We start from the raw sequence: 111,237 nt of genomic DNA on the forward strand, positions 1-111,237 counted from the left end.
CAGCCCAGTCCTCCACCTTGATCACCCTCCACAGTGACAGTGGGGGGTCAGATTTCGGCCGTCGCCTGGGGGTCAGTATTCACGCGTCGTCGACAATCGGCGGGCGAGGATCGCAACCTCGGCCGGTGGCGAGCGCTCGGCACGGCGCTCGCGGCGATGGCGCCCGCCCTAATCGGCGGGCAAGGATCGCAACAAGAACGCCGGGGCCTGGTTCGACGGGACGACGGGTGGCGCCCGCCCTAATCGGCGGGCGAGGATCGCAACCGTCAACGCGGTGTGCCGCCGGTACATCGGGGACCGCACGTGGCGCCCGCCCTAATCGGCGGGCGAGGATCGCAACACCAACCCCAAGGGCCCCGACTCCCACGGCAACTGGCCGTGGCGCCCGCCCTAATCGGCGGGCGAGGATCGCAACTGGATGACCATCGCCTTGGAGGTGTGCACCGTCCCGGACGGTGGCGCCCGCCCTCATCGGCGGGCGAGGATCGCAACCGGACAATCAAGGGCGTCGTGATGACCGTCTCCCGGGTGGCGCCCGCCCTCATCGGCGGGCGAGGATCGCAACCACGACGGATGCGGCTGCACTGTGGTCGCCATGTTCAAGGTGGCGCCCGCCCTCATCGGCGGGCGAGGATCGCAACCCCGAGCGTCGCGGGGATCGGACCGTCGTCCCCGAGTGGCGCCCGCTCTCACCGGCGGGCGAGAATCGCAACCACAAGGTGGGGCCGGACACCGTCCTGATTCACGGCCAGTGGCGCCTGCCCTCACCGGCGGGCGAGGATCGCAACCAGAAGGTGGCCGAGACCCTCCCGGCCGCGCAGCGGGTGGCGCCCGTCCTCACCGGCGAGCGAGGATCGCAACTACTTCCGTCTAGCGCTCGCGCTGGGGATGCCCGTGTGGCGCCCGCCCTCACCGGCGGGTGAGGATCGCAACGATCTCCCGTACCTCCTGGACGGCACGGCCACGGCTCGGTGGCGCCCGCCCTCACCGGCGGGCGAGGATCCCCTGTTGCCACCCATTGCTGATCCTGGATTGGGCGCCCCGAAGGGACGGGACGCCCGAGTGTTTAGTTAGGCCGGGCGTAGATAGTTTTTGTTGTCGCTGTGTTGGGCGATGGTCAGGTCGGCGATCACGGCTCGGAGGCGAGCGATCTCCTGGTTAGCGGTATCCAACTTAGCGTCCGTGGCGGGTGGCTCAGCCTGAGAGCGTGCTGCGGTGCTACGTATCTTGTTCAGCGCTGTCAGAGCGGTCTCGTCGGCGTTGGGAAGGCTGTGGAGGTACTTCTCTGTTGTCGCGAGCTTGAGGTGGCCCAGGCGTTCCTTGACGACCTGGAGGTCGGCGCCGCCGGCGAGGAGCCATGAGGCGTGAGCGTGGCGTAGGTCATGGATGCGGGGCGACCAGTCCAGTCCGGCTGCGTCTCGAGCTGGATACCAGCAGTACTTGCGAAACCAGTTGGCCGGAATGTGAGGGTCGGTGTCGACGGCACGCGGGCGACGCGGGCTGTCCTTGCCGCTGGCGCGACGCTTGGCTCGGTAGGTGGCGTAGGCGGCCCGGCAGTGATCGCACTTGCAGTTGCCCAGGCTGTAGGCAGTGATCGTGCCGTGCGTGTAGGTACGTCCGTTCGGAGCCTCGAACCCCAAGCTCCCGGGGGCGGCGGCTTCGAGGTGCGGTTTCGCTGGTACGTCGCGGCGCGAGAAGAAGAGGTCGTCGAGCTTCAGGCCGTGTGCTTCTACGTGGGCCTTGAGCTTGGCGACGATCTGGGCGCTGAGCTTGAAGCGTCGGTGCTTTCGGTTCTTGGGGTACTCCTTGACCAGGAAGCGCTTGCCCTCTGGATGGTTCTTACGGGTGAGCTCGATGACTGCGCGGCTGATGGTGAGGATGCCGGTGGTGAAGTCGAGGTCCTTGACGCGCAGTTCGGTGAGTTCTCCCCAGCGAAGCCCGCTTTCGATGTCCGTTTCGATGAGGAGTTGCGCGTCCGCGTCTGGCAAGCGTTGGTAGATCGCGTCGAACTGGTCAACGGTAATGATCTTCCGTATCTTCTCCGGTACCGGGTCCGTTTCGATCCCGCGGCTCGGGTGAATGACGACCACGTGGTCGCGCAGTGCGGTGGTGAATATCGCATTGAGGACTGACACTTTGCAGTACTGGATCCTGCGTGGTGTAACGCCCTTTGCTTTGAGGTGGGTGATCCACTGTTGGATGTGCTCAGGGAAGATCTCGTTCATCCGCATATCGCCGAAGTAGGGCATGATGTGTTTGTAGATGGCCGATACGTAATCCTGTCTCGTGCTCGGTTCCATGCGGTGATTGGGGAGCCAGGTGTCTTCGACGTAGTTCCGGAACCTTTGTTTTCTACGAGCGTGGTCCCATGGGATGCCTTCCCTGACCTTGACTTCTGCGGCCTGCCAGGCTCGTTCGGCCTCCTTGTATGTGGAGAACGTCCCGGCTGAGCGCTGTTTGCCCCTGTGGTCCATGTACAGGGCCTGGTAGCGGGTCGACTTCTTGTTGTTGTAGGTGCGGACGAACCCCATGCCTGGCCACCTCTCGCCACCTTGATCATCTATCATTTTTCCATCACTGGATCACGGATGATCGGGTGATAATTGGACGGACTGTATGGCAGCTCGATCAGGCTGCTGACCTGCACTTTAACGAGAGGTGGCCGATTTTCCTAATGGACAATTCGGGCGTGGTTTAACGTTCCCAAGCTGACAGCGCGGGTTCGATTCCCGTCACCCGCTCCAGAGTTCCGCAGGTCAGAGGCTAGGTCACGCTCCCGGCGATCTTGCTTCAAGACCGCATGTCAGCACCGTGCCGCGCAGCGACCCTGGGCGCCCGTCCGCGAGTCCTGCAAACCGATTCGCGAGTACTCAAACGCGCCCTCGCCGATACCCTCCTGGGGGTTCCTGCGTTGGCCGTCGCCGCACATCGCCCACACGCTCACGCTCGCATTATGCGCCCAGCCCCGCGAAATCTCCCGGTTCCTACCCTCCGTACACGCTCCACCGCCCTCCCTCCACCCGGCAAGGCTTCAAGCGATCAGCGGCATGACCGGACATCGGTCCGGGACCATGTCTCTCCTACGAGTCGGGGGTCAGGTCCTGGAGGCCGACGACCCGCAGTAGCTCGAGCCGCTGGTAGGTCTGGGTGCCCGGCTGGGCCGAGTGCACGACGAGCTGCTGGCCGTGGCCGTCGCTGAGCAGCACCTCGCAGTCGAGGTCGAGCACACCGACCACAGGGTGCAGGAAACGCTTCGGCGACGGGCGGCGCACCACGACATCGTGCGACTCCCAGAGTTCCTCGAACTCATGTGACGCGGCGCGGAGTTCGGCCACGAGGGCGGCCGGGCCCGGGTCGGCGGGGCGTGCCGCAGTGACGGCCCGCAGGCTCGCCACGTGTGCGCGGCCATGCTGCTCGTGGTTCTCCGGTGGGGACAGGTCCCGTGCGCCCGGCACCATGAACCAGCGGCGGATCACGTTCGTCCCCACGTGGTCGCCGGTCAGGGCCACCGACATGGTGTTCTGTGCGAGCATCTGGCCCCAGTCGCTCAGCACCGACGCCGGGAGGTCGTGCAGCCGGTCCAGGATCAGCAGCAGTCCCGGGCGGACGTGGCCTGAGGAGCCGCCGGGCCGGGGCGGCTCCTGGCCCGCCAGGTGGAACAGGTGGTCGCGCTCCACGTCCGTGAGCCGCAGGGCGCGGGCGAGCGAGGTGAGCATCTGCCGCGACGGGTGGGAGCCGCGGCGCTGTTCCAGGCGCGTGTAGTAGTCCGTGGACATCCCGGTGAGCTGTGCCACCTCCTCGCGGCGCAGGCCCGGGGTGCGGCGCCGCGGACCCGCCTTCAGGCCCACGTCGGAGGGGGCCAGGCGGGTGCGGGCGCGGCGCAGGAAGTCGGCGAGTTCGGTCCGGTCCACGGTTTCGAGGATGCCTTGCTCCCGGGCTCGTATCCAGGACGTGCCGGTCCCTGGATGACCGCGTCTCTCCCGCCGCTCCCGTCAGTCCCGCACGCTTCAAGGGTGGCTACGACGATGAGGAGGCGGCCATGCTGACGCTGGTGACAGGAGCGACGGGGCAGGTCGGGCGGCGGTTCGTGCCGCGGCTGTTGCAGAGCGCGGCGCCCGGCGAGCGGGTACGGGTTCTGGTGCGGGACGCGGCGCGCGGCGAACCGTTCGCCGGGCTCGGCGCCCAGGTGCTGGTCGGTGATCTGCGCGACGTGGAGGTGCTCGGCAAGGCGACGGCCGGCGTGGACGCGGTGGTGAACGTCGCCGCCGCGTTCCGCGGGGTGCCGGATGAGGAGGCGCGTGCGGTCAACCGGGACGCGGCCATCGAGCTCGGCCGGGCTGCGGTGGCTTCCGGCGTGCGGCGGTTCGTGCAGGTCAGCACCGGTCTCGTCTACGGCGCGGGTCGGGGCAGGGCGCTCGTCGAGAGCGATGAGACGGTGCCGGGCGGTCATCTGTGGGGTGCCTATCCCGAGTCCAAGTGGGAGGCCGAGCGCGCGCTCGGGGCGTTGGACGGCCTCGATGACGTTCGCATCGGACGGTTGCCGTTCGTGTACGGCGACGGGGACCCGCATCTGGCCGATGTGATGGAGTGGGCGCTGAAATGGCCCGCCATGCAGCGCCTGCACATGGGCCACCACATGGATGTGGCGCAGGGCCTGCGGCGGCTGCTGTACGCGCCCGGGGCCCACGGCGTCTACAACATCGCCGACGACGCCCCGGTCACCATGGTCGATCTCTTCCAGTTCCATGGCCTGCCGGTGCCGCAGGAGGCTTACGGCAAGGATGTCCCGGACCCGTGGCACAGCGTGATGTCGACGACGCGCATCCGTCGCGAACTGGGCTACCGCCCTCTGATCCCGTCGGTGTGGACGGCGCGGGAGGCGGGAGTGCTGTAACCGGCCCGCGGTTGAAGACGCGAGGAAGGGTGATGTGTCCCTGCGCGCCCCAACCGTTCTCCCGGGCCGGCCGGCGGCCGATCGGCGCAGCTCGACCGACTCTTTCTGCTCGCCCGCGCTCAGGCCGTCGAGATGTCCTTCTTCGATCTCGGCCGGCCGCAAGCCGATGGCGGTGCTGCTGACGGGCGGGCAGCGCGGCGACAGTCCCCAGTTCACCGCGGTGTTGGAGCGGGTGCGGGTCGCCAGGCTCGGGCCGGGACGCCCGCGGACCCGGCCCGAGCGTGTCCTGGCCGACAAGGCCTACAGCTCCCGCGCCAACCGGGCCTACCTGCGGCATCGGGGCATCCGGGCGACCATCCTGGTCAAGGACGACCAGCAGGCCCACCGCCAGGCGGATCCAGCGGAAACGTCCGCCGGACCGCATCGAAGAAGGATCTGCGATCCACCGCACCTGACAGCACGTAGACGGCGGCGTCCCCGACGTTCGCGTCTCGCAGGACCGCAGCCACCCCGGCATGATCGACGGCAGTCACTCCGGGTCGGAACACCGTGATCGAAGCGTGGTTCCCTTGGAGTCGTTCCAAGAGATGGATCAGAGTTTCAGCAGACCTGCCGTGCGGTACCTGTCGCGATCGCTCGACGATAACGTCCAAGCAGGGGCATCGGTGGTCACGCAAGGCCGTCCGCAAGTCACCCAGGTAGGGTTCCGGCAGGTCTGGCCCTCCTGCGATGATGCAGCCGTGCTGATCACAGGCTATGAGCACTATCCGCTGGTCGACGGCTCTGCGTTTCTCACCGAGCCGGCGTTCTGGGCCGTCCATACGATGATGGTCGGGGCCGGCGGGCTCAATGATCTCGAACGCTCCTTCGGCTTGGACGTCGATGATGCCGAAGCGCTCTGCGAGCAGTTGTTCGGGCACGATCGATGGCCCGTTTTCGCCGTGCCGCTGCAAAGCGGGGCGATCATCCATGTCATCTACCGAAACCTCGACGGTGACATGGGGATGGACTACATGCTCGGGCATCCCGACTGGCGGGGTGATCTCCAACTCGCCGCGGTCGAGGGCTGCTTCGCCGGCCCCGGGCTCTCCTGGCCGGAACTGACCGCCATCGCCCATCGGCCGGCCGGCCCATCGGCCCCGAGCGCCCTCACCCCCACCGACCGGCTTCTCCTGCTGCTCCCCGCACTGGGAGACGCAGACCTGCCCGACAGTGCCGTCTCCACCCTCGCCGCAGCCCTCACACAGGCCACCAGTACACAAGATGCTCGGCGGGTCGCCGAAATCCTGCTTTACGAGAACAGGGCCTACTGGGCCCCAGCCCACTGGCGGCAACTCGTGAATGGCGCCATCGTCTGCGACGGAATCCACAGCCGCCGATCCATGAACAGTCCCCACGCCTTCACCATCGACCAGGCGATCACCATCACCCGGGCACTGGCCGGGACCTGACCTGACCACCCGGCCAATGCGACGATCTGCTAACGCCACGCTAAAAGCAGCCTTGGACAGTCATTGATGAACGGGCACCACACCACCCGCCCAGCAGCAGGTCAGTGCACACCTGTGGACCCCCCTGGACACTCTCGATCTTGCTGCGGATCAGATGGTGACGCAGCACTTGCTAGCCGAGAAGCAGGCGTGGACCCAACGACGTCCTGAGTGCTTCCAGCAGAAGAGCATGAGCCGGGTCGCGATGTAGCCAGAGAAGGCTGTTGTGTGCGCCGTCATGCCTCGTTATCGACAGCCGGTCTGTAGTCAAGCCTCGGCGCAACTTCGCCTCTGTGACCTCTGCGAGCGGGATCACCTGGTTGGTGGGATGAGCGCGACGCACAGCCAGAAGATCGAACTCCGCTGGACCCACCTCAGGCAGCGGGATCTTCACTGTCGGCCCCAGGCCGTTCGCCAGGGTTTCTCGGAAGCTCAGCCGACGTCGCACCAGGGCGTCTGGCAGGAGCCAAAGCTCTCCGTGAACCCAATCAGTCCATCCGGTGGTGCAACTGCGTGAGACCAGAAGCGCCCCACTCATGGCCACAAGGTCCGGCATCTGTGCCATCGTGCATGACTCCCTGCTACGGATCAGTAGGCGATGGTTGCACTCGACGAATCGCCACAGCGGTTCGCTTACTCTCGGTGGATTCCCGTCACCCCGCCCGCTCAGGCCAGTGACTGATCACTGATGCTGGGCCTCTTTCGTTCCCCGGCCACCGTGCCCGCTACGTGTCTGATCGCTCGGGCTTGCCCGACTGTGCGCCTGGTGGCCCCGGGTCAGCGGCTGAACTTGGCGATCGCCTCCGGGGTTGCGGGGGTGAAGAAGTTGACGAGGTTGCCGTCGGGGTCGCGGAACAGCAGCGCCCGGTTGCCCCACGGCATCGTGGTCGGCTCGGTCACGAACTCGCCGACGTACCCGGTCAGGTTCCCGTGCAGCCGGTCCACGTCGTCGACGAGGAACTCGATGATCACGCTGTGGTTGTCGGCGGGCCGGGACGAGCCCGGCGCGAACAGCGGGACGGTGCGGGTGCTCGCGATCGCCAGGGTCGCGTGGCGGGTGCGGATCTCGGCGAAGTCCTCGGTGGACCAGTCCGCCCGAACGTCGGTGACCTTCTCGTAGAACTCGACGAGGCGGGCGACGTCCTCGGTGATGACGCGGATCGAGACGAAGTCCATGGCGGTTCCTCCTGGGTTCGCGGTGCCGTGGTGCTTCGCACGTTAGAGCGAATAGTGGACAGAATCGGTCCACTATTCGCCATAAGCTCGACACCATGTCCCGACCCACCGGCCGCGTGCTCACCCTCCTCGAACTGCTCCAGTCCGGCGGCACCCGGACGATCGCCGAGCTCGCCGACCGGCTCGGCGTCGAGGGCCGGACCGTCCGGCGGTACGTCGACCAGCTGCTCGACCTCGGCGTGCCCGTCGAGGCGGTGCGCGGCCGCTACGGCGGGTACCGCCTCGCCCGCGGGCACCGGCTGCCGCCGCTGATGCTCAACGACGACGAGGCGCTCGCCGTGCTGCTCGGCCTGGTCGCCGGACGGCGTGCGGGCCTCGGCGCCGCGGCCGGAACCGCGAGCGAGACGGCGGCGGCGAAGATCCGGCGGGTGCTCCCCCCGGCCCTCGCCCGCCGGCTCGACGCCGTCCAGGAGTCGCTCGCGTTCACCCGGCCGTCCGACGGGACCGCCGCGCCGGACACCGGAACCCTGCTCACGCTCGCCGACGCCGTGCGCCACCGCCGTCCCGTCTCGTTCCGGTACGGCGACCGGGAGGGCCGCCGCACCGACCGCACCCTGCACCCGTACGGGATCGTCAGCCATTCGGGCCGCTGGTACGTGACCGGCGAGGACGCCGGCGTCGGCGAGAACCGCACCTTCCGCCTCGACCGCATCACGGACGCCCGCACCCTGCCCGGCTCCTTCGAGGAGCCCACCGGGCCGGACCCGGCGGAACGCGTCCTGTCAGGGTTCGCCACGGCCCCCTACCGGCACGAGGTGACCTTGCGCATCCACGGGACGGTCGAGCAGATCCGCGCACGCTTCCCCGCGTCCATCGCGACCATGGACGGACCCGCCGACGCGGACGACCCGGCGGCCGAGCGCTGGCACCGCGTCGAGATGCGGGCCGAACGGCTCGACTGGCTGCCCGCGCTCCTCGCCTCGCTCGACCGTCCCTTCGCCATCGAGCGCCCGGACGAGCTCCGCGCCCTCGTCCTCGGCCTCGCCGACCGGCTGGCCGAAGGGGCCCGCCGCCCGCCCACCATCTGATCCGGCGGACTGGTCGTACTTCCGAGCACGCTCTGACGGGGACGACTTCGTCCACCCGACCACCAGCCCGGCAGTGCGCGCGCGGTAACCCGGCGTGTGACAAAGCACAGAAGCCATTTGGCTGACGGCCGGGTGATTGTTTGCGAGGCGAGGGTCGCTTTGCAGATGTGGTCGGTTTGATGCTGCTGCACGGCTTCCGCAGGTTACATCGAAGGAGGGCGGCAATCAGGTCGGTGTCCCTGCGCTATTTGGATCAGGCGCGTCCTTTCTCGGCTTTTTGTGGAGGCTGGACGGGCGAGTGGGGGAGCAGGCCGCGGCAGGGCCGTCTCCGCTGCGCAGGGCCATGCGGTGCTCGAACCGATCGCGGTTCCAGCGAAATGAGGCCGGGGGCGGCGTGGTATAAATCGCGATGGAACGTTCTTTCGTGGAACGTTCTAATGACGATCGCAGATGGATGTTCGACGTTCACTCAGAGTCACTTCCGGACGGCCGGTGAAACAACGCGTCAGGCTCCAGAACCCGCCGGGGCGGCCGGCGTCCGGGGTGGTCGCGCCGGGTGGCTCGTGCTGAATTGCGGCGGAGACGGGCATGAGGACTGGGTTTGGGGCGTCCAAGCTGTTGAACCGGCAGCGGGAGCGCGCCGCGCTCGACGGCCTGGTGAAGGATCTGCGGTCCGGACGCGGGCGGGCGCTGGTGGTGCGCGGCGAGGCGGGCGTGGGGAAGTCGGCGCTGCTGCAGTACCTGGTCGACGCCGCGGCGGACATGCGGGTCGCCCGCGCGGGAGGCGTGGAATCGGAGATGGAGCTGGCGTTCGCCGGCCTCCATCAGCTGTGCATGCCGCTCCTCGACCGGCTGGAAGGCCTGCCGGGCCCTCAGCGCGACGCCCTGGGGGTCGCGTTCGGGCTGCGTGAAGGGGGCGTACCGGACCGGTTCATGGTCGCACTGGCAGTGCTGACCCTCCTGTCGGAGGCGGCGGAGGAACAGCCGCTCCTCTGCGTGATCGATGACGCGCAATGGCTGGACCGGGCATCGGCGCAGGCGCTGCTGTTCGCGGCGCGCCGGCTGCTGGCCGAGCCGGTGGGTCTGGTCTTCGCCGCGCGCGACCCGGGCGAGCAGTTCCGGGGGCTGGCGGACCTGGAGGTGGGGGGACTGCCCGACCGGGAGGCCCGCATGCTGCTGCGGTCGGTGGTCCGGTTCCGTCTCGACGAGCCGGTTCAGGAACGCATCCTGGCCGAGACGAACGGCAATCCGCTGGCGCTGCTCGAGCTGCCGCGCGGGCTGGACCCCGCGCAGCTGGCGGGCGGGTTCGGGCTGGTCGGCGTGCGGGCGGTCCCGGCGCGGATCGAGGACGGCTTCCGCCGCCGGCTGGAGCGGCTCCCCGCCGACACGCGGTCGCTGATGCTGGTGGCGGCGGCCGAGCCGGCGGGCGATCCGACGCTGGTGTGGCGTGCGGCCGAGCGGCTCGGGCTCCCCGCGTCCGCCGCGGAGGCCGCGCAGACCGACGGCCTGCTCGAGATCGGGATGCGGGTGCGGTTCCGGCATCCGCTGGTGCGGTCCGCCGTGTACTCGGCGGCGACGCTGTCGGAGCGGCGCGCCGCGCACCGGGCGCTGGCCGAGGTGACCGATCGCGACCGCGACCTGGACCGGCGCGCGTGGCATCTGGCGGCCGCGGTGCCGGGAGTCGACGACGAGGTGGCCGCGGAGCTGGAACGCTGCGCGGGCCGGGCGGAGGCCCGGGGCGGCATGGCGGCCTCGGCCGCGTTCCTGCAGCGCGCGGCCGAGCTGACGGGCGAGCCCGCGCCGAGGTCCGAGCGTGCGCTCGCGGCCGCGCAGGCGAACCTCCAGGCGGGCGCGTTCGAGGCGGCGACGGAGCTGCTCGCCATGGCGGCGGCGGGCCCGCTGGACGAACTCCAGCAGGCCCGGGCCGCCCTGCTGCGCGGGCACATGGCGTTCGCCTCCGATGTGGGCGGTGACGCTCCGGCACTCCTGGCGAAGGCGGCCGAGCGGCTCGAGCCGCTGGACACCGCGCTCGCGCGCGAGACGTACCTGGACGCTTGGTACGCCGCGATGTTCGCCGGGGAGTTCGCGGGCGCCGACGATCTCCAACGGATCTCCCTGGCCGCGCAGTCGGTGCCGCCGCCCGCCGAGCCCCGCCCGTCCGATCTGCTGCTCGACGGGGTGACCGCCCTGATCATCGACGGGCGCGCTCAGGCGGCGCCCCGGTTGAGCCGGGCCCTGCGGGCCTTCGGCGACGAGAAGATCAGCTTCGCGGAGGACCAGCGGTGGAGCCCGATGGCCGCGGCCATCGCGGCACTGGCCTGGGACGAGGCGAACTGGCGGACGATCATAAGCCGCGGCTTCCGGGGCGCCCGCGAGGCGGGGCTGCTCGGCCAACTGGTGATCTGGGCGAACGCGCAGACCTCCGTCATGGTCTGGAGCGGCGAGCTCACGGAGGCGGCTGCGCTGATCGCGGAGGGGGAGGCGATCGCGGCGGCGACGGGCTCCCGGATGGTGCCCTACGGGGCGGTGTCGCTCGCCGGATACCGGGGGGTGGAGGCCGAGGCCGTTCCGCTGATCGAGGGCGTGATCGTGGAGGCCCGGGCCGCGCGGCAGGGGACGGGCGTCCAGCATGCGCAGTGGGTGTCCGCCATCCTGTACAACGGGCTCGGCCACTACGACAAGGCGATGGCCTACGCGCAGGCCGCCGCTCGGCAACCTGATCTGCATGTCTCCGTGTGGGCGCTCGTCGAGCTGATCGAGGCGGCCTGCAGGGCCGGGGAGCCCCGGTCGGCGCTGGAGGCGCTCAGCCGGCTCGCCGAGGCGACCGGCATCAGCCAGGGCGATTGGGCGCAGGGGATCTACGCGCGGTCCCGGGCGCTGGTGAGCGACGGCGAGGACGCCGAGCGCTGCCATCTCGAGGCGGTCGAACGGCTGAGCCGCACCGGCTTCCGCACCGAACTCGCCCGGGCGCACCTGCTCTACGGCGAATGGCTGCGGCGCGAGGGGCGGCGGGCCGACGCGCGGGCGCGGCTGCGCACCGCGCACGACATGTTCACCGCGATCGGCATGGAGGCGTTCGCCGAGCGGACCCGCCGCGAGCTGCTGGCCACCGGCGAGACCGTCCGCAGGCGCGCCGCCGCCACGCGCGACCTGCTCACCCCCCAGGAGGCCCAGATCGCGCAGCTGGCCCGGGGCGGCCTCTCGAATCCGGAGATCGCCGCCCAGCTGTTCCTCAGCCCGCGGACCGTCGAGTACCACCTGGGCAAGGTGTTCAGCAAGCTCGAGATCACCTCCCGCCAGCAGCTCCGGAACGCGCTGCCCGATGGCGCCCCGACAGGCTGACGGCACGGCGCGATCGGACGCACGCCGGGCTTATGAAGCCTGCTCCAGGACGTATTCGGCGACCTGGGCGTGGGTGGCGTACCAGACGCCCTGCTGCGCGTCGATGTGCTCCAGCAGTTCGCGGAGCACGGCCATGCGGGAGCGGTGGCCGATGACGTGCGGGTGCATGGTGAGCTGGAACAGTCCGCCCTCCTCGAGCGCGGCGTCGAACTCGTCGCGCCAGATCCCCGCCACGTCCCGCGGCGGTGGGCACGCCCGCAGCATGCCGCCGTGTTCCAGCAGCAGGTACGGCACGTCGTCCCTGATCCACTCGACCGGGATCTCCACGACGCCGGTCGGCTCGCCGTCGGCCAGCAGTTCGTAGGGCTCGTCGTCGGCCATGAGTGAGGAGTCGTAGAGCAGGCCCAGCTCACGCGTTATGGACAGGGTGTGGTCGGAGAAGTCCCACGCCGGAGTGCGGATGCCGACGGGGCGGGTGCCCGCCAGCTTCTCCAGGGTGTCGGCGGCGCGCAGGGCCAGCTCGCGCTCGTCGGCCGGATCCAGCAGCGCGTTGCTCTCGTGGATCCAGCCGTGCATGGCGACCTCGTGGCCGGCGGCGACGTAGTCGCGTATCTCTTCCGGGTGCAGCAGTGCCGAGACCGCCGGCATGAAGAACGAGGCCGGGATGCCGAAGCGGTCCAGCAGGCGAAGCACCCGGGGGGCGCCGACGCGGGAGCCGTACTCGCCCTGGGCGAGTCTGCCCGGACTGGTCTCGCCGGCGCGCAGGTGGATCGTCTCGTGGTCGGAGTCGAAGGAGAGCGCGACGGCGACGCGGGCGCCGCCGGGCCAGGAGGCGGGGCGCAGGGAGCGGCCGGCACGGACCCGGGCCACGTGGCCGCGCCAGGTCTGCTCGTCCCAGTGCCAGGGCTGTTGTTCGGCCATGTGAGACTCCGTTTCGCGAGGGACCGGACGGGGCGGGCCGGGGGGCTCACGCGCCGTCATGACCGTGGTCGGGCAGTGCCTGTGCGAGCTGGCGGCGAGAGGTGATGGCGAGCTTGGTGAACACCTTGCTCAGGTGGTATTCGACGGTGCGCGGGCTGAGGAACAGCTGGGCGCCGATCTCCGGGTTCGACAGGCCCTTCCGCGCCAGCCGGGCGATCTGACCTTCCTGAGGAGTGAGGCCGTCGGGTGTGCCGGCGGTGCGCTTGCGGACGGTCTCGCCGGTCGCCAGGAGTTCGCGGCGGGCGCGGTCGGCGAAGCCCTGGGCGCCGAAATCCTGCAGCATCTCGTGGGCGGTGCGCAGGTGCTCGCGTGCGTCGAGGCGCCGGTTCTCGCGGCGCAGCCACTCGCCGTACACCAGGTGGGTGCGGGCGAGGTACGCGGCGGCCCGGCTGCGCTGGAGGTGCTCGATGGCCTCGCGGTACAGCAGGTCGGCGGCGTCGCCGTCGGAGAGCAGCGCTTTCGATCGGGCGAGCACGCCGAGGGCCCAGTCGGTGCCGGCGGCGGTGGTGCGTTCCTCGAGCTGCCGCAGTGCTGTCGTGGCCGCTTCGGGGGCGTTGCCGTACGCGGCCGCCTCGACCAGTTCCATGAGGGCGAACCCGGTGAGCCCCAGATCGTCGTGCTCGCACGCCTTTTCCGCACGGGCCAGAGCGTCCTGGTACCGGCCGAGGGCGTTGTACACCAGCGCGCTCCCGAAGTGGCCCCCGCTGATCGCTCGCCCCTCACCCCAGGTGACCGTCCGCTCGACGGCGGCGTCGAACCTCGCCGGCGCCTCGGCCCCGCCACGCCAGCTCATGAGCAGGTTGGCGGCGAAGCCGAAGTGGGCGTGGCCGGTCACCTTCAAGATCGCGTCAGATTCCTCGACCAGCGTGGCGGCCGCGTCGAACTGGCCGGCGTAGATGTGCACGGTGGCGCGGTAGGTGAGGGCCTGGGGAAGGAAGTGGAGCGCGCCGATCTCGCGGGCCGCCTGGACCGCGTACTCGGCCAGGTCGTGCAGGGCCTGGTCGTCCCACATGTCCGCGGCGACCAGGTAGGTGAGCCCCAGCCGGCGCATGTTGTCATCCGGGTCGCGCCGGGCTTCCCGCCGAAACGCCAGCAGAGCGTCCTTCAGCCGCGGTGCCGCCGGGGCATAGCCCTCGGCGAACCGCGCCACCAGCCCGTCCAGGAGTGCGTCGATCGGCCGTGCCGGCAGTGGTCCCGCAGGCGCGGTGCGGGCGGTCTCGGCCACTGTCCGCAGCAGGTCGGGTTCGCCCAGCCTGCCGGCGAAGACCGCTGATCCGATGGCTTCGACGTAGGCCTCGCGTGCCTGCCCCGCGTCGACGCGGGACAGTTGACCGGCCGCGTCCAGCAGCGGCCGCAGAGCCTCACCGCCGCGCTTGCGCGCGAAGACGATCTGGGCGCGCAGCCGGGCCACCCGTCCGCTCTGGACCTCGGTCAACGGGCCCATCTCCGCGGAGCCGAGCAGCTCCAGCGCCATGTCCGGGGCACCGGCCTCGAAGGAGGCCTGCGCCGCGGCCAGCGCCCTTGCTCCGCGTCTGGCCGGATCCGGCGTCAGCTCGGTCGCGCGCCGCAGAAACGCCGCCGCCGCCGCGATGCCGCCGCGCGCCTGAGCCCGGTCGGCCAGCCGCTCCAGCTCGCCGGCCACGGACTCGTCGGACTCCAGCGCCGCGTGCGCGCGATGCCAGGCCCGGCGATCGGGGTCGGACGCGGGATCGGTCGCCATGGCCAGCGCCCCGTGCGCCGCCCGCCGCTCCGACGGCGGCGCGGCCGAGTACACCGCCGACCGCACCAGCGGATGCCGGAACCGCGCCCACGCTCCGATCTCCAGCAACCCGTCGGCCTGCGCGGGCTCCACCGCCGAAGCCGGAACCCCGAGGTGCCCGGCCGCGCGCCAGATCAGCGCCGGGTCGCCGGTCGGCTCGGCCGCCGCGACCAGCATCAGCGACCGGGTCTCGGCCGGCAGCTCCGCCAGCCGCCGGCGGAAGCCCTCTTCCACCCGCGCCGGCACCGCCTGGGCCTCCACCATTCCGAACCCGCCCGCCAGCTGTGCCGGGCTCAGCCCGCGCGGAAGCTCCAGCAGGGCCAGCGGGTTGCCGTTCGTCTCCGCCAGGATCCGGTCCCTGATCTGGTCGTCCAGCGGGAAGCGGACCACCGAGCGCAGCAGCGCCTGCGCCTCCTGCTTGGGCAGGCCGCGCACCTCCAAGTCCACCAGCCCGTGGAACTGCCTGCCCGGCTCGCGCGCCGCGAAGATCAGCCCCACCGGCTCGGCCAGCAGCCGCCTGGCGACGAACGCCAGCACCTGGGCCGACGCCTGGTCCAGCCACTGCGCGTCATCGATCACACACAGCAGGGCGCGTTCCTCCGCCGCCTCCGCCAGCAAGGTCAACACCGCCAGCCCGACCATGAACCGGTCGGGCGCGGTCCCCTGCCGCAGCCCGAACGCGACCGCGAGCGCGTCGCGCTGCGGGCCGGGGAGCTTCTCGATCCTGTCCAGTAGCGGCGCGACCAGGAGATGCAGACCGGCGAACGCCAGCTCCATCTCCGATTCCGCCCCGACGGCGCGCACCACGCGCATATCGGCCGCCTGCCCTGTCGCATGCCGCAGCAGGGCCGACTTGCCCACGCCCGCCTCTCCGCGCAGCACCAGGGCTCGCCCGCGCCCGGAGCGCACATCCCCCAGCAGGCCGTTCAGCTCGGCTCGCTCTCGCTGCCGATCCAGCAGCTGCGCGCCCCCAGATGGCGTCCCCATGCCTCTTGTTTCTCCCGTCCAGTGCCCATCCGTCGGCGCGACCAAGTCGGCGGCTAGCGGGAGCCTCAACAGGATTCCATTTCCGTCCGGATCCGATCAAGATCCAGGCGACGCGGCACTCACGTCGGGCGGCCGCGAAAATGCGGCGGATCTCGGCGGCATGGCGGGGGACGCCCATCACCACGCCGCCGAGAGCGGCGACAATCCTCATCGCAGGTCGGAACCGCCCGGGACGCACCGCGGTTACGTCAGGGAGACCACGGCCGGGTCGCCATGCAGCAACCGGCCGACCGGCAGGGGCGGGCCATCCGCCCCAAGCGCCCAGGCCGGGTGATCATCAAGCCCGGGGGACCCGAAGGTGGCGCCGTGCGGCCAACTCCTCCTCGCCGACCAGGGTCAGGACCGGGGTTCCCGGCGGGGCGAACATGGTCACCACCAGCTGCGACTGCGCGTCCGCGAGGTTGTTGGCCCCCTGGATGTGGATCACGTCGCCGCCCGGCTCGAACAGGGCTTCACCGGCCTTGACCACCCGGGGCGGCTCCCCCTCCAGTTCGAAGAGGATCTCGCCTTGGGTCACGTAGCCGAAGAGCGGCCCCGGGTGCCGGTGCGGAGGCGCGCCGGGGTCGCCGGGCGGCAGGGTGACCCGGATGGTCCTCGCCTCGGCGCCGTCCGGGATCCGGGCGGCCGCCTCGGGCAGGGTAGTGATCACCTCGACGCCGGGTGGCAGGTGTGCGTTCTCAGCGCTCATGTACTCCTCCGAACAGAGACTCTCTGCAGGAAGGACAGACCGACCCCACCATCTGTGACACCCGACGCGACCCCCGCGCGCGGTCCAGGCCCGCTGACACACGCGGCCTCATGCCCCGCCATTTCCGGCCGGGTGCTCTACTGCCTCGATATCGTTCGGCCGCGCATCATCTCAGCGGCACCGACTGGCGTGGCAACCACAGAACCAAGTCGCGCATCCTGTTGGGGGCCGTCGCAGTGTTCGGGCTCCCCCCCCATTCGGCGCTGTGCTCGGTCGGGTATGGGGGCCGTTGCGGACACCCGCCAGGCGTCCGGTGTCGTCTGCCGCGGCGGGCTTTCCTTTCCGGAGCGCTCGGCCTGAGAGCGGGGCCGACCGTAGCGGTGTTCCGGCACACCTTCTGGGCCGCTGTCGTTTCCGTCCAAGACGAGTGGGGCGGTCGCGATCTAGCGTGGCCCCAGCGGTCCGTCCGATTATGAGGAGACAGCACAATGCGTGAGCTGGTCTACACCGGTTTCATGTCGCTCGACGGCGTCGTGGACTCGCCCGGGGGCGGGCCGGGGGAGGAGCACCGCAGCGGCGGCTGGGTGTTCAAGGACCTTGAGTTCGTCCCGGAGGCCTGGTCCCTGAAGGGCGAGGAACTCGCCGACACGACGGCGCTGATGTTCGGCCGCCGCAGCTACGAGGCGTTCTCGCCGCTCTGGCCCAGCTCGGAGGACCACGCCGACTACAAGGAACTGCCCAAGTACGTGGTGTCGACGACGCTGTCCGAGGACGCCCTCGTCGACGGGTGGGGCCCGACGACGATCCTTCGCTCGACCGAGGACGTCGCCGCGCTCAAGGAGGGCGACGGCGGCGCGATCTTCATTCACGGGAGCGCGGAGCTGGCCCGGCGGCTGGCGGACGAGGGCCTGATCGACCAGTACAACCTGCTCGTCTTCCCCGTGCTCCTCGGTGCCGGGAAGAGCCTGTTCGGCCGGGCCGACCGCGACAAGCAGATGCTGGCGCTCCGGGAGTCGGAGAGCTACTCGAACGGGATCCTGAAGCTCGTCTACGACGTGCGGCGCTGATCGAGGGCTAGGCCGATCGCGCCGCCGGCGCCCTCGCGCAACTGCCCGGCGGTGCGTCCGATGTAGGAGCGCAGCGCCCGGGCCAGGTGCGACTCGTCGAAGTAGTCGAGCTTGGTGACGACTTCGGCGGCCGGTTCGCCGAGCGCCAGCAGCTCCGCCGCCCTGCGGGCCCGCTCGATCTGCCGGATGCCGCCCCGCGTCAGCCCGGTCGCGGCGCGGAAGCGGCGTTCGACCGTGCGCCCCGAGACGGCAGGACGGTGCCCTCGCAGGACGTCGGCGACGAGCGGGTCACGGACCACGGTCCCGGTCCGGACGAGGTGCTCGACGAGGGCCTCCGCGTCGTCGGGCCCGGGCGTCTCCCAGCGCTCGCCGTCCAGCCGGAACGTCCGGCGCGTGGTGTCGGGGAGCACGATGCCGTTGTCGACCAGAGCCGGCGTCGGCATGGCCCGCAACGAGGTGCCCACGGCGAAATCGATGCCCGTGAAGGTGGCGCCTTCCGGTACGGGCGCCGTGCCGGTCCGGGTCTCGGGACCGGTGATCGTGGTGTACGCCCGGCCGTCCTGCTCCCAGAAGACCAGGCCCCAGCACGTCCCCGCGACGGACGTCATCGCCGTGACCCGCTCGCTCGTGCAGGTCCAGACGGTGTCGACCCACGGCGAGTCGGACCGGCGCGTCTCGAAGCGCAGTTCCACGGGCGAAGAATACGCGGCGCCGGGCGACCGCGACCATCCAACGAATCCGCCAGAAAGGCTCGAAAGCAGGCTCGGCCTACTCCATGCCGGCCCGTTCTCGCTCTTCCTCGGACGTCGCCTGCTTCGGGTCGGTCGCCGTCTCCCGCCTGCCGTACAGGGACTCCAGACCCACCATGAGGAGAATGAAGGCGACAAAGGACAGGACAAAGAGGAGTCTGCCGTCCCACTCCCGATCCCGACCGAAGGCGAACTCGGCGCCCTTTCCGGCTCGGCAGGTCACGATATATTCGGCGCTGGTTTTCCGAAGCGAGTCGATCGTGTAAATCCGCCGCCATGTCGCGCCGTCAACGGTCAGGTCGTGGCCGGTCCGTTGCTCCAGATCCGCGTCCGGGCTGTTGGACACGCACTCGGGAGTGCCCGGAGAGCCGGCGCGGACGAAGATGGAACGGCTGCTGCTGTAGCGGGGGAAATCGATCTTCGTCGGCTGTCCGGACGCGAAGTGTCGTTTGATCGAGTCTGTGCCGGCCGTCAGCTCCAGACCGGTTCCGTGCACCCATACCGCGCACGGGATATAGATGAGCACGGCTACGATCCACAGCACACCGTGGAGGAAGCTCTTCATGACCGGAATCCGTCCCGACGGGGCCGGGTGACTCGCAATGCCATCAGTGTCCGATCTCCGCCGCCCACCTGGCGAATCGATCGCGGAGCATAGTGATCGCCGACGGTGCGAGCCCATGGACGCTGAACGCCTGGTCGGGGAACCGATTGAGCGCGTTCAACGAATGCACGAACATCTCGGGTACAAATCCCGGGTCCGCGGACGAGGCCAGTCGCATCAGATCGGCGGTGCTGTAACGGCCGCTGCGAAGGACCGCGTCCAAATCGACGAAGTCTCGTACTTCGGCCCGACCGTAGAGCGCAGTGACTTTGCCGCCGACGGCGTCGTCTGGGTGGAGGACGGGTCCTATGGCCAGCGGGACGGGTTGATGTGCCCGCCAGTTGATGCCCAACTCCACTTTGAACGGCCGACCGTCCGGCGCCCTGAGCAGGAGCCGCGCGAACCCGTCGTTGGACAGTGGAACTTCGACTTCGAAGCCGGCGTCACGGTAGGCGTCGATCGCCGCGGTCACGGCATCGCCGAACTGGTGACGCTCTCCGTTCACAGTGAAGAGGTCGACGTCATCGGAGATGCGGTCGAGGAAACCGTGCGCTTGGATCGCATAGCTGCCCGCGAGTGCGAAGCCGTACTTCGCGGTCGCCGCCAGGCCGATGCGTGCCGCGTGCTCATGAAGGGGGTCCATGCGCCGCATCACACCGCCCTGACGAGCGCGGGAAAGGCGCTCTCCCAAAGAAGCCGCACCCGCACCGGAAGGAACAGCCGACCCCAGAGTCGTCGGAGTACCTCCGCGTTGAGGTAGAGGGCGAGATCCCGCTGGGAAATCGCCTCCCGGAGGACTCGTTCATACATGAGCCTGCTCTGCGCCGAGTCGTTCAGGTCGTAGACGTGCTGCTCGGACCAGTCGAGGTGCGTTGGCAGCTCGACCATTCCGGAGGTCGGGCCGGTGAGTTCGGCCAGGCTCCCCGGAATGACATAGGGCCGGCTGTCGGCATACCGCATGCATCCAGTGTGCACGAGCCGACGGTCGTGCACCTGATGCCGACGGATACAGGTCGGCGGACGGCCGCCGAGTGGGAGCGCCCGCTTCGTCGTCATACTTGATCCATGGGAAAGAGCTATGAGCGGATAGACGGCAGGCTGCGCGAGTTCATCGAGGCGCAGCACATCTTCTTCACCGCGACCGCGCCGCTGGACGGCGACGGCACCGTCAATCTTTCGCCCAAGGGGCTCAACGGCTCGTTCGCCGTGATCGACGAACTCACCGTGGCCTACCTCGATTTCGCCGGCAGCAACGCCGAGACCATCGCCCATCTGCGCGAGAACGGCCGCATCACCCTGATGTGGTGCGCCTTCGACGGTCCGCCGAACATCGTGCGCGTGCACGGCCGCGGAGAGCCGGTCTTCCGCGACGACGAGCGCTGGACCGAGCTGATGGCCCACTTCCCCGACATCGACCCGACCCCGCACGGCCTGCGAGCGATCATCGTCGTGACCGCCGAGAAGATCCGCGACACCTGCGGGTACGCCGTCCCGTTCATGACCTACGAGCAGGACCGCCCGCTGCACGCGTCGCGCTTCGCGCGCGAGACCGACGAGACCCTCGACGCCTACTTCCAGAAGAAGGAGCACGTCGCCACCAGCATCGACGGCCTACCAGGACTGCCCCTCCCCCTGCCACCGCTTCCCCCGGCCGTATAGGACCCCGCCGGTCAAGCGGCGGCGGTTCGAGCGGCTGGGGCTGCGACGGGTCAGTGGATGCCAGGCCCGATCGGCCCACCGTCACTGCCGCGAAGGGGGGGCATCGGCGCCAGCCTTCCCACCATCGGAAGGGGCCGCGGGTGGGCTTGGGAGGTTCGGCGGCGGAGTTGAGTACGGGGCTCGCGGGGGGCTGAGTACGGGGACTCAGGTGGTGGCTTGATCACCTCGGCAGAGTGGCGGCCGAGGTGATCCGAATGAGAACAGATCAGCAATTTCCGGGGCCGGGCGCCGCCGGTTCGCCCGTCGCGTCGGCCGTCGGCGAGCTGGAGCTTCGGATGTCGTACGAGGCGGACCATGAGTGGATCCGGCGGCTCCGGCACGACGTCTACGCGCGGGAACTCGGGCAGCACGTCCCCAATGCCGCCGGTCTGCTCACCGATGACCTCGACGAGAGCAACGTCTACGTTGTGGCGGTCAGTCAAGGCGAACCGGCCGGCTTCATCAGCGTGACGCCCCCATGGGCGGGCCGCTACTCGATCGACAGGCACCTGAGGAGGGACGAGCATCCGGCGCTGAGCGAGGACGGCCTGTTCGAGATCCGGATCCTGACCGTCGATCCGAGTCTGCGCGGCGAGATGATCGGCAAGCTGCTGATGTACGCGGCGCTTCGCTGGGTGGCGGGGCACGGGGGCCGGAGCATCGTGGCCCTGGGCCGGGTCGAGCTGCTGCCGATGTACCTGTCGCTGGGGCTCGCGTCCACCGGCACGGCGGTGCGCTCGGGGGCCGTCGAGTTCGAGCTCCTCACCGGCGACGTCGCCGAACTCACCGGCGGGACGCTGCGACGGCACGGGCCGCTGCTGCGCGATCTGGCACGGACGGTGCGGTGGAGGCTGGAGGTCCCCTTCCTGCCCGAGGACGAGTCCTGCGCACACGGCGGCGCATCCGTCGAGGCGCTGGGACGGGGGTTCGAGACCCTGGACGCGAACGGCGACGTGGTCCCCGCCGACGTGCTCGACGCCTGGTTTCCGCCGGCTCCCGCCGCGGTCGCCGCCCTGGCCCGCGGGCAGGACTGGATCGCGCGCACGTCTCCGCCGGCGCGGGCGGACGGCCTCATCGAGGAGATCGCGCGCCGCCGGGGCCTGCCCGAGGAGGCCGTCGCCGTCGGCGCGGGATCCTCCGACCTGATCTTCCGCGCGTTCCGCGGCTGGCTGGACGCCTCCAGCCGGGTGCTCCTGATCGACCCGACCTACGGCGAGTACGCGCATGTCGTCGAGCGGGTGATCGGCTGCCGTGCCGACCGGTTTCCGTTGCGCCGTGCGGAGGGCTGGCGGACAGACCCGGAGCGTCTCGCCCGCGCCCTGCGGAAACGCTACGACCTGGTGGTCGTCGTCAACCCCAACAACCCGACGGGGGTCCATCTCGACACGTCCCGACTGCGGAAGGTGCTGGAGAGCGCGCCCGGCGAGACCCGGTTCTGGATCGATGAGACGTACGCCGGTTACGTCGGCGCCGGGCAGACGCTGGAACGCTACGCGGCGGAGGCCGGCAATGTCGTCGTCTGTACATCGCTGTCGAAGATGTACGCCCTGTCGGGCCTGCGCGCGGCCTACCTCACCGGGCCTCCGGCGATCGTGGCGGATCTGCGCCGCTGGACCCCGCCGTGGTCGGTGAGCCTGCCCGCCCAGATCGCCGCGGTGAGCGCGCTGCGCGACCCGGAGTACTACGCCTCCCGGTGGGCGCAGACGGCGGCGCTGCGCGCCGAGCTGGCGGCCGCGCTCACCGGGGCCGGCGAGAACCTGCGCGTCAGCGAGTCGGTGGCGAACTTCGTCCTGCTCACGCTGCCCAAGGGGGGGCTCACGGCGTCCAGGCTGGTCGACCGGTGCCGGCAGAGCGGCGTGTTCCTGCGAGACCTGTCGCCGATGTCCCCGGCGTTCGAAGGCCGGACGGTCCGAATCGCAGTACGGGACGCCGCGGCGAACGCCCGGGTGGCGGCCGCAGTCTCCGAGGCTCTGCGCGTCCCGCACGGTATGGCGTGACCGGGTTCGCGGATCCGGTCCCTTACCTTGCCGGGGCCCTGCTCGTCGGCGGCGTCGCGGTCGGGTTGTCCAGGCGACGGGAGTACATACTCCGGTGGTGCGCCTGGGCGGTGGGCGTGCCCGTCGTGGTCGTCGCCCTGAAAATGGGACCCGGCGGGGCGGCCGTCCTCGCCGCCTTGGCGGGAGGGGCATGCGCCCTTGAATACGCAGGCCTGACCGGCGTCCCTCGGCTGGACCGTGCGGTGCTCGCCGTCGCCGTGCCCGTGGCTCCTGTGACGGCCTGGCTGGCGCCCGACCGTCTGCCCCAGGTTCTCGCTCTCACCCTCGCAGCCGTCGCCATGGTGCCGGTGCTGGCCGGCGACGCGGACGGCGGACTCTCCAGGCTGTGTTTCGGTGTGCTGGGCGTGATCTGGTTCGCCCCGTTTGCCGGCGTGGTCCTGCTCGGTCCGGAGGTCCTGGCACTGTTCGCGGCGGTTTCGATCGCCGACATCACCGCCTCGTTCGCCGGTCGGTCGCTCGGCGGGCCGGCCCTCTCCCGGCTCTCGCCGAACAAGCACTGGAGCGGCCTGCTGGCCGGGACCGTCACGGGCCTGGGCACACTGGCCGCGCTCGGCGCGTTCACACCAGCTTGGGCCGTCGCGGTCGCGGTCGGCGCCCCGCTGGGGGACCTGCTGGAGTCGATGGTCAAGCGGGGAGTCGAGGCCAAGGACTCCGCCTCATGGCTGGCGGGCGCCGGCGGCCTGCTCGACAGACTCGACTCCCTCCTGCTCGCCCTCGTACTCGCCCTGGCGCTCAGCTGAAACCGTGCACGTCCTCCAGGTCGGACGAGGTGCTGCCGCCGGCGTCAACAGCGGCGCTGGACGGTGGCCTCGCGGTCGCCGCCCGGTGGCATCTCCAACGCGCCGGGTACGTTCAAGTCCGTGGACGATGCGGCGATCGATGTCTTCCAGGCCGACCAAGCGGACGCCTCCCGGCGGGTGGTTCTGCGTCATCTCGCCAGTCGTGACCAAGACGAGTTTCTCGACCTGGTGAACGTCAGTAAGGACCTGCACCACCCCTGGATGTCGCTGCCGTCCACGCCGGAGCAGTTCCACGCCTACCTCGCGCGCTACGCGCAGCCCGACGAAGAGTCGGTGCTGATCTGCGTGCGCGGCAGTGGGGCCATCGCCGGGCTGGTCAATATCAACAGCATCATTCGGGGACGGTTCCAGTCCGGGTCGGTCGCCTACGCCGCCTTCGCCCCCACCGTCGGCCAGGGCTACATGACCGAAGGGCTCACGCTGGTGGTGCGCTACGCCTTCGAGCAGTTGCAGCTACACCGGCTCGAAGCCCAGATACAGCCCGACAACCACGCCTCCCTCGAACTGGTCCGACGGGCGGGCTTCCGCCATGAGGGCTGCTCGCCCGAACTGCTGTTCATCGAGGGAGCCTGGCGAGACCACGAACGATGGGCGATCACCAACACCATGATCGACATCGCCCCGACGCCTCCCCACCCCACGCTCCCAGAACGCTAGATTTACCCGCCGTCGAACGCGGCCGATCTCGCTCGTCACAGGAGGTCGAAGAAGCCCACGGGAGAGGGCGAAGGTTCAGCGTTTACCGGCCGCTGACTCCAGTTGTCTGCGCCCTTCCTCGCCGCATGTCCACAGCTGACTCCGACCCTTCCGTCCGTGTGAATCAGAAAGCGGACCGGGCTCGACACCCGTTCACCTGTCCACGAGAAGAACCAGCCGCGCTCGTCCGCCCATATCTCCTCGTCCAATGAGAAGTCCCAACGGCGGGACACGTCGAAACGTTCTCGCCCGATGAGCGCCGAGCGCCGCACCTCATAGCGCAGGCCGCCGTATCTGGCCTCGAAGCCCTCTCGCCTGACCACCAACTCCATGGGCGCGGGGACCACACGTCCAGCCCGGTCACGAACGTTCAGAAAGTCGGTCGGCGTCCTGGCCGGATCGCTCGGCGCCCGCCGTCCCGTGCGGCTCAGCAGCCCCTGAGCCCGGTCGGAGAAATCGGCGAGGTCATCGAGGACGTGCACTCATGCTTCCCCAGCAATCGGTTGTGCCGATGTTACTGACCCAGGCAGGGGCGAGGAAGCGGGCGGCCCACCGAGCTGGGACCCGACACGGTGGGCGAGGCCACCGGCCTCGCCCACCAGCACGTCTGTCCCAACCGCGTCACACCGAACCAGCCCGCCGCACTGACCGGCACGCGCCCGCATGTGTCGGGGGTGACGGAACGTTGGCCGCCTGCCTCAGTGCGAGGTGAGGGGGCGGAACGCTCCGTCCTCTTGATGAGTCCCGGACACGGGGACGTCGCTCCGGCCCGCTGCAGGCGTCGCGCCGAGGCCTCGGGGGCGTCGGACCAGGTCCGATCGGCGGTCAGCGTGCGAAGTAGCATTGCGAGGAAGCGGGGAGAAGGAGATGGTGATCCGATGGTGGGCCGGGCGGCTCCGGAGGCGCGGCCCAGCGCGATCGGGCAGGCGCTGCTGGCGATCGGCGACCAGTGGACCCTGCTGATCCTGCAGCGGGCCTTCCTCCTGCGCATCCGCCGTTTCGCCGACTGGCGGGACGAACTGGGAGTATCGGAGTCCGTGCTGGCCAACCGGCTCAAGGAACTCGTCGCGGGCGGGCTGCTCGCGCCGTCTCCTTACCGGGAGGAGGGCCGCACCCGCACCGAGTACCTGCTCACAGAGCAGGCCCGGGAGTTGTGGCCGCTGCTGGTGGCGGTCTGGTCCTGGGAGCGTGCCTGGGTGCCGCGCCGGTCCGGCGGGCTTCCCGAGCTGATCCATGAGACCTGCGGCGAGCGCACCGATGTCGAGATCGGCTGCGCGTCCTGCGGGCTGGCGCCCGTCACCGCTCGCGACACCGTCACTGAACGGGGCGACGCGACGTTCGCCCAGGTCGCCGTGCCGCGCCTGCATCGCAAGACCGTGCGCGTCAACGGAAGAGAAGACCCCCTCTCCTACTTCCCCGAGACCTTCGAGCTTCTGGGGGACCGGTGGGGCACGGTCCTGCTCGCCGCGGCCCTGCTGGGGATCCAGCGCTTCGTCGACCTCCAGTCCGACCTGGGGGTGGCGCCCTCCGTCCTGTCCAGCCGGCTGCGGCGCTTCACCGAACTCGGGGTGCTCGCCGCCGGTGGGGGAGAAGGCCGCCGGTCGACCTATCGGCTCACCGAGAAGGGCATCGCCTTCTTCGACGTCTTCGCCTTCCTCGTCGACTGGGGGCAGCGCTGGTACACCGGCCCGCCCGGCACCGACCTGCGGATCGTGCACCGGGCATGCGGTGAGCCTTTCCGCCCTTACCTGCGCTGCCGTTCCTGCGGGAAACCTCTGGAGCGCGCGTCCGTGGCCTTCGCCGTCACCGGTGCGGGCGGCCTTACTCAGCGGCTGCCCCGGCGCGGAGTCGAAGGGGCCGCCGCGTCCGGCTGACAGCCGCAACGGGCCGGTACTGACGTCCCCGCTGACATCGCCATCCTGGCTTCGTCTATAGTAGTAGGCATCGCGTCAGAAGGTTCGGGAGAGACCATGACCATCGGCCTGCTCGCCGGCCGCGCCGCGGCCCGCTACGGCGACCGACCCGCGGTGACCGGCCCTGACGGGAGCCGGAGCTTCACCGAACTCGTCGACCGGGCCGACCGCCTGGCCCGCGCTCTGCTCGCCCTGGGGCTGCGTCCCGGAGAGCGGGTCATGGAACTGCTGCCCAACAGTTGCGCGCTCGTGGAGTCGGATCTGGCGCTGGCACTGGCCGGTCTGGTCCGCGTGCCGCTCAATCCGCGCCTCGGCCCCCGCGAATGGGAGCGCATCGCCGATGACTGCGGCGCCGGCGCGCTGATCTATGACGGCCGGTACGCCGAGGAGACCGAGGCCCTGCGCAGCGGACTGGGCGCCGGGCGGACCATCGTCATCGGGGACGGACCAGGGCGGCCATGGGACCGGCTCCACGACGCCCCCCGAGGGCGGCCGCTCAAGCCCGCGGGCCTGGACGACCTGGCCGGGCTGGCCTACTCGTCCGGGACGACCGGCCGGCCGAAGGGGGCCAGGCGCACGCATCGCAACCGCGTCGCCTCGGCCCTGGCCATGACCCACGAAGTCCTCGGAGGCCCTCCCGCCCGGGACTCGGTATACCTGCACGCAGGCCCTGCGATCCATACCAGCGGATTGTTCGTCCTGCCGTTCCTGATGGCGGGCGCCCTCCAGGTCATGCTCGACCACGCCGGCCCCGAACAGATCCTCCAGGCCGTCGACGAGCACCATGTCACCCATACCGCCCTCGTCCCCACCATGGTGGACCGACTGGCGGGAGCCGCGACCGCCCCGCCGCCGTCCCTGCGCATGCTCGCCTACGCGGGCTCTCCCATGCCCGTCGAGCACATCCGCCGCGCGAGTGAACGGCTGACGCCCCGCCTCGTCCAGTACTACGGCCTGGTCGAGGCGATGCCCCCGCTGACCGTCCTGGACGAGGAGGACCATGCCCGCGGCCTCGCCGGCCGGCCGGAACTCCTGACCTCCGCGGGCCGGATCTGCCTGGCCGTCGACCTGCGGGTGGCGGACGAGGACGGCCGGCCCGTACCCGAGGGCGAGACGGGGGAGGTGCTGGTCTCGGGCGATCCCGTCACCACGGGCTACTTCAACGCCGAGGACCGCGATGACCTGGGGAAGTCCTTCGTGGACGGGCGCCTGCGCACCGGTGACGTCGGGCGCATGGGGCCCGGGGGAAGGCTCTGGCTGACCGACCGCCGGAACGACATGATCATCACCGGCGGGTACAACGTCTACCCCCGCGAGGTCGAAGAGGCCATCACCCGCTTCCCCGGCATCGCCTCCGCCGCGGTCGTGGGCCTGCCCGACGAGCGCTGGGGCCAGCGGATCACCGCGGTCTACTCCTGCCTGCCGGACCACGACGTCGAGCCCGCACGGCTGCTGGCCCACTGCCGTGACCGGCTTCCCGCGCACAAGTGCCCCAAGTCCGCGCACCGGGTCGCCGACCTGCCGCTGAACGCGACCGGCAAGATCCATCGACGGGAGATCGCGCGGCGCCTCATGCGCGCCGAACGCTGGTGACGCCCCTCGTGGAAGGGACGGGACCTACCGTCACGGCCACAGGATGAGCTGGGTGCAGCGGAACATGGCGATCTTGCGGCCGCCTCCGTCGGCGACGCCGGCGTCCCAGACCTGGGTGCGCCGCCCGTCGTGGGCGAGCGACGCGACCGTGCGGATGCTGCCCCCACGGGCGGTTCCGACGTAGTTGGTGGTCACCTGGGTGGTGGTGAAGCCCTTCGCGCCTTCGGGGAGCGTGAGGCGGCAACCGATGCCGCAGGCGGTGTCGGCCAGGGCCACGACCGTCGCGGCGTGGAGGTAGCCGTTGGGCGCCAGCAGGTCGGGGCGGACGTCGAGTTCCGCCACGACGCCGCGGCCGGAGATCTCCACGACGCGGAACCCGAGCAGGCCGGGAAGCCTGCCGCGGGTCATGCGGGTGAGACTCTCCGGAGTCGGGTCCGGCGGTGTGGGGCGCGGGGAGACGTCGTCCACCTCATGCCTCCAGGACGAGGGCGATGCCGAGGCCTACGCCGATGCAGGCGGCGGCCACTCCGATTCCGCCGCCCCGTCGGCGCAGCTCCCGGGCGCAGTCGACCACGATGCGCGCGGCCGAGGCCCCCAGGGGGTGGCCGAGGGCGAGGGCGCCGCCGTGCGGGTTGACCTTCTCCTCGGGGAACTCCAGATCGTCCACGCAGGCCAGGACCATGGCCGCGAACGCCTCATTGAGCTCCAGCACCGACACGTCCGACAGGTCACGGTCGGCCTTGCGCAGCGCCGCGCGGACGGCGGGAACGGGTGCGACGGCGAAGCGGTGGGGTTCCAGGGCGACCACGGAGCTGGAGACCACCCGGGCAAGCGGGGGCAGCCCGAGCTCGTCGGACGCACGAGCGGACCCCATCAGGACGGCGATCGCACCGTCGCTGATGGGAGAGGCGTTGCCGGCGGTCACGGTGCCGCCGGCGGTGAAGGCGGGGCGGAGCCGGGCGAGCGCGGCGGGGTCGCTGTCCGGACGGATCGACTCGTCCCTGACCACTCCCTCCAGCGGAGCGACCCCTTCGTCGTGCAGGCCCTTCTCCCAGGCGGCGTGCGCCCGCGCATGGGACCGGGCCGCCCACTCGTCCTGCCTCGCCCGGCCGATGGCGCGCTCGGCGGCGACGATGTCCACCGAGCCGCCGAGAGACGCCGTCCACTCCGGGGGGAACGCGGGGTTGGGCATCCGCCAGCCGACCGCGGTGGAGGTCAGCTCCAGCCGCCGGGGCAGCGCCTCGTCGATCGGCGGGAGCACGAAGGGGGCGCGGCTCATCCCCTCGACCCCTCCCGCCACGACGAGTTCGGCATCGCCGCAGGCCACCGCGCGTCCCGCCTGCACGATCGCCTCCGCGCCCGAGCCGCACAGCCGGTTGACCGTCACACCGGGGACCGTCACCGGAAGCCCGGCGAGGAGGGCCGCCATGCGCGCCACGTTGCGGTTGTCCTCCCCGGCGCCGTTGGTGTCCCCGTACACGACGTCGGCGATCCGCGCAGGGTCGAGCCCGGCGTGGCGTTTCACCAGCTCCCGCAGCGGGTGAGCGGCCAGGTCGTCCACCCTGACCCCGGACAACCCGCCCCTGTTCGCGCCGAACGGGGTGCGCTGGGCGTCCAGCACCAGCACATCTGTCACGCCGACTCCCTCACTTGATGACCACGTACGGAACCGGTGGGCGCCGCAGGCGCCCTCCCCCGGGGGCGGGCTAAGCCGGTGCGGCGGTCAGGTCGGACCCGCCGTCCGCGGCAAGCCCGCCCAGTTCCCGCTTGAGCACCTTGCCGACGGGGTTGCGGGGGAGGGCGTCGACGAACACGAACCGCTCGGGGAGCTTGTAGGAGGCGATGCGCCGTTCGCGCAGGTGCTGGAGCAGGGCGTCGGCGTCGGGGCGGGTGCCGGGCGCCGGCACGATGACCGCGCACGCCTTCTGCCCGAGCACGTCGTCGGGGTAGCCGACGACCGCGGCTTCGGCGACGCCGGGGTGGGTGGCGAGCAGTCCCTCGATCTCCGCGGGGGCGATGTTCATCCCGCCGCGGATGATGAGGTCCTTGCTGCGGTCCACGTAGAGCAGGTACTGGTCGCGGTCGCCGGCGATCTGGAACACGTCCCCGGTGCAGAGGTAGCCGCGCTCGTCGAAGGGGTCGCGGCCGGCGGTGCCGGGAAGGTAGCCGGAGAACACCATGGGTCCCTTGATGCGCAGTTCGCCGGGCCGGTCCGGCTCGGTGATGTCCTCCCCGGTGGCCAGGTCCACCAGGCGCAGCGAGATCCACTCCGATGCGCGACCGTGCCACTGCCGCCCCGGCGCGCCGTAGCGGGGGAAGTAGCGTGCGCGGACGTCGGGATCGGGGAAGTCGGCCGGGGCGCCCAGCAGGCACACGCCTTCGTTGGATCCGAAGAAGTTGACCACTGAGATGCCGTGCCCGTCCTGCCATCCGCGCACCATGGACGGTGACAGAGGCGCCGACCCGGAGGCGATGGAACGCAGCGAGGACAGGTCCGCGGACGCGAGCAGCCTTTCGTTCTGCAGGAGCATGGTCAGCACGGCCGGGGGCGCGAGCGTGTAGGTGACCCCTTCCTCGGCGATCTGCCGCAGGTAGGTCGGCAGCGTGAAGGGGTGGTGCAGGACGTAGACGGCGCCGCACCTGAGCCAGGGCAGCAGCGTCCCGGCGATGGCGGCCATGTTGACCAGGGGGAACGGGTTGAGGATGACGTCCTCGCCGGTCAGTTCGGGGCCCTCGAGCGTCGGCCACGAGATGGCGAGCCAGTCGTAGTGGCAGCGCGGGACGGCCTTGGGGGTGCTCTCGGTACCCGACGTCCAGCACACCGTGACGCAGTCGTTCGGGTCCGCCCGGAACGCGCTCAGGTGGTCGGCGACGAGGGATCGGTCGTCGCCGTCGGCGGGGGCCGCGTCCAACGGGACGACACCGTCCGGGAGGTCGTCTCCGAAGGCCAGCAGGAGTCGCGGCGACTCGGTGGCGCGCAGCGTCTCGAGGGCGGCGGCCGCGGTGGCGCGCTCCCCGATGCGGCCGGCGGTGATGAAGGCGGTGAGGCCCGCCAGCGGGGCGAGCAGGCCGAGTTCGTACTCCCGGTACTGGACCGGCATCGGTGAGATGACGGCTCCGATCCGGATCGTCGCGAGGTAGCAGGCCACCAGTTCGGTGCAGTTGGGGAGCTGTGCGCCGACCATGTCGCCGGGTCTGACGCCGTGCCTCAGCAGTTGCGCCGCGATCCGGTCCACCGCGGCGTCGAGTTCCGCCCACGTCCAGCGGTTCGGTCCGATGCCCGTGAGGTCCCGCTTGTCGGGCGGGTCGACCACGGCGAGCGCCTCCGGCCGCCGCTGGACCTGGAGGTTCAGCAGGTCGCCGATCGTCTCGTCGCTCCACCAGCCGCGGGCGGTGTAGTCGGCGACGCGCTCGCTCGGATGCAGCGCCGCGGGTCGGCTGTCGCCTGCCTGCATGTCTCCTCCTCGGTTCGTGCTCCCGGGGGAGCCTCACCCTGGGGAAGCTATGATAAGAAAAGTCAGAGGTCAATGGGGTGACCAGCGCGAAGAGCCGGGACGGTTGGGCCGGGCGCCCCGTGGTCTCGGTGATGTCCGACCGCGAAGGGTGCGCACGGGCCCGGTCCCGGGCGCCGTTCAGGGCCGCGAGCGGCCGGTCCGGAAGCACCGGAGACCAGGCCTCGACGACCCCAAGGAGAACGCAGATGAGCACCGATCCGATCGACGGGCACGGTTCGACGCTGGCCGCGGCGCTGCGGGCGTGCCGCACCCGTGAGAGCTGGACCGCCTACCCCGAGGACACGGCCGCGCACCCCGCCGGTGCGAGCGGCAAGGCGGCGGGTGAGGCCTGGCTCGCCGATCGCCTCGGCTCCCGCTTCCCCCTGGAGCATCCCGGGGCCTGGCGGGTCCAGCACGACGAGGTGTCGCCCTACACGGGGCTTCCGCTCGGCATCTCCTACCCGGCCGCGGAGCCGGAGGTCCTGTTCGCCGCCGCACGCCGTGCGTGGCCGACCTGGCGCCAGGCCGATCCGCGGACCCGTGTGGAGGTGTGCCTGGAGATCTGCGAGCAGCTCTACCTGCGCAACTTCGAACTCGCGTACGCGGCGATGCACACCGCGGGGCAGAGCTTCGGTATGAGCTGGGCGGGCAGCGGCACCAACGCGATCGACCGGGGCATCGAGGCCATCGCCCAGGCCCACGCCGCCATGGAGAGGGTGCCGCGCTCGGCCGTCTGGTCCCGTGCGTTCGGCAGGCACCAGGTGGCACTGGACAAGCGCTACCGGATCGTTCCGCGAGGCATCGCCGTTGTGATCGCCTGCGCGAGCTTTCCCGCGTGGAACGTCTATCCCGCGCTCTTCGCCGGCCTCGCCACCGGGAACCCGGTGATCCTCAAGCCGCATCCCACGTCGGTACTGCAGATGGCCGAGGCGGTCAGGATCTGCCGGGCGGCCCTGGCGGAGGCCGGCTTCTCCCCCGACCTGGTCGGCCTCTCCCTGGACACCGTCGCCGAGCCCGTCGCCAAGCAGCTGATCTCCCATCCGGACACCCGCATCGTCGACTTCACCGGCTCGGCGGCCTTCGGCTCGTGGGTGGAGGCCAACGCGCACCCGGCCACGGCCTTCACCGAGACCTCTGGCGCCAACTCCGTCCTCGTCGAGTCGCTGTCGGACACGCAAGCCCAGCTCCGCGCCATGGCCGGCTCCCTGTGCCTCTTCTCCGCCCAGATGTGCACGAGCCCCCAGAACTTCTACGTCCCGCGTGACGGGATCAGGACGCCGGACGGCGACATGGCGCCCGACGAGTTCGCCGACGCCCTCGCCGCCGCCGTCCGGGACATCTCGACGGTGCCGCGCCGGGCGGCCGCGGTGATGGCGACGGTCCAGTCGCCCCACACGCTGGACCTCCTGGGCCGTGTCCGCGACCGGGCGGCCGAGGCGGGCCGGGTCGTCCTGGAGCCGGCGCCCTATGAGCATCCGGAGTTCCCCGACGCCCGCACCAGCGGGCCGCTGCTGGCCCGGCTCGACATCGCCGACCACGACCTCTACGGACGCGAGCGGTTCGGTCCGATCGCCTTCGTCGTCACCGCCGACGATGCGGTCCAGGCACTGGAGCAGGCCACGCGCGACGCCCGCGAGCAGGGGGCCATCACCGCGTTCGCCTACTCCACAGACGAGGCGTACCTCGAGCGCGCCGAAGACGCCTACGCGCTGGCGGGAGCCGCGCTCACCAGCAACCTGAGCGGGCCCATGCCGCTCAACTTCTCCGCCGCCTACAGCGACTACCACGTCACGGGGCTGAATCCGGCGGGCAACGCCTCGCTCACCGACGACTCCTTCGTCACGGGGCGGTTCCGCATCGCCCAGTCGCGCCGTCCGGTGGCGACCGCCTGAGAGCCGGCGGGAGGAGCGGGCAGAGGTCCCGGGCTCTTCCCGGCAATCTGACTTCGTTTATAGTAGCTTCAATCGAGCGACCCAGAGGTGGTCCCATGTCCAGTGGCGAGAAGCCGATCGCTGTGGCCCGCGTCGTCGACGAGGAGCCGAACCCCTATCTGCTGGGAGTGTTCGCCCCCATGCGGGAGGAACTGACCCTCGACGACCTGGAGGTGGTCGGGGAGATCCCGCGCGACCTCAACGGCGTGTACCTGCGCAACGGCCCCAACCGCCAGTTCGAGGCCCCGGGTCGCTACCACATGTTCGACGGCGACGGCATGGTCCACGCGGTCCACTTCGAGAACGGCCGCGCCCGCTATCGCAACCGGTACGTCCGCACGCGGGCCTTCCAGGAGGAGTCCGCGGCCGGTCGGGCACTGTGGACCGGGCTGATGGAGAACCCGAAGGACAACCCGTTCGGCAACACCCACGGCCTCGGCATCAAGGACTCGGGCAACACCGATGTGATCTTCCACCGGGGCAGGGTGCTGGCCACCTGGTACCTGTGCGGGACGCCCTACGGTCTCGACCCGCTGTCGCTGGAGGCCCTGGGCGCCCAGGACTTCCTGGGCACCTTCACCGGCGACATGATGGCCCACAACAAGGTCGACGAGGACACCGGCGAACTCCTGTGGTTCGACTACGGACCGGACAAGTCCGCACTCCGCTACGGCATCATCGGGGCCGAAGGCCGGCAGACCCATGTGACCGAGGTGGCGCTCCCCGGCCCCCGCCTGCCGCACGACATGGCCGTCACCGCCAACTACACGGTCCTGATGGACCTGCCGCTGGTCCAGGACCAGCAGGCGCGCGCCGCCGGCAAGTACCGGATCTTCTACGACAAGTCACTCGTCTCCCGGTTCGCCGTGCTTCCCCGCCACGGCGACGGGGCCGCCGACGTCCGCTGGTTCGAGGCCAAGCCCTGCTACATCTACCACGTCATCAACGCGTGGGAGCAGGGCGACGAGATCGTCATGGACGTCTGCCGCGTCAAGAACCCGCAGCACCAGACGACGTTCGCCACGCCGCTGTCCAGCATGCTCGCCTACATGCGCCTGGACGCCCAGCTCTACCGGTACCGGTTCGACCTCGCCACCGGACGGACCCACGAGACGGCGCTCGACGACGACAACATCGAGTTCCCCAGCATCGACTCCAGGGTCATGGGCAGATCCCACCGCTACTCCTACAACATGCGCCTGGCGAACGAGCCCACCCTGCTGTTCGACGGCCTGGTGCGCTTCGACTCCCGGACGGGCGCCAAGCAGGAGCACTTCTTCGGTCCCGGCCGCTGGGGCTCCGAGGCGCCCTTCGCTCCCAGGGACGGGTCGACCGGCGAGACCGACGGCTACCTGGTCACCTTCGTCAACGACGAGTCCACCGGCCGCGCCGAAGTCGACGTCTTCGACGCCGAGGACATCACCGCGGGGCCCGTCGCCCGCGTGCTGCTGCCGCACCGGGTCCCCTCGGGCTTCCACGCCTGCTGGGTCCGGGCCGACCAGCTGAACGGGGAACGGGACGCCCGATGAGCGATGCCTACATCTTCGATGTGGTCCGCACAGGGCGCGGCAAGGCCAGACCCGGAGGCGGGCTCGCGCACCGGACGCCCCTGAGCCTGGTCACCGACCTGCTCGGTCATCTCGGCCGGCGCCACCGCCTGACGGCCGCCGCACTGGAGGACGTTCTCCTCGGCGTCTCCACCCAGACGGGGGCCCAGGGCGGCGACCTCGCCCGGACGGCGGCGATCCTCGCGGGCTGGGACTCCGTCCCGGGCATGACCCTCAACCGGTTCTGCGCCTCGGGGGTCGACGCCATCACCACCGCCGCGGCGCACGCCCGGTCCGGCGCGTCCGGGCTCTTCGTGGCCGGAGGCGTCGAGTCGATCTCCCACACTCCCGTGTACTCCGACGGAGCACCGCTGTTCACCGATCCCGACATCATGCGCGAGGCCGGTTCCGTCGCCATGGGCGTCGCCGCCGACCTGATCGCGACGATCGAGGGGTTCGACCGCGCGGAACTCGACGCCTACGGGCTGCGAAGCCAGCGGCGGGCCGCCGATGCCTGGCGTGCGGGGCGCTTCGCCCGGGACCTCGTGCCCGTCGCCGGCCCCGATGACCGGCCCTTCGCCGCCGATGAGGCGATCAGGCCCGAGACCACCGCGCAGTCGCTCGCCCGGCTGCCACCCGCCTTCGCCGAGCCGGGCGCCTCCGGCCAGGACGACCTCGTGCGGCGCCGCCACCCGGAGATCGCCGAGATCGCCCACCTGCATACGGCGGGCACGTCCCCCGCGCTCGTGGACGCGGCGGCGCTCGCGCTGATCGGGACGGCGGAGGCAGGAGCCGAGCGGGCGATGGAGCCCCGCGCCCGCATCGTGTCGGCCGCCGCCGCGGCCGTGGACCCCGTGGTCATGCTGACGGCCGGGCAGAAGGCCACCGAGGTCGCGCTGCGCCGGGCCGGGCTCGGCCCGGACGACATCGCGGTCTTCGAGGTGGCCGAGGCGTTCGCGGCGACCTGCCTGAAGTTCCAGCGCGACCTGAAGATCGACGATGACCGGTTCAACCCCAACGGAGGGACCATCGCCATGGGGCACGCCTTCGCCGCCACGGGCCCGATCCTGGCAGCCAACTGCATCGGCGAACTGGAGCGCCGGGGCTTGCGCTACGGGGTGGTCGCCGTCAGCGGCGCCGCCGGACTGGGAAGCGCCGCCGTCCTGGAGCGGGTCGCGTGAGCGCGGTGGACCTGCCGTCGCTGGCCGTCTCGCTCGGTTTCTGGCAGGACCGTCCGCCGGATGAGGCACTGCCGACCGCACGGCACGCCGACGAGCTGGGATACGAGCGGCTGTGGATCGGGGAGATGGCGACCTATGACGCGTTCGCCCTGGCCACGCGGATCGCCGGGCTGACCGCGCGCCTGCGGTTGACCATAGGCCCGCTGGCGGTCGCGGTCCGCGATCCGATGCTCATCGCGCGAGGAGTCGCCTCGGTGGCCGACCTCTCCGGGCGCGGCGTCGATGTGGCGGTGGGCACCTCGAGCCCCATGGTCGTCGGTGACTGGCATGGTCGCAGCCGTGCGCGATCCGCGACCGTGCTGAGCGAATCGGTTCAGGCCCTCCGCCGGCTCCTCAGCGGGGAGCGGACGGATTTCGCAGGGCAGACGGTCAGCACGAAGGGCTACCGGCTGCGGCTCGCACCGCCGCAGGCCTCGATCGCCGTCGCCGCGTTCGGCCGGTCCGCGGTCAGGAGCGCGGCCCGGTACGCCGACCGGATGGTCCTCAATCTGATCACCCCTGCCTCGGCGGCCGTCCTCGTGGACCAGATGCGCGCGGACGCGGCCGAGGCGGGCCGGCCGGCACCACCGGTGACGGCATGGGCGGTGGCCGCGGTGGACGGGGAGGATGCCGCGGTGGAACAGCTCCGCCGGGGCGTGGTCGGCTATCTGGCCGCTCCCGGTTACGGGGAGATGTTCACCGAGGCGGGGTTCGGCGACCTCGTCGCCTTCGCCCGCGGTCGGCCGCATCCCAGGGAGCTGCTCGCCGCGATCCCGCGCGAGCTCATCGGCTCCGTCGGACTCATCGGGGACGCCGGTGCGATCCGGGCGCGACTCGCGGAGTACGCCGCCGCCGGCGTCGACGAGATCGCGGTCGTGCCCGCGAGCGTGGACGCGGATCCGGGCGGTCGGCGCACCCTGTCCGTGCTCCGGGACATCGCCTCCTGAGAGGCGTGCGCCGGTTCCGTGGCGGCCGACTCCCGCTGCGGAACCGGCGCACGCGTCGGTACCCGTCGACGCGTCAGCGCGGTCCGATCGGCTTCATGCGGAGATCCTCTCGATGAGGAGGGCGACGCCGAGGCCCGCGGCTCCGGACACCGCGGCGACGCCGTAGCGCCCCCCGCGCCGTTCGAGTTCCTCGATGCAGCCGCCGGTCATGATGGCCCCGGTGGCGCCGAAGGCGTGGCCCATGGCGATGGTGCCGCCGCCGGGGTTGAGCCGGTCGGGTCCGGCGCCGAGGTCGCGGCGCAGCCGCAGGCACAACGCCGCGAACGCCTCGGCGAACTCGAAGACGTCGATGTCGGCCGGGGTGAGCCCGGCCCGCTCGATGACCTTCTCGACCGCATGCTGCCCGGCGGTGAGCATGATGACGGGGTCGGTGGCCGCGGTGGCCGAGCCGAGGATCCGGGCGCGGGGGCGCAGTCCGCAGGCGCGGGCCGCGTCGGCATCGCCGAGCAGGAGCAGGGCCGCCCCGTCCGCGAGGGCGGGGGACGTGCCGACCGTGTGCAGATGCTCGATCGCCCGGGCCTCGGGGTGGGCGGCGAGGGCGACGGCGTCCTGGCCCTGCGCGCCCAGTTCCGCGAAGGCCGGCGGCAACGCGGACAGGGCTTCCAGGGTGGTCTCCGGACGGATGAGCTCGTCGCGAGTGAAGAGCGTGCCGTCGGGGAGCGCGACGGGTACGACCGAGCCGGCGTGGTGGCCCGCGTCCCAGGCGGCGGCGGCCTTGTGCTGGGTCTCCACGCCGTAGGCGTCCAGCTCCTCGCGGCTCCACCCGTCGAGGGTGGCGTTGAGGTCGGCGGCGATGCCCATGTGCACCGATCCGATGCGGGCGATCGTCTCCGGGTCGTGCCACAGCGGCCCGCGGTCGCTGAACATGGGGACGCGCGAGACGCTCTCGACCCCGCCGGCCACGACGAGGCCCAGGTCTCCGCCGCGGACGCGGGCCGCGGCCAGCGAGACGGCGTCGATCCCCGAGGCGCAGAACCGGTTGACCGTGCCGCCGGGGACGCCGTGCCCCCAGCCCGCCAGCAGCGTGGCGGTACGGGCGAGGTCGGCGCCCTGCTCGTCGACCTGGGAGGCGGAGCCGATGATCACGTCCTGGACGCGTGCGGTGTCCAGCCCCGTTCTGTCGACCAGCGCATGCTGGAGCCGCACGACGAGGTCGACCGGCCCGACGCCGTGCAGAGAACCGCGCGGCGAGCCCTTCCCTCGGGCCGTGCGCACGTAGTCCAGTACGAGGGCTTCCGTCATGCGGCCTCTCCGTCCTCTTCATTTACTCTGCTAACCGTAGTGACACAGTGCGGAGCGAGCAATACTCGACTCGTAGACAAACCGGAGTCTTGCTGGGGTTTCGTGAAGGACGCGTTGACGGCTAGCTCTCACTGTTGTAGTAATCCTGGTGAGGTGGCTCCGGGCCGCCTCCCCGAAGGGAGCGGAACGGATGCCCACTGGAACTTCGATGCTCGGCGGCTACCAGAGCGACTTCGCGCGCAACTGGGCCCGCGCCGGTCTGGACTTCGCCGACCTCACCGAGCAGGTCGCCAACGGGGCGCTGGAGGCCGCCGGCCTGGAACCGGGCGACATCGAGGTGATCCACGTCGGCAACGCCTTCGGCCAGTTGTTCACCGGCCAGGGCCAGCTCGGCGGGATGCCCGCCACCGTCCTGCCCGGACTGTGGGGCGTGCCCGCCTCCCGGCACGAGGCCGCCTGCGCCTCAGGGGGCATCGCCGCACTGGCGGCCATGGCCGATCTGGAGTCCGGCCGCTACGACGTCGCCCTGGTGCTCGGCCTGGAACTGGAGAAGACGGTTTCCGGCGACCAGGCGGCGCGGCATCTGGGCGCCGCCGCCTGGGTGGGGCATGAGGGCCAGGACGCCACGTTCATGTGGCCCTACATGTTCAGCGCCCTCACCGACGAGTACGACCGCCGCTACGGCATCGACGACGCGCACCTGCGCGCGATCGGTGAACTCAACTTCCGCAACGCGCGCGCGAACCCGCTGGCCCAGACCCGCGCCTGGGAGCTGACCGACGCCAGCTTCAGCACCGACGACAAGGCGAACCCGCTGGTCGAAGGCAGGCTGCGGCGGCACGACTGCAGCCAGGTGACCGACGGAGGCGCCGGCATCGTCCTGGTCAGCGACCGCTACCTGCAAGGCCGCCCCGAACTGAGGAGCCGCGTCGCCCGCATCCAGGGCTGGGGGCATCGCACCGTCGGGCTCTCCCTGGATCAGAAGACCCGGCGTTCCAAGGACGACCGCTACGTCCTCCCGCACGTCCGCCAGGTGGTGACCGATGCCTTCGGCCGCGCCGGCGTCGCCGGGGTGGAGGACATCGACGTGATCGAGACCCACGACTGCTTCACGATGTCGGAGTACATGGCCGTGGACCATTTCGGCATCACGGCGCCCGGTGAGAGCTGGAAGGCCGTGGAGAGCGGCGACCTGGAGAAGGACGGCCGCATCCCGGTGAACCCCTCCGGCGGCCTCATCGGCGGCGGCCACCCCGTCGGCGCGACCGGCGTGCGGATGCTCGTCGACGCCGCCCGGCAGGTCACCGGCACCGCGGGCGACACCCAGATAGCCGGTGCTCGGCGTGTGGCCACCCTCAACATCGGCGGAAGCACGACGACCGCCGTCAGCTTCGTCGTCGGACTCGACTGAGGAAGCCCCTCATGGACGTGGAGATCGTGGGCCGGGCCGGGTCGGCGCGGACCTGCCGGCGACCGCGGCCGGCCTGGGGAAGGCGAGGTCCTCGTTGACCCGGCCAAGCGCCACCGAGACCGGGGCCCCGTGCACGGTACATCCGCCGGATCGCCCTTCCCGGCTGCCCCGCGGCGCCACCAACGCGGTCGGCCTGACTCTCGGGCTGATCGGCGACGAGTGGAACCTGCTGATCCTCAGGCACGCGCTGCTGGGCGTCCGCCGCTACGTCGACTGGAAGGAGGCGTTGCCGATCTCCGACGCGGTGCTGACCCGTCGGCTGGCGGTGCTCACCGAGATGGGCGTGCTCATGAAGGCCGAGCCCCGGGCCCGGTCCCGGCGCTTCGAATACGTCCTGACCAAGCGCGGCCGTGACCTGTGGCCGGTGCTGCTCACGATCTGGGCCTGGGAGTCGGCCTGGGTGGCGGGCCACCGCGAGCGGCTCCCGCGGATGGTGCACCGGGACTGCGGCCGCGACTTCCTGCCCGCCCTCGGCTGCGGAGCGTGCGGGCTGGCGGCGAACGCCGCGGACATCAGCGGCGGCTTCGGACCGAGCGGCACCTGGGGCCGATCGGTCCCCGCGGCGGCCACCCGGCGCAGGTCGCCGCGTGCGGGGCAGGCCGGCCTCTTCCCCGAGACGATGGCGCTGATCGGCAACCGGTGGTCGGCCGCCTTCCTCGGCGCCGCCTTCCAGGGCGCCCGCCGGTTCCGCGACTTCGAGCAGTGGGTCGGGGCTCCGCCCGCGATCGTCTCCGACCGGCTGCGGGTCTTCTGCGAACTCGGCGTGTTCCTGCAGACGCCGGGCGGCGAACGGGCCGCCAGGCCCAGCTACCGTCTGACCGAGAAGGGGCGCGCCTTCCACCCCGTGGTCATGACCGCCGTCGACTGGGGCCAGCGGTGGTTCCGCGCCGCCGAAGGCCCCGCCCTCGTCTACACCCACCGAACCTGCGGCCAGGACCTCAAGGTCAGGCTCCTCTGCGATCAGTGCGGCGAGGTGCTTCGCGGCACCAAGGTACTGGTGCTGCTCGACTGAGCCCGGGACCGGTGCCGGTGCGGAGGCCGCCGCCCGTCGGCGGCATGTGGGTGTGCGGGCGGCGGCCGTCCCATGAGTGCGAGAGTGAGCCCTGCACGGGCGGCCCGCCTTTCGAGGCGGCTGCTCCTAAGGGGGTCGCGTCAGCGCGGTGCGAGGACGCAGAACTCGTTGCCCTCCGGGTCGGCGAGGACCGTCCACGGCACGTCGCCCTGGCCGATGTCCATGTCGGTGGCGCCGAGAGCTCGCAGCCGGTCCGCCTCCTCCGCTCGATCGTCACCGGGGTACGGCCGGAGATCCAGATGGACGCGGTTCCGAACGGTCTTCACGCCGGGCGTGCGGAGGAACTCGAGATACGGCCCGACGCCCTTGGCGGAACGCAGTCTCGCGTGGTCGTCGGTCACTTCGTGCAGCGTCCAGTCCGTCGCCTGGCTCCAGAACCGGGCCATGGCCCGCGGGTCCACGCAGTCGACCACGACCGTGGCGATCGGGCCGGTGTCCCGGTAGATCTCCCGAGGCTCCAGCACGCAGAACTCGTTGCCCTCCGGGTCGGCGAGGACCGTCCACGGGACGTCGCCCTGGCCCACGTCGGCGGGCGTCGCGCCGAGATCCTGGAGGCGCGCGACCAGCTCCGCCTGATGGGCCGGGGAAGTGGTGGCGAGGTCGACGTGCACCCGGTTCTTCACCGTTTTGGGCTCCGGGACGCGGAGGACGTCGATGTAGATGGCCGCGGGGTCGGGATAGACCAGGTCCCGGGGTTCCACGTTGGTCACTCCGGGTTCCTCGCTGGAGAGACCCCAGTCGAGTGCCTCCGCCCAGAACCGGCCGACCACGGAATCGTCCCGGGCCTTCATCGCAATCTGAACGAGCCGTGTCGCCATGCCGCCGATCCTATGTCCGCGCGAACGGGACATCACCTCTGTTTCGCCCGGCCTGAAATGGTGCCCCACCTGGGTGAGCCTGCGCTTAAGGCGTCGCGCTCGACCGGGCGGGGATCCCGGGTCAGGGCGTGGGCTTCCGGGTCACGACCACGACGTAACGGCATTCTTCGGTGCCGTCGTTGACGAACTCGCGCGCCTGGGGCTTTCCGAGCTCGAACGTGTCCCCAGCCGTGAGGACGTGCGTGGTCGGCCCTTCGACCAGGGTCAGCCTGCCGTCGAGCATCCAGATGAGCTGGGCGATGAACGCGTAGGACGCCGCCGGCATCGGCACCCGGGCGCCGGCGGGCAGCACGATCTCGGTGACGTCGACGGGAAAACCGGGCGTCGATATCTGCCGTCGCAGGTAGCCGGTGTCGGGGTCCGTCCAGTCGGGGGTGTCGGCCGCGCGCCGCACCTGGTCCGGGACGGCGCCGTCCGCCGGTGACAGCAGCTCGGTCATGCTCAGCTCCAGGGCCGCCGAGAGCTTGCCGAGGAGGGCGGCGGTCGGGCTGCTCTGACCGCGCTCGATCTTGCTGATCATCGCTCGGGACACCCCCGAGGCATCGGCGAGGCGTGCCAGTGACCAGCCGCGCCGGGTGCGTTCCGCCTTGACCCGCCGCCCCAGGACGTTCGCGCCCTCCATCAAAGTGGACACGCCCCTCACCTCGGCACCGGCTCCCCGTCGAGCCGCAACTCCATGAAGACGCTGTTGGGGTCGTGGACGTAGTCGGCGAACGGCTCGCACAAGCTGAATCCGTGGCGCTCGTAGAGCCGCCGGGCCGGGGCGAAGAACTCCTGGCTCCCGGTCTCCAGCAGGACCCGCCGGTGACCGCGCTCGGCGGCGACGGCCAGCAGGTGCCGCAGTATGGCCGATCCGATCCCCAGTCCCCGCGCGGTGCGCGCCGTTCGCATGGACTTGAGTTCGACATCGCCGCCGCCCAGGTCCTTGAGCGCGCCGCAGCCGCGCAGCTCCGGCCCTTCCCAGGCCGACCAGAACGCGACCGCCGGGTCGCGCAGCTCCTCCAGGTCCAGCGCGTGGATCGATTCGGGCGGAGAGGTGGCATGCATGTCGGCCAGGTGTTCCTCCAGCAGCCGACGGATCTCCGGCCGGGCCAGGTCACCGAGCTGGAAGCGCAACATCATTCAGGTCTCCCGCGTCCCCCGCACGGTGCGGCTCACGTTCACTGGCCTCTAATATAGTGGACACTACTTCCACTATGAGACCACATTCAGCTCGGTCGGCTCCAGCGCCTGGCCGAGCCGGGACTCAAGTGGGCTGATCGCCGCACCCCCCGGCCCGGAACGGCCGCCGAAGGCGCACCCGGTACTCAACCCGCCCGGGTCCCGGAGGCGACGAAGATCGGGACGGCGAGGAACAGGCGATCGTTGCTCGCCCTGGCGGTCTGCTCGTCGAGCCAGGCGCCCTCTCCTCCCATGGCGGCGAGCGTCGGCAGGCACGCGGCGTCCGTCCACACGATCGTGTGGACCTCGACGGTGACGTCGACGAACCCGTGGTCCAGCAGCAGGTTCCGGTACCGGCGGGCGACCCGCGGGTTCGGCACGCCGTCCGCGCGGGCGTGGACGAGCCTGCGGGTGAGTTCGGGGTCGTCGGAGTCGAGGACGAACGTGTCCCAGTCCTGGCCGATGAGCACCGCGCGACCGTTGGCGGCCAGGACGCGCCGGGCCTCGATGAGCGCCTGCTCGGGCTCGGGGAGCGCGTGCAGGATCTTGTCGGCGCGGTAGCCGGTGACCGCGCCGTCATCGAGGGGCAGCGCGGTGGCCTCGGCGACATGGAACTCCCCTGCGGGCCAGCGCTCCGCCGCGACCTCGATCATGGCGGGGTCCAGATCGACGCCGATGGCCCTCTTCCCGCGAGCGGCCAGCTCGCCGACGGCCCGCCCGCTCCCGCAGCCGACGTCGACAACGCTGTCGCCCAGCCCTTCATAGGTACGTTCTCGCAGGTCACGGGCCTGTGGCAGGTCGTCAAAGGCGTCGAGGGCGGTGAGCAGCGCGGACATGGCCCTCATTGTGCAACTCGACGCCGACATTAAGCCGCTCGGCAAGGCGGCGGCTCAGCTCGGTTCGCCGGCGCACGTCCTGCGGCATGCGGGCTCTGACGCCCGACCTGGCCTGCCCGGACGCGCTGGTCACTCGGCACCGGGCGACGCCGACGGCATGTATCGCCAGTGGGCGAGGCGGCGCCGGTGTGCGCGCTGGCGGCAGGTAGGGCCGCAGTAGCGAGCCGGGCGCCCGGTGGCGCGCACATGCAACTGCGTGCCGCACTCCGCGCAGTACCTCGGGCCGGTCGTTTCGTGACCCGTAGGGGGAGCGGAGTCACGGAAATCGTCATCTTTCGTGACAGCCGCGGGACGCAAGCAGTCCAGCATGAGCCGCACCAGTCGCGTGCCGCGTGCCGGGTCCCGGTGCGCCGAACGCAGTGCGGCACCGCCGAGGATCAAGGCCGTCAGATCGTCGGCCCGTACGTCCGCACGTACCGCACCGGCCTGCTCCGCATCGCGCAGCAGGCGCTCCAGCGCCTTGCCGAACCGCTGCGCGGCGGTGGCCAGCACGGCGCGCGGCCAGCTTCGATCGGCGGTCAGCACATCGCAGAAGTGCCGACGTCCCGCCGACTTCTCGATCACTTCGAGCAGGAAGCCGAACAGGGCCTCACCAGGCGCCGCGCGGGCGGCCCACCGATCGGCGGCGGTCACCAGTCCCTCGACGTGGCGGGCGAGCACCGCCTCCACCAGGACGTCCTTGCTCGGAAAATGCCGGTAGACGGTGCCGGCGCCGACCCCCGCGCGCTGCGCGATCCGGCCGAGTGACACCCCCAAGCCCTCTTCGGCGAGCACGCGCGTCGCCGTGCGGAGCACGATCTCCCGGTTGCGAAGCGCGTCAGCGCGTCCGGCGGGCGCCGGGTTCGGGGCTGCTGTCATGTCACGAAATCCTTGTCTGCGGCGCAGAAGCGGGTGGAGCATTCCGGATCAGCTCAGTATCTCCATCCCCGTCTTCTCTGGAAAGGGCACCCATGACCACCGCCACCACGGCCGGCCCCGACTCCTTCGTCCTCGTCACCGGCGCCACCGGCAAGCAGGGCGGCGTCACCGTTCGTCGCCTGCTTGCCGAAGGACGGCCGGTCCGCGCCCTGGTGCGCGACCTGGAGGCACCCGCCGCCGCCGCGCTGGCCGAGGCGGGCGCCGAACTCGCGCGCGGCGACTTCGACGACCCGGCGAGCCTGCGGCCCGCGCTCGACGGCGCCGCCGCCGTGTTCGGCATACCGCCCGTGGCCTACGGCCCGGCCGGAACCGAGGCGGAACTCGAAGCGGCCCGCGGCCGGACGCTGATCGACGCCGCCGCGGCGGCGGGAGTCGGGCAGGTCGTGTTCAGCACCGTCGCCTCGGCATCCAGCGAATCACCGCATTCGAGGGGGAAAGCGCTGATCGAGAAGTACCTGCGCGACCACATCGCCCAGCCCACCGTGCTGCGCCCTGTCCGGTTCATGACCAACTACCTCGGCGTCGGATGGGGCATCGACGGCATCTCGGACGGCGTGCACCGGCACATCTTCGCTCCGCACCGGCCCATGCAGATCATCGCGCTGGAGGACGTCGCCGAGTTCGCCGCGCTCGCGTTCGCCGACCCGGCCCGGTTCGCCGGACGGACGCTGGAGCTGGCCGGCGACGAACCGACGCCGGTCGAGGCCGCCGCCGCGATCAGCGAGGCGACCGGAGTCCCGCTCCGGTACCGGCAGCTGACCGACGACGAGGCGGCCGCGATCAACCCCGAGATCGCCGCCACCAGGAAGCGCTGGCAAGAAGGTGACCGCTGGCACGCGGACATCGAGGCCCTGCGCGTCATCCATCCCGGGCTGCGGACCCTCACCGACTGGCTCGACGAGAGCGGCGCCGCCGCGCTCCGCGCCCAACTCGCCGGCTCCTGAGAGAAGTGCCGGAGTCGCTGTCCATACGGACTCGGTGCCCGGCAACCGCGCCTCGGCGGCCGGGCGGTGCGGCGGGTGGACGGTTTCAGGGGGTGTTCGGGGGATAGGGAGCGAAGGTGTAGTCGTGTCTGGGGGAGGGTGTTATGAGCATGCCGCACAGGGCGGTTCACCGGGTGGAGAACGCCGAGGCCTTGGACAAGGTCGCGGAACCGGTCAGTTCCGTGGTGCAACGAGCGGTCCAGCCGAAGGTCGTCCGCGATCTGCTCAGCGGGACGAATCTGGGGCATCCGCTGCATCCGGTGCTGACCGACGTCGCGATCGGCGCGTGGACCAGTGCCGGGCTGCTGGACGTCGCCGGAGGGTCCGACGCCGAACCGGCCGCGGACCTGCTGACGGCGGCCGGAGTGGCCGCCGCCGTGCCCACCGCCCTCAGCGGGTTCAACGACTGGGCCGACACGATCGGGCCGGAGCGCCGGGTGGGGCTCGTCCACGCGGGCGTCAACACCGTGGCACTGGCCCTGTACGCGGGATCTCTCTTCGCGCGCGCCGGCGGGAACCGCCGCAAGGTCAAGGCCCTGCGGTTCGCGGGGCTCGCGGCGATGGGGGTCAGCGCCTACCTCGGCGGTCACCTGAGCTTCGTCAATGGCGTCAACGTCAACCGCACCGCGTGGCAGGAGGGCCCGGAGGAGTGGACGCCGGTGCTGGCGGCGTCCGAGCTGAGCGAGGGCGAGCATCGGACGGCCGATGCGGACGGCGTGCGGGTCCTGCTCTACCGGACGGCCGCGGAGGTGCACGCCGTGGCCGCGACCTGCACCCACATGGGCGGACCGCTGGGCGAGGGGACGATCGAGAACGGCTGCGTCACCTGCCCGTGGCACGGCAGCACGTTCCGGTTGGAGGACGGCGGTATCGAGCGCGGTCCGGCCAGCACGCCGCAACCGTCCTACGAGGCGCGGATCCAGAACGGCCGCATCGAGGTCAGGGTCCCGCCGCCGGGTGCCCAGACCGACGTCGCCAAGGAAGGCGCCCGTCGGAAGGGACGCCGCCTGCTCGCGCGCACGTAAGCCGGGTGCCACCGCGCTCCGGAGCGGGGGTTACTCGTCCGGGGGACGCCGGGCGAGGAAGCCGGTGAGGGCCTCCTGGTTGCGCTGGAGGCCCTCGATGCGAGCGTCCAGGGCCATGAGCTCCCGGTCCAGGAGGTCGCTGATGCCGGCGCACCAGTCGAATTCGGGCCGGTCACTGCGGGTGCAGGGGAGGACCTGCCGGATCACCTCCGTGGAGAGCCCCGCGTCCAGCAGGACGCGGATCTTCCGCACGGTGAGCACGGAGTCGTCGCCGTAGCGGCGGTAGCCGTTCGCGTCGCGCGCGGCGTCGAGCAGCCCCTGCTCCTCGTAGTACCGAAGGAGCCGCGTGCTGACCCCCGTACGCCGGGACAATTCACCGATCAGCATGCCACCGCTCCGGTTGACCTTCTCACCAGTGTGAATGCCTAACGTCGTCTCCCAAGCGATCATTCCGCACCGCTGGAGACGTGCATGACCTCTCTCGTCGTCCGACACAACGGCCGCGCGGCGACCACCGACGAACTGGCGCCGCTCGCGTTCGCGGGCTATGCCCACTTCACCGCCATGCAGGTGCGCGGCGGCAAGGCCCGGGGCCTCGACCTTCATCTGGAAAGGTTGCGCTCCGCCTCGATGGAACTGTTCGGCGGCGCACTGCCGGACGAGCGGGTGCGGTCCTATCTGCGGGCGGCAGTTGAGGCGGGACCCGCGGACGTCTCCTTGACGGCCACCATGTACTCCTCGCCGGGAGAGTTCAGCGCAACGGGGGTGCAGGCTGAGCCAGAGGTCCTCGTCCGGACGGGACCGCCCGCGTCCGGTCCCGCGGGGCCGTTGAGGCTGGCGACGGCCGAGTACGACCGGTTCCTACCCGCTTTGAAGCATGTGGGTGAGGTGGCCAAGACCTACCTCATGCGTCAGGCCGTCAAGGACGGCTTCGATGACGCCGCCTTCGTCGATCGCCGAGGCCGGCTCAGTGAGGCGACGATCTGGAACCTGGCCTTCTGGGACGGCGACGCCGTGGTGTGGCCCGAGGCCGAGATGCTGGTCGGGACCACGATGGGCATCGTCCGCCGCCAACTGGACCGCCTTGGCGTCCTTCAGCGCGTCCAGCAGATCACACCCGCCGACCTTCCGGCCCTGGCCGGAGCCGTGGTCATGAACTCCTGGACGCCGGGAGTCGCCGTCCACCAGATCGGCCCGACCCCCATCCCGGAGGCCCCCCGCTTCCTGGCCCTACTCCACCAGGCCTACGAGGCAGAACCACTCACCGACTTCTAGACAGATGCTCCCTCCACGTCACCTGCTCCCTCCACGTCACCGGCCCGTCGTGAGGCCGGCGGCCTGGAGAATGCGCTGAAGGTACTCTGCCAAGTACCCATACCGACCTCGGCTTCGGTCAACGACGGTTGCGGGGTGCGTGCGGCGATGGCTGCCTCTGAGAGCGGGTGGGCGGGGACGGCTCGCCTGGAGCCAGGCGTTCTGACTTTCACCGGACGTCTGGGCGGCACCGCTGCCCACGCCCACGCGGCGGTGCAGGTGGTGACCCTCACCAGCGGCACGGTCGTCTTCCAGGACCGGTACGGCCACCGGGTGCGGGCGGCCGCGGCGATCATCCCCGCCGGGGTGGTGCACGCCGTCGACGCCACCGAGCCGGCGCACGGGACGACGTACTACCTGGACCCGGCCGGACGGACCGCCGCCGCCCTCGCCGCCAGGGTGGAGGCGGCCGGTGACCGAAGGACGGCCGGTTCCTGGATCGCCGCTGCCGGCACACCGCTCGCACCGGCGCCGGACAGGCCGCTGCACCCGGCGTTGGCCGCCCTGGTGGCGCGGGCTTCCCAGGGGACGCGGCGTGCGGGCGGTCCGGACGTTCCCGAGTCGCTGGCCGAGGCCGCGGCGGAGGCCGGGCTTTCGTCCACACGGCTGGGTCACCTCTTCACCGACCATCTCGGCCTCCCCTACACCGCCTGGCGGCGCTGGGCCCGCCTCCAGCACGCCATGGCCGCCGTGCACGAGGGCGCCACCCTCACCGAGGCCGCGCACGCCGCCGGGTTCACCGACAGCGCCCACCTGACCCGGGTGTTCCGCGCGATGTTCGGCATCACCCCCACGCAGGCCGCCCGCGCCGCCGGGTGGCGGCCCCCGCGGCAGTCCGGCTAGCCCCCGGCAAGCGGCAGCCGATCCGTACAAGGCCAGACGGCCCTTGGCGGGTCAGGGTCGGTTCATGAGTACTGCAACCGTCACTACTGGCCGCGCGCTGCAAGGGGTCGTGCGTTACGGGTACGCGCCGGCGATGCTGCTGGGTGTCAACGGCGCCGGAATCGCGCTGACGAGCGCCGGCGCCGGGAAGGTCTGGCTGCTGGCACTGCTGGCCGTCGCCATCGCCGCCTCCTTCGCCGCCGAGCATCTGCTGCCCTATGACCAGGACTGGAACCGGCCGCTGGACGACGGGCCCCGCGACGCCGCGCACACGTTCGTGAACGAGGTCCTCATCCTGGGAAGCGTCGCCGCGATCCCCGCGCTGGCGGCCGTCGTGTCGGTCGCCGATGTCTGGCCGCACGCCTGGCCGATGTGGACGCAGGTCCTGTTGGCGGTCCTCGTCGCCGATGCCGGGATCACGCTGGTGCACTACGCCAGCCACAAGATCGGCCTGCTGTGGCGCTTCCACGCCGTCCACCACTCGGTGAAGCGCTTCTACGGGCTCAACGGCCTGATGAAGCACCCCGCGCACCAGACCGTCGAGATGACCGCCGGTGTCACCCCGCTCCTGGTCATCGGGCTTCCCGTGGACGTCGCCTCCGCGCTCGCGCTCGCCGTCGCCGTCCAACTGCTGTTGCAGCACTCCAACGTCGACTACCGCATCGGCCCCGCGAAGCACGTCCTGGCGCTGAACGAAGGCCACCGTTTCCACCACCTCAAATGGGCCGGGGTCGGAGACGTCAACTTCGGCCTGTTCACCCTTGTCTGGGACCACTTGCTCGGTACCTACAGCTACGACCCAACCCGCCGGTTCACCTCGGACGACCTGGGCATGGCCGCCAAACCCCACTATCCGTCGCGCTACCTGGCGCAACTGGGCGAGCCCTTCAAGCGCAGCGGTGCTTGCGCTCCCACCCCGGCCACGGGCGACGCCCCGTCCGTCCCGAGACCCGCCTGACCTCCGGGACCGTCCGAGCGGAGGACGGAGCGGCGAGGGCGGGGTCGCCTCTCGTACACCGCCGCGTGTCCGAAATGAGACCTTTGTCGCGCATCAAGCTTCATTTACCGGGGACGAACCGCCCCGAACAGAACTGAGGCAGACCCCAGAGGAGGACCCCCAATGCCTTGGCTGATGATTCTGGTGCTTCTGCTGGCGCTGATCCTGTTCGGTGTCGGCTTCACGCTGAAGGTCCTGTGGATCCTGGCCGCGATCGTCCTGATCCTGTGGCTGCTGGGCTTCGTGGTCCGCAGCACGGGCCCGTCCGGCCGCCGCGGCCGCTGGTACCGCTGGTAGCACATAGAACGGCGCCGCCCCGTCCAGTGCCTGGACGGGGCGGCGCCGTTTCCGTGACCGGTGATTCGCGCGATGTGGAGGGCGGCGGAGGCGGCGGACACTGTGGCCCCCTGACACCTGGAGGTCATCGTGCGCTTCTCCCTGCGGGTCCCCTGGCGGCGCGTCGCCGCCGCGGCGACCGGGGCCGGGCTGCTCGCCGCCCTGCTGTACGCGTCGCCGCCCGCCCTGGCCGCCGCCCCCGGTCCGGTCGTCACCGTCCCGCCGGAAGGGAGCCACGGCTTCCCCTTCCTGGCGGCGGCCGAGGACCTCGGATCGTTCGGATACACCGAGAGCGAGTACTTCATCTCGGGTACCGCCACCTCCTACGCCAAGTCCGGCTGGTGGGGATCGGACGGCCGATGGGACGTGCGGGCGTCCGGACAGGCCCCGTACAAGACGAGGCTCCTGGTACGGCGCCCCACCGATCCGGCGGCGTTCAACGGGACCGTCGTGGTCGAGTGGCTCAACGTGAGCGGGCAGCTCGAACTGTCGCCCGACTACTGGTTCGCGCGGGACGAACTGCTGCGCAAGGGGTACGCGTGGGTCGGCGTCTCCGCGCAGTCGGTCGGCGTCAACGGGGGACTGGGGGAGATCCAGGGGCTCAAGGGCTGGGACCCGGCCCGGTACGGCGGCCTCGTCCATCCCGGGGACGCCTTCTCCTACGACATCTTCTCCCAGGCCGGGCAGGCGCTCCGCGACCCGGACGGGCCGGACCCGCTCGGCGGCCTGGCGGTGCGGACGCTGCTGGCCGACGGGGAGTCGCAGTCCGCAGGCCTGATGACCACCTACGCCAACGCCGTCCAGCCCGTCTCGCGGGTCTACGACGGCTTCATGATCCACAGCAACGGCGCGGTCGGCGCCCCGATCAGCGGTGAGCTGGCCGACACCCTGTGGATGCCGAACCCGTCCCGTATCCGGACGGACCTGTCCGTTCCCACGTTCGTGGTGCTGACCGAGACCGACGTCCCGCTCGCGGCGGCCGCGCGCCAGCCGGACACCGACCGGGTCGTGCACTGGGAGCTGGCCGGCACCTCGCACGGCGACCAGTGGGCCTACGACCTGGGCGGGCCGACGGTGAAGAAGTCCGCGGGATCGGCCGCGCCGCAGCCCGACTGCGCGGCCGGGTCCGCCCCCTACAACGACGGGCCGGGGCACTACTCGATGAACGCGGCGCTGCGCCATCTGGCCGCGTGGGCGCGCGGCGGGGCGCGGCCGCCGGCCGGGGCGCCGCTCGACACGGTCCTGCGCGACCCGCGCACCGGGCTCGCGACCGGCGGCATCCGGCTGCCGGACGTCGCGGTGCCGACCCGGACGCTCACCGGCATGCGCGACACCAGTGGCAGCGGCGTCTTCTGCGTCCTGTACGGCGCTCGGGACCCGTGGAACGGCAGCACCGATCCCTGGGACCGGCATGACTCGGGCGACCCGTCCGATCCGTCCCTTCCGTGGACGCCGGAGCCGGTGCTCAGCCTGCTCTACCCGACGCACGCGGGCTACGTGGGCAAGGTCCGGACGGCCGCGCAGGCGTCGGTGACCGCAGGCCACCTGCTGCCCGAGGACGCGGCGACGATCATCACCGCCGCGGAGGACTCCGGCATCGGCGGCTGACCCCCCGCCGAGCGGCGGCCCCGTCCCGAGATCCGTCCGGGACGGGGCCGTCCGCGCATCGGACGCGTCCGGCGCGGGAAGGGAGGGGGAGGGGGAGGAGGTGGCAGATGGCCGAGAGGTACGGGCCGCAGTTCGGTCCCGATATCACGTTCCTGGGGGTGCCGCGCTGCACCTGGTCCGACCCGTCCACCTACGAGGACGCCGACGTGGTCATCCTCGGCGCGCCGTTCGACGGCGGCACGTCCCACCGGCCGGGGACCCGGTTCGGTCCGCAGTACATCCGGCAGACCTGCTACCTGCCCCAGTACGGTTCGCGGCCGTCCCTGGCCCTGCGGGTGGACGGCCTGCGAGGCGACCTGACGGTCTACGACGCCGGCGACGTCGAGATGTACTCCGGGGACGCCGAGCGCTCCGTCCGGTCGCTGCAGGAGGCGGTGTACGCCATCGCCCGTACCGGGACGATCCCGCTCGTCCTCGGCGGTGACCACACGATCGCGTGGCCCGACGCCGCCGGAGTGGCCGACCATCTGGGCGCCGGACGGGTCTCGATGGTCCACTTCGACGCGCACGCCGACACCGGCGACGTGGCCTTCGGTTCGCTGATCGGGCACGGGCAGCCGATGCGGCGGCTGATCGAGTCCGGGGCGGTACGCGGCGACCGGTTCCTTCAGCTGGGCCTGCGCGGGTACTGGCCCGGCCCGGAGACGCTGGCGTGGATGGCCGCGCAGGGCATGCGCTCCTACGAGATGAGCGAGATCGTCGCCCGCGGCCTGGACGAGTGCATGACCGAGGCGTTCGAGATCGCCACCGACGAGTGCGACGGGGTCTTCCTGTCGGTCGACATCGACGTGTGCGACCCGGGCCACGCCCCCGGCACCGGCACGCCCGAGCCCGGCGGGCTGACCGCGCGCCAGCTCCTGGACGCGGTCCGGCGCGTCACCTACGAGCTACCGGTTGTCGGCGTCGACGTCGTGGAGGTGTCCCCGCCCTACGACCACGCCGACATCACCTCGGCCCTGGCCAACCGCGTGGTGCTGGAGGCGCTGTCGGGCATCGCCCGGCGCCGCCGCGACGACCGCGACGGGACGTCCTGGGACCCGCGCCGTCCCCTGCTCGACGGACGCTAGCGCCAGGACGGGTCAGCGCCGGGCGAGGCGCCGCTCGTCCGGGGCCGCGCGGTAGGGGAGGCTGTAGTAGGCGAAGACCTCAGGTTCGGCGTCGGCGAAGAGCTCGCCGTTGGTGTCGATCCCCGGAGCGCCCTTGACCTGCTTCTTGTCGTGCGCGACACGGAGGTGGTCGGGGCCCACCGTGGAGCCGTCCAGCGGCACGAACACCAGCCGCTGCCGGGTCGGCACGCCGATCTTCACCGTCGCGAACGAGGGCTGGTCGGTGAGCGTGTCGACGTAGACGGCCTCCAGCGGCCCGATCTTGCTTCCGGACGCGTCGATCACGCTCCGGCCGCGCCATTGCCGTATGTCCTCGATCTCGAACATGTCCTGTCCAACCGTAGGTTCACCTGTGCATCTACCCAGCTCAGAGTGGATGTACCGGGCGTGAGGAGTGCCGGAAGGTGTGGGTCTCCCCCGGCGCGACGTACGCGGCCCGGTCGGACAGGCCGCGGCGGTCCAGTTCGCGCCGGAAGTCGTCCAGGGGCGACTTGAACACGCTGTAGTCGTTGTAGTGGACGGGCACCGCGGTCGCCGGGCGGAGCGTCTCGACGAGGTCCGCGCCCTGGGCGCCGTCCATGGTGACCACGAGCCCGCCGGGCAGCGTGGTGCCGCCCAGGTGGAGGACGGCGAGGTCGATGTCGGAGTTGCGGCGGGCGATCTGGTGGATGCCGTCGAACATCAGGGTGTCGCCGGTGATGTAGAGGCGGAACTGCACGTCGCCGGTCGCGGGGCCGAACTCGAGGAGGCTCCCCATGACCGGAGGCAGCATCCTCCGGAGGGGGCCGGGGGCGTGCCGGCCCGGCATGGACGTGATGCGCAGCAGCGCGCCGCCCTTGACGAGGGTGTGCGACTCCCAGGTGCGCAGGCCGACCGCGTGGCGGAAGCGGTGCCAGCCCTGGAGGCGCCGGGCCGCGTGCGGCGTGGTGACGACGGGCAGGCCCCGGTCGAGTTTCGCGCGGGCGATCCGGTCCCAGTGGTCGCCGTGCAGGTGGGACAGGACGACGACGTCCAGGCGCGGGAGGTCGGCGGGTTGCAGCGCGGGCTCGGTGAGCCGCCGGGTGGTCAGCCCGAAGCCGAGATGGGCGCGCTGCCCGCGGTGCAGGAAGTTGGGGTCGGTCAGCAGGGTGAACGGCCCGCAGCGCAGCAGCGTCGTCGCGTTGCCGATGAACTGCATCGTGAGTTGGCGGAGCGCGAGATCCGGTGCGGTTTTCATGCTTTTCCCCCTTTGCGCCGGTCATGCCCCCCAAAGGGCGTGCGAACCCTGCGGAAGTGGCCACAGCAAAGCCGGACAACCCTTGCGAAGCAGCACGGAAGGGCCGACCCTTGCTTCATAATTCGTGCATCACAAGTTGCGGCATAGGAGGCCGAGGTTGAGCGAGACCGAGCAGGCTCCGCCCGGAGTGGACACCACCGTCCCGAGCCCGGCCCGGATGTACGACTTCTACCTCGGCGGCACCGACAATTTCGAGGTCGACCGGGCGGCGGCCGAGAGGGTGCTGGCGAACATGCCGGAGGCGGGGGACGCGGCCTGGGCGAACCGCGGCTTCCTGCAGCGCTCGGTGCGGTGGCTGGCCCAGCACGGGATCCGGCAGTTCATCGACGTCGGCGCGGGCCTGCCGACCATGAACAACACGCACGACGCGGCGCAGGCGGTCTCGCCCGACGCGTGCGTGCTGTACGCCGACAACGACCCGATGGTCCGGGCGCACGCCGAGAGGCTGCTGGCGGGGTCCACCGGGACGGCTTTCATCACCGCCGACTTCCGCGACCCCGAAGGCGTGCTCGGGCACGAGGTCACGGGCAAGATGATCGACCTGTCGCAGCCGGTCGCGCTGCTGGCCGTGGCACTGGTCCACTTCATCCCGGACGGGGACGACCCGTGGGGGATCGTCCAGCGGTACATGGAGCGGCTGGCGCCCGGCAGCTACCTGGTGCTGTCCGCCGGCACCGACGACCGGCAGGCCGACCACGCGGTCGGCACGATCAGGGACGTGTACGCCAAGTCCACCGCGAGCGTCCATCTGCGGTCGCGCGCGGAGGTCGAGCGCTTCTTCACCGGTCTGGAGATCGTCCCGCCGTGGGAGGGGGCGGCGGCGAAGGTCTGCTACATCGGTGAGTGGGGCGCTGAGGACCCCGAGGCGGCCGACAGTGACGGCTCGCGGTGGGCGTACTGCGCCGTGGCCAGGAGGAACGGGTGAGGAAGCCGTCCGTCGAGGAACTGGGCATCGATCCCGACGCCCTGGAATGGCGGCGCTCGCAGACCGACGAGGGCGGCATCGAGGTCGCCTTCGCCGGCGAGTGGACGCTCCTGCGCACGTCCGGCGAGCTCGTCTCGGTGTTCGACGAGCACGAGTGGGCCTGCTTCCTCGACGGGGTGCGGAACGGGGAGTTCGACCACGCCGCTTCCTGAACCCGGGCTTCCTTAACCGGCCAAATCTGTGAATCACAAATTCGGAGGCGTATGCTGATGCCGGTGGCAGGTCGAGGGAGGTGGCGCCGGTGAGCGATGCCTACGGGGCCACCATCGCCAAGCGGGGGCTGGCGCGCCGCCTGAAGGAACTGCGCGTCGAGGCCGGGTACACGGCCAACCAGGTCTGCGACCGGCTGAACTGGGGCCGGGGGAAGGTCGGGCGGTTCGAGGCCAACAACTGGGTGCGGCCCGAGCTCAGCGACATCCGCGACCTGGCGCGCATCTACGAGGGCAGTGACCTCGGCGAACTGGAGGAGCTGGCCGGCCGTGCGCGGCGGCGGGCCTGGTGGCGTGACTACCCGGACGTGTTCGACAACGAGTTCCCGGGTTTCGAGAGCGACGCGTCGAGCATCCGGGTGGTCATGCCGCTGGTGCTGCCGGGCCTCCTCCAGACCCTCCCGTACATGCAGGCCCTGCTGTCGTCCGGCACGAGGACGCCGGAGTGGCGCGAGCGCGCGATGCGGGCCCGGCTGCGCCGGCAGCAGATCCTCGACCGGGACGACGGGACGGCTCCGGAACTGGTCGCGGTCATCACCGAGGCGTCCCTGCTGTACGAGTGGGGCGACCCGGGCGACCGGCGCGCGCAGTTCGCGCACCTGCTCGGCATGTCCCAGCGCCCGAACGTGGAAGTGAGGCTGCTGCGCCTCGCCGACGGGATGCACCCGGGCATGTCCACGCTGGTCAACATCTTCCGGTTCCCCGGCGGCGAGCCGCCCATGGTCTTCCTCGAGAACGACGCGGACGTCCAGGAGATCGACACCCCCGACGACGTGGAGGCCTATGACCGGCTCTTCGACCAGATCCGCCAGGCGGCGCTCGCTCCCGCCGACACCGCGGAGCACCTGAGGAAAGTGATCTCAACCCTGGAGTAGCACCGACATGGACCTCTCTCAGGCACGGTGGGTCAAGGCGACCGCCAGCGCCAGCAGCAACGGGGGCTGTGTCGAGGTCGCCGACCTCGACACGGCCGCGGCGCTGCGCGACAGCAGGACCCCCGAGGCCGGGGCGCACGTCGTCTCCCGGTCCGTTCTCGCCGCGTTCCTCGCGGACGTGCGGGCGGGCCGGTACGACCGCTGAGCCGGGCCGCACACAGGATCCCCCAGGGCTGCACCCCTGGGGGATCCTTCATGTGTGCGGCCCTCTCTCAGGCGCCGCCCACGCTACAGCGGAAGGGGCCAATCGTCCCGGTACCCGCCGGTACACGCATGGGACGCGGCGCTGGGGAGCGGTATGGGGGCATTCGGGCGCATCGGTGAACGTCTCACTCGTGCCCGCAACTTTCTTGCCACGCTGCGGGGTCTTGCGGCGGAAGATGTGCAAAAGTGTATCTGTGATTCACACATAGCGACTCGCTAAGTCTTGAGGCTCATGTCGCGATTGTCGGAATCACGAATCTCCCCGCGAACCCCGAGGTGGGTGCCATGACGAAGTCCGCGACGATGTGCGGGATCCCCTGGAGGCTGGAGGACGGCGGCTGCGCGGCCCTGCCCCTGCCCGCGGACGACTCCATCGCCCACGTCGCGCGCTCCCACGTCACGGCACTCCTCCCGGCGCTCGGCCTGTCCGTCCAGGACGTCGACGACATCAAGCTCATGGTCAGCGAACTCGCCACGAACGCCCTGCAGCACGGCATGCCCCACGACGCCCCCGCGGGCGCCGAACTCTGGGTCTACCAGCGCGACAACGGCCACGGCCAGGACGAACTGGTCGTCAAGGCCTTCGACACGCTCCGGGGCTGGCGGCCGTGCGACGGCGGCCCGGGCCGGCCCGACCACGGCCGCGGGCTGAAGGTCGTCGACATCATCACGAAGGGCCGGTGGGGGCACCATCCGACCCGGTCGCGGCTGAGGACGCCGGCGGTCCGCGGCAAGGCGACCTGGTTCGCGCTGCCGCTCCCGCGCACCCTCCGCCGCCGGCGCGCCTGGCGGGTCGGGGGCCTCTACGCCGCCAAGGACCTGCGCACCCTGCTCGTCCAGCGCGGGCTCGACCACCTCGAACAGGAGGACGGCGAGGGCATGACCGTCCTCACCGACGGCCGCGGCCTGACCGTCCGGTGCGAGCCGGCGGCGTTCCGCTGGCGCGCCCCCTCCGGAGCGGCCGGCACGCTCCCGATCATCGACATCACCGAGGCCTGCGAGCGGATCGTCGAGATCTGCGAGTCGTCACTCGGCTAGCGCCGAGTCGCGACCGGCGCGGAGTCGTCACGAGGCCGACGCCGTGCCGTGCGGCTGGTGCCTCTCCAGCGCGGATTTCAGAATGGCTCGGGACGGGCCAACCGGCGTTGCCATGTCGCTTATCAGGTCGTACCTGACCGCCATCTCCTGGACGTCGGACGGCTCCATCAGGAACCGTCCTCGCCCGGCCGCTTCGGTGTACGCGAGGTCGCTGCCGTCGACCGTGAGGATCCGGAAAGGGCCGTCGATCCCCGGATGGCCGGTGCCCTGGTTCTCCACGACGCGGATGCTGATGTGGGGGTGCTCGCTCAGTTCCAGCAGATGGGCGAGCTGGTCCCGCATGACCTCCGCCGAGCCGACCACCTGTTCCAGGGCCGACCAGTGCAGGAGGGCGGCCACGCGCGGCGGGTTCTCCCTGTCGAGTACGGCCGCCTTGCGCGCCATCCGCTGCTCCACGACCGTGCCGAGGTCGTGCGCGGCCCCGGTCGTCAGGGCGGCCCGCGCGTAGTCCGGTGTCTGGAAGAGCCCGGGGATCACGGACGCCTCCCACATGCGGATCCGCGACGCGCGCTGTTCGAACTCGGCGAGCGACGAGAGCCGGTCGCCCTCGTCGGCCGTCCCGGCGAAGCCGACCAGGTGCGCGAACATCCCGCCCGTCCTCCAGAGGCGGTCGACGGCCTCGGCGTGGGCCGGCTTGAGCCGGAGCGTCGCGGACTCGTACCGGGAGACGGTCGAGCGGTCGCAGTCGAGGACGTCGCCGAGGGCCTGCCCCGACATGCCGTGCGCCTCGCGGTAGCGGCGCAGGTGCACCGCGATGAAATGCCACATCGAGCGTGACGGGTCCAGTGAGTCTCGCGCCTGCATGGGCCCTCCCGGTTTGTTGCGATCCAATCCGGAACGTAGCGAACCTATCGCGGAGAGTGCGGGGTGTCCGGCGCATCAGCGGAAACGTCCGGGGAGCCCGTGCCGGCGCCGCCGGGATCGGGCCCCGGCGCCGCCGTCGGCGATGGCGGGCCCGCCGGCGGGCGAGTGATCATGGGGGTGGTCCACGGGAGGGAGTGCTGTGAGTCGGGCGTACGTGGTGACCGGGGGCGGGCGCGGGGTCGGCCGGGCGATAGTGGAGCGGCTCGCGGCGGACGGCGGGCACGTCGTCGTCATCGAGCTGGACGCGGCGGCGCTCGACTGGGCGCGGGACCGGGCGGACGTGACCGCGGTCGTGGGGAGCGCCGCGGACGAGCGGGTCGCGGAGCGGGCCGCCGACGCGGCGCAGGAGGCGGGGACGCTCGCCGGGTGGGTCAACAACGCGGCCGTCTTCCGGGACGTCGCCGACCCGTCCCCGAAGGAGCTGCTCGGGCTCGTGGCGCTGAACTTCGACCCGGCGGTGGTGGGGTCCGTGACCGCCGTCCGGCGCTTCATGCAGGCGGGGACGGGCGGCGCCATCGTCAACGTCTCGTCGCACCAGGCGCAGCGTCCGGTGCGCGGATCGCTGCCCTACGCCACGGCGAAGGCGGCCGTCGAGGGGCTCAGCCGCGCGCTGGCCGTCGACTACGGGCCCCACGGCGTCCGGACGAACGTCGTCGCGCTCGGGTCGATCACGACCGAGCGGTACGAGGGGTTCCTCCGGCGGCAGGAGCCCGCGGAGGCCGCGCGCATCGAGGACGAGATGCGCCTGCTCCATCCGGTCGGGCGGGTGGGGCGGCCGGACGAGGTGGCCGCCGCCGTCGCCTATCTGCTCTCGGACGAGGCGAGCTTCGTCAACGGGGCCGTGCTGCCTGTGGACGGCGGGCGGCACGCGGTCGGCCGCGATCCCGAGGAGGCCTGAGAACCCCCGTGTTCCCCTTCCGTGTTTCCCCGGACCACCTGGGAAAACGCGATAAGTGGGACGCGCGGCCGAAGCCTCCGGTTGGCGGCCGGCCCGGACGTGGTCAGAAGTCCCCACTGAACGGTGAATACCGATACATCTTGCACCGCTACTGGGGCCGGAAGTGGTACGTGTGGAACAACACCGGTGACACCGTGTACCTGCTGTATCCCAATGGCCGGGTGGCGGACAAGTGCTCGTGGGGTCGGACGGGTTCCTCGAAGTACTGCTGAACGGTCCGCGTCACCCTGAGAGCGAGCCACCGGCCCTTCGGGGCCGGTGGCTCGTCGCTTTCGCCCGTCTTCCCGGCGACGAGTTTCCCGCGCCGGCGCGGTCTGCACCGGTGACCGGAAAGCGACAGGGATGCGAGGACGCTCACATGATCATCATTTCGGGGAGGCTCTACGTGGACGCCGGCGCCCGCGACGCCTATCTCGCCGGCTGCCGGAAGGCCGTCGAAACGGCCCGGACGGCACCCGGCTGCCTCGACTACGCGCTGTCGGCCGACATGCTGGAACCGGACCGGATCAACGTGTACGAGCGCTGGGAGTCCGGCGAGGACGTGGAGCGCTTCCGGGGAGCGGGCCCTGAGCCCGAGCAGGCGGCGCAGATCCGCGGTGCCGAGGTCATGCGGTACGTGATCTCCGCGGTCGAGGCCCCATAAGCGGTGGGGCCGCGCTCCGGTAGGCGCGGGCCGGAGCCTCGCGGTGGCAGAGTTGAGGCGTGCAGGTGGGGATTCTCGGGCCGCTGACGGTCACCGACCGGGGGCAGGACGTCGCCGTCGGCGGGGCGCGGTCGCGGGCGCTGCTGGTCCGGCTGGCGCTGGAGCCGGGGCGCACCGTGACGGCCGAGTCGCTCGTCCGGGCGCTGTGGCCGGACGGCGGCCCATCGGACCGCGTGCACGCGTTGCAGGCCCTCGTCTCGCGGCTCCGCCGCCGCCTGCCCGCAGGCCGGCTGCGCTCGGTCCCCGGCGGCTACCTCCTGGACGCCGAGGCCGTCGACGCGCCCGAGTTCGAGCGGCTCGCCCGGGAGGGCGCGAAGGCGCTGCGGGACGGGGACGCCGAGCGCGCCGCCGCGAGCCTGCGCGAGGCCCTCGGCCTGTGGCGCGGTGACGCTCTGGCGGACGCGGCCGGGACTCCGTTCGCCGACGCGGCGGCCGTCCGGCTGGAGGCGCTGCGGGTGTCGGCGACCGAGGACCGGCTGGCCGCCGAGCTGGCCGCCGGAGCCGACCCGGCGCGGCTGGCCGCGGAGCTGGAGGAGCTCGCGGCGCGGCATCCGCTGCGGGAGCGCCCCCGCGCGCTGCTGGTCGAGGCCCTGCACCGGGCGGGCCGGTCCGCCGAGGCCCTGGCGGTGTTCGAGCGGTTCAGGGGCGTCCTGGCCGAGGAGCTCGGCACCGACCCGGGCCGGGAGCTGCGGGACGCCTACCTCGCCGTGCTGCGGACGGCCCCGAGGGAGCGGACGCGCGGCAACCTTCGGGTCCCGCCGACCAGCTTCGTCGGGCGGGAGGACGAGCGCGCGTGGATCGCGCGGCGCCTGTGGGAGGGCCGCCTCGTCACCCTCGTCGGCCCCGGCGGCGCGGGCAAGACGCGCCTCGCGGCCAAGGTCGGCGCGGAACTGGCCGAGCGGTTCCCTGGCGGCGTCTGGGCGGTGGAGTTGGCGGCCGCGGGCGATCCGGACGAGGTGCCGCGCGCGGTCGCCGGGGCGCTCGGCCTGCGGGACGGCGGGGGCCGGCTGGTGGAGGCGCTCTCCGCCGACGACACGCTGATCGTCCTGGACAACTGCGAGCACGTGGTGGAGGCGGCGGCCCGGCTGGTGGACGACCTGCTCGGCGACTGCCCCGGCCTGCGCGTCCTCGCGACGAGCCGCGAGCGCCTCGGCGTGGACGGAGAGGCGCTGTGCCCGGTGCCGCCGCTGGACGTCCCGGAGCCGGGCGAGGACGGGCTGGAGTCGGCGTCGGTGCGGCTGTTCGCCGAGCGTGCGGCGGCCGTCCGGCCCGGGTTCGCGGTGGACGGGACCAACGCCGCCGTGGTCGGCGAGATCTGCCGCCGCCTCGACGGACTGCCGCTGGCCATCGAGCTGGCGGCCGCCCGGCTGCGGTCCCTGCCGCCTGAGCGGCTCGCGGCCCGGCTGGACGACCGGTTCCGGCTGCTGACCGGCGGGAGCAGGACCTCCCTGCCCCGGCACCGCACGCTGCGCGCCGTCGTCGCCTGGAGCTGGGACCTGCTGGACGAGCGGGAGCGCCGGTTCGCCGAGCGGCTGTCGGTGTTCCCCGGGACGATCACGGCGGAGAGCGCGGCCCGGGTGACGGGCCGTCCCGACGCGCTGGAGGCGCTCGAAGACCTCCACGACCGCTCGCTGCTCCAGGTGGTGGACGGGCCCGGGCAGCGGTTCCGCATGCTGGAGACGATCCGCGAGTACGGGCGGGAGCGCCTCGCCGCCGAGGCCGCACCGGTCCGGGCCGCGCACGCCCGGTGCTTCCTGGAGCTGGCCGAGCGGGCGGAGCCGGGGCTGCGCCGCCCCGGGCAGCTCGAATGGATCTCGCTGCTGGCGGCCGAGCGCGACAACCTCCACGCCGCGCTCCAGCACGCCGTGGACACCGGCGACGCGGACACCGCCGTCCGGATGGGCGCCGCGCTTGCGTCCTTCTGGATGCTCCAGGGCGACCACGCCGAGGCGGCCCGAAGGCTGCGGCGGGCGCTGAGCGTGCCGCGGCGCAGGCCCGTCCCGGGGGAGGCAGCCGCGCTGGGCGGCTACGTGTTCAACACCGTCCTGTCCGGTGGCGCCGCCCGCGACGACCCGCTGATCGGTGAGCGGCCGCGGGACGCGGACCATCCGCTGGCCGTGCTCATCGAGCCCGCCACCGCACTGCTGACCGGCGACACCGCCGCAGGCCTGGCGGCGATCGACCGCGGGCTCCCCGGCGGTGATCCGTGGACGGGGGCCGCGCTGCGCCTGACGCGGGCGATGCTCAACGGCAACCGGGGCGAGATGGGGGAGGCCCGGCGCGACCTCGCCGCCGCCCAGGCGGGGTTCCGTGAGTCCGGGGAGCGGGGCGGCCTGGCCCTCGCGCTCGTCTTCGCGGCCGAGGTCGACACCGTCGCCGGGCGCTTCGACGAGGCGGTCGAAGCGCTGGAGGAGTCGATCGGACTGCTGCGCGAGCTGGGGCAGGACGTCGCGGCCGGCATGCAGCGGGTGATGCTCGCGGTGGCCCGCGCCCGGTCGGGCGACGCCGCGCGGGCCCGGGACGAGCTGGCCGCGATGACCGCCCCGGGGGCCGGGACCCCCGCGCGCCACCTGGTGTCCGCCCGGCTCGCGCTCGGCGACCTCGCCCGCCACGCCGGCGCGGTGGACGAGGCCCGCGAGCAGTACGCCGCCGCCGCACGCGAGCTCGACCGGCTGCCGCCCCACCTCCAGTTCCGGTCGCTGCTGGAGGCGGGCGACGCGCACCTGGCGATCGGCCGGGACGATCCGGACGCGGCGCGCCGCCACCTGCGCGAGGCGCTCGCCCTGGCCGCCGACGCGCCCGACATGCCGGTCGCCGCCGTGGCCGGGTACGCGGTCGCCCGGCTCGCTGCGGGCGACTCCCCGGAACGCGCGGCGGAGACGCTCGGCGCCGCGTCCGTCCTGCGCGGTGCGCCCGACGCGTTCAACCCGGACGTGGTGCGGGTGGCGGACCGCCTCCGCGAGGCGCTGGGCGAGCGCGCCTACCGCGCCGCCTACGACCGCGGCCGCAGCCGGGACGTGCCCGGCGCGCTCGCCCTCCTGAACGATCAGCTGCGGCGCCGGTAGGCGTACCCGGCGAGCGGGCCGAACACCGCCAGGAACCCCGCCGACCACAGCAGCGTCATCGTCGCCGGATGCGCGACCGGGCCGCCGAGCAGCAGCCCGCGCGCGGCCTCCACCGCATCGCCGACCGGGTTGACCTCGACCCACGCCTGGAGCCAGCCCGGGAGCGTCGAGGTCGGCGCGACCATGTCGGTGCCGAACGCCAGCGGGAAGATCCCGAGGAACGCCACCGACTGCACGATGGTCTCCTCCCTGACCAGCACGCCGATGAGCACGTTGAGCCAGCCGAGCGAGAAGCCCAGCGCGGTGGCGAGCCCCACCGCCGCGAGCGCCGACACGAGACCGGTCTGGACGCGGAAGCCCATCAGGTAGCCGGTCGCGAAGAGCACCGCGGCCGCGAGGACGTAGCGGACCAGGTCGCCGAGGACGATGCCGACCAGCGGCGCGGACCGCGCGATCGGCAGGCTCCGGAAGCGGTCGAAGACCCCCTTCTTGATGTCGGTGTTGATGTTCAGCCCGGTCGCCAGCATCCCGGCGAGGAGCATCGTCATCACGAGCACGCCGGGGAAGACGTACTGCAGGTAGGCGTGCGTGGAGCCGGACACCGCGCCGCCGAACAGGTACACGAACAGCAGCAGGAAGACGACCGGCATGAACAGCGCGTCGCTGAGCACGCCGGGGTCGCGCCTCGTCTTGGTCAGGCTGCGGCCGGCGAGCAGCAGGCTCTGCCGCACCAGCCGGTGGCGGGTCCGCGCGGCCGGGCGCGCGGACGTCGTGATCGCGATGTCGGTCACGCCGCCCTCCCTTCCCGGGCGCCGGGCTCCTCGCGCGTGCCGTGGCCGGTCAGGGTGCGGAACACCTCGTCCAGGCTCGGGAGCCGGAGCGACAGTTCGGCGACGGCGATCCCGGCGGCCTCCAGGCGCCGGACGGCCTCGGCGAACGCCGTGCCGCCGTCGCCCATCACCGGAACCGTGACGACGTCCCGCCGGGGCGGGTCGACCTCCCGTCCCGACACCGCGCGCAGGATCGCGGCGGCCTCGCCGACCCGGCCGGGGTCGCGGGGCCGGACGGTGATCGTCTGCCCGCCCGCGATCCCCTTCAGCGCGGCGGGCGTGCCGGTCGCGATGACGGTCCCGCGGTCGATGACGGCGATCTCGTCCGCGAGCGCGTCGGCCTCCTCCAGGTACTGCGTGGTCAGCAGGACGGTCCCGCCGTCCCGCGTCATCGACCGGATCAGCCGCCACGCCTCCTCCCGGCGGCCCGGGTCGAGGCCCGTCGTCGGCTCGTCCAGGCAGATCACCGCCGGGCGTCCGATCATGCTCGCGGCGAGGTCGAGGCGGCGCCGCATCCCGCCGGAGTAGCCCGACACGCGGCGCCCGGCGTCCTCGGCCAGCCCGAACCGCTCCAGCATCTCGGCGGCCCGGGCCCGCGCCTCCGCCTTGCGGAGGCCGAGGAGCCGCGCGATGAGGACGAGGTTCTCCGCCGCGGTGAGGTCCTCGTCCACCGACGCGTACTGCCCGGTGAGGCCGATCAGCTCCCGCACCTTCGCGGCCTCCCGGACGACGTCCAGCCCGTGGACCTCCGCCCGTCCCCCGTCGGGCCTCAGCAGTGTCGCGAGGATCCGTACGGCGGTCGTCTTCCCCGCCCCGTTCGGCCCGAGGACGCCGAGCACGGTGCCCGGCCGGGCCGCGAGATCCACGCCGGACAGCGCGGTCGTCTTCCCGAATCGTTTGACCAGGCCCTCGGCCTGGAACGCGTAGCTCATGCCGCCGAGGCTGCCGGGCCGCGCTCACAAACCGCTCACACGCCGTCCGGCGGGATCGCGGGCGGCGGTTCAGTTCATGTCGAACTTGACCTTCTGCCCGTCCACCGAGGTGACCCGGATCCGCACCTGGCCGACCTGGACGGTCTTGCCCACCGGGGCCTTGGTCGGCGGCGAGCCGTCGGCCGACACCGTCATCCCGTCGCCCCCGATCTGGGTGATGGACAGGTCGACGTCGCTGACCTCGATGCTCTGCCCCGCGCCGGACACGGTCACGTGGCAACTGCCGTTCTTGCACGAGTAGGAGTTGCTCTGGCAACCGGTGAGTGCGAGCGCGCCCCCGAGCGCCAGCACGGGGAGAACTGCCGAACGCTTCATTGATGCCCCCTTGGTCGAGCGTTTGGCATTACAGATGCGCGCGCTCGCCCAACGGTTCCCGTAATGCGCGGTCAGCCGCCGGGGAGGGAGAGGTGCCGGGGGTTCGCGACCGTCAGCTTGTCGGTCACCGAGACCCGTACCGCGGCCACGACCTCGTCCATCCGGTCGTCGAGTGCGCCTTCGCGGATGGCCTCCGCCAGCTCCGCGTCGGTCGCGCATCCCAGGGTCTTCAGCCGGTTCTGGTGGGCGGCCCTGTGGGCATCGCCGAGGAGGAGTTCTCTTCGCGCGATGCGGAGGGCGGACGCGGCGACCCGGGCATGGAAGCGGAGGCGGTCGTCGGGCTGTTCGGCCTCCGCCAGGAACGCGCCCACCGCGTCGATGAGGGCGTGCGCGTCCGGCCGGTCGTGCGGGGCGTTGTCCGGTGCCTCCGCGCCTTCGAGCGGATCCCGCACGGCGGCCGGCTCCGTCAGCCCCAGGGCCAGGAGCAGGTCGTGCTCCTGCTCGCAGACCTTCCGTCCCAGGACGGCGTACTCGATCGACGGATCCGCGCCGCTGAGGAAGCGCTCGGCCTGGTGGCGGCACAGGATCGTCCAGCGGAGGGTGCCGTACACCTCCCACCAGTGGAGCTCTTCGAGCGCGGGCGGGGCGCCCCCGGCGTCGGCGTAGCCGGCGAGCAGGTCCTCACGGGTTCCGAACCCGCCGGCGGGATGCGGGGAACCGAACCGCCAGGCCTTCACGCAGAGCCAGCCGAGGTCCTCGGCGGGGTCGCCGAGGTGGGTGAGCTCCCAGTCCAGGACGCCGGTCACCCCGGCGGGGGAGATCATCAGGTTGCCGTTGCGGAAGTCGCCGTGCACGACCGTCCGGCGCCCGGGCGGGGGACGGTGGTCGCCCAGCCAGCGCAGCGCCAGCTCCACGGCGGGACGGGCCTCGAACGCCGCGTAGTGCTCGGTGAGCGCGGCGAGGGCGTCGTCGTCGGGCAGCCCGGGAACGGGCGACATCGTGTGCAGGCGGGCGAGGATGCCGCCCAGCTCGCGGGCCAGCCGGGGCCGGACGCTCGCGAGGCGCTCGTCGCGCAGGAGCCGCCGCGGGATCGTCTCCCCGGACAGCCGCTCCATGATCATGTAGGGCGCGCCGTCCAGGTCGTCGCCGTGGTCGGCCAGCCCCGGCACCGGGACGCCGGCGTCCGCGGCCGAGGCGAGCAGGCCCGCCTCGCGTCCCATCGCCGTGGGGTCGAGGGAACCGGGCGGGTCGCGGCGCAGGATGAGGGGGCGGCCGCCCGCGTCGAACGACCAGGTCTCCCGGCTGGCGCCGCCCGACAGCCGGCGCAGGCCGGTGACCTGCGCGCCGAGCCGGTCCGCCAGCGCGGCGGCGAGATCGCGGGTCGGTTCCATGGCTCTCCTAGTCGGGCAGGCCGAGGGCGCGGACGCTGAGCAGGTCGAGGGTCTCCAGGAGGCGTTCGGCCCCCTGCGGATCGCTGCCCTGGACGATCCACAGGTACAGGGAGTGGTCGACCATCGTGGCGAGGGCGCCCGCCGCCGTCTCCGCGTCGAGGTCGGACGGGACGAGCCCGTCGCGCTGCCAGCGCGCGATCACCCGCGCGGAGCGCGCCACCGAGGAGGCCCGGTGCTTGCGCCGCAGCTCCTGGAACTCCTCGTTGAAGGTGGCGACCTGCTCGATGATCGCCATCATCCGGGCGTTGCGCAGGTACGCCTCGTAGTAGGCGCGGTTGGCGCGGCGGACGCGGTCGGCCGGACCCGGCCCCGCGGTCGGTGCCGGCGCGTGGTCGGTCATCTCCTCGAACAGCCGGTCGGCGACCTCCAGGAACACCGCTTCCTTGGTCGGGAAGTAGGTGTAGAAGGAGCCGTAGGCGACCCCCGCGTGCCGGGTGATGTGCGCGACGCGGGTCTCCAGGAAGCCGCGCTCCTCGAACACCTCGCGGGCGGCGGCGAGCAGGCGCTCCCGCGTCCGGGCGCCGCGCTCGGTGAGCGGCCGGCCGCCGGGATCGTCGCCGCTTCCCATCGCCGTGGTCCCTTCGCCGGGGGTTGACAACCCGATGTCCGCAGGAACAGGATCCGAGCATCGGCCAACTTGATATGACTGTCAAGTCAACTTCCGTGGCGCGCTCCCGCCGCAAGGAGGTTCCATGAACACCGAGTTCGAACTGGGCGGCGTCAACCATCTGGCGCTGGTGTGCTCGGACATGAAGCGCACCGTCGACTTCTACTCCGGCGTCCTCGGCATGCCGCTGATCAAGACCATCGAGCTGCCGGGCGGCATGGGGCAGCACTTCTTCTTCGACTGCGGCGGCGGCGACTGCGTGGCGTTCTTCTGGTTCCCCGACGCCCCGGACGGCGTCCCCGGGATCTCGGCCCCCAAGGGGCGGCCTGAGGAGGGCGAACTGCTCAGCGCCGTCGGGTCGATGAACCACGTCGCGTTCCACGTCCCGGCCGAGAAGTTCGACGAGTACCGGCGGCGGCTCAGGGACAAGGGCGTCACCGTCAGCCCCGTCCTCAACCACGACGACAGCCCGCTGGGCATCTCCCGCGACGTGAACGAAGGCGTCTTCGTCCGGTCGTTCTACTTCCAGGACCCGGACGGGATCCTCCTCGAGTTCGCCTGCTGGACGCGCACGTTCGACGACTCCGACGTCTCCCACGAACCGAAGACCGCCGCCGACCGTACCGCCGGGAAGGAAGCGCATGCCGCGACTGCGTGAGGTGCCGCGCGCCGAAGTCACCGACGAGCAGATCCTCTTCTTCTACGACCGCCTCTTCGCGCCCGACCGCGACCCGGCCGTCGACCACGGCACCGCGACCGGCTCGCCCGGCGACTGGTGGACGGTGTTCGCCCAGTCCCCGGACGTGTTCCGGCACGCCGTCCGCGGCTTCGCCCTGTACCGGAACGCCGACCTCGACCCCGTCCTGCGCGAGCTCGGCCAGTGCCGGGCCGGGTGGGCGCGCGGCAGCCAGTTCGTCTTCTCCCAGCACTGCAAGCAGATGCGCGCCCTCGGCATGCCCGAGGAGAAGATCGAGTCGATCCCGCACTGGCAGACGGCCGACTGCTACTCGCCCCTCGAACGCGCCGTGCTCGCCTACACCGACTGCCTCGTCCTGGACGGCGGGCGCGTCCCCGACGCCGTCTTCGAGGTGCTCCAGAAGCACCTGCCGGACAAGGAGATCCTCCAGCTCACCTACATCACCTGCATGTACGAGATGCACGCGACGATGTCGCGGGCGCTGCGGCTGGAGTTCGACGACCGCCCCGAGCCGGTCGTCGAGGTCGCGGCGCCCGAGGGATACGGAAGCCGCGACATCTCCTCCGACCTGACAGGGGAGGGCTGATGCTGTTCCCCGTGCCCGACCGGGTCCGGGACGTCCGCGACGCCGTCCACGCCTTCATGACCGAGCGCGTCGAACCGGCCGAGCCCGCGCTCAACGCCGGTGACCGCGAGAAGCTCCTGAAGCTCCGCCAGGAGGCGAAGGACGAGGGCCTCTGGGCACTCGGCCACCCCACCGAACTCGGCGGCGGCGGCATGCCGTTCCTCGACTACGTCTACGTCAACGAGGTCCAGGGGCGCAGCGAGTGGGGGCAGCTCGCCCTCGGCACGTTCACGCTCCAGGACTCGCTGATGCTGCACAGGTACGCGAGCCCCCGCTGGCGCGAGCGCTACCTCGCCCCGATGGTCGCGGGCGAGGTCTCCCCGAGCTTCGCGATGACCGAGCCCGCCTACGCGGGCTCCGACCCGACCCAGCTCCGGACGAAGGCCGTCCTCGACGGCGACCACTGGGTCATCAGCGGCCGCAAGTGGTTCACCACGGGCGCCGGGGAAGCCGCCTACACCACGGTCATGTGCCGTACCGAGCCCGAGGGCACGGCCCCGCACCGCTCCTTCAGCATGATCGTCGTCCCGACGGACACGCCCGGCTACGAGATCGTCCGCGAGACGCCCGTCCTCGGCCTGAACGGCGGCCACTACGAGGTCGCCTACAACGACGTCCGGGTCCCGGCCGACAACCTCCTCGGCCCCCGCGGGCACGGCTTCGTCATCGCGCAGGAGCGGCTCGGCCCCGGCCGCATCTTCCACTGCATGCGCTGGCTCGGCCAGGCCCAGCGCGCCTTCGAGCTGATGTGCGCCCGCCTCGGCTCCCGCGTCGCGTTCGGCGAGCCGCTCTCGGCGAAGCAGCTGATGCAGCAGCACGTCTTCGACTCCTACACCGAGATCCAGGCCGCCCGCCTGCTCACCCTCCAGGCCGCCGAGCAGATCGACGCGGGCGACCAGGCCCGCATCGAGATCGGCGCCATCAAGGTGGTCGGCGCCCGCATGCTGCACAACGTCATCGACCGCGCCATCCAGGTCCACGGCGCCGCCGGCCTCACCGACGACACCCCCTTGTCCCGCATGTACCGCCACGCCCGCGAGGCCCGCATCTACGACGGCCCCGACGAGGTCCACATCCAGAGCACCGCCAAACGCATCCTCAAGAAACTCGGCTGAGCCGCCCGCCCGGACCTGCGACCGCTCACGCGGGTCCGGGCCGTACGGCGATCAGGCGGTGGTCAACTCGGTCAGGTCCGCGAGGACTTCCGAGGCGGTGATCACGTCCAGTTCGGAGAACGGCAGGGGCCGGGGCTCGGTCCGCCGGCTGAGGCGGGTGTCCTGGTTGAGCCATACGCGGTCGATCCGCTGCTCGGGCCAATGTCCGATGTCCCCGACGACGATGCCCGGATCGACGTTGACGACGAGGGCCCGGCCGCCGGGCAGCTCCCGGAGGACCGCGACCTGGATGCCGTTGTCCTCGGCGCTGCCCCGCTGCCATCCGCGCCGCTCCAGGCCGACCAGCCTGCCGACCGGCACCGCGGCGCCGTGGAAGCGGCCCAGCTCGGTGCCCGCGCGCTCGTTCCCGGTCAGCGCGTACGTGGGCCGGCTCAGCTGCGGGAAGGGCTGGTTGATCTCGTAGGCGTCGAACACCTCGGCCCACGCCTCCAGATCGCCGGCCAGATGGAGCGGGTGGGCCACCCCCACCCGGGCCGTCCCGGGCAGGACCAGTTCGTCGTCCTGGAGGTCGGCGAACGATCCGTCCTCGGCGACGCGGAACGCGCGCCCCTCCTCGATGGTCCACACCAGCCGCCGGGCGATGTGCCGCACCAGCGGATGCCCGACGACGAGAGTGCGGAACTCCTCGACGCTCCAGCGATACTGCGCGACCATGGCTCGTTCGAAGCGCCGGAGCCGCTCGTCTGCCACGGTCCGGACGTCCTTCTTCAGGGCGGCGAACCGCCGGTGGGCGGCCGGGGCCAGGTCGTGGTGGTCGCGGACGCCCGGCTTGGGGAGGCCGGTGCGCCGCCGGCCGGTGCCGTCGACGATGTACGGCCTGAGCCGCTCGTCGAAGCCCGCGGTGAAGGCGCGCGGGCCGTAGTCGAGGACCATCTCGCCCCGCTCGTCCAGCCCGAAGTCGGGGACGAGCCGGTCGCCCAGCTGCTCGGGGCTCAGCCCGAGACCTTCGGCCAGGAGGTCGAGCCGCTCCTGCGCCTTCTTCCTGAGGCCCTTGTACTTGACCTTGGTGGCCGTGTCGTGGAGGTGCATGAGCGCCACATCGCTGCCGATCGCGAGCAGGACGTCCAGGCCCCTGACCGCCTTGCCGTGCCCGCCGTCGCCCGGCCAGGCCTGGATCACCGGCGTGAACCTGCGCACCGTGTCGTCGTCGCCGAACAGCCCCAGAGCCGTCAGGACCCAGCCGAGGTCGTCCACGGCGTAGCTCTGCTCGCGCAGACCCGACGACTCGAACAACCGCCAGGCGAGTGCGGCGAGCGAGGCGGGGGTGCAGATCTCCTTGACGACGTCGACGCCCGCGTACGGCTTGTCCGGCGTGGAGACGCAGAGCATGGTGACGATGTGTTCGACCGCGTCGGCGGGAAGCGCCCGGCCGCTCTCCCGAAGGAGCACCTGGGGGAGGATGTACGGGTCCTGCCAGACCGGTCGCCGCGGCATCTCTGCCGGAAGATCGTCCAGGGGGTCGGCGGCGAGCAGCGCTCCGACGGCTTTCGCGGCCTTGGTGCCGTACTCGCCGGCCACATCGAGGATTTCTTTCTCCCCTTCGACCCCGGCAACGCGCCGGAGGGCGCGCTCCGCCTTGAAACGCTGCGGGCCGGCCTTTCCCAGCGCGACGGGAATCAGGGCACGGATCTCCGCCCGTCCCTCCGGCTCACCCGGCTCCCCGGCGGCCTGCGGTTCGAGTCCCCTGACGGTCACCCGCTTGAACCGGGGGCGCTCGCGTGTCCACGGCGGCTCCACCAGCAGCCGCGGCAGGGAGTCCGCCGCGGCCTCCGGTGCCCATCCGGCGGCCGACTCGCCGATCGACTCGACCGCTTCGCGTGCCTTCGCGGACAGCTGCGGCAGTACCGCCGCGGTGATGTCGGGCCGGGTCGCCACATGGTCGCGCAGCAGCCGGACGGCGTAGGAGGAGATCGGCGCCGGGTCGAACGCGGCCGCCTCGCCGAGCAGCCGCAGTGCCCGCCGGGGATGGCGGCGAGCCGTCTCGATCACGGCCTTGTGCACGTGCGGCCGGTCGAGGCGCTCCACCAGAAGCCGGAAGGCCTCGTCCGTCGCCAGCACGCCCAGCGCCCGCAGCGACCCGTACGGGTCGCCTCCGGTCGCGGTCTCTTCGTCAGCGACGGTGGCCAGCGTCGAAGCCAGTGCGGGACCGACGCCATCGACGGCCGTGGGGAGCACGCCCGGTCTGCCGTCGAGCCAGTACCACCCGCTCTGCGCGGCGAGCAGCGTGGCGAGATGGTCGGCGGTCCCCATCGTGCACAGCACCATCATCCAGGTGTGCGGCTGCAAGCGGGGCAGCTCGGCGCAGAGTTCGTCGACCCATGCGGTCTGCGTCGGCACCAGGTACGCGGCGGCCAGGCGGCGCATGCCGTCGTGGCGGCGCTCGCCCAGCACGTCGACGGCCCGCCGGTACTCCGACTCGTCGGCGGCCGCGAGGAAGGCGCGCACCCGGGCCGCGGCCAGTTGGAGGCAATCCAACCCACGGTTGTAACCGGGGTCCTGCTTGTCCAGGCGGCGGAGCCGGAGATGGCGTCCCTTCTCCCGCTCCCGCCAGCCGTAACCCTCGACGAAGACGCCGCTCAGCTCGACCGTGGCGGCGGCGGCGAACACCAGGCCGTGCTCGGCGATCCACGCGTCCGCGAAGGTGGCGAACGGTTCCTCGTCGTAGACGTAGTCGTCGCTGAGCGGCCACTCCGCGGCGAGGCAGGCCGCGATGACGGCGGCTCTCAGAGGGTTCGCCTCGCCCTGCAGGTATGTGCGGGCGGACTCGACCAGCCCTCCAGGGCTTTGCGGAGAGGCCAGCAGATGGTCGATCTCGTCACGCGTCTCCTTCGTCCACCGCTGAACGGTGGAGACGGCGTCCCCGTCGAGTTCGAGCGGCGGCCCGGGTGTCCCACCGCGACGTGGATGGAAAGCGGCGCGCCAATCGTCAGGAATGACGAGAGAATCCTCGTTCTGCGGCATGCGGAGCAACATAGTGGCGTCACCCGACAGAATCAGGAAAGCGCGGAGCGTCCCACTGCCGACCAGCGGTAAGAGGGGTATCACACCGAAAAACGGCGAGCCGGAAACGACTGCGACCTGCTGATTTCCTCTACCTCGGCCGTCGCGTTTCAGCCGGCGTGGTCGAGGCGGGTGGCGTCGTAGGACTCGCGGGCGTCGAGTAGTTCGTCCCAGTGCTGGTCGGTCCAGGCGCAGGCGGCCGCCATCGGTTCGAGCATGCTGCGGCCCAGCGGCGTCAGTTCGTACTCGACGTGCGGGGTGGCCTCGGCGTAGACGGTGCGCTTGACCAGACCGTCCCGTTCGAGGGAGCGCAGCGACTGGGTGAGGACCTTGGGAGTGACGCGGCTCAGGGGCACGCGCAGTTCGGAGAAGCGGCGCGGCCCGTGCTCAAGGCAGCGGATGACGAGCGCCGCCCACTTGTCGCCGAAGCGGATCGGATTGAGCGAGGACGGGCACAGCTCGTCGAACATGTCGGCGGGCAGCGGTTCCCTCATGGCCTCACGATAGCCGGTATCCCGGCGGTAACCGCGGCCGCCGTTAACGTCGGCGAACCGGTCGGGCACACGGGCTCCGGCCCTGGTGAGAGGCGGTTCGTCATGAACATCGTGATCTTCGGCGCGGGTGGCAGGGCCGGGCGGCGGGCCGTCGCCGAGGCGGATCGGCGCGGCCACCGGGTCACCGCCGTGGTGCGCGACCCGGCACGCCACACCGACCTGGCCGGCGCGCAAGTGGTGGCGGGCGATGTCACCGACGCGGCCGGCGTCCAGCAGACGGCCGCCGGGCATGACGCCGCCATCAGCGCCGCCGCGGACCTGTCCGTGGCACCGCACGACTTCTTCACCACCTCGGCCCGGGCCCTGGCCACCGGCCTGGCGAAAGCGGGCGTCCCTCGCCTGGTGCTGGTCGGCCTCGCCTCGATCCTGCCCGGGGCGTCCGGCGCTCCCCTGATGGACGAGCCCGGCTACCCCAACGAGTACCGCTCCTTCTACCTCGGCCACGCGGCGGGCCTGGACGAGCTCCGGGCCAGTGACCTCGATTGGGCCTACGTGGCCCCCGCGGGCGACTTCGACCACGCCGGCACGCCCACCGGCCGGTACCGGATCGCCGATCACGGAGACCCGGCAAGCCGGATCACCTACCAGGACTTCGCGATCGCACTGCTCGACGAGATCGAAACGCCCCGCCACCACCGCGCCGCCGTCAGCGTCCGGGAGGCGTGATACCCGAGGTCCACGACAGCCCGGATCCCCGGGGCGCCCGGCACATCCGCCGTTCCCGGATCACCAGGCGTACGCCTCGGGGGCGGGCTTGGCGCCGTTCGGGGCGGGCGGCGGGAACAGCTCGTCCAGCTTGGCCAGGGCGGCCTCGTCGAGGTTGATCTGCAGGGCGCGCAGCGAGCCGTCGAGTTGCTCGACGGTCCGGGGCCCGATGATCGGACCGGTCACCCCCTCCTGGGCCAGCAGCCAGGCCAGCCCGACGTTGGCCGGGTCCTCGCCGAGGTCGGCGCACAGCTTCTCGTACGCCTCGATGGCGTCGCGGTGCCGGGCGAGCGTGGCGGCCGAGCGTCCCGAGGCGCCTCGGGACGCGCCGCCCTCCCGCTGCTTGCGCAGGACGCCGCCGAGCACGCCGCCGTTCAACGGCCCCCACGGGATCACGCCCAGCCCGTAGTGCCGCGCGGCGGGCAGCACCTCCAGTTCGGCCCATCGGGTCATCAGGTTGTACCTCGACTGCTCGGACACCAGACCGAGGAGGTGCCGGGACCGGGCGGCCTCCTGGGCCTGCGCGATGTGCCAGCCGGCGAAGTTGGACGACCCGAAGTACAGCACCTTGCCCTGCTGGCGCAGGACGGTGAACGCCTCCCAGATCTCCTCCCAGGGAGTGCTCCGGTCGATGTGGTGCATCTGGTACAGGTCGATGTAGTCGGTGTTCAGCCGCTTGAGCGACGCGTCGCACGCGCGCCGGATGTGGAGGGCCGACAGGCCGCCCTCGTTGGGCCGCTCGCCCATCGGCAGGTAGGCCTTGGTGGCCAGGACGGTCCGCTCGCGGCGGCCGCCGCCGGAGCCGAACCACCGGCCGATGATCTCTTCGGTGACGCCGTCGCCCGGCCGCACGCCGTAGACGTCGGCCGTGTCGAAGAAGTCGATGCCGTGCTCGTGCGCCCGGTCCATGATCGTTTGGCTGTCGGCTTCGGAGGTCTGCGGTCCGAAGTTCATGGTGCCGAGGACGAGCCGGGACACCGACAGGCCGCTGCGGCCGAGGCGTGTGTACTCCATGGTGTTCCTGCCTTTCAGGCGGTGGGACCGAACTGGTCGACGAAGCGGCCGGTGAACAGGTCCGCGCCCTTGTATTCGGCGACCATCGCGGGCGAGGCGATGACGGGGCCGTCGGGCGACGGCAGCTGGCCGACGCCGCCGTCCGGGCCGAGCGGAAGGAGGATCATCGGGAACGGGAGGGGCCGGTAGGCGGCCGTGGGCTCCTCGCCGTTCAGCCGGGCAATGATGTTCTGGGCCACCACCTCGGCGTGCTGCATCGCGTAACCGGCCATCTTGGCCTCCGCGACATCGGTGATGTCGCCGACCGCGTAGACGTTGTCGTGGCCCTTGACGTTGAGGGACTCCGTCACGGGAACCTGGCCCCGAGGCGTGAGGGTGGTGAGCCTGCCGTCGGCGAGGTAGCCGCTGTTGATGCTCGTCCCGTAGGCGCGGAACCAGATGTCGGCGCTGATCTCCTCCCCTCCGCCGGTGGTGACGGTGAAGTCGCCGGCCAGGCCCGCCTCGGTGCTCGGCGGCGCCGCCAGTTCGGTGCCAAGGCGCAGTTCGATCCCCAGGGCGCCGAGCCGGCCGCGCAGGTCCTCGACCACCTGCGGCTCGAAGCCCGGCAGCAGCTCCCCGGCCGGGTCGGCGACCGTCACGCGCTTGTCCGGCCAGACGTGCTTGATCTCCCCGGCCAGCTCCAGGCCGACGGGACCGGCGCCCAGGATCAGCACCTTCCCGGCCTGGCGCAGTTCCTTGTGCGTCCGGCGCAGGTCGTCCAGCGCCTCTCCGATCGAGTCGGAACCGGGCTTGGCCGGGTAGGCGTAGCTGGAGCCGGTGGCCAGGACGATGTAGTCGGCGGCGACCCGCTCGCCCGAGGACAGGGTGACGCCGCCGGGGTCCACCGAGACCGCGCGGTCGCGGATCACCGTGCCCCGCGCCAGCAGCGTGTCGAACGGGAAGAACATGTTGCCGGCCCAGTCGGGCCGGGTCAGGGACCGCAGCGCGGCGGCCGCGTTGACGAAGGCCTCGCGGGGGTCGATGAGGACGACGTCGACCGTGGACTCCAGCGCCTTGGCGACCGCGGCGCCTCCGTAGCCTCCACCGACGATCGCGACAGTTCGACTCATGATGGCACTCCACACAGAAGGGTTAAAGTTCTTAGTACGAACAGTATTAGTTCGTACTACGAACCGCAACCCTCCCGTGGGACGCGGCCCCTGCGTGCCGGCGGCTATGGGTTCCGGGGAGGCTCCTCCTTCGTTCAGCCAAGGCGACATCGCACCGCACGCGTGTCCGGCGGCAGGGGAGCACGTGCACGGCGGACGGTGCGGTTCGGGAATGGCCGGCCCAAGGCATCGCGGAGGCGGTCGACCGGCCCCTTGTCCTTCAGCGGCGGTGATCGGAGAGCGGCCGCCGGAGCATGGAGCACCCGGATGCCGACTACTTACTCATGTGATCCCCTGAGCCCCGCCGGCTTTGGGGGCTCTCAAGGTTGGAGGAGGAAGAGCTTTCGATCGACGCGGTCGAAGGCGCCCCCACGGCCGAAGACGAGGCCGGTGGCGAAGTCGACCAGCCGCTTGGCGTCGCCATCCGGAAGGTCGGTCAGGTCCATGAGCACGGGGACGCCCTTGCGGAAGTAGTGCCCCACGTACAGGACCTCGTTGTAGTTCTGCGGACGCAGCGACTTGACCACGCACCCAGTCTGCCCGGCGCCCTCCCCGGGTCAAGTGACCCACGCCACAGGAAAGAGAACTCTCGCGAATGTCGATCCGGCGGCCCCGTGCTCGACGCGTTGACGACGAGAGGGGATCGACATGGGTAAGCACGCGAATGTCCAGGAGTACGTGGCGGACGTGCCGGAGGGCCTGCGCGACGTCCTGGAGAAGGCGCTCGCGGTGGTCAACGAGGCAATGCCCGGGATCGAGCCCGCGCTGTGGCACGGCCAGCCGACCTGGAGCCTGGGAAAGAAGCCGGTGTGCTTCCTCAAGGCGTATCCGAAGTACGTGACGTTCGGCTTCTGGAAGGGCCAGCTGATCGAGGACGGATCGGGCCGCCTGGAGGCCATGTCCAGGCAGATGGCCGGCGCGAAACTGCGCGGCCTGGACGACGTCGACGCCCCCCTGTTCGCCGACTGGGTGAAGCAGGCGTGCGCGCTGGAAAACAACGTCAAGGACGCTTGACGTCAGGGTCACATGACGATCACACTCTAACCATGGTCACTCCAGATGGGATCGAGCGAGACATCACGCTGACGAGCGCGGCTGCCCGGTACGACGAACTGTGGGTCCAGGACGCCGTCGGCGAACCGCCGCTCCGGCGCGAGGAGGTCCTCGAACTCCTCGCGCTGGGGGAGGTGATCGCGCGGAAGGCGGTCTACGGACGGCAGCTGGCCGTCCGCTCGGCCCGCCGCGCGGGCGCCTCCTGGGCGCAGATCGGCGCCGCCATGGGCGTCAGCAAGCAGGCCGCCTGGGAGGCCCACGGCAAGTGGATCGACGACCAGGCCGAACAGAACCGCCGCAGCGACTACCAGGGCCTGGACGAAGCCCAGGTCACCGCCGCCCGCCACCTCGCAGGCGACGTGGACGAATAAGCCGTGTTCCAAAGTCCCGGCCCACTGCGCTCGCCTGGCGGCTGTGTTTCAACAGGTCCGGCCCACTTCGCTCGCCTGGCGGCTCGCTACGTGACCGGGCCTGGGCGAACGCGGCATCGCTTCGCGATCTGCCCGGTTCCGCTCGCCTCCGGCTTCGCTCCACCGGCCAGGTCACGCGTTCGCGCGCGTGGCCGAGGCCACTTCGAGCAAGGCCCTAAGCCCACGAAGGCGGGCGCACAGTCAATGGCGTGATGGCAACCTCGTAACAACCGCACGTTCGCGATCAGGTTCGACCGAGACAGAACCTGTCCGCGAGGGGGCCCAGTTATGTGTAAGCGGTTTCGGGCGAGCAGGCCCGAACCGCCGGGCGCACCGCCCTCGGCCCCGCCGCAACCATGCGACAACCTGAATGGTTGCGATCGCGTCCGAAGGCAGGTTCAAGCGAAGCGAGAACCTGATCGCGCAGCGAGCCGCCAAGGCGAGACGGAGCGATGCCAGCGATCGCCCGCAGTGCTCGACGATGGAGGGCGCTCTGCGCCCGAAGGAGGAGAGCACTGCAATAAATACGCAAAAGAGTTTCCGCGCGTTACAGGTGGGAAATCTGTGTGCTAGAGGGGAACGGAGGCGATTGGCATGGAGGTCGTTCTTGAAATGACCCTGCCTAGGAACGCGGAGAGCGCACCGCTGGTGCGGCACACGCTCGACGCCTCCCTCCGCGGGCTCGGAGTGGGTTCCGAGATCCGTGCCGATATAGCGCTCGCGCTGGGTGAGGCGTGTGCGAACGTCATCCAGCATGCCGCGGCCGGAATGGAGTACGAGGTCCGGGCGCGGATGGACGGGGCGCGGTGCGTCGTGGACGTCATCGACGGGGGCACGGTGGACGGGGCGGACGGGGCCGCGGGGTGGGAGCGCGTGGAGGTCCCGTCGCTGGCCGAGCACGGGCGGGGGCTGCTGCTGATGCGCGCGTTCACGGAGGACGTGCAGATCGCGGGGCGCGCTCACCGGAACGGTTCGATCGTGCATTTCGAGAAGTCGTTGGCGAACTGAGGGGCATGCGACGGCCCGGCGGGCATCCGCCCGCCGGGCCGTGGACAGCGGGACGGTCAGCCGGTGACCGGCAGGTCGTGCTTGACCGGGGTCGGCGCGGGCGCATCGGACGGGCCGTGCGCCGGGCCGGCGGCCTTGCCGCAGGTGGCGGACGCGACCCGGACGGCGCCCTTCTTGCCGGGCAGGGCCAGCTCCATGCCGGTGACGGCGAGGCGGCCGTCGGGCATGCGCTGCTGCTTGTTGAGGGTCAGGGCCGTCCGGCCGAGGCCCTGCACGTCGACGGGGATGGTGGTGTTGGGCGGCGGGCTGGCGTCCAGCCGCCGGCCGGCGAGCGTGGCGCGGGCGAGGTGCGCGGCGCCGCTTCCGGAGGTGCACTTGGCGCTGACGGCGTCCGCCATCAGCTTCGCGGACGGGACGGCCAGGCGCGCGACGGACGAGCTGGCGCGGTCGGGCGCGGCCTTGACGGCCAGCGCGGACGCCTTGACCAGGTCGGTGCGGGCCTCGCGGAGCAGGCTCTTGCTGACCGGGCCCGTGCTGGACGAGACGGCGGGTATGGGCGGGATGGCGATCGGGCCGGTGGCGGTCAGCCCGTACGCGGAGCCTTCGCCCCCGGGCGCGGCGGCGAAGGCCGTCGCCGAGGCCGGGGCCGCGACGAGCCCGGTGGCCAGGAGCCCGGCCGTGGCGAGGCGCTTGGTGGCATGGATGTGACGCATGGACTTACTCCGATTCTCGCGAGAGTTGAGGACGGTGCCGGCCGGTCAGGCCGTGATGAACACCAGGGAACCGAGCGGGACCCGGGAGAGCGCCTTGAGCGCGTCCGCGGGCACCCGCACGCAGCCGTGCGAGACGGCCTTGCCGAACACCGAGGCGTCGGGCCAGCCGTGCAGGGCGACGGTGCCGGGACCACCGCCGAAGGTGTCGAGTGTCGCCGAGTGGGTACCGAGAGGCAGGACGATCGGGCTCGGCGTCTTCTTCGCCGGGGCGAGCGTCGCCATGATGAACGTCCGGCCGGTGGGCGTCGGCGTCCTGGCGCCGCCGACCGCGACCGGCCAGCGGCCCACCCGGCGTGCGGACTTCTCCAGGACGAGCCGCCTGCGGGTGAGGTCGATGCGGACGGTGTAGGGCGTGCGCGCGGTCGTCAGTGCGGTGCCGGGGATCCAGCCGGTCGCCCCGTTCGGGCGGCTCGGCAGGAGCACCCTCCGCCAGTCGCCCGACGTCTCCACCACGGGCACCCACGTGGGGCCGCCCAGTTCGGTGGTGGGAAGGGTGGCGAAGCGGTGTCCGGCCGGACGGTCGAACACCGGCGCCGGGCTCGTCGGGTGGACGACGAGGCCGTCGGTGGCCCCGTCGGGCATGGTGTCGGCGGGTGCGCCGGAGAGGGTCTTGTAGGTTGTCGCGTCGGGGACCTTGGCGGATGCGGCGGTGCCTCCGCCCTTGGTTCCGGTCGTGTCGCCGCTCTTGGTCCCGGCGGACGCCGCGCTGTGCCCGGTGGAGGAACCGCCGCATCCGCCGGCCGAAAGGAGCAGAGCGGCGGTGAGCCCGCCCGCGGTGACGGCGCGCAAGGAATGCCGAGGGGCACGTGTTCTCGCCATGGGCCGGGATGTTAGTAGTGGTGGCGACGGCCGTACGGGGAATGGCGAAAACGTTCCAGAGGCCGCCATTGTAAATGTAGATAACGTTCTATTTGGAAGGCGTTTTGCGGAGGGTCACGGCTTTTCACGAAAAACGGATTTCATGGACGGGTCAGGCGAGCATGGAGAGGGAGCCGCCGTCGTCGTCCGGCCGGGTGGCGGCCTCGCGGAACTCGGCGAGGCCCCACAGCAGCGCGGCCTGCGCGGGCGCGGGCATCTCGGCCAGCACGCGGGTGAGGTCCTCGCGCCGCCGGAGCCGGAGCCGGTCGAGGAGCGCCTGGCCGTCGGAGCTCAGCCGTACGGTGACCTGGCGCCGGTCGCGGCCAGGGTCGCGGGACAGCAGCCCGGCGGCCTCCAGCCGGTCGCACAGCCGGCTCGCCGACGACACCAGCGCGCCGAGCTCGCCGGCGAGCCTGCTGATGTTGACCGGGCCCCGCTCCAGGACGAACAGCGCCCGCAGTTGCGTGGACGGAATAGGGACATCCGGGGCATTGTGGGCGCGCGACCACACGTCCACGAGGGTGGACGCCGCATCGTCGAGCGCGGCCGCGGACTCCGCGGCGCCCTCACCCGACGTGGCCACCATGCCCTCCACTGTTACATATGACGTCGCCCACGGCATCCCGGGACCTGCGGGTCCGCCGGCCGCCGGGGCCGTGCGGCGACGAGGCGAGGATCGAGATGCACGGTGCACCCGGTGAGGACCAGCCGTTCGAGGCGGCCAGGAAGGCGATCTGGGCGGCCCCTCCGAACGAGGTGATCTCCGTCGCGGCCGAGTCGCTCGACCGGCACGGCGGGGTCGCCGACGCCGAGGTCCTAGTGATCGACTACCGTCAGACGTTCCTCGTCAGGACGCTGTCGTCCGGCGACGACATCCCGGTCGACAACACGCCCCCGGGGCGGGCGTTCGCGTCGCAGCGGACCGTCCGGGAGGACGGCGCCGGGCTCGCCCACCTGCCGCTGACCGTGAAGGGGGAGCGGATCGGGGTCCTGTCGGTGCGGCTCCCGGACGGCGGGCCGCCCTGGCTGGACGACTTCGCCGGCGTGCTCGCCCGCGCCCTCAAGATCGCCGACCAGGCCACCGACATGTACCGGCGCATGCGGCGGCGGACGCGGCTGACGCTGGCCGCCGAGATGCAGTGGGACCTCCTGCCCGCGCCCGCCTACCGGGCGTCCGAGCTCTGCTTCGCGGGGCAGCTGGAGCCCGCGTACGCGGTGTGGGGCGACTCGTTCGACTGGTCCACGTCCGTCGGACGGTTCACGCTGACCGTCAGCAACGGGATGGGGTCGGGCACGGAGTCCGCGGAGCTCACCCATCTCGCGATCAGCGCGCTGCGCAACGCCCGCCGCTCCGGCGGCGACATCGTCGAGCAGGCCGAGCTCGCCGACGAGGCGGTGTTCGGACGGCACCGGGGCGAGCGGCTCGTGGACGCGCTGCTGCTGGAGTTCTCGCTCGCCGACGGGCGGGTCCGGGCCATCGACGCGGGCTCGCCGATGATCCACCGGATGCGGGGCGGCACCTCGGAGCGGCTCGGGTTCGAGGCGCAGATGCCGCTCGGGATGTTCGGCGACACCCGCTACGTGCCCCAGGAGTTCACCGTCGAGCCGGGCGACCGGCTGGTCATCGTCAGCGACGGCGTGCACGGCGCCCGCTCGCCCGCCGGGGCCCTCTACGCGGAGGCCGGGCTGCTCCAGGCGATGCGCGCCACCCGCTTGCAGGAGCCGCCGGAGGCCGTCCGCACCATGGTCCGGCACTATGTCGGCTTCCACGAGGGCGCCGCGCCCGCGGACGACGCCGTGATCGTGTGCGTCGACTGGACCGGGCCCACGCCGGAGGTCGCCGCCCGGAAGGTCTGACGGTCCCCTACCCGCCGGACGGCGGCGCTCGACCTGTCAGGCGGCGTGCGGGGCGCGGCCGGGCGCGCCCTCACTCATCCGGATCCGCGTCGCCGGTCGAAGGCTGCGCGGGCAGCGTCCAGCGGAACGTCGTCCCGGGGGTGTCGCCGCGCTCGTCGGTGTCGAGCCAGATCCGCCCGCCGTGGTACTCGACGATCTTCTTGCACAGCGCCAGGCCGATGCCCGTGCCGGAGTACTCCTCGCGCGCGTGCAGCCGCTGGAAGATGAGGAAGATCCGGTCCGCGTACTGGGGCTCGATGCCGATGCCGTTGTCGGTGCAGCCGAACTCCCACTCGTCCCCGGCGCGGCGGACGTCGATGGCGACGCGGGGCGGGACGCCCTCCCGGCGGAACTTGATCGCGTTGCCGACGAGGTTCTGGAACAGCTGGACCAGCTGGGTCCGGTCGCCGGGGACGTCGGGCAGCTCCGGCACGTCCACCTCGGCGCCGGTCTCCTCGCGCAGCGTGGAGAGGTTGTCGAGCGCCTGCCGGACGACGTCGTCGAGGTCGACGGAGTCCTCGGGGCGCGCCATCCGCCCGACGCGGGAGAAGCTGAGCAGGTCGTTGATCAGGGCCTGCATGCGCTTGGCGCCGTCCACCGCGAACTCGATGTACTGCTTCCCGCGCTCGTCGAGCTGGTCGCCGTAGCGGCGCTCGATCAGCTGGCAGAAGCTGGCGACCTTGCGGAGCGGCTCCTGGAGGTCGTGGCTGGCGACGTAGGCGAACTGCTCCAGCTCGGCGTTGGAGCGGCGCAGCTCCTCCGTCTGCTCGTCGAGCAGGCGGGTCTTGTCCTCGCTGCTGCGCCACTCGTCGATGATCCGGGCGCGCATCGCGTCGATGATCGCCGCCAGCTCGTTGATCTCCGCCGGGCCGGGGACGTCGAGGCGGTGCCCGAAGTCGCCCTGGGAGACGGCGCGGACGCGTCCGGTCAGCGTCGACACCGGCGTCAGCACGGTCCGGCGGAACACCGCGGCGAGCAGCACCGCCGCCACCACGACCATGGCGAGCGCGGCGAACGTGGACCACTGGGCGGTCCGCGCGCGGGAGTTCAGCTCCGCGGCGGCCCGGTCGTGCATCCGGGTGAGGCCGGTCTGCAGCGGCGTCATGTCGCCGCGCGCCTGCACCAGCAGGCGGTTCGCCAGCCGGCTCTCGGCGCGGTCGACGCCCTGCCCGCCGGGCCGGTCGGCGATCCGGTCGGCGAACCCGGCCCGCCAGGCGCGCGAGTCGGCGGTGGCCTTGCCGAGGAGCCGGTCGACCTCCTCGTGGCCGGACACCCCGGCGATGAGGCGGCGCATGCGCGCGGCGGACGCCGCCTCCTGGCGCACGGCCGCCCGGTACTGCTCGACGTGCTCGCGCCCGCCCTCCTCCGCGTACGCGCGGATGGCCATGTCCTGGCTCGTGACGGCCGTCGACAGCCGGAACTGCTCCAGCGTCGCGGGGTCGACGCGCTCGATCAGGACGTCGCGGGCCCGCTCGTTCCCGTACAGCGCGGCCCCGGCCTGCACGAACACGGCCAGCAGGAGGGCGCCGAGGACGACGGAGCCGACCCAGTAGATCTGGACGAGCCGGACCCGGCCCATGCCGCGCGCCTCGGAGATCTCGGCGCCGGGCAGGACGGCGCCCGGTCCGGAGGGCCGCGGCTCCTCGCCGCTCTCGACGGACGTCGTGGCGGTCACCGGTCGTCCCCGCGGCTCAGCAGCAGCAGGGCGAGGTCGTCGGCCAGGACGTCCCCGTTCAACCGTTCGGCCTCCGCTATGAGTCCGTCGACGAGCACGTCGCCGCGCCTCCCGTCCTCGTGCGCCGCCTTGGCGAGTTGCAGCAGGCCGCTCAGGTCGAGGTGCCCGCCTTCGTCGCCCGCGTGCCCCTCGATGAGCCCGTCGGTGTAGAGCAGCAGGCCCCACTCGTCGCCGAGGTCCAGGTCGACGGCGGGCCACCGGGCTCCGGGCAGCAGCCCGAGCGCCGGCCCCCGGGGCTCGTCGGGGATGGCCTCCACGCCGCCCGGGGAGAAGAACACCGGGCACGGATGCCCGGCCCGGTACACCCGGGCGGCGCGCCGGTCGGGCGCGATCGTCACCATGCAGACGGTCGTGAAGATCTCGTCGCTCCACCGCTCGTGCTGGAGCACGGCGTCGAGCGTGTCGAGGAGCCGCGAGCCCGTGTGCCCGGCGAGGACGAGCGTGCGCCAGGCCATGCGGAGCCGGACGCCGAGGGACGCCTCGTCCGCGCCGTGCCCGCTCACGTCGCCGATCACGGCGTGCACGGCGCCGTCGGCGGTCTCCACGGTGTCGTGGAAGTCGCCGCCGAGCAGGGCGCGGTCGCGTCCCGGCCGGTAGCGGGTGTGGTGCCGCAGCGTCGTGTCGTGCAGGATCGGCACGGGCAGCAGGCCGCGCTCCAGCCGGGCGTTCTCGCGGCTGAGCGCCCGCGCCTCGACGAGCTGCCGCTCGGACTCGTCGGCGCGCTTGCGCTCGATCGCGTAGCTGATCGCCCGGGTGAGCAGCGCGCCGTCCACGTCCTGCTTGACGAGGTAGTCCTGGGCGCCGGCGGCGACGGCCGCCACGCCGACGTGCGCGTCGGCGAGCCCGGTCAGCACGAGCACGGCGGTGGCCGGCGCGTGCTCGCGCACCTGGTGGAGGGCGTCGAGGCCCCGCGCGTCCGGGAGGGACAGGTCGACGATGACGCACTGGATGTCGGGCCGCAGCGCGGCGAGGGCCTCGGCGAGCGTGGCCGCGACGGTGATCCGCAGGCCGGGCTGCGCCTCGGTCAGCAGCTCCTCGAACAGGAACGCGTCGCCGGGATCGTCCTCGACGAGAAGGAGGTGCGGGGAACCGGCGACACCGAGAAGCCGCTCCGCACCGCGACTGGGCATCGCGGCCATGTCTCAGCTCCTTCTGTCCGGCGTGGCCGGGTCGATGTCAGGTGGGAGGCCCTTGCCATCGAGCAAATGTTAGAGGCATCGGACCCCGGGAGGGCACGCCGAGGTACGAAAGGGCCGCCGGATCGCGCGAATCTGGTCGCCGCCGGGTAACGATGCCGTCCCCCGCGCCACTACCCCGTGACATGACCTGAACGGACGGAGGAGCACGCGGTGGCAGACGAGGCCCCCGATGAACAGCGCTTCACCGCGATCTACGACGAGTGCCGCCAGCGCGTGTGGGCCTACGCCGCCGCCCGCGCCGGGGGACAGGTCGCGGACGAGGTGGTGAGCGAGACCTTCGCCGTGGCGTGGCGGCGCCTCGCCGACGTCCCCGACCCGCCGCTGCCGTGGCTGCTCGGCGTCGCGCGGAACGTGCTGCGCGACGGGCACCGCGCGCAGGTGCGGCGTGAGTCGTTCGCGGCCGAGCTCAGGCGGTGGGCGCCGCGCCAGAAGGGCGACGTAGCCGAGGACGTGGCCGAGCGGCTCGCGGTGCTGCGCGCCATGGCGGCGCTGCCCGAGGGGGACCGGGAGATCCTGATCCTCATCGCCTGGCAGGGCCTGACGCCGCGCGAGGCCGCCGCGGTCGTCGGCTGCTCGCCGGCCGCGCTCCGGGTGCGGCTGCACCGCGCGCGCCGCCGCCTGGTCCGCGCGGCCGAGGACGAGCAGCCGGAACCCCGAACCGCACCCACGCGACCGGAGCCGCCTCACCCTCGCGGCCGGGCTGAAGCAGAGCCGAGAGCGGGCGGCACAGGGGCTCATGGAGCGCGGCCGCGCGTCGGATTGATCAAGAAGGAGACGGCATGAGGGATGTGATGCGGGTGCTGCGGGATGCCAGGCCTGAGGAGATGGACCCGAGCGCCCCGGTGGACGAGGGAGTGCGGCGGGCGGAGCTGGCGCGGGCCATGGCGGCGCCGCGGGCGGAGGCGGGGAGCGCCGCGCCTGAGGGGGCCGTGCGTGCGCGGCGGCGGGTGCGGCCGGTCTTGGGGCTCGGGCTGGCCGCGGCGGCCACCGCGGGGGCGATCGCCGCGGCGGCGGTCCTCATCGCTCCCGGCGATGGCGGGACGGAGCCGGCCAAGCGGGGCGGGGGCGGCGAGCGGGTGCTCGACGCCAGGACCGTCCTGCTCGCAGCGGCGGACAAGGCGGACGGGCAGCCCGAGACGACCGGGGCCTACTGGCACCAGGTGACGATCTCGTCGACCACGGACATGGCCCGGACGGGCGGCGAGCGCTTCGCCGTCACGCTCCGGGGCAAGAGCGAGACCTGGACGCCGCGCAAGCCCGGCGGCAAGTTGTGGGTCGCCTCGCAGAACCTGGGGGCGAAGCCCGCGACGAAGGCGGACGAGGAGGCGTGGCGGCGTGCCGGGTCGCCCGGCACGCTCACGGTCGAGGTCCCGTCGTTGCGGGTCAAGCACGCCCCGAAGACGTACAAGGCGAAGACCGCGCCCGGTCCGCGCTGGTTCAGCGGCGCCCCGATGGTCGGCGGCGACAAGGTGTACTGGATCGGCCGCAACGTGAGCATGAAGGACCTGCGGTCGCTTCCGACCGACCCGAAGCGGCTCAAGGCCGATCTGCTGCGCTGGTACAAGGGCCATGACACGGAGTCGGACCGGCCGATGTCGAAGGACCGCTGGCTCTACACCGTGGCGAGCGGTCTGCTGATGGACATTCCGGTGAGCTCCGCGGTGCGGGCGGCCGTGTTCCGGATGCTGGCGGAGCTTCCGGAGGTGCGGTCGCTGGGCAAGGTCACCGATCCGGAGGGGCGGACGGGGAACGCCATCGCGGTGCGGGAGAAGACGCGGCAGGGCGTGACCGAGGAAAAAATGATCATTGATCTGGCGTCGGGCACCGCGCTGGCCAGGGTGCTGATCATGGTGGCGCCGGCTCCGGGCTCGGAAGTCCCGGCGGGGCGGACGATGAACTCCACCACCCAGCTCACCGCCGGATGGACGGATGCCAAGCCGCGCTGAGCCCATTGACGGCCGGGCCCATTGACGGCCGGCCCATTGACGGCGGGGCTCATTGACAGCCGGGGTCATGACGGTCGGCGTCATTGACGGAAGGGGCGGTGCCGGCGCGGCGCCGTCCCTTCTCCGACGTTAGTGGCCGGGTTGTGATCAAGCGCTTTTGGGGGTGCGGCGCGCGGTTTTCTGCGCGGCCCGGCGCTGCGCGGCGGCGGCCTTGGCGCGGTTCAGGCTTTCGCGGACCTTGGCGGCGCCGCGCGCCGCGGTGACGGTGTCCTTGGCGCGCCCGGCGTAAACGGCGAGCACCTCGGCGACGGGCGGAGGCTGCCATTCCTCCTTCGCGACGATCGGCAGGACGGGGATGGGCGCGGTGGCGGAGTTTCCGGACACGGGGTCACCAGTCGCGGGGACGAGCGCGAGATGCGATTGGCAGTGCGGGCACTGCACCCCCGGATGGGTGTCTCTGCTCATAACACGAATCATTACGCGTGGGTCTGACAAAACAACCCCCGCCTTTAGCGGGCCCCCCGGGCGCTTATGTGTTGCGGGCGCTCATGTGCGCCGCGCGGACGCCGCCCGTGCGGTTGTCGTGGCGCGGTCGGTCGTCGTGGCGGACCAGTGACGCGCCGCAGCACAGCAGCGCGATGATGACGGCGAGCCAGGCCACGGCGCGTCCCGCCCGCAGCCCGTATCCGCAGGTGATCCACAGAAGGTGCAGGCCGGCGCGGCGCCACGGGTCGCGCTCGCCGCGCCTGCGCAGTTCGAGCGCGCCGTAGCGGAAGTCGCGGGCGAGGCGGTCGCGGTCGGAGTCGGCCGTGGCGCGGGCCAGCGCCTGGTACAGCGTGCGCAGCCGGTCGTCGCGGGCGGTGTCGCCGGCGAGGCCCTCGGCGAGGACGGCGCGGCCGCGGCGGCGCCACGGCCGCAGCGGGCGCCGCCGCGGCGCGGTCGCGAAGGCGCAGTCGCCGGTGATCCGCAGCGCGTCCGGCCGCCGCAGCCCGAGGAAGCCGCAGCCGCTGAGGTCGACGTCGGCGAGCAGCAGCCGGGTCGCGTCGGCCCGGCGCAGCGAGACGAGCCGGACGCGGGACGGGCCGGAGGCGGCGGCCGGCTCGGCGAGTCCCTGGATCGGGTGGGCCAGAGAGCGGACGGCGGCCGGGCCTTCGAACACCGCGTCCTCCAGGTCGAGTTCGGCGAGCCGGAGCCGGAAGTCGGCCTCGCCGTGGACGACCGCGCCGCGGGCGACGACCTGCCGCGCCGCCGCGTGCACCCGCAGCCCGCCGTGCACGGTCGCGTCCGACAGCGCGATCCGGCCGCCCGCCGCCAGCGGCCCGAGCCAGGCGCCGCGCCGGAACCGCGCCCGCTCGAACCGCGCGTGCCGCGTCACCTGGACGCGCTTGAACGACACGTCGCCGCGAAAGCACGCCCCCTGCATCGCCGCGTCGCGCCCGAACCGCGCGCGGTCGAAGCAGGCCGCGCCCATGAACACGGCGCCGCGGAACGCCGCGTCGGCGTGCCAGCGCGTCTCGCCGAAGACGGCGTCGCCGGTGAACACGGCCTCCTCGAACGAGGCGTGCCGGTGGAACCGGGCCTCGTGGAAGGACGCGTTGCGGGCGAAGCGCGCCCCCCGGAACGAGGCGTTGCCGAAGAACCGCGCGTCGTAGAACGACACCCCGCCGAGGAAGCGCGCGCCGTCGAACGAGCTGTCGCCCTCGACGCAGAAGCCGCGCAGCGCCGCGTCCGCCGGCAGCACCGCCCCGTCGAACCGCGTCCGGCCGAGGTGGGGCCGCCCGTCGGGCCCGGTGACCGCGTCGAGCACCGCGTCCAGCAGCCGCATGGGGACGGTGACGCCGCGCAGGTCGAGGTCGGCGCCGGGGCGCAGCGACCCCGCGAACCGCTCGAAGTCGCGGGGGCTCAGGTGGGCGGGGCAGCCGCCCAGGCCGCCCGCGGCCCGCCCGGTGCAGCCGTCGACGGCGGTGCAGCGCGGCCAGAACACCGTGGGCGGCGAAGGGTCGTGAGTGGTCACGGTCTTCGTTCTACCCACGCGGGGCCGTGTGGTGAAGGTCTCCTGGCAGCCAGGTCGTTGCGACCTCGCCACAGAGCCCGAGGCGGGCGGCCGGGAGCGAGTGATCTGGGGGAACCGCGGGAATGATCGACGTATCAGATACATCGGTGGAACCCGCGAGTTCGACTTTAGTTAACCTAAGTCAGGGAAAATTTCAGTATGACCGTCAATCCAGGACACGTCCCCCCACAGACCGAGGCGCTGCCCGAGGACCGCTTCCTCGATCGGGAGGAGAGCTGGCTGAGATTCAACCAGCGCGTCCTGGAGCTCGCCGAGGATCCGGACCTGCCGCTGCTCGAGCGCGTCCGCTTCCTGTCGATCTTCTCCAGCAACCTCGACGAGTTCTTCATGGTCCGCGTCGCCGGCCTCGCCCGCCGGATGGCGACCGGCCTGGCCGTCCAGTCCGCGAGCGGCCGCCAGCCCCGCGAGGTGCTGGCGCGCACCGGCGTGGTCGCGCACGAGCTGATGCAGCGGCACGCGTCCTGCTTCCGCAAGGAGATCCTGCCCGCGCTCGGCGAGGAGGGCATCGACATCCTGCGCTGGGACGAGCTGGCCGAGACCGAGCAGGAGCGGCTGCGGCGGCTGTTCCGCGACCGGATCTACCCCGTGCTCACCCCGCTCGTCGTCGACTCCGCGCACCCGTTCCCCTACATCTCGGGCCTGTCGCTGAACCTCGCGGTGATCGTCCGCGACCCGGAGACCGACGCCACGATGTTCGCCCGGGTGAAGGTGCCGCCGCTGCTGCCGCGCTTCATCGAGGCGTCCCCCGACCGGTTCACGCCGCTGGAGGACGTCATCGCCGCGCACCTCGGGCAGCTGTTCGTCGGGATGGAGGTCGTCGAGCACCACGCGTTCCGCGTCACCCGCAACCAGGACCTGGAGATCGACGAGGACATCAGCGAGGGGCTGCTCCAGGCCCTCGAACGCGAGCTGCTGCGCCGCCGGTTCGGCCCCGTCGTCCGGCTGGAGGTCGAGGAGTCGATCTCCGAGGGCGTGCTGGACCTGCTCACCTCCGAGCTGGGGGTGGAGGAGGGCCAGATCTACCGCGTCGTCGGGCCGCTCGACCTCGGCGGCCTCGCCGCCATCGCCGACCTCGACCGGCCGGAGCTGAAGTACTCCCCTTTCGTTCCCTCGAAGGAGGCGCTGCCGGAGGACGTCAGCATCTTCAGCGCCATCCGTGAGCGGGACGTGCTCGTCCACCACCCCTACGACTCGTTCACCACGACCGTCCAGCGGCTGATCGAGGACGCCGCGACCGACCCGCACGTCCTTGCGATCAAGCAGACGCTGTACCGGACGAGCGGCGACTCCCCGATCGTGGACGCGCTGATGAGCGCCGCCGAGGCCGGCAAGCAGGTCGTGGTGGTGGTCGAGCTGAAGGCCCGGTTCGACGAGCGCGCCAACATCGCCTGGGCGCGCAAGCTGGAGACCGCCGGCTGCCACGTCGTCTACGGGTTCGTCGGGCTGAAGACGCACTGCAAGCTCGCGCTGATCGTCCGGCAGGAGTCCGAGGGCCAGCTGCGCCGCTACTGCCATATCGGCACCGGCAACTACCATCCGAAGACGGCGCGCCTCTACGAGGACTTCGGGCTGCTCACCGCCGACCCCGAGGTCGGCGAGGACGTCAGCGCCCTGTTCAACCACCTCACCGGCTACTCGCGGCAGAGCTCCTACCACCGGCTGCTCGTCGCGCCGAACAGCCTGCGCTCCGGGCTCGTCCAGCGGATCGAGCACGAGATCGACAACCACCGGGCCGGGCATCCGGCCCGCGTCCGGATCAAGTGCAACTCCGTCGTGGACGAGGTGGTCATCGACGCGCTCTACCGGGCGTCGCGGGCCGGGGTGCCGGTGGACGTCTGGGTCCGCGGCATCTGCGCGCTGCGTCCCGGCGTGCCCGGCCTGTCGGACATGATCCGGGTGCGCAGCGTCCTCGGCCGCTTCCTGGAGCACTCCCGCGTGTTCGCGTTCGAGAACGGCGGCGAGCCCGAGGTGTGGATCGGCAGCGCCGACCTGATGCACCGCAACCTGGACCGCCGCGTCGAGGCCCTCGTCACCGTCACCGACCGGGCCCAGCGCGACGACCTGCTCGCCCTGATGGACCGGGCCATGGACGAGGGCACCCACGCGTGGACGCTCGACGGCGAGGGGACCTGGACGCGCAGCCGGTCCCTCCCCGGCGAGACCCTGCTGGACATCCAGACCCACCTGGTGAAGAGCCGCCGGTGGAGGACGATCGATGCCTGACGTCGTCCGGGCCGCCGGAACGCTGCTGTGGCGCGACGGCCCCGAGTTCGCGCTGATCCACCGCCCCCGCCACGACGACTGGTCGTTCCCCAAGGGCAAGGTCGACCCGGGCGAGCACGTGCTGCGCGCCGCCGTCCGCGAGGTCGAGGAGGAGACGGGCGTCGTCCCCCGCCTCGGGCGGCGGCTGCCGACCGTCTCCTATCCGCTCGGCGAGCGGACCAAGCTGGTCGACTACTGGGCCGCCCGCCCGGCCGGCGGAAGCGCGTTCGCCCCCAACGAGGAGGTGGACGAGCTGGTCTGGCTGCCCGCGGAGGAGGCCGAGGCGCGGCTCAGCTACCGGCACGACGCCGACCTCCTCCGCGCGTTCCTCCAGGGGCCGCTCCACACCGCGCCGCTGGTGATCCTGCGGCATGGGTGCGCGGGGGAGAAGAGCGCGTGGCGGGAGGCCGACGAGCTGCGCCCGCTGGACGGCACCGGCCGTGCCGAGGCGGCCGAGCTCGCGGACCTGCTGCACTCCTACGGGCCCATGCGGGTCGTCAGCTCGGCGACCGCGCGCTGCCTGGAGACCGTCCTGCCCTATGCGCGGCGGGTCCGCGTGCCCGTCGAGACCGAGGCGGCGTTCACGGTCGGCGAGACGAATCCCGACCAGGCCTTGGAGCGGCTGCTCTCCATGGCGGGCACCCCGGTGGTCGTGAGCACGCACGGCGAGATCGTCTCCGAGCTCGTCACCGGGCTCTGCCGCAAGCTGGGGGAGAAGGTGCCGGACGACACGGACCTGCCCAAGGGCGGGTTCTGGACGGCGCACCTGGCCGACGGCTCGATGGCCGCCCTGGAACGCCACGGCCCGGAGGCGGCACGGCCGTAGCCGGTACGGCCCCGGCGAACCTTCTGTTGCGGTTTTCCCTGGCTGACCTCTATATTCATCCCTATGGGTGAATATCAGGGCGACCTGCTCGATTCCGTCTTCTCGGCGGTCTCCGACCCCACCCGCCGCGCCATCCTGGCCCGGCTCGCCGAGTCCGACACCCGGGTGACCGACGTCGCCGGGGCCTTCCCGATCTCCCTCAACTCGACGTCCAAGCACATCCGGGTGCTGGAGGGCGCGGGGCTGGTGCGGCGGACCGTGCGAGGCCGCGAGCACATCCTGACCCTGGACGCGGCGCCGCTCGCCGAGGCGGCCGCCTGGATCGAGCACTACCGCCGCTTCTGGAGCGAGCGGCTCGCCGCGCTCGACGCCTTCGTGACCGGCTCCGCCGCCACCGACCGTGCCGCCACCGACCGTGCCGACACCGACCGTGCCGACACCGACCGTGCCGCCACCGACCGTGCCGCCACCGACCGTGCCGACACCGACCGGGACGACGCCGGCCGGGACGACGCTGAGGGGGCATCGTGACCAATGAGTACTCGGTGACCGTCCGGCGGGAGATCGCCGCCTCTCCCGAGGAGCTCTTCGACGCCTGGCTGGACGCGCGGAGCCTCGGAGCGTGGCTCAGGCCGTCCGGCATCAGGGAGACCCGGGCCGAGACGGATCCGCGCGAGGGCGGGACGTTCCGCATCGTCATGGTCGACGACGAGTCGTCCATCCTGCACTCCGGCACCTACCGCGAGATCGACCGGCCCCGGCGGCTGGTGTTCACCTGGTCCTCTCCCGCGACGCGGTTCCGGGACTCGGTGGTGACGGTGACCTTCCGGCCGTCCCCCGGCGCGACGGTCGTGGAGGTCCACCAGGTCGGGCTTCCGGACGAGGAAGCGCGGACCTCGCACCACGCCGGCTGGTCGGACTGCCTGCGCGGGCTCAGCCGAACCCACACTCGAGACGAGGACTGAACTGTGACGACCTTGGAGAAGAAGGTCGCCGTCGTCTACGGCGGCGGGGGCATCGTCGGAGGCGCGATCGCGCGCACCTTCGCGCGTGAAGGCGCCCAGGTGCACGTCGTCGGACGCACCCGCGCGCCGCTGGACCGCGTGGTGCAGAGCGTCACCGGCGATGGAGGCCAAGCGGAGGCGGCCCTGGTCGACGCCGCGGACGAGGACGGCGTGCGCCGTCACCTGGACCAGGTGGTCGAGCGGGCCGGACGCCTCGACATCCTGGTCAACGCGGTCGGCGTCCCCCACGTGCAGGGGCCCCCGCTCGCGGAGCTCGGCCTCGACCAGTTCATGGCGCCGATCGACGGATACCTGCGCGCGCTCTTCGTCACCGCGAAGGCGGCCGCTCCCCACCTGGCGGAGCACGGTTCGGGCGTCGTCCTCACGCTGTCCACCCCCGGCGCCCGCCTGACGGGACGGGGCTTCCTCGGCAACGGCGTCTCCTCGGCCGCCGTCGAGGCCTTCTCCCGGATCCTGGCGGGCGAGCTCGGCCCCGACGGGGTGCGGGTGGTCTGCCTCCGGCCGCACGCGATCCCCGCGTCGGTGGGCGCCTCCCATGTGACCGAGGCGTTCGCGGAGATGGCCGGCCGCGCGGGCGCGACCACGGACGAGTGGCTGGCGGGCGCCGCTCAGGGGACGCTCCTCGGGCGCCTGCCGACGCCCGAGGACGTGGCCGAGTACGCCGCGTTCGCGGCCTCCGACCGCGCCCGGACGATGACGGGAGCGGTCGCCAACCTCAGCGCCGGCCTCCTCGTGGACTGACGCGCCGGCGGCCTAGAACGAGGGGCCGAGGGTGCGGGACCAGGTGGTCGCCAGGAGGTCGCGCGCCTTCTCCGACTCCGCACGCTCCTTGCCGTAGAGCACGCCGAGCGCGAAGGCGTCGGCCGTCGTCCGGGCGCGGGCGGCGGCCCGCTCGAGGTACTCCATCGCGATCACGGCGTCCTGGTGGGCGCCGAGGACCTCCTGGATGCGCTTGGCGTCCTTGACCACCCGCTTGGCCCCCGCCCCCAGCACCGGGACGGCCAGCTCGGCCGCGTACCGGGCGCGCTTGGCCGCCTTGCGCGTCTCGTGGCGCGCGAGGTCGGGGTCGCCGGAGGTCTTGATCGACGCGTAGGCACCGGCCATCCGGTCCCAGGCGCGGGTGACGAGCGCGGGGAGCTCCTTGCGGGCCTTCTTGCCGGCCGCGGCCGCGAGGGGCGGGTCGGCGACCAGCCGGTCCAGGTCGTCGAGCAGCGTGAAGTACCGCGACCCCTTCAGGGCCGAGTTCAGGTGCCGGTACGCGGCCCGCTCGTGCCGCTCCAGATCGTCCAGCAGGACGCGCGGCGCCCCCGCGAACCGCATCCGGAGCACCTCCAGGTCGCGCACCTCGCCGAGGGTCTGCGCCAGCCAGCGCAGCTCGGCGGCGAGCGGCGCGGTCCGCTCCGCGTCCAGGACGGTCCGGTAACCGCGCAGCGCGCTGCGGGTCCTGCGGGTCGCCACCCGCATCCGGTGGACGGCGTCGTCCTCGCCCAGCCGCGCCCCGGGGTCGAACCGCAGGATCGCCTCGACCTGCTCGGCGAGGTAGGCCAGCACGACCTCGCCGGTGGTGATCGCCGGCGCCTTCCCGTTGCCGATGGCCTCGGTGATCCGCGACCGGGCCTCGGCCCGCTGGCGGGCCGACTCCGAGGGCGCGACGGCGTCCCCGAGGAGCCGCGCCAGCTTGGACGCCGACTTGGCCTTCTTCGCGCCGGCCTTCCGCAGCCGCTTGCCCGCGGCCTTCAGCAGCTCCGGCGGCCCGGCGGCGAGCTCGACCTCGATCTCCCGCCACCGCTCGGGATCGGAGTCCTGCCCGCGCCCGGTCACCAGGTCGTCGGCGACCTCCGCGAGGGCCTCGCCGTCCGGGCCGAGCAGGCGCACGACCGTCCGCCGGGTCTCCAGGGTCGCGACGGGACGCAGCTCGGCCCCGCGCGTGTGCGCGGCGACCAGCCCGGACAGGCGCGCCGGGACGAGCAGGGGCCGCCCGAGCGGCGCCCTGAACTCCTGCTTCTCGTCCGGCCCGGCGGGCATCTTCAGGTGCCAGCCCGCGTCCGGCCCGCCCCGCCGCCGGCGCAGCGTGATCCGGTTGGCCGCGAGGCGCAGGTCCGGGGTGTCGAAGTAGGTGGCGTGCAGGTCCTGGACCTCGGGCTCGCCCACCGACGCCACGCCCGGGATCCCGTCCAGATCGGGCAGGACGAACCCGGCGGAGGCGTCGTACTTCTGCTCGATCTCCAGATGCCTGTCGGCCACGCGCTGCTCCTCCGGTTCGGGTGACAAATCTGGACACACACCCAGGTAGCCAGCATTTCACGCCAAGGTGAACACGGACAGAAGCCTTTGCGGCCGCTAGGGAGCGAGCACGGCGCGGCAGGTGGTGGCGATCAGTTCATCGACCCGCGCCGGCGGGGGCCGGCGGTCGAGCAGGTGGCGGCGGACCGCGCCGTAGGGGACGTCGACGGTGGCGAAGACCAGCCGGTCGCGGTCGACGCCGCGGCGCCGGGCGAAGGCGGTCAGCGCGCCCGCCGCGCGGGCGTTCAGGGCGTCGAGCGGCTCGGCGAGTTCGGCGGGCCAGGCGGCGGCGAGGTCGCGGCGGCGGTGCAGGAGCAGGACGGCGGCCTCGGCGGGGTTCTCGCGGCACCACCGGGGCGTGTGCAGGGCGGCCGCCTCGGCGTCGTCGGCGTCCAGGGCCGCGACGAAACCGTCCTGGAAGCGGCGGACGCACCGGGTCCACAGGGTGGCGAGCAGCAGGTCGCGCGACCCGAAGCGGTGGTACAGCGAACCGGAGGGCGCCCCGAGGCGGTCGGCGATGGCGGCGATCGTGGCGGCGGCGGGCCCGCCCTCGGCCGTCACCGCGAGCGCCGCGTCGAGGATCCGGTCCTCGCTGAACTTGGCGGGCCTACCCATGCACGTCCTTCCGATGATAGTAGTGAGGAGATTCTAGAACAGCGTCTCTAAAACACGAGGAGCAGCCATGACGGCGTCCGAGATCGTCAAGGGTTTCTACACCGCGGCCCAGGCGGGCGACGGGGCGGCGATCCTCGCCCTCCTCCACCCGGATTTCGAGGCGCACACCGCGCCCGGGCTGCCGTGCGGCGCGGGCGGCGCCTTCCAGGGGCCCGAGGAGACGCTCGCCCGCGTGTGGGGAGCGGTCTTCGCCGAGTTCGAAACGGCCCCCTACGCCGAGACCTGGCACGAGACGGGGGACGGCCTCGTCGTGGTGACCGGGCGCTACCGGGGGACGGCCAGGGCCACCGGCCGTTCGTACGAGGCGGAGTTCGCGCATCTGTGGCGCGTCACCGACGGGAGGATCTCCTGGCTGCACCAGTACACCGACACAGCCCGGTGGCGGGACGCCCTCGTCCCTGCCGCCACGCCGTGAACCCGCGGTGATCCCGCCGCGAGCCGTCGCGGGGGCGCGGCTCAGGTGAGGTGGTACTTCATCCCCATGTGGGACGGGCGGAAGCCGATCTTCTGGTAGAAGCGGATCGCGTCGGGGCGCTGGCGGTCGGTGGTGAGCTGGACGACGCGGCAGCCGCGCGCGCGGGCCTGGTCGATCGCCCAGTTGATCATGAGCTGGCCGATCCCGCTGCCGCGCTGCTCGGCGGCCACCCGGACGCCCTCGATCTGGGCGCGCTCGGAGCCGGTGTAGGTGAGGCCGGGGATGAAGGTGAGCTGCAGCGTGCCGGCGACCGCCCCGGCGACCTCGGCGATGACCAGGCTGTTGTTGGGGTCCTTCTCGATCGCGGCGAACGCCCTGAAGTAGGCCTCCGGGATCTTCTCCCCGAGTGTTTCGCGTGTGGATCCCAGGGGATCGTCGGCGAGAAGCCGGACGATCTCAGGGAGATCGTCCACCGTCGCCTCGCGGAAGGTCACTTCTTGATCACTCTGCACACCTCCAAGGTTATCCGGGCGCTAAGTTGCAGCGTTCGCCCATGTCTTGTAGTACTACGATGCGTAGTACTACGCTGAGTGGAGATCCCCGGCTCGGACGGCGGTCTCATCGCCGCGCAGGGAGAAGTCAATGCACAAGAACGAGAACGAGGAACACTGGAGCGACCACGCCATCTGCCGCGGGGCCGACCCTGACCTGTTCTTCCCGATCGGCTACTCGGCGCCGCTGCTCCAGGCTCAGGAGGACGCCGCGAAGGCGATCTGCTCCAACTGCCCCGTGAAGGCCGACTGCCTCGCGTGGGCGCTGCGGGTGGGGGAGCCCGACGGCATCTGGGGCGGTACGACCCCCGAGGAGCGGCGCTACCTGCGCCGGACGGCCGACGCCCCGGCGCGGCGGCCCCTGCCGGTGATCGTGGTGCGCGGTGACGCCTCCGAGTCGGAGCACGCGCCGGCCGCCCAGGAGAGGGCCGCCTAGCAGCAGGCCGCCGCCGCGAGGTCGTCGGCACCTTCCGGCCGTCCCGCTCGTTGACGGTTCCAGGGACGTACAGACTTTACGGTGGCTGACATGAGCTATACCCCCGACCGGCAGCGTTCCGAGGGACTGGCGAAGCACGGCGTCCGCGCCCTGTCGTCCGCGGTGCTGATCCTCATCGTGACCGCCGCGATGTGGGTGCTGGAGGCGGTCGACTACACGACGAACGGGTGGCTCGACCGGTTCGGGATCCAGCCGCGCGACGTCGACGACCTCCCCGACATCTTCACCGCGCCGTTCATGCACGCCGGCTTCGGACACCTGATGGCCAACACGGTCCCGTTCCTGATCCTCGGCTTCGTCGCGGCGGCGCGGGGCATCGCGAAGTTCCTGGCCGCCAGCCTGATCATCATTGTGGTCGGCGGGCTCGGGGTGTGGTTCCTCAGCTCCGCCAACACCCTCGGGTCGAGCATCCTGATCTTCGGGTTCTTCGGCTACCTGGTGGGACGCGGGATCTTCGAGCGGCGGCTGCCGGACATCGCCATCGCGGTCGCCGTCGTCGCCGTGTACGGGACGATGCTGCTCGGCGTCCTCCCGAGCGACCCCACCATCTCGTGGCAGGGCCACCTGTTCGGGCTGCTCGGCGGCGTCCTCGCCTCCTGGTTCCTGCGCCGCGGCAAGATCGAGGCACCCTGAGGGACGCTCGGCGTGTTGTCCTGAATTCGGCTCTAAATGCTTCTTATTGCGAATAGACGATAATCTGGTGACTCCATTGTTTTGTCGTCACCATGGCTCTTCTTGATCTTCGTCGGGTATCGGTCCCCCTGAGGCGGGCGACATCGCCCACCAAAAGGAACGATCAGGGGGAGAAGGATGAGCGTGCGACAAGCGATGGCCGTGGCCGCCGCGGGAGCGGCCGCGGGGGCGTTCGCGGTGATGGGGGCCGGTACGGCGCAGGCGCAGACGGACGTCGAGCTCTGCGAGTACCTCGTCACGGCGCCGCACGGACTCAACGTCCACGAGATGCCGAATGTGCATTCGAAGGTCGTGGGCGTTCTGAAGTACCACGCGAAGCCGTGGGCCGACTGCAAGAAGAAGGGTTTCACCGAGATCCGCGGAAATGTCCCGGTGCAGCTCCGGCACGGGTTCATCGACGTCAAGTACCTGCGCAAGCTCCGCGTCATTCCCACCGACGGCGTGGAGACGGGTGGCGGCGGCACCTCCACCGGGACGAGCTCCGCGCTCGCCGGGGCGGGTCTGGCGACGGTCCTCGCGGGCGGCGGGCTGGCGCTGGCGGCACGGCGGCGGGCGACCACTCCCGCCTGACGTCGGCGACGGGGCGTGGACGAGGACGCCCCGCCGTCCGCCACGAACGGAGGACGGCCGTGTCGCCGTGGTGCGGCGACGCGGCCGTCAGCTCCGCGACGGGTTCGGCCGGACGGTGACGTCCGAGACCACGGCGTCCCGGGGCGTCTCCAGCGCGGCGACCAGCACGCGCGCCACGGTCTCGGGGGCGGCGAAGTCGTCCTCGGCGTAAGGGTGGCCCTCCTGGGCGCGGACCCTGCGCTGCATGTCCGTGGCCGTCCGGCCCGGGTACACGGTCGTGACGCGCAGGGACGGCTCCTCCGCGCGCAGCGAGTCGGCCAGCGCGCGCAGGCCGAACTTGCTCGCCGCGTACGCCGACCACTCGGGATTGGCGCGCAGCCCCGCGGTGGAGTTGACGAACACGACGTGGCCCTCGGCGGCGCGCAGCGCGGGCAGCAGCAGCCGCGTCAGCTCCGCGGCCGACACGAGGTTGACCGACAGGTGCTCCATCCACTCGTCGGCCTCGGTGTCGGCGACCGTCCCCAGATGCACCATGCCCGCCGCGTGGACGATGCCGTCCAGCCGCGCGGGGATCCCGGCCTCCGCGAGCGACGCCTCGATGCGGCGCGGCTCCGTCAGGTCGAGCGGGATCGTGCCGATGGCCGCGGCGCGCGGCGGCGAGGCGACCGCGCCCCGGTTGATGACCTGCGTGGCGGCGTTCGCGCCCCCGCGCAGCGTCGCGGCGAGGCCGTCGAGGCGCTCGGGGGAGCGGCCGGTGAGGAGGAGGTCGTGCCCGCGTTCGCGCAGCAGCTCCGCCACCGCCGTGCCGATGCCGCCCGTCGCCCCCGTGATCAGATACGTGCCCATGGCGTCCCATTCTCGTGGATCCCCTACCCCGGAATGACGCCCGGGGCGGCGCGGTGGTTCGGCGCGAGCCCGTTTCGGGCGGCGGCTCAGTTCGGGCGCAGCACCCGGGCCGCGCCGGCGATCAGCGCCGTCACCAGCACCCATCCCGTCGCGACGAGCGCGTACCCCACCCAGCGGGACCAGTTCACCGCGTCGTAGGAGAGTTGCTGCCCGAACGTGTCGAGCGGGATCAGCAGGTCCAGCGTGTAGATCAGCGCGTGGAAGGAGGGCAGCTCGTCCCGCGGCTTGACCGGCCGCGGGTGCTCCAGCGAGAACACCGTCGTCCCGACGGCCAGCAGGGCGGCGAACCACGCGAACGCCAGCCAGGGCCGGTAGCCGAACCCCACCGTCCAGTCGAGCACGTGGTTCCACGCGCGGGCGACCGGGTGCAGCCCGCGGCGCCGGGCCCGCATCTTGGCGAGCTGCACCTTCCGGGCCAGATCGTCGTGGCCGATGCCGTGGTACCAGACGGCGAGCTGCTCGTACGGCTGGAGGTAGAACTGCGTGTCCCGCGACACCCAGCTGAGCCGGTCCTTGAACTTGCCGCCGCGCAGCGTCTGGTACGTCAGGCCGTCCAGGTACAGCTCGTCCGGCCAGATGTCCGGGTGGTCCTGGATCAGGTCGATCCTGGAGTACGACAGCGACACCCGGCCTCTGATCTTCTCCTCCGGCCACAGCAGCAGCTCGTCGACCTGCATGTGGCTGGCGTGCAGCGCCATCCGCGCCGGGTCGGAGGAGTCGAGCCGGCCCTTGGAGAACGACAGGATGCCGTTGACGCGGGCGCTGCGCAGCCGGACGGTGCCGAGCGCGTTGAACCCGTGGCTCAGCTCCGCGGTGTCCTCGACGACCATGTTCTGCGCGTCCAGGGCGATGCGGCCCGGGTTGACGAGGGTGGTGCGCTCCATGAACAGCCCGCCGTTCATCCGCGCGCCCACGAACCGCACCCCGCCGGTGATCTCGGCGTCCCTGATGAACGCCCCGGCGTCCACGACGAGCGCGCCGCCGGAGACCGCCCACTTCTCCGGCGCGGACGCGGTGACCCGCGTCCCGTTCATCCGCAGGCCGCCGAGGATCTGCGCCCGCGGCAGCCGGACCTCCCCCTCGATCTGCGACCCGGACAGGCTGAGGAAGCCGTCCACGCGCAGGCCGCCGCCGTCGAAGCCGGGCATCCGGCAGCCGGAGAACCGGAGCTGGCGCGTCTCGGCGTTGGCGAACACCGCCTCCTCGACGAGCCGGCAGTCCTCCAGGAGCAGCTCGGCCTCGACGCGGCCGCCCGAGACGTCCAGCCGCCCGGTGACGTAGGCGCCGCGGAGCCGGACGGCCGCGACCGCGCCGGGACGGGCCTCGCGCTCCCCGAGCAGCAGCCGGGTGATGATCTCGGCGCGGACGATGCGGTCGGGCAGGGGGCCGGCCGGGCGGTCGTCGCCGAGGACGACGGTCGAACCGGTGGGGAACGCCGTCCACAGGCGCCGTTCCGCGTCGTTGAGTCCGGGGGGCTGGGGCACGGGACCTCTTTCTACGCGGAGATCCCCTCCGCGATCAACATCGCGGAGGGGATCCCCCGTGTATTGCCGGCGGGCTAGAAGAAGCCCCGGCGGCGCCCGGCCTCCTGCAGGAAGCCGTCGAGCTGCTGCTCCCAGTTGGTGTGCTCGACGGTCGCGTAGTCGACCGTGAACCGGCTGAACGCGTCATGGCCCTCGGTGAACACCCCGCCGCGCTTGTCGAGCTCCAGCACGACCTCCATCGACTGCGGGTAGGACACGAACGTCACTTCGAGCTGCTTGATGCCGCGCGCGTACTGGCCCGGCGGGTAGAACTCGATCTCCTGGTAGAAGGGCAGCTCCTGGTGGACGCCCCAGATGCGGCCCTTCTCGCAGTCGGCGTTCCGGAACTGGAAGCCGAGGTTGGAGAACGCCACGAGGATGCGCTCCTGCGCGGGCAGCGGGTGGACGACGATGGGATCGAGGTCGCCCGGGTCGAGCGCGCCCGCGACCTCCAGTTCCGTCGCCAGCCCGACCGTCGTCCCGTGCAGGGGGCGCCCGTACATGTGGGTGAGCGGCGCCTCCCACGGGATCGGGAACTGGAACGGGATGCTGTGCCGCGCACCCTCCTGCAGGCTGAACCCGCCCGCGACCGGCATCTTGGAGTACTCCAGGTTGGAGGTGTACTCGTTGTCGCCCGACTCGACCTCGACCCTGGTGCGCAGGGCGAGGTTCACCGCCTTGATGTCGGAGTTGAACTGGCCTCCGATGATGGCGATCTCGCCGGTGACGACGCCGCCGGGCGTGGTGTTCGGGTCGTGCAGAACCGTCTCGATCGAGGGGCCGCCGATGCCCATCGCCTGACGCAGCTTCTTGAAGACCAAGGTCCGTCCTCCCGTGTTCGAGCGACTCCCCGCGCTCTCTTCGTCCCATAGACGCTGTTACGGGAGATTACGTTCCTGAGAACTTTGCTGACCTGCGAAATCGATGGCCGCACCTGGCCGTCAGTGGCCCCCGCCTCCGGCGAGGTTCAGGCCGACGACCCCGAGGACGATGAGCGCGAGCGCGACGATCCGCGTCGCGGAGACCTCGTCGCCCATGACGAGCATGCCGAGCGCCGCGGTCCCGACGGCTCCGATGCCGACCCAGACGGCGTAGGCGGTGCCGACCTCCAGGTGCTTCAGGGCGACGGTGAGGAGGCCGAAGCTCGCGACGGCGGACACGAGGAAGCCCGCCGATTCGAGCGGTTGGGTGAAGCCCTTGCTGGCCTTGAGGCACAGGGCCATGGCGACCTCGAAGAGGCCGGCGACGATGACGAGGATCCAGGCCATGGTGGCACTCCCGGAACACGAGACGACTGCGGTCACGCGCCGTCTTCGCCTGCCGGGTACGGCGCACCTCGTCCGGGAGAGACCGCTCGCCTGAGCGGGGCCCTCGATGACGTCAACGGCCCCTTGGCGCGGGGTGTTCCCCGCTAGGAGCGGCCAAGGGCGCGGTACTCCCAGCCGGCCGCGCGCCAGCGGGCGGCGTCGAGCGCGTGCCGTCCGTCCACGACCCGTTTGTGCCGGACGACCCCGGCCAGCGCCTCCGGTTCGACCTCCCGGAAGTCCGACCACTCGGTCAGCAGGACGACGACGTCGGCGTCCCGCGCCACGTCGAACGCGCTCTCGCCGTAGGTCAGCTCGGGGAACGCGCGGCGGGCGTTGTCGAGGGCGACCGGGTCGTAGACGCGGACGTCCCCGCCCAGGCCGTGGATCGTGCGCGCCACGTCCAGCGCGGGCGCGTCCCGGATGTCGTCGGAGTTCGGCTTGAACGCGGCGCCCCACGCGGCGACGCGCTTGCCGGCGAAGTCGCCGCCGAGCAGCTCCCGGACGAGGTCGACGGTGCGGGCCCGGCGCCGCCGGTTGATGTCGTCCACCTCGCGCAGGAACGCCACGGCCTGGCCGACGCCGATCTCCTCCGCGCGGTGCGCGAACGCCCGGATGTCCTTGGGCAGGCAGCCGCCGCCGAACCCGAGCCCCGGGCGCAGGAACTTGCCGCCGATCCGGTCGTCCAGCGCGAGCGAGTCGGCGAGGTCCTTGACGTCGGCGCCGACCGCCTCGCAGACCTCGGCCATCGCGTTGATGTAGGAGATCTTGGTGGCGAGGAAGGAGTTGGCCGCGACCTTGACCAGCTCGGCGGTCGCGAGGTCCGTCCGGATCACCGGCGTGCCGAGGTCGAGGACCGGCTTGAACGCGGCCCGCAGCCGCTCGTGCGCCCAGTCGGACGCGACGCCGAACACCAGCCGGTCGGGGCGCAGGGTGTCGTCCACGGCGAAGCCCTCGCGGAGGAACTCGGGGTTCCACGCCAGCTCGACGTCGGTCCCGGCGGGCGCCAGCTCCTGCACGAGGCCGGTGAGGCGCGCGGCCGTCCCGACCGGCACGGTGGACTTGCCGACCACGAGCGACCTGCGGCGCAGGTGAGGCGCGAGGGAGCGGACGGCGGCGTCGACGTAGGTCAGGTCGGCGGCGTCCGAGTCGGCCTGCTGGGGCGTCCCCACGCAGACGAAGTGGACGTCCCCGAACTCGCCGGCCTCCGCGAAGGAGGTGGTGAACCGGAGCCGGCCCGAGTCGAGCGCCTTCGTGAGCAGCTCCGGCAGCCCCGGCTCGAAGATCGGAACCTCGCCGGACGCCAGCCGCTCGATCTTGCGCCGGTCGACGTCCACGCCGAGGACCTCGTAGCCCAGCACGGCCATGCAGATCGCGTGCGTGGCACCGAGGTAGCCGGTCCCGATGACGGTCAGCCTCGGGGCGGCCGCCTCGTCCCGCTCCTCCTGCTTCAATGCGCACCTCCTCGTGCACCGCGGTGAATTCGCGCCCGCTCGATCTTGCCACCCCTTGCGCGCGGGCCGTATGAGGGTGCGGTTTCGGGGCCGCTCGGTGACTTCGGTCACGCGGGGGGCGGGCGCGTGGTATCGATGTGGCCTGCCTCCCCCGAAACCGCCCGAATGGGGTGGTTGTCAGTGGTTACCAGCGGGTAGCATGATGTTCAGTTACTGACCAGTACGCAGCGGGGCCGCCGGTCGCCGCCGGAACCAGACGGAGTCTCGAATGGGGCACTACAAGAGCAACCTCCGGGACCTGGAGTTCAACCTCTTCGAGGTGTTCAGGCGCCAGGACCTCCTCGGCAGCGGCCCGTACGCCGAACTGGACGAGGACACCGTGCGCAGCATCCTCGACGAGGTGAACAGGCTGGCCGAGGGCCCGCTCGCCGCCTCCTTCGAGGACGCCGACCGCAACCCGCCGGTGTTCGACCCCGCCACGGGCGCCGTGGCGATGCCGGAGGGCTTCAAGAAGTCGTACAAGGCGTGGATGGACGCCGAGTGGTACCGGCTCGACCTCGCCCCCGAGTTCGGCGGCAGCGGCGCTCCGCGCTCGCTCACCTGGGCCGTCGCCGAGCAGGTGCTGGGCGCCAACCCGGCCGTCTACATGTTCGCCTCCGGCCCCGGCTTCGCGCAGATCCTCTGGCACATCGGCACGCCCGAGCAGAAGAAGTTCGCCGAGCTGGCGCTCGAGCGGCAGTGGGGCGCCACGATGGTGCTGACCGAGCCGGACGCCGGCTCCGACGTCGGCGCCGGGCGCACCAAGGCCGTCCAGCAGCCGGACGGCACCTGGCACATCGAGGGCGTCAAGCGCTTCATCACCTCGGCCGAGCACGACATGGCCGAGAACATCTTCCACCTGGTGCTGGCCCGCCCCGAGGGCGCCGGACCGGGCACCAAGGGCCTGTCGATGTTCCTCGTCCCCAAGTACCTGGTGGACGTGGAGACCGGTGAGCTCGGCGAGCGCAACGGCGCCTACGTGACCAACGTCGAGAAGAAGATGGGCCTCAAGGTCTCCACGACCTGCGAGCTGACCCTCGGCGAGAAGCACCCGGCGATCGGCTACCTGGTCGGCGACGTCCACCAGGGCATCCGGCAGATGTTCCTCGTCATCGAGTACGCCCGGATGATGGTCGGCACCAAGGCCATCGCCACCCTCTCGACCGGCTACCTGAACGCGCTGGAGTACGCCAAGGAGCGCGTGCAGGGTGCGGACATGACGCAGATGACGGACAAGACCGCTCCGCGGGTGACGATCACCCACCACCCGGACGTCCGGCGCAGCCTCATGACCCAGAAGGCCTACGCCGAGGGCATGCGCGCGCTCGTGCTGCTCACCGCGTCCTACCAGGACGCCGTGCAGGTCGCCGAGTTCGAGGGCCGCAAGGACGAGACGGCCGAGAAGGTCAACGACCTCCTGCTGCCGATCGTCAAGGGCTTCGGCTCCGAGCGGGCCTACGCGCTGCTCGGCGCGGAGTCGCTCCAGACGCTCGGCGGGTCGGGCTTCCTGCAGGAGTACCCGATCGAGCAGTACATCCGCGACTCCAAGATCGACACCCTGTACGAGGGCACCACCGCGATCCAGGGCCAGGACCTGTTCTTCCGCAAGATCCTGCGGGACAACGGCGAGGCGCTGAAGGTGCTCGCCGGGCAGATCCGGGAGTTCGCCGAGTCCGAGGCCGGCAACGGCCGCCTCAAGAACGAGCGCGCGCTGCTGGGCCGGGCCCTCGACGACGTGCAGGGCATCCTCGACCCGATGGTCGGCTGGGCGCTCTCCTCGATGGAGAACCCGAAGGAGCTGTACAAGGTCGGGCTGAACTCCTCGCGCCTGCTCCTCGGCCTCGGCGACCTGATCGTCGGCTGGCTGCTGTGCCGCCAGGCCGAGGTCGCCCTGAACGCGCTCGGCGGCGGGGACGTGTCCGACTCCGACAAGGCGTTCTACACCGGCAAGGTCGCGGCCGCGCAGTTCTTCTGCCAGACCGTCCTGCCGCGCCTCGCCTCGGACCGCGCCGTCACCGAGTCCACCACCCTGGACGTGATGGACCTCCCCGAAGACGCGTTCTAGCACCTGAGCGACCGCTGTGGCCCCGCCCGCCCGGGCGGGGCCACAGCGCTGTCAGGTGGGCGAGTCCCCGCGGTGCTCGCGCCCCCGGCCAATGGCCGCGCCCCTCTGCGTCGGCACTGAATCCTGAAGCCGCCTTCACCTGCCGATCGCGTTCCGGGGTGGAAGCGGCACCTAGAGTGATCGTCGTGGACGAGGACTCTGTTCGGGAGCGGATCACCCAGACCGCGACCCGGTTGTTCGCCGAGCTGGGGTTCGACGGCACGACCGCCGGCATGATCGCCGCGGCCGCCGGAGTGGACACCGCCACCGTCGTGGACCTGACCGGGGGCACGACGGCGCTGTACCACTCCGTGATGGAACGGGCCCACATGGCGGAGCGGTCGATGCTCGAGGAGGCGTCCGCGTCCTTGCCCCTGTCGGCACAGGGGCTGCACGATCTGGCGGACATCTACCTGGACTTCCATCTGTCGCATCCCCACATCGCCCGCCTGTGGCTGCATCGGTGGCTGGGAGACGCCGCCGCCAGCGCCGATCTGGAGTTGAGCTACGAGCGACCGCTGACCAACCTGGTCGCCGAGGCGGCGCGGCCGCTGCTGGCCCCCGACATCGACGTGGACTACATGCTGTGGACCCTGGTGTGGTCGATGACCGGGTTCGTCACCTACGGCGTACCCGACCACGGTGATCAGCCCGCGCCCTGGCGCGACATCGCCCCGCTGCCGCAGGGCTACCGCAGCACCCTCACCTCCGAGACGATCGAGCGGTTCCGCTCCCACCTGCACACGTTGATCGACCGCGTCCTGCGGGACCCCGGGCCGCCCTCCACCGCGTCCATGTAGCAACCGTTCCCGGGATCGGCTCCGGGCGGAGGCCCGCGGAGCGGTGCCCCTCGTCGGCGTTATGGCGGGGGCTGTCGCGGTTGACTACTGTTGCCCGCGTCCCTCGCCCGTTCCCTCCCGACCGGATGACCGATGCGTGCGCTGCCCCTCGCCGTCTCCCTTGCCGGCCTGCTCGTCGTCGCCGGATGCGCCGATGCCGACCGGGCCGAGAAGGTCGCCCCGCCGACCGTGCGCGCGGGCGGCGCCAGCCCCGTCGTGCAGCCGGCGGGCGAGTTCTCCAAGGAGGGCTGGTTCGGCGGCGCGGACGGCCTGCACGCGCGCGTGGACATCAAGGGCGTCGAGCGGCAGGCCGCGAAGTCGGTGCTGCGCTACAGCGTGACGTCACTGGACTCGTCGGTGAAGTCGGTCCCGTTCGAGATCGCGCTCCTCGACACGGCCGGGCGCCGGCTCTACAAGCCGACCGGCACCACCAGCGGCTCCGGCTTCACGCCCGGCACGTCCCGCGAGATGGCCGCCGAGTACCCGCCCCTCCCGGCGACCGTCCAGAAGGTCACCGCGATCACACCCGGGACGGCCGGCGAGTTCAGCGGAATCCCGGTGACGGCCGCGTCGGCGACGCCGTCCTCGCCCGGGACGCCGTCCGCTTCGAACGCACCGCCGAGCGGGTCGACTCCGTCGTCCCCAACGTCTCCCTCGGCGTCGTCTTCTCCGTCGGTCGGGGCCGAGCCGGAAGTCGGGGCGGAGCCGTTCATGGCGGGAGCCCCGTCCCCGATCACGACCTCCCCGTCCCCCACGACGTCCCCTTCCAGCACGGTGTCGGCGTCGCCCCCGACGAGCGCGCCAAGCGGCAACCCCGTCGACCTGTACGACATCGTCGAGGGGGAGGACCGGACCGTCGCGTCCAGCGGATCGAGCGTCACGGTCAGCCTGCGGAGCGATGCCCTGTTCGAGGCGAGTTCGGGCAAGCTGAAGAGCGGTGCCAAGGCGGTCCTGGACGGGGTCGCCCAACAGATCAAGTCGCAGGCGGCCGGAGCGCTGACCTTCGTGGCGAACGCCAGTGACGCGAAGGTGTCCGGAGACCGGGCCCAGGCGCTCCTGAACGAGATGAAGACCAGGCTCGGCACCGGATTCACCTACACGTCCAACGGGCGGCAGGACGGCGACGGCGTCGACCTCACCTACCAGCTCAAGTCGAGCGCGCCGGGTTCCGGCTCACCGGCCGCCTTCCGTGCGCAGGACGGCCAGAAGGTGGTGTCCCGCACGGCTCCCTTTGGCTCAGCCAAGAGGCGCCTTGAGGTCAAACCGTTCTACCGGGACGGCGCCTACATCGTCGCCGTGTTCGACATCGTGAACGAGGGGCCGGGAACCACGCCGCCGGACGCGTCCTACCCGAACCCGAGCTATCCGGGCGGGGTGTTCGGTTCGTTCTCGATCCAGGTGCCGGGCAAGAAGGACGTCTACCGCGCCGTCCGTGTCGGCCCTCCGACACCGGGCCGTCCCACCAACTATGTCGATCCTGGACGGGCCGTCTTCCGCACGGCGGTCAACGAGCCCGTCCGAGGCTTCGTCTACCTTCCCGCCCCACCCGGCAACGTCACGTCCGTGACCTTCAACGCCGGCCCCTTCGGCAAGGTCGACAAGGTCCCCGTCTCCTAGCGGCGGCGGGGTTTCCCGCGTTGACTTGCGGCGTGTTGCCCTTCTGCGAGCGCCTATAGGGGCAACACGCCGCAAGTCATGGGAACCGTCAGCGGCTCCAGGCGAGCATGCGGATCGGGTCCTCGAGCATGTCCCCGACGTCGCGCAGGACGCGGGAGCCCAGTTCGCCGTCCACGATGCGGTGGTCGAACGAGAGCGCCAGCGTGGTCACCTTGCGGATCGCGAGCTCGCCCTCGTGCACCCACGGCATGTCCCGGACCTGGCCGAACGCCAGGATCGCGGATTCGCCCGGGGTGATGATCGGGGTCCCGGAGTCCACGCCGAACACGCCGACGTTCGTGATCGTGATCGTCCCGTCGGACAGGTCGGCGGGGGACGCCTTGCCCGCGCGCGCCTTCGCCGCCAGCTCGTTCAGGGCCCGCGCGAGGCCCGGCAGGTCGAGGTCCTGCGCATCCTTGATCTTGGGGACGATGAGGCCGCGATCGGTGGCCGCCGCGATCCCCAGGTTCACGTAGCGCTTGAGGACGATCTCCGCGCCGTTCGGGCCGTCCACCCACGTGGAGTTCACCATCGGGTTGCGCGCCACCGCCGTGAGCAGCGCGCGCGCCACCAGCAGCAGGGGCGACACCTTCACGTCCGCGAACTCGGGCAGCTCGCGGAGCCGCTTGACGGTCTCCATCGTCCGCGTCACGTCCACCTGGAGGAACTCGGTGACGTGCGGAGCGGTGAACGCCGAACCGGACACCGCGGCGGCGGTCGCCTTGCGGACGCCCTTGACGGGGATCCGCTCCTCGCGCGGGCCCGCCTGGACGGTCGGCGCGCCGGCGGGAGCCTGGGCCCCGGCCTGCGCGGCGAGGACGTCCTCGCGCGTGATCGAGCCCTCCGGGCCGGTGCCCGTGATGGACGCGAGGTCCACCCCGAGGTCCTTGGCCATCTTCCGGACGGGCGGCTTGGCCAGCGGCAGCCCGTTCCCGGAAGGACTCGGGCGGGGCGCCGGCGGCGCCTGCGGGGCGGGCGCGGGCGCCGGGGCAGGAGCAGGGGCAGGGGCAGGGGCAGGGGCAGGGGCAGGGGCGGGGGCGGGCGGAGCCGTGGACGCCGCGGGCGCCGCACCGTTGGCCGCCTTGCGGGGACGGCGCCTGGTCGTCCCCTCCTTCACGCCGTAGCCGACGAGGACGGGCGTCCGCTTCGGCGGCTCCTGCGGCGTCACCATGCCCGGCTCGTTGGCCGTGGGGACGCCTTCCTCGCGGAGCGCGGCAGCCTGCGCCGGGGGCTCGGACACCGGCGTCGCCACGCCGCCCTCGCCGCCCGCGTCCACCGCGATGATCGGGACCCCGACGTCCACGGTCTGCCCCTCGGTGACCATCAGCTCGGTCACCACGCCCTCGAACGGGCAGGGCAGCTCCACGATCGCCTTCGCCGTCTCGATCTCGACGATCGTCTGGTTCACCTCGACGGTGTCGCCGGGCTGGACGTGCCACTTGACGATCTCGGCCTCCGTCAGGCCCTCGCCCACATCCGGCAGTTTGAACAGTTTGGGCTGGCTCACCGGCGTCACCACGCGAAGGTCCGGTCGACCGCGTCCAGGATGCGGTCGAGGTCGGGCAGGTAATGGTCCTCGATGCGGGACGGCGGGTACGGGGTGGAGAACCCGCCGACGCGCAGCACCGGCGACTCCAGCCGGTAGAAGCACTTCTCGGTGATCCGGGCCGCCAGTTCGGCGCCGTACCCGTTGAACACCGGCGCCTCGTGGACGACGACGCAGCGCCCCGTCCGGTTCACCGAGTCCGTCACCGCGCCGATGTCGAGCGGGTTCAGCGAGCGAAGGTCGATGACCTCCAGGGACCGCCCCTCCTCCGCGGCGGCCGCGGCGGCCTCCAGGCACGTCTTCACCGACGGTCCGTAGGCCAGCAGCGTCACGTGCTCGCCCGGCCGGACGACCGTCGCCCGGTGCAGCGGCGTCCAGTCGGTGGAGTCGGTGTCGACCTCCGCCTTGTCCCAGTACCGGCGCTTCGGCTCAAAGAAGATCACCGGGTCGGGGGAGGCGATCGACTGCTGGATCATCGAGTAGGCGTCCACCGGGTTCGAGCACGCCACGACGCGCAGGCCGCCGGTGTGCGTGAAGTACGCCTCCGGCGACTCGGAGTGGTGCTCCACCGCGCCGATGCCGCCGCCGCACGGGATCCGGATGACGACCGGCAGCTCCAGCGCGCCGAGCGAGCGCATCCGCATCTTCGCGAGCTGCGTGATGATCTGGTCGGCGGCGGGGAACACGAACCCGTCGAACTGGATCTCCACCACGGGCCGGTAGCCGCGCAGCGCCAGCCCGATCGCGGTCCCGACGATGCCGGACTCGGCGAGCGGGGTGTCGATGACCCGCTCCTCCCCGAAGTCCTTCTGGAGCCCGTCGGTGATGCGGAAGACGCCGCCGAGCTTGCCGACGTCCTCGCCCATGACGAGGACCTTCGGGTCGTTCTCCATGGCCTTGCGCAGGCCCACGTTGAGG

General features: G+C 71.8%; 107 protein-coding genes and 1 riboswitch (1 of these 108 only partly in view). Of the genes, 56 read left to right on the forward strand and 51 right to left on the reverse strand.

Going from position 1 to position 111,237, the window contains the following annotated elements; all coding sequences use genetic code 11:
- Nucleotides 1–1,070 precede the first annotated feature (1,070 nt).
- Complete coding sequence (locus AB0C21_RS36900; RefSeq protein WP_500210617.1) at nt 1,071–2,531, reverse strand: tyrosine-type recombinase/integrase; 1,461 nt, start codon at nt 2,529–2,531, stop codon at nt 1,071–1,073.
- A 549-nt stretch (nt 2,532–3,080) separates the two neighbouring features.
- Nucleotides 3,081–3,911: a helix-turn-helix transcriptional regulator gene (locus AB0C21_RS36905; RefSeq protein WP_500210618.1), complete on the reverse strand. Its 831-nt coding sequence runs from the start codon at nt 3,909–3,911 to the stop codon at nt 3,081–3,083.
- A 128-nt stretch (nt 3,912–4,039) separates the two neighbouring features.
- Here AB0C21_RS36905 and AB0C21_RS36910 point away from each other — a divergent pair, with 128 nt between their 5' ends.
- From AB0C21_RS36910 to AB0C21_RS36920, 3 genes are all read left to right on the forward strand, one after another.
- A complete protein-coding gene (locus tag AB0C21_RS36910) occupies nt 4,040–4,894 on the forward strand; it encodes an NAD-dependent epimerase/dehydratase family protein (RefSeq protein WP_500210620.1) in 855 nt (284 codons plus the stop codon).
- A 166-nt stretch (nt 4,895–5,060) separates the two neighbouring features.
- On the forward strand, nt 5,061–5,447 hold the full coding sequence (locus AB0C21_RS36915; RefSeq protein ID WP_500210766.1) for a transposase: 387 nt from the start codon (nt 5,061–5,063) through the stop codon (nt 5,445–5,447).
- Nucleotides 5,410–6,345, forward strand: a complete 936-nt coding sequence (locus AB0C21_RS36920) for a hypothetical protein (protein WP_500210622.1) — start codon at nt 5,410–5,412, stop codon at nt 6,343–6,345. Before AB0C21_RS36915 ends, AB0C21_RS36920 begins: the two co-directional genes overlap by 38 nt.
- Nucleotides 6,346–7,161: 816 nt before the next feature.
- On the opposite strand, the gene AB0C21_RS36925 is transcribed toward AB0C21_RS36920, so the two are convergent.
- Nucleotides 7,162–7,560 carry a VOC family protein gene (locus AB0C21_RS36925; RefSeq protein WP_500210623.1) on the reverse strand — a complete coding sequence of 133 codons (399 nt, stop codon included), beginning with the start codon at nt 7,558–7,560 and terminating at the stop codon, nt 7,162–7,164.
- A gap of 95 nt (nt 7,561–7,655) precedes the next feature.
- On the opposite strand from AB0C21_RS36925, the gene AB0C21_RS36930 reads away from it, so the two are divergent.
- On the forward strand, nt 7,656–8,648 hold the full coding sequence (locus AB0C21_RS36930; RefSeq protein ID WP_500210625.1) for a helix-turn-helix transcriptional regulator: 993 nt from the start codon (nt 7,656–7,658) through the stop codon (nt 8,646–8,648).
- Between the two features lie 588 nt (nt 8,649–9,236).
- Nucleotides 9,237–11,990 carry a helix-turn-helix transcriptional regulator gene (locus AB0C21_RS36935; RefSeq protein WP_500210626.1) on the forward strand — a complete coding sequence of 918 codons (2,754 nt, stop codon included), beginning with the start codon at nt 9,237–9,239 and terminating at the stop codon, nt 11,988–11,990.
- 30 nt (nt 11,991–12,020) lie between these two features.
- Here AB0C21_RS36935 and AB0C21_RS36940 read toward each other — a convergent pair whose 3' ends face one another.
- From AB0C21_RS36940 to AB0C21_RS36950, 3 genes are all read right to left on the reverse strand, one after another.
- Nucleotides 12,021–12,911 carry a polysaccharide deacetylase family protein gene (locus AB0C21_RS36940; RefSeq protein WP_500210628.1) on the reverse strand — a complete coding sequence of 297 codons (891 nt, stop codon included), beginning with the start codon at nt 12,909–12,911 and terminating at the stop codon, nt 12,021–12,023.
- Between the two features lie 46 nt (nt 12,912–12,957).
- Nucleotides 12,958–15,717 carry a helix-turn-helix transcriptional regulator gene (locus tag AB0C21_RS36945; RefSeq protein WP_500210629.1) on the reverse strand — a complete coding sequence of 920 codons (2,760 nt, stop codon included), beginning with the start codon at nt 15,715–15,717 and terminating at the stop codon, nt 12,958–12,960.
- Nucleotides 15,718–16,054: 337 nt separating this feature from the next.
- Entirely contained in the window at nt 16,055–16,465 is a 411-nt protein-coding gene (locus tag AB0C21_RS36950) for a cupin domain-containing protein (RefSeq protein WP_500210630.1), read from the reverse strand.
- A gap of 488 nt (nt 16,466–16,953) precedes the next feature.
- On the opposite strand from AB0C21_RS36950, the gene AB0C21_RS36955 reads away from it, so the two are divergent.
- Nucleotides 16,954–17,532, forward strand: coding sequence for a dihydrofolate reductase family protein (locus AB0C21_RS36955; RefSeq protein ID WP_149260461.1), 579 nt, complete (start codon nt 16,954–16,956; stop codon nt 17,530–17,532).
- Here the strand turns inward: AB0C21_RS36955 and AB0C21_RS36960 are convergent.
- The 4 genes from AB0C21_RS36960 to AB0C21_RS36975 form a co-directional block, all read right to left on the reverse strand.
- Nucleotides 17,514–18,224, reverse strand: coding sequence for a helix-turn-helix domain-containing protein (locus AB0C21_RS36960; protein ID WP_500210632.1), 711 nt, complete (start codon nt 18,222–18,224; stop codon nt 17,514–17,516). The genes AB0C21_RS36955 and AB0C21_RS36960 overlap by 19 nt on opposite strands.
- A gap of 76 nt (nt 18,225–18,300) precedes the next feature.
- Nucleotides 18,301–18,846 carry a hypothetical protein gene (locus AB0C21_RS36965; RefSeq protein ID WP_500210633.1) on the reverse strand — a complete coding sequence of 182 codons (546 nt, stop codon included), beginning with the start codon at nt 18,844–18,846 and terminating at the stop codon, nt 18,301–18,303.
- A 43-nt stretch (nt 18,847–18,889) separates the two neighbouring features.
- Nucleotides 18,890–19,537, reverse strand: a complete 648-nt coding sequence (locus AB0C21_RS36970) for a nucleotidyl transferase AbiEii/AbiGii toxin family protein (protein WP_500210634.1) — start codon at nt 19,535–19,537, stop codon at nt 18,890–18,892.
- Complete coding sequence (locus AB0C21_RS36975; protein WP_500210635.1) at nt 19,537–19,845, reverse strand: hypothetical protein; 309 nt, start codon at nt 19,843–19,845, stop codon at nt 19,537–19,539. Before AB0C21_RS36975 ends, AB0C21_RS36970 begins: the two co-directional genes overlap by 1 nt.
- 105 nt (nt 19,846–19,950) lie before the next feature.
- On the opposite strand from AB0C21_RS36975, the gene AB0C21_RS36980 reads away from it, so the two are divergent.
- From AB0C21_RS36980 to AB0C21_RS36995, 4 genes are all read left to right on the forward strand, one after another.
- Nucleotides 19,951–20,544 (forward strand): pyridoxamine 5'-phosphate oxidase family protein, encoded by a 594-nt coding sequence (locus tag AB0C21_RS36980; protein WP_500210636.1) that lies wholly within the window; start codon nt 19,951–19,953, stop codon nt 20,542–20,544.
- Between the two features lie 254 nt (nt 20,545–20,798).
- The gene (locus AB0C21_RS36985) at nt 20,799–22,580 is read left to right on the forward strand and encodes an aminotransferase class I/II-fold pyridoxal phosphate-dependent enzyme (protein WP_500210638.1); all 1,782 of its coding nucleotides are present in this window, start codon (nt 20,799–20,801) and stop codon (nt 22,578–22,580) included.
- Entirely contained in the window at nt 22,577–23,380 is an 804-nt protein-coding gene (locus AB0C21_RS36990) for a phosphatidate cytidylyltransferase (RefSeq protein ID WP_500210639.1), read from the forward strand. The genes AB0C21_RS36985 and AB0C21_RS36990 overlap by 4 nt, the downstream gene beginning before the upstream one ends.
- 120 nt (nt 23,381–23,500) lie before the next feature.
- Complete coding sequence (locus AB0C21_RS36995) at nt 23,501–24,097, forward strand: GNAT family N-acetyltransferase (RefSeq protein WP_500210640.1); 597 nt, start codon at nt 23,501–23,503, stop codon at nt 24,095–24,097.
- A gap of 35 nt (nt 24,098–24,132) precedes the next feature.
- Here the strand turns inward: AB0C21_RS36995 and AB0C21_RS37000 are convergent, their stop codons facing one another.
- Nucleotides 24,133–24,618 carry a hypothetical protein gene (locus tag AB0C21_RS37000; protein WP_500210642.1) on the reverse strand — a complete coding sequence of 162 codons (486 nt, stop codon included), beginning with the start codon at nt 24,616–24,618 and terminating at the stop codon, nt 24,133–24,135.
- 396 nt (nt 24,619–25,014) lie between these two features.
- Between AB0C21_RS37000 and AB0C21_RS37005 the strand changes: the two genes are divergently transcribed.
- Both AB0C21_RS37005 and AB0C21_RS37010 read left to right on the forward strand, forming a co-directional pair.
- Nucleotides 25,015–26,010, forward strand: a complete 996-nt coding sequence (locus AB0C21_RS37005; RefSeq protein ID WP_500210644.1) for a winged helix-turn-helix transcriptional regulator — start codon at nt 25,015–25,017, stop codon at nt 26,008–26,010.
- Between the two features lie 96 nt (nt 26,011–26,106).
- Nucleotides 26,107–27,642, forward strand: coding sequence for a class I adenylate-forming enzyme family protein (locus AB0C21_RS37010; protein ID WP_500210645.1), 1,536 nt, complete (start codon nt 26,107–26,109; stop codon nt 27,640–27,642).
- Nucleotides 27,643–27,672: 30 nt separating this feature from the next.
- Here AB0C21_RS37010 and AB0C21_RS37015 read toward each other — a convergent pair whose 3' ends face one another.
- The 3 genes from AB0C21_RS37015 to AB0C21_RS37025 form a co-directional block, all read right to left on the reverse strand.
- Complete coding sequence (locus AB0C21_RS37015; RefSeq protein ID WP_500210646.1) at nt 27,673–28,050, reverse strand: PaaI family thioesterase; 378 nt, start codon at nt 28,048–28,050, stop codon at nt 27,673–27,675.
- Between the two features lie 61 nt (nt 28,051–28,111).
- Nucleotides 28,112–29,278 carry a thiolase family protein gene (locus AB0C21_RS37020; protein ID WP_500210648.1) on the reverse strand — a complete coding sequence of 389 codons (1,167 nt, stop codon included), beginning with the start codon at nt 29,276–29,278 and terminating at the stop codon, nt 28,112–28,114.
- A gap of 70 nt (nt 29,279–29,348) precedes the next feature.
- Nucleotides 29,349–31,097 carry a class I adenylate-forming enzyme family protein gene (locus tag AB0C21_RS37025; protein WP_500210650.1) on the reverse strand — a complete coding sequence of 583 codons (1,749 nt, stop codon included), beginning with the start codon at nt 31,095–31,097 and terminating at the stop codon, nt 29,349–29,351.
- Between the two features lie 245 nt (nt 31,098–31,342).
- Between AB0C21_RS37025 and paaN the strand changes: the two genes are divergently transcribed.
- The 4 genes from paaN to AB0C21_RS37045 all read left to right on the forward strand — a co-directional run bounded on the left by paaN (nt 31,343) and on the right by AB0C21_RS37045 (nt 36,781).
- Nucleotides 31,343–33,028, forward strand: coding sequence for a phenylacetic acid degradation protein PaaN (gene paaN, locus AB0C21_RS37030; protein ID WP_500210651.1), 1,686 nt, complete (start codon nt 31,343–31,345; stop codon nt 33,026–33,028).
- A 95-nt stretch (nt 33,029–33,123) separates the two neighbouring features.
- A complete protein-coding gene (locus tag AB0C21_RS37035) occupies nt 33,124–34,596 on the forward strand; it encodes a carotenoid oxygenase family protein (protein ID WP_500210652.1) in 1,473 nt (490 codons plus the stop codon).
- Nucleotides 34,593–35,795, forward strand: a complete 1,203-nt coding sequence (locus AB0C21_RS37040) for an acetyl-CoA C-acyltransferase (RefSeq protein ID WP_500210655.1) — start codon at nt 34,593–34,595, stop codon at nt 35,793–35,795. Before AB0C21_RS37035 ends, AB0C21_RS37040 begins: the two co-directional genes overlap by 4 nt.
- On the forward strand, nt 35,792–36,781 hold the full coding sequence (locus AB0C21_RS37045) for an LLM class F420-dependent oxidoreductase (RefSeq protein ID WP_500210657.1): 990 nt from the start codon (nt 35,792–35,794) through the stop codon (nt 36,779–36,781). The genes AB0C21_RS37040 and AB0C21_RS37045 overlap by 4 nt, the downstream gene beginning before the upstream one ends.
- Before the next feature lie 93 nt (nt 36,782–36,874).
- Here AB0C21_RS37045 and AB0C21_RS37050 read toward each other — a convergent pair whose 3' ends face one another.
- Nucleotides 36,875–38,083, reverse strand: coding sequence for an acetyl-CoA C-acyltransferase (locus AB0C21_RS37050; RefSeq protein WP_500210658.1), 1,209 nt, complete (start codon nt 38,081–38,083; stop codon nt 36,875–36,877).
- A 190-nt stretch (nt 38,084–38,273) separates the two neighbouring features.
- On the opposite strand from AB0C21_RS37050, the gene AB0C21_RS37055 reads away from it, so the two are divergent.
- Both AB0C21_RS37055 and AB0C21_RS37060 read left to right on the forward strand, forming a co-directional pair.
- Nucleotides 38,274–39,494 carry an acetyl-CoA acetyltransferase gene (locus AB0C21_RS37055; protein WP_500210659.1) on the forward strand — a complete coding sequence of 407 codons (1,221 nt, stop codon included), beginning with the start codon at nt 38,274–38,276 and terminating at the stop codon, nt 39,492–39,494.
- Between the two features lie 94 nt (nt 39,495–39,588).
- Complete coding sequence (locus AB0C21_RS37060) at nt 39,589–40,566, forward strand: winged helix-turn-helix transcriptional regulator (protein ID WP_500210661.1); 978 nt, start codon at nt 39,589–39,591, stop codon at nt 40,564–40,566.
- Between the two features lie 140 nt (nt 40,567–40,706).
- Here AB0C21_RS37060 and AB0C21_RS37065 read toward each other — a convergent pair whose 3' ends face one another.
- The 5 genes from AB0C21_RS37065 to AB0C21_RS37085 form a co-directional block, all read right to left on the reverse strand.
- Entirely contained in the window at nt 40,707–41,444 is a 738-nt protein-coding gene (locus AB0C21_RS37065; protein ID WP_500210662.1) for a VOC family protein, read from the reverse strand.
- Nucleotides 41,445–41,565: 121 nt separating this feature from the next.
- Nucleotides 41,566–42,138: a helix-turn-helix domain-containing protein gene (locus tag AB0C21_RS37070; RefSeq protein ID WP_500210664.1), complete on the reverse strand. Its 573-nt coding sequence runs from the start codon at nt 42,136–42,138 to the stop codon at nt 41,566–41,568.
- 5 nt (nt 42,139–42,143) lie between these two features.
- On the reverse strand, nt 42,144–42,626 hold the full coding sequence (locus tag AB0C21_RS37075) for a GNAT family N-acetyltransferase (protein WP_500210665.1): 483 nt from the start codon (nt 42,624–42,626) through the stop codon (nt 42,144–42,146).
- Nucleotides 42,627–42,811: 185 nt separating this feature from the next.
- Nucleotides 42,812–43,501: a methyltransferase domain-containing protein gene (locus AB0C21_RS37080; protein WP_500210667.1), complete on the reverse strand. Its 690-nt coding sequence runs from the start codon at nt 43,499–43,501 to the stop codon at nt 42,812–42,814.
- A 129-nt stretch (nt 43,502–43,630) separates the two neighbouring features.
- Nucleotides 43,631–44,419: a TetR/AcrR family transcriptional regulator gene (locus AB0C21_RS37085; RefSeq protein WP_500210669.1), complete on the reverse strand. Its 789-nt coding sequence runs from the start codon at nt 44,417–44,419 to the stop codon at nt 43,631–43,633.
- Between the two features lie 92 nt (nt 44,420–44,511).
- Here AB0C21_RS37085 and AB0C21_RS37090 point away from each other — a divergent pair, with 92 nt between their 5' ends.
- On the forward strand, nt 44,512–45,423 hold the full coding sequence (locus tag AB0C21_RS37090) for an NmrA family NAD(P)-binding protein (RefSeq protein WP_500210670.1): 912 nt from the start codon (nt 44,512–44,514) through the stop codon (nt 45,421–45,423).
- 143 nt (nt 45,424–45,566) lie between these two features.
- Nucleotides 45,567–46,487: a Rieske (2Fe-2S) protein gene (locus AB0C21_RS37095; RefSeq protein WP_500210672.1), complete on the forward strand. Its 921-nt coding sequence runs from the start codon at nt 45,567–45,569 to the stop codon at nt 46,485–46,487.
- 30 nt (nt 46,488–46,517) lie between these two features.
- Here the strand turns inward: AB0C21_RS37095 and AB0C21_RS37100 are convergent, their stop codons facing one another.
- Nucleotides 46,518–46,874 carry a MerR family transcriptional regulator gene (locus AB0C21_RS37100; protein ID WP_500210674.1) on the reverse strand — a complete coding sequence of 119 codons (357 nt, stop codon included), beginning with the start codon at nt 46,872–46,874 and terminating at the stop codon, nt 46,518–46,520.
- A gap of 84 nt (nt 46,875–46,958) precedes the next feature.
- On the opposite strand from AB0C21_RS37100, the gene AB0C21_RS37105 reads away from it, so the two are divergent.
- The 6 genes from AB0C21_RS37105 (at nt 46,959) to speB (ending at nt 52,751) form a co-directional block, all read left to right on the forward strand.
- Complete coding sequence (locus AB0C21_RS37105; RefSeq protein ID WP_500210675.1) at nt 46,959–47,762, forward strand: aminotransferase class IV family protein; 804 nt, start codon at nt 46,959–46,961, stop codon at nt 47,760–47,762.
- A 261-nt stretch (nt 47,763–48,023) separates the two neighbouring features.
- Nucleotides 48,024–48,644 carry a helix-turn-helix domain-containing protein gene (locus AB0C21_RS37110; RefSeq protein ID WP_500210677.1) on the forward strand — a complete coding sequence of 207 codons (621 nt, stop codon included), beginning with the start codon at nt 48,024–48,026 and terminating at the stop codon, nt 48,642–48,644.
- Between the two features lie 64 nt (nt 48,645–48,708).
- The gene (locus AB0C21_RS37115) at nt 48,709–49,641 is read left to right on the forward strand and encodes a sterol desaturase family protein (RefSeq protein WP_500210678.1); all 933 of its coding nucleotides are present in this window, start codon (nt 48,709–48,711) and stop codon (nt 49,639–49,641) included.
- 162 nt (nt 49,642–49,803) lie between these two features.
- Complete coding sequence (locus AB0C21_RS37120) at nt 49,804–49,977, forward strand: hydrophobic protein (protein ID WP_353818498.1); 174 nt, start codon at nt 49,804–49,806, stop codon at nt 49,975–49,977.
- Between the two features lie 129 nt (nt 49,978–50,106).
- On the forward strand, nt 50,107–51,624 hold the full coding sequence (locus tag AB0C21_RS37125; protein ID WP_500210679.1) for an alpha/beta hydrolase domain-containing protein: 1,518 nt from the start codon (nt 50,107–50,109) through the stop codon (nt 51,622–51,624).
- 107 nt (nt 51,625–51,731) lie between these two features.
- Nucleotides 51,732–52,751, forward strand: coding sequence for an agmatinase (gene speB, locus AB0C21_RS37130; protein ID WP_500210681.1), 1,020 nt, complete (start codon nt 51,732–51,734; stop codon nt 52,749–52,751).
- Nucleotides 52,752–52,763: 12 nt separating this feature from the next.
- Here the strand turns inward: speB and AB0C21_RS37135 are convergent, their stop codons facing one another.
- Together AB0C21_RS37135 and AB0C21_RS37140 are read right to left on the reverse strand one after the other, a co-directional pair.
- Complete coding sequence (locus AB0C21_RS37135; RefSeq protein ID WP_500210682.1) at nt 52,764–53,117, reverse strand: PRC-barrel domain-containing protein; 354 nt, start codon at nt 53,115–53,117, stop codon at nt 52,764–52,766.
- 40 nt (nt 53,118–53,157) lie between these two features.
- On the reverse strand, nt 53,158–54,006 hold the full coding sequence (locus AB0C21_RS37140) for an MBL fold metallo-hydrolase (protein WP_500210683.1): 849 nt from the start codon (nt 54,004–54,006) through the stop codon (nt 53,158–53,160).
- Nucleotides 54,007–54,163: 157 nt separating this feature from the next.
- Here AB0C21_RS37140 and AB0C21_RS37145 point away from each other — a divergent pair, with 157 nt between their 5' ends.
- From AB0C21_RS37145 to AB0C21_RS37165, 5 genes are all read left to right on the forward strand, one after another.
- Entirely contained in the window at nt 54,164–54,991 is an 828-nt protein-coding gene (locus AB0C21_RS37145) for an SAM-dependent methyltransferase (protein ID WP_500210685.1), read from the forward strand.
- Entirely contained in the window at nt 54,988–55,203 is a 216-nt protein-coding gene (locus tag AB0C21_RS37150) for a DUF397 domain-containing protein (protein WP_149260434.1), read from the forward strand. Before AB0C21_RS37145 ends, AB0C21_RS37150 begins: the two co-directional genes overlap by 4 nt.
- Nucleotides 55,204–55,292: 89 nt before the next feature.
- Entirely contained in the window at nt 55,293–56,135 is an 843-nt protein-coding gene (locus AB0C21_RS37155) for a helix-turn-helix domain-containing protein (RefSeq protein ID WP_160160963.1), read from the forward strand.
- A gap of 7 nt (nt 56,136–56,142) precedes the next feature.
- The gene (locus tag AB0C21_RS37160) at nt 56,143–56,340 is read left to right on the forward strand and encodes a DUF397 domain-containing protein (RefSeq protein WP_149260432.1); all 198 of its coding nucleotides are present in this window, start codon (nt 56,143–56,145) and stop codon (nt 56,338–56,340) included.
- Between the two features lie 344 nt (nt 56,341–56,684).
- Nucleotides 56,685–57,437, forward strand: a complete 753-nt coding sequence (locus tag AB0C21_RS37165; RefSeq protein WP_500210687.1) for an ATP-binding protein — start codon at nt 56,685–56,687, stop codon at nt 57,435–57,437.
- Nucleotides 57,438–57,464: 27 nt separating this feature from the next.
- Here AB0C21_RS37165 and AB0C21_RS37170 read toward each other — a convergent pair whose 3' ends face one another.
- The gene (locus AB0C21_RS37170) at nt 57,465–58,301 is read right to left on the reverse strand and encodes a helix-turn-helix domain-containing protein (RefSeq protein WP_500210688.1); all 837 of its coding nucleotides are present in this window, start codon (nt 58,299–58,301) and stop codon (nt 57,465–57,467) included.
- A gap of 199 nt (nt 58,302–58,500) precedes the next feature.
- Between AB0C21_RS37170 and AB0C21_RS37175 the strand changes: the two genes are divergently transcribed.
- From AB0C21_RS37175 to AB0C21_RS37185, 3 genes are all read left to right on the forward strand, one after another.
- A complete protein-coding gene (locus AB0C21_RS37175; RefSeq protein ID WP_500210689.1) occupies nt 58,501–59,259 on the forward strand; it encodes an SDR family NAD(P)-dependent oxidoreductase in 759 nt (252 codons plus the stop codon).
- A 418-nt stretch (nt 59,260–59,677) separates the two neighbouring features.
- Nucleotides 59,678–59,962 carry a putative quinol monooxygenase gene (locus AB0C21_RS37180; RefSeq protein WP_500210691.1) on the forward strand — a complete coding sequence of 95 codons (285 nt, stop codon included), beginning with the start codon at nt 59,678–59,680 and terminating at the stop codon, nt 59,960–59,962.
- 59 nt (nt 59,963–60,021) lie between these two features.
- Nucleotides 60,022–63,087 carry an ATP-binding protein gene (locus AB0C21_RS37185; protein ID WP_500210692.1) on the forward strand — a complete coding sequence of 1,022 codons (3,066 nt, stop codon included), beginning with the start codon at nt 60,022–60,024 and terminating at the stop codon, nt 63,085–63,087.
- Here AB0C21_RS37185 and AB0C21_RS37190 read toward each other — a convergent pair.
- The 5 genes from AB0C21_RS37190 to AB0C21_RS37210 all read right to left on the reverse strand — a co-directional run bounded on the left by AB0C21_RS37190 (nt 63,069) and on the right by AB0C21_RS37210 (nt 67,243).
- The gene (locus AB0C21_RS37190) at nt 63,069–63,878 is read right to left on the reverse strand and encodes an ABC transporter permease (RefSeq protein ID WP_500210693.1); all 810 of its coding nucleotides are present in this window, start codon (nt 63,876–63,878) and stop codon (nt 63,069–63,071) included. The genes AB0C21_RS37185 and AB0C21_RS37190 overlap by 19 nt on opposite strands.
- Complete coding sequence (locus tag AB0C21_RS37195; RefSeq protein WP_500210694.1) at nt 63,875–64,849, reverse strand: ATP-binding cassette domain-containing protein; 975 nt, start codon at nt 64,847–64,849, stop codon at nt 63,875–63,877. Before AB0C21_RS37195 ends, AB0C21_RS37190 begins: the two co-directional genes overlap by 4 nt.
- 69 nt (nt 64,850–64,918) lie before the next feature.
- Complete coding sequence (locus tag AB0C21_RS37200) at nt 64,919–65,224, reverse strand: hypothetical protein (protein ID WP_500210696.1); 306 nt, start codon at nt 65,222–65,224, stop codon at nt 64,919–64,921.
- A gap of 71 nt (nt 65,225–65,295) precedes the next feature.
- Entirely contained in the window at nt 65,296–66,615 is a 1,320-nt protein-coding gene (locus tag AB0C21_RS37205; protein ID WP_500210697.1) for a phosphotransferase family protein, read from the reverse strand.
- A gap of 7 nt (nt 66,616–66,622) precedes the next feature.
- Nucleotides 66,623–67,243 carry a TetR/AcrR family transcriptional regulator gene (locus AB0C21_RS37210; protein ID WP_500210698.1) on the reverse strand — a complete coding sequence of 207 codons (621 nt, stop codon included), beginning with the start codon at nt 67,241–67,243 and terminating at the stop codon, nt 66,623–66,625.
- A gap of 124 nt (nt 67,244–67,367) precedes the next feature.
- On the opposite strand from AB0C21_RS37210, the gene AB0C21_RS37215 reads away from it, so the two are divergent.
- The 3 genes from AB0C21_RS37215 to AB0C21_RS37225 are packed head-to-tail and all read left to right on the forward strand — an operon-like array spanning nt 67,368 to nt 69,719.
- A complete protein-coding gene (locus tag AB0C21_RS37215; protein ID WP_149260422.1) occupies nt 67,368–67,940 on the forward strand; it encodes a VOC family protein in 573 nt (190 codons plus the stop codon).
- A complete protein-coding gene (locus tag AB0C21_RS37220; protein WP_149260421.1) occupies nt 67,924–68,565 on the forward strand; it encodes a carboxymuconolactone decarboxylase family protein in 642 nt (213 codons plus the stop codon). The genes AB0C21_RS37215 and AB0C21_RS37220 overlap by 17 nt, the downstream gene beginning before the upstream one ends.
- Nucleotides 68,565–69,719 (forward strand): acyl-CoA dehydrogenase family protein, encoded by a 1,155-nt coding sequence (locus tag AB0C21_RS37225; RefSeq protein WP_500210699.1) that lies wholly within the window; start codon nt 68,565–68,567, stop codon nt 69,717–69,719. The genes AB0C21_RS37220 and AB0C21_RS37225 overlap by 1 nt, the downstream gene beginning before the upstream one ends.
- Before the next feature lie 51 nt (nt 69,720–69,770).
- Here the strand turns inward: AB0C21_RS37225 and AB0C21_RS37230 are convergent, their stop codons facing one another.
- A complete protein-coding gene (locus tag AB0C21_RS37230) occupies nt 69,771–72,740 on the reverse strand; it encodes a DUF4132 domain-containing protein (protein ID WP_500210700.1) in 2,970 nt (989 codons plus the stop codon).
- A gap of 149 nt (nt 72,741–72,889) precedes the next feature.
- Complete coding sequence (locus AB0C21_RS37235; RefSeq protein ID WP_500210702.1) at nt 72,890–73,273, reverse strand: winged helix-turn-helix transcriptional regulator; 384 nt, start codon at nt 73,271–73,273, stop codon at nt 72,890–72,892.
- Between the two features lie 102 nt (nt 73,274–73,375).
- Between AB0C21_RS37235 and AB0C21_RS37240 the strand changes: the two genes are divergently transcribed.
- Nucleotides 73,376–73,999 carry an NAD(P)-dependent oxidoreductase gene (locus AB0C21_RS37240; RefSeq protein ID WP_500210703.1) on the forward strand — a complete coding sequence of 208 codons (624 nt, stop codon included), beginning with the start codon at nt 73,376–73,378 and terminating at the stop codon, nt 73,997–73,999.
- A gap of 60 nt (nt 74,000–74,059) precedes the next feature.
- On the opposite strand, the gene AB0C21_RS37245 is transcribed toward AB0C21_RS37240, so the two are convergent.
- The 3 genes from AB0C21_RS37245 to AB0C21_RS37255 form a co-directional block, all read right to left on the reverse strand.
- A complete protein-coding gene (locus AB0C21_RS37245; RefSeq protein WP_500210705.1) occupies nt 74,060–75,052 on the reverse strand; it encodes an aldo/keto reductase in 993 nt (330 codons plus the stop codon).
- 14 nt (nt 75,053–75,066) lie between these two features.
- Entirely contained in the window at nt 75,067–76,161 is a 1,095-nt protein-coding gene (locus AB0C21_RS37250) for an NAD(P)/FAD-dependent oxidoreductase (RefSeq protein ID WP_500210706.1), read from the reverse strand.
- A gap of 359 nt (nt 76,162–76,520) precedes the next feature.
- On the reverse strand, nt 76,521–76,727 hold the full coding sequence (locus AB0C21_RS37255; protein WP_149260416.1) for a cell division protein SepF: 207 nt from the start codon (nt 76,725–76,727) through the stop codon (nt 76,521–76,523).
- A gap of 121 nt (nt 76,728–76,848) precedes the next feature.
- On the opposite strand from AB0C21_RS37255, the gene AB0C21_RS37260 reads away from it, so the two are divergent.
- The 3 genes from AB0C21_RS37260 to AB0C21_RS37270 all read left to right on the forward strand — a co-directional run bounded on the left by AB0C21_RS37260 (nt 76,849) and on the right by AB0C21_RS37270 (nt 78,671).
- Nucleotides 76,849–77,214: a DUF1801 domain-containing protein gene (locus tag AB0C21_RS37260; RefSeq protein ID WP_500210707.1), complete on the forward strand. Its 366-nt coding sequence runs from the start codon at nt 76,849–76,851 to the stop codon at nt 77,212–77,214.
- 32 nt (nt 77,215–77,246) lie between these two features.
- The gene (locus AB0C21_RS37265) at nt 77,247–77,624 is read left to right on the forward strand and encodes a hypothetical protein (RefSeq protein ID WP_500210709.1); all 378 of its coding nucleotides are present in this window, start codon (nt 77,247–77,249) and stop codon (nt 77,622–77,624) included.
- A 651-nt stretch (nt 77,625–78,275) separates the two neighbouring features.
- Nucleotides 78,276–78,671, forward strand: a complete 396-nt coding sequence (locus tag AB0C21_RS37270) for an ATP-binding protein (protein WP_235036923.1) — start codon at nt 78,276–78,278, stop codon at nt 78,669–78,671.
- 56 nt (nt 78,672–78,727) lie between these two features.
- On the opposite strand, the gene AB0C21_RS37275 is transcribed toward AB0C21_RS37270, so the two are convergent.
- From AB0C21_RS37275 to AB0C21_RS37285, 3 genes are all read right to left on the reverse strand, one after another.
- Nucleotides 78,728–79,384: a choice-of-anchor P family protein gene (locus AB0C21_RS37275; protein WP_500210710.1), complete on the reverse strand. Its 657-nt coding sequence runs from the start codon at nt 79,382–79,384 to the stop codon at nt 78,728–78,730.
- A gap of 45 nt (nt 79,385–79,429) precedes the next feature.
- Complete coding sequence (locus AB0C21_RS37280) at nt 79,430–80,263, reverse strand: L,D-transpeptidase (protein ID WP_500210711.1); 834 nt, start codon at nt 80,261–80,263, stop codon at nt 79,430–79,432.
- Nucleotides 80,264–80,414: 151 nt separating this feature from the next.
- A complete protein-coding gene (locus AB0C21_RS37285; protein ID WP_500210712.1) occupies nt 80,415–80,888 on the reverse strand; it encodes a MarR family winged helix-turn-helix transcriptional regulator in 474 nt (157 codons plus the stop codon).
- Nucleotides 80,889–80,983: 95 nt separating this feature from the next.
- Between AB0C21_RS37285 and AB0C21_RS37290 the strand changes: the two genes are divergently transcribed.
- Complete coding sequence (locus AB0C21_RS37290) at nt 80,984–82,159, forward strand: PP2C family protein-serine/threonine phosphatase (RefSeq protein ID WP_500210714.1); 1,176 nt, start codon at nt 80,984–80,986, stop codon at nt 82,157–82,159.
- A gap of 70 nt (nt 82,160–82,229) precedes the next feature.
- On the opposite strand, the gene AB0C21_RS37295 is transcribed toward AB0C21_RS37290, so the two are convergent.
- Entirely contained in the window at nt 82,230–83,873 is a 1,644-nt protein-coding gene (locus AB0C21_RS37295; RefSeq protein ID WP_500210715.1) for a sensor histidine kinase, read from the reverse strand.
- Nucleotides 83,870–85,072, reverse strand: a complete 1,203-nt coding sequence (locus AB0C21_RS37300) for a PP2C family protein-serine/threonine phosphatase (RefSeq protein WP_500210717.1) — start codon at nt 85,070–85,072, stop codon at nt 83,870–83,872. The genes AB0C21_RS37295 and AB0C21_RS37300 overlap by 4 nt, the downstream gene beginning before the upstream one ends.
- Before the next feature lie 210 nt (nt 85,073–85,282).
- Between AB0C21_RS37300 and AB0C21_RS37305 the strand changes: the two genes are divergently transcribed.
- Both AB0C21_RS37305 and AB0C21_RS37310 read left to right on the forward strand, forming a co-directional pair.
- Nucleotides 85,283–85,915, forward strand: a complete 633-nt coding sequence (locus AB0C21_RS37305) for an RNA polymerase sigma factor (RefSeq protein ID WP_500210719.1) — start codon at nt 85,283–85,285, stop codon at nt 85,913–85,915.
- Nucleotides 85,912–87,078, forward strand: a complete 1,167-nt coding sequence (locus AB0C21_RS37310) for a CU044_5270 family protein (protein WP_500210721.1) — start codon at nt 85,912–85,914, stop codon at nt 87,076–87,078. Before AB0C21_RS37305 ends, AB0C21_RS37310 begins: the two co-directional genes overlap by 4 nt.
- A 147-nt stretch (nt 87,079–87,225) precedes the next feature.
- Here AB0C21_RS37310 and AB0C21_RS37315 read toward each other — a convergent pair whose 3' ends face one another.
- Together AB0C21_RS37315 and AB0C21_RS37320 are read right to left on the reverse strand one after the other, a co-directional pair.
- The gene (locus tag AB0C21_RS37315; RefSeq protein WP_500210723.1) at nt 87,226–87,462 is read right to left on the reverse strand and encodes a hypothetical protein; all 237 of its coding nucleotides are present in this window, start codon (nt 87,460–87,462) and stop codon (nt 87,226–87,228) included.
- Nucleotides 87,463–87,607: 145 nt separating this feature from the next.
- Nucleotides 87,608–89,092 (reverse strand): pentapeptide repeat-containing protein, encoded by a 1,485-nt coding sequence (locus AB0C21_RS37320; protein ID WP_500210725.1) that lies wholly within the window; start codon nt 89,090–89,092, stop codon nt 87,608–87,610.
- 198 nt (nt 89,093–89,290) lie between these two features.
- Between AB0C21_RS37320 and AB0C21_RS37325 the strand changes: the two genes are divergently transcribed.
- From AB0C21_RS37325 to AB0C21_RS37345, 5 genes are all read left to right on the forward strand, one after another.
- A complete protein-coding gene (locus tag AB0C21_RS37325; protein WP_500210727.1) occupies nt 89,291–91,375 on the forward strand; it encodes an RNA degradosome polyphosphate kinase in 2,085 nt (694 codons plus the stop codon).
- Nucleotides 91,368–92,240 (forward strand): NUDIX hydrolase, encoded by an 873-nt coding sequence (locus tag AB0C21_RS37330; protein ID WP_500210729.1) that lies wholly within the window; start codon nt 91,368–91,370, stop codon nt 92,238–92,240. The genes AB0C21_RS37325 and AB0C21_RS37330 overlap by 8 nt, the downstream gene beginning before the upstream one ends.
- Before the next feature lie 63 nt (nt 92,241–92,303).
- Nucleotides 92,304–92,771, forward strand: coding sequence for an ArsR/SmtB family transcription factor (locus tag AB0C21_RS37335; protein ID WP_500210730.1), 468 nt, complete (start codon nt 92,304–92,306; stop codon nt 92,769–92,771).
- Nucleotides 92,768–93,205, forward strand: coding sequence for an SRPBCC family protein (locus AB0C21_RS37340; RefSeq protein WP_500210732.1), 438 nt, complete (start codon nt 92,768–92,770; stop codon nt 93,203–93,205). The genes AB0C21_RS37335 and AB0C21_RS37340 overlap by 4 nt, the downstream gene beginning before the upstream one ends.
- A gap of 3 nt (nt 93,206–93,208) precedes the next feature.
- Nucleotides 93,209–94,006 (forward strand): SDR family NAD(P)-dependent oxidoreductase, encoded by a 798-nt coding sequence (locus tag AB0C21_RS37345; RefSeq protein ID WP_500210734.1) that lies wholly within the window; start codon nt 93,209–93,211, stop codon nt 94,004–94,006.
- 12 nt (nt 94,007–94,018) lie between these two features.
- Here the strand turns inward: AB0C21_RS37345 and AB0C21_RS37350 are convergent, their stop codons facing one another.
- Complete coding sequence (locus tag AB0C21_RS37350) at nt 94,019–95,509, reverse strand: CYTH and CHAD domain-containing protein (protein ID WP_500210736.1); 1,491 nt, start codon at nt 95,507–95,509, stop codon at nt 94,019–94,021.
- A 96-nt stretch (nt 95,510–95,605) separates the two neighbouring features.
- Nucleotides 95,606–96,163 carry a TetR/AcrR family transcriptional regulator gene (locus AB0C21_RS37355; RefSeq protein WP_500210737.1) on the reverse strand — a complete coding sequence of 186 codons (558 nt, stop codon included), beginning with the start codon at nt 96,161–96,163 and terminating at the stop codon, nt 95,606–95,608.
- Between the two features lie 67 nt (nt 96,164–96,230).
- On the opposite strand from AB0C21_RS37355, the gene AB0C21_RS37360 reads away from it, so the two are divergent.
- The gene (locus tag AB0C21_RS37360) at nt 96,231–96,638 is read left to right on the forward strand and encodes a nuclear transport factor 2 family protein (protein ID WP_500210738.1); all 408 of its coding nucleotides are present in this window, start codon (nt 96,231–96,233) and stop codon (nt 96,636–96,638) included.
- A gap of 41 nt (nt 96,639–96,679) precedes the next feature.
- On the opposite strand, the gene AB0C21_RS37365 is transcribed toward AB0C21_RS37360, so the two are convergent.
- Entirely contained in the window at nt 96,680–97,132 is a 453-nt protein-coding gene (locus AB0C21_RS37365; protein ID WP_500210767.1) for a GNAT family N-acetyltransferase, read from the reverse strand.
- Nucleotides 97,133–97,280: 148 nt separating this feature from the next.
- Here AB0C21_RS37365 and AB0C21_RS37370 point away from each other — a divergent pair, with 148 nt between their 5' ends.
- From AB0C21_RS37370 to AB0C21_RS37380, 3 genes are all read left to right on the forward strand, one after another.
- The gene (locus AB0C21_RS37370; RefSeq protein WP_353818480.1) at nt 97,281–97,625 is read left to right on the forward strand and encodes a WhiB family transcriptional regulator; all 345 of its coding nucleotides are present in this window, start codon (nt 97,281–97,283) and stop codon (nt 97,623–97,625) included.
- A gap of 90 nt (nt 97,626–97,715) precedes the next feature.
- The gene (locus AB0C21_RS37375; protein WP_149260396.1) at nt 97,716–98,318 is read left to right on the forward strand and encodes a rhomboid family intramembrane serine protease; all 603 of its coding nucleotides are present in this window, start codon (nt 97,716–97,718) and stop codon (nt 98,316–98,318) included.
- A gap of 177 nt (nt 98,319–98,495) precedes the next feature.
- Entirely contained in the window at nt 98,496–98,948 is a 453-nt protein-coding gene (locus tag AB0C21_RS37380) for a hypothetical protein (protein ID WP_500210739.1), read from the forward strand.
- An 87-nt stretch (nt 98,949–99,035) separates the two neighbouring features.
- Here the strand turns inward: AB0C21_RS37380 and AB0C21_RS37385 are convergent, their stop codons facing one another.
- From AB0C21_RS37385 to AB0C21_RS37405, 5 genes are all read right to left on the reverse strand, one after another.
- The gene (locus tag AB0C21_RS37385; RefSeq protein WP_500210741.1) at nt 99,036–99,794 is read right to left on the reverse strand and encodes an SDR family oxidoreductase; all 759 of its coding nucleotides are present in this window, start codon (nt 99,792–99,794) and stop codon (nt 99,036–99,038) included.
- A gap of 86 nt (nt 99,795–99,880) precedes the next feature.
- Nucleotides 99,881–101,338 (reverse strand): hypothetical protein, encoded by a 1,458-nt coding sequence (locus AB0C21_RS37390; protein ID WP_500210742.1) that lies wholly within the window; start codon nt 101,336–101,338, stop codon nt 99,881–99,883.
- Nucleotides 101,339–101,412: 74 nt separating this feature from the next.
- Nucleotides 101,413–102,198 carry a sporulation protein gene (locus AB0C21_RS37395; protein ID WP_149260392.1) on the reverse strand — a complete coding sequence of 262 codons (786 nt, stop codon included), beginning with the start codon at nt 102,196–102,198 and terminating at the stop codon, nt 101,413–101,415.
- 120 nt (nt 102,199–102,318) lie between these two features.
- The gene (locus AB0C21_RS37400) at nt 102,319–102,645 is read right to left on the reverse strand and encodes a DMT family transporter (RefSeq protein ID WP_500210744.1); all 327 of its coding nucleotides are present in this window, start codon (nt 102,643–102,645) and stop codon (nt 102,319–102,321) included.
- A gap of 33 nt (nt 102,646–102,678) precedes the next feature.
- Nucleotides 102,679–102,738, reverse strand: a riboswitch (guanidine-III (ykkC-III) riboswitch).
- Between the two features lie 50 nt (nt 102,739–102,788).
- Entirely contained in the window at nt 102,789–104,048 is a 1,260-nt protein-coding gene (locus AB0C21_RS37405) for a UDP-glucose dehydrogenase family protein (protein ID WP_500210768.1), read from the reverse strand.
- 355 nt (nt 104,049–104,403) lie between these two features.
- On the opposite strand from AB0C21_RS37405, the gene AB0C21_RS37410 reads away from it, so the two are divergent.
- From AB0C21_RS37410 to AB0C21_RS37420, 3 genes are all read left to right on the forward strand, one after another.
- Nucleotides 104,404–106,239 (forward strand): acyl-CoA dehydrogenase, encoded by a 1,836-nt coding sequence (locus AB0C21_RS37410; RefSeq protein WP_500210745.1) that lies wholly within the window; start codon nt 104,404–104,406, stop codon nt 106,237–106,239.
- Between the two features lie 185 nt (nt 106,240–106,424).
- Nucleotides 106,425–107,078, forward strand: a complete 654-nt coding sequence (locus AB0C21_RS37415) for a TetR/AcrR family transcriptional regulator (RefSeq protein WP_500210746.1) — start codon at nt 106,425–106,427, stop codon at nt 107,076–107,078.
- Nucleotides 107,079–107,210: 132 nt separating this feature from the next.
- A complete protein-coding gene (locus AB0C21_RS37420) occupies nt 107,211–108,734 on the forward strand; it encodes a hypothetical protein (RefSeq protein ID WP_500210748.1) in 1,524 nt (507 codons plus the stop codon).
- A gap of 88 nt (nt 108,735–108,822) precedes the next feature.
- Here AB0C21_RS37420 and AB0C21_RS37425 read toward each other — a convergent pair whose 3' ends face one another.
- Both AB0C21_RS37425 and AB0C21_RS37430 read right to left on the reverse strand, forming a co-directional pair.
- Nucleotides 108,823–110,280, reverse strand: a complete 1,458-nt coding sequence (locus AB0C21_RS37425) for a dihydrolipoamide acetyltransferase family protein (protein ID WP_500210750.1) — start codon at nt 110,278–110,280, stop codon at nt 108,823–108,825.
- Between the two features lie 5 nt (nt 110,281–110,285).
- Nucleotides 110,286–111,237: the 3' portion of an alpha-ketoacid dehydrogenase subunit beta gene (locus AB0C21_RS37430; RefSeq protein WP_149260384.1), read on the reverse strand. Its footprint extends 26 nt past the window's final position; 952 of the gene's 978 nt are visible here — the last part of the coding sequence; its start codon lies off the right edge, out of view; the stop codon is at nt 110,286–110,288.

It is taken from the genome of Spirillospora sp. NPDC049024 (genome assembly GCF_040649235.1).
Classification (GTDB): Bacteria; Actinomycetota; Actinomycetes; order Streptosporangiales; family Streptosporangiaceae; genus Spirillospora.

Bases quoted from the DNA above. Each gene is read 5' to 3' on its own strand.
- AB0C21_RS36900 (WP_500210617.1), bottom strand. From the start codon at position 2,531: ATGGGGTTCGTCCGCACCTACAACAACAAGAAGTCGACCCGCTACCAG.
- AB0C21_RS36910 (WP_500210620.1), top strand. From the start codon at position 4,040: ATGCTGACGCTGGTGACAGGAGCGACGGGGCAGGTCGGGCGGCGGTTC.
- AB0C21_RS36915 (WP_500210766.1), top strand. From the start codon at position 5,061: ATGGCGGTGCTGCTGACGGGCGGGCAGCGCGGCGACAGTCCCCAGTTC.
- AB0C21_RS36920 (WP_500210622.1), top strand. From the start codon at position 5,410: ATGATCGACGGCAGTCACTCCGGGTCGGAACACCGTGATCGAAGCGTG.
- AB0C21_RS36925 (WP_500210623.1), bottom strand. From the start codon at position 7,560: ATGGACTTCGTCTCGATCCGCGTCATCACCGAGGACGTCGCCCGCCTC.
- AB0C21_RS36930 (WP_500210625.1), top strand. From the start codon at position 7,656: ATGTCCCGACCCACCGGCCGCGTGCTCACCCTCCTCGAACTGCTCCAG.
- AB0C21_RS36935 (WP_500210626.1), top strand. From the start codon at position 9,237: ATGAGGACTGGGTTTGGGGCGTCCAAGCTGTTGAACCGGCAGCGGGAG.
- AB0C21_RS36940 (WP_500210628.1), bottom strand. From the start codon at position 12,911: ATGGCCGAACAACAGCCCTGGCACTGGGACGAGCAGACCTGGCGCGGC.
- AB0C21_RS36945 (WP_500210629.1), bottom strand. From the start codon at position 15,717: ATGGGGACGCCATCTGGGGGCGCGCAGCTGCTGGATCGGCAGCGAGAG.
- AB0C21_RS36950 (WP_500210630.1), bottom strand. From the start codon at position 16,465: ATGAGCGCTGAGAACGCACACCTGCCACCCGGCGTCGAGGTGATCACT.
- AB0C21_RS36955 (WP_149260461.1), top strand. From the start codon at position 16,954: ATGCGTGAGCTGGTCTACACCGGTTTCATGTCGCTCGACGGCGTCGTG.
- AB0C21_RS36965 (WP_500210633.1), bottom strand. From the start codon at position 18,846: ATGAAGAGCTTCCTCCACGGTGTGCTGTGGATCGTAGCCGTGCTCATC.
- AB0C21_RS36970 (WP_500210634.1), bottom strand. From the start codon at position 19,537: ATGCGGCGCATGGACCCCCTTCATGAGCACGCGGCACGCATCGGCCTG.
- AB0C21_RS36975 (WP_500210635.1), bottom strand. From the start codon at position 19,845: ATGCGGTATGCCGACAGCCGGCCCTATGTCATTCCGGGGAGCCTGGCC.
- AB0C21_RS36980 (WP_500210636.1), top strand. From the start codon at position 19,951: ATGGGAAAGAGCTATGAGCGGATAGACGGCAGGCTGCGCGAGTTCATC.
- AB0C21_RS36985 (WP_500210638.1), top strand. From the start codon at position 20,799: ATGAGAACAGATCAGCAATTTCCGGGGCCGGGCGCCGCCGGTTCGCCC.
- AB0C21_RS37005 (WP_500210644.1), top strand. From the start codon at position 25,015: ATGGTGGGCCGGGCGGCTCCGGAGGCGCGGCCCAGCGCGATCGGGCAG.
- AB0C21_RS37010 (WP_500210645.1), top strand. From the start codon at position 26,107: ATGACCATCGGCCTGCTCGCCGGCCGCGCCGCGGCCCGCTACGGCGAC.
- AB0C21_RS37015 (WP_500210646.1), bottom strand. From the start codon at position 28,050: ATGACCCGCGGCAGGCTTCCCGGCCTGCTCGGGTTCCGCGTCGTGGAG.
- AB0C21_RS37025 (WP_500210650.1), bottom strand. From the start codon at position 31,097: ATGCAGGCAGGCGACAGCCGACCCGCGGCGCTGCATCCGAGCGAGCGC.
- paaN (WP_500210651.1), top strand. From the start codon at position 31,343: ATGAGCACCGATCCGATCGACGGGCACGGTTCGACGCTGGCCGCGGCG.
- AB0C21_RS37035 (WP_500210652.1), top strand. From the start codon at position 33,124: ATGTCCAGTGGCGAGAAGCCGATCGCTGTGGCCCGCGTCGTCGACGAG.
- AB0C21_RS37040 (WP_500210655.1), top strand. From the start codon at position 34,593: ATGAGCGATGCCTACATCTTCGATGTGGTCCGCACAGGGCGCGGCAAG.
- AB0C21_RS37050 (WP_500210658.1), bottom strand. From the start codon at position 38,083: ATGACGGAAGCCCTCGTACTGGACTACGTGCGCACGGCCCGAGGGAAG.
- AB0C21_RS37055 (WP_500210659.1), top strand. From the start codon at position 38,274: ATGCCCACTGGAACTTCGATGCTCGGCGGCTACCAGAGCGACTTCGCG.
- AB0C21_RS37065 (WP_500210662.1), bottom strand. From the start codon at position 41,444: ATGGCGACACGGCTCGTTCAGATTGCGATGAAGGCCCGGGACGATTCC.
- AB0C21_RS37075 (WP_500210665.1), bottom strand. From the start codon at position 42,626: ATGATGTTGCGCTTCCAGCTCGGTGACCTGGCCCGGCCGGAGATCCGT.
- AB0C21_RS37080 (WP_500210667.1), bottom strand. From the start codon at position 43,501: ATGTCCGCGCTGCTCACCGCCCTCGACGCCTTTGACGACCTGCCACAG.
- AB0C21_RS37085 (WP_500210669.1), bottom strand. From the start codon at position 44,419: ATGACAGCAGCCCCGAACCCGGCGCCCGCCGGACGCGCTGACGCGCTT.
- AB0C21_RS37090 (WP_500210670.1), top strand. From the start codon at position 44,512: ATGACCACCGCCACCACGGCCGGCCCCGACTCCTTCGTCCTCGTCACC.
- AB0C21_RS37095 (WP_500210672.1), top strand. From the start codon at position 45,567: ATGAGCATGCCGCACAGGGCGGTTCACCGGGTGGAGAACGCCGAGGCC.
- AB0C21_RS37100 (WP_500210674.1), bottom strand. From the start codon at position 46,874: ATGCTGATCGGTGAATTGTCCCGGCGTACGGGGGTCAGCACGCGGCTC.
- AB0C21_RS37105 (WP_500210675.1), top strand. From the start codon at position 46,959: ATGACCTCTCTCGTCGTCCGACACAACGGCCGCGCGGCGACCACCGAC.
- AB0C21_RS37115 (WP_500210678.1), top strand. From the start codon at position 48,709: ATGAGTACTGCAACCGTCACTACTGGCCGCGCGCTGCAAGGGGTCGTG.
- AB0C21_RS37120 (WP_353818498.1), top strand. From the start codon at position 49,804: ATGCCTTGGCTGATGATTCTGGTGCTTCTGCTGGCGCTGATCCTGTTC.
- speB (WP_500210681.1), top strand. From the start codon at position 51,732: ATGGCCGAGAGGTACGGGCCGCAGTTCGGTCCCGATATCACGTTCCTG.
- AB0C21_RS37135 (WP_500210682.1), bottom strand. From the start codon at position 53,117: ATGTTCGAGATCGAGGACATACGGCAATGGCGCGGCCGGAGCGTGATC.
- AB0C21_RS37140 (WP_500210683.1), bottom strand. From the start codon at position 54,006: ATGAAAACCGCACCGGATCTCGCGCTCCGCCAACTCACGATGCAGTTC.
- AB0C21_RS37160 (WP_149260432.1), top strand. From the start codon at position 56,143: ATGGACCTCTCTCAGGCACGGTGGGTCAAGGCGACCGCCAGCGCCAGC.
- AB0C21_RS37165 (WP_500210687.1), top strand. From the start codon at position 56,685: ATGACGAAGTCCGCGACGATGTGCGGGATCCCCTGGAGGCTGGAGGAC.
- AB0C21_RS37170 (WP_500210688.1), bottom strand. From the start codon at position 58,301: ATGCAGGCGCGAGACTCACTGGACCCGTCACGCTCGATGTGGCATTTC.
- AB0C21_RS37180 (WP_500210691.1), top strand. From the start codon at position 59,678: ATGATCATCATTTCGGGGAGGCTCTACGTGGACGCCGGCGCCCGCGAC.
- AB0C21_RS37195 (WP_500210694.1), bottom strand. From the start codon at position 64,849: ATGAGCTACGCGTTCCAGGCCGAGGGCCTGGTCAAACGATTCGGGAAG.
- AB0C21_RS37200 (WP_500210696.1), bottom strand. From the start codon at position 65,224: ATGAAGCGTTCGGCAGTTCTCCCCGTGCTGGCGCTCGGGGGCGCGCTC.
- AB0C21_RS37205 (WP_500210697.1), bottom strand. From the start codon at position 66,615: ATGGAACCGACCCGCGATCTCGCCGCCGCGCTGGCGGACCGGCTCGGC.
- AB0C21_RS37210 (WP_500210698.1), bottom strand. From the start codon at position 67,243: ATGGGAAGCGGCGACGATCCCGGCGGCCGGCCGCTCACCGAGCGCGGC.
- AB0C21_RS37215 (WP_149260422.1), top strand. From the start codon at position 67,368: ATGAACACCGAGTTCGAACTGGGCGGCGTCAACCATCTGGCGCTGGTG.
- AB0C21_RS37220 (WP_149260421.1), top strand. From the start codon at position 67,924: ATGCCGCGACTGCGTGAGGTGCCGCGCGCCGAAGTCACCGACGAGCAG.
- AB0C21_RS37225 (WP_500210699.1), top strand. From the start codon at position 68,565: ATGCTGTTCCCCGTGCCCGACCGGGTCCGGGACGTCCGCGACGCCGTC.
- AB0C21_RS37230 (WP_500210700.1), bottom strand. From the start codon at position 72,740: ATGCCGCAGAACGAGGATTCTCTCGTCATTCCTGACGATTGGCGCGCC.
- AB0C21_RS37235 (WP_500210702.1), bottom strand. From the start codon at position 73,273: ATGAGGGAACCGCTGCCCGCCGACATGTTCGACGAGCTGTGCCCGTCC.
- AB0C21_RS37240 (WP_500210703.1), top strand. From the start codon at position 73,376: ATGAACATCGTGATCTTCGGCGCGGGTGGCAGGGCCGGGCGGCGGGCC.
- AB0C21_RS37245 (WP_500210705.1), bottom strand. From the start codon at position 75,052: ATGGAGTACACACGCCTCGGCCGCAGCGGCCTGTCGGTGTCCCGGCTC.
- AB0C21_RS37250 (WP_500210706.1), bottom strand. From the start codon at position 76,161: ATGAGTCGAACTGTCGCGATCGTCGGTGGAGGCTACGGAGGCGCCGCG.
- AB0C21_RS37260 (WP_500210707.1), top strand. From the start codon at position 76,849: ATGGGTAAGCACGCGAATGTCCAGGAGTACGTGGCGGACGTGCCGGAG.
- AB0C21_RS37265 (WP_500210709.1), top strand. From the start codon at position 77,247: ATGGTCACTCCAGATGGGATCGAGCGAGACATCACGCTGACGAGCGCG.
- AB0C21_RS37270 (WP_235036923.1), top strand. From the start codon at position 78,276: ATGACCCTGCCTAGGAACGCGGAGAGCGCACCGCTGGTGCGGCACACG.
- AB0C21_RS37275 (WP_500210710.1), bottom strand. From the start codon at position 79,384: ATGCGTCACATCCATGCCACCAAGCGCCTCGCCACGGCCGGGCTCCTG.
- AB0C21_RS37280 (WP_500210711.1), bottom strand. From the start codon at position 80,263: ATGGCGAGAACACGTGCCCCTCGGCATTCCTTGCGCGCCGTCACCGCG.
- AB0C21_RS37285 (WP_500210712.1), bottom strand. From the start codon at position 80,888: ATGGTGGCCACGTCGGGTGAGGGCGCCGCGGAGTCCGCGGCCGCGCTC.
- AB0C21_RS37290 (WP_500210714.1), top strand. From the start codon at position 80,984: ATGCACGGTGCACCCGGTGAGGACCAGCCGTTCGAGGCGGCCAGGAAG.
- AB0C21_RS37300 (WP_500210717.1), bottom strand. From the start codon at position 85,072: ATGGCCGCGATGCCCAGTCGCGGTGCGGAGCGGCTTCTCGGTGTCGCC.
- AB0C21_RS37310 (WP_500210721.1), top strand. From the start codon at position 85,912: ATGAGGGATGTGATGCGGGTGCTGCGGGATGCCAGGCCTGAGGAGATG.
- AB0C21_RS37325 (WP_500210727.1), top strand. From the start codon at position 89,291: ATGACCGTCAATCCAGGACACGTCCCCCCACAGACCGAGGCGCTGCCC.
- AB0C21_RS37330 (WP_500210729.1), top strand. From the start codon at position 91,368: ATGCCTGACGTCGTCCGGGCCGCCGGAACGCTGCTGTGGCGCGACGGC.
- AB0C21_RS37335 (WP_500210730.1), top strand. From the start codon at position 92,304: ATGGGTGAATATCAGGGCGACCTGCTCGATTCCGTCTTCTCGGCGGTC.
- AB0C21_RS37355 (WP_500210737.1), bottom strand. From the start codon at position 96,163: ATGGGTAGGCCCGCCAAGTTCAGCGAGGACCGGATCCTCGACGCGGCG.
- AB0C21_RS37360 (WP_500210738.1), top strand. From the start codon at position 96,231: ATGACGGCGTCCGAGATCGTCAAGGGTTTCTACACCGCGGCCCAGGCG.
- AB0C21_RS37370 (WP_353818480.1), top strand. From the start codon at position 97,281: ATGCACAAGAACGAGAACGAGGAACACTGGAGCGACCACGCCATCTGC.
- AB0C21_RS37375 (WP_149260396.1), top strand. From the start codon at position 97,716: ATGAGCTATACCCCCGACCGGCAGCGTTCCGAGGGACTGGCGAAGCAC.
- AB0C21_RS37380 (WP_500210739.1), top strand. From the start codon at position 98,496: ATGAGCGTGCGACAAGCGATGGCCGTGGCCGCCGCGGGAGCGGCCGCG.
- AB0C21_RS37385 (WP_500210741.1), bottom strand. From the start codon at position 99,794: ATGGGCACGTATCTGATCACGGGGGCGACGGGCGGCATCGGCACGGCG.
- AB0C21_RS37400 (WP_500210744.1), bottom strand. From the start codon at position 102,645: ATGGCCTGGATCCTCGTCATCGTCGCCGGCCTCTTCGAGGTCGCCATG.
- AB0C21_RS37405 (WP_500210768.1), bottom strand. From the start codon at position 104,048: ATGGCCGTGCTGGGCTACGAGGTCCTCGGCGTGGACGTCGACCGGCGC.
- AB0C21_RS37410 (WP_500210745.1), top strand. From the start codon at position 104,404: ATGGGGCACTACAAGAGCAACCTCCGGGACCTGGAGTTCAACCTCTTC.
- AB0C21_RS37420 (WP_500210748.1), top strand. From the start codon at position 107,211: ATGCGTGCGCTGCCCCTCGCCGTCTCCCTTGCCGGCCTGCTCGTCGTC.